This is a genomic window from uncultured Nocardioides sp. (assembly GCF_947489365.1).
Classification (GTDB): domain Bacteria; phylum Actinomycetota; class Actinomycetes; order Propionibacteriales; family Nocardioidaceae; genus Nocardioides.
In genome coordinates this window covers 1-115,343 of record NZ_CANLDB010000007.1, presented here as the reverse complement: position 1 = coordinate 115,343, position 115,343 = coordinate 1, and the positions used below count along the sequence as shown (strand labels likewise).

Annotated in this window: 98 protein-coding genes (1 of these 98 running past the window's edge); 65 read left to right on the top strand and 33 right to left on the bottom strand. The window is 73.7% G+C overall.

Annotated features, from left to right (window positions below; translation table 11 throughout):
* The 4 genes in view from Q0858_RS17750 to lipB are tightly spaced (at most 37 nt apart) and all read right to left on the bottom strand, a layout consistent with a single transcriptional unit that may run on beyond the window.
* Positions 1-113, bottom strand: partial view of a DUF4191 domain-containing protein gene (locus Q0858_RS17750; protein ID WP_299057288.1) — the 5' portion only. 643 nt of this gene lie to the left of the window's left edge; only the first 113 of its 756 coding nucleotides appear in the window; it begins with the start codon at positions 111-113; its stop codon lies off the left edge, out of view.
* 24 nt (positions 114-137) lie between these two features.
* The gene (lipA, locus tag Q0858_RS17745; RefSeq protein ID WP_299057584.1) at positions 138-1,049 is read right to left on the bottom strand and encodes a lipoyl synthase; all 912 of its coding nucleotides are present in this window, start codon (positions 1,047-1,049) and stop codon (positions 138-140) included.
* A gap of 23 nt (positions 1,050-1,072) precedes the next feature.
* Entirely contained in the window at positions 1,073-1,834 is a 762-nt protein-coding gene (locus tag Q0858_RS17740) for a hypothetical protein (protein ID WP_299057285.1), read from the bottom strand.
* A 37-nt stretch (positions 1,835-1,871) separates the two neighbouring features.
* Positions 1,872-2,615 carry a lipoyl(octanoyl) transferase LipB gene (gene lipB / locus Q0858_RS17735; protein WP_299057281.1) on the bottom strand — a complete coding sequence of 248 codons (744 nt, stop codon included), beginning with the start codon at positions 2,613-2,615 and terminating at the stop codon, positions 1,872-1,874.
* Between the two features lie 86 nt (positions 2,616-2,701).
* On the opposite strand from lipB, the gene Q0858_RS17730 reads away from it, so the two are divergent.
* Complete coding sequence (locus tag Q0858_RS17730; RefSeq protein ID WP_299057278.1) at positions 2,702-3,268, top strand: hypothetical protein; 567 nt, start codon at positions 2,702-2,704, stop codon at positions 3,266-3,268.
* A 12-nt stretch (positions 3,269-3,280) separates the two neighbouring features.
* Here the strand turns inward: Q0858_RS17730 and Q0858_RS17725 are convergent, their stop codons facing one another.
* From Q0858_RS17725 to lpdA, 3 genes are read right to left on the bottom strand one after another with little or no spacing between them, the layout of a single operon-like run.
* Entirely contained in the window at positions 3,281-4,171 is an 891-nt protein-coding gene (locus Q0858_RS17725) for a TIGR01777 family oxidoreductase (RefSeq protein WP_299057276.1), read from the bottom strand.
* Positions 4,172-4,221: 50 nt separating this feature from the next.
* Entirely contained in the window at positions 4,222-6,222 is a 2,001-nt protein-coding gene (sucB, locus tag Q0858_RS17720; protein ID WP_299057273.1) for a 2-oxoglutarate dehydrogenase, E2 component, dihydrolipoamide succinyltransferase, read from the bottom strand.
* A 27-nt stretch (positions 6,223-6,249) separates the two neighbouring features.
* Positions 6,250-7,641 carry a dihydrolipoyl dehydrogenase gene (gene lpdA / locus Q0858_RS17715; RefSeq protein WP_299057270.1) on the bottom strand — a complete coding sequence of 464 codons (1,392 nt, stop codon included), beginning with the start codon at positions 7,639-7,641 and terminating at the stop codon, positions 6,250-6,252.
* A 110-nt stretch (positions 7,642-7,751) separates the two neighbouring features.
* Between lpdA and Q0858_RS17710 the strand changes: the two genes are divergently transcribed.
* Positions 7,752-8,144, top strand: coding sequence for a hypothetical protein (locus tag Q0858_RS17710; protein WP_299057267.1), 393 nt, complete (start codon positions 7,752-7,754; stop codon positions 8,142-8,144).
* Positions 8,145-8,352: 208 nt separating this feature from the next.
* Here the strand turns inward: Q0858_RS17710 and Q0858_RS17705 are convergent, their stop codons facing one another.
* A complete protein-coding gene (locus tag Q0858_RS17705) occupies positions 8,353-9,918 on the bottom strand; it encodes a leucyl aminopeptidase (RefSeq protein WP_299057265.1) in 1,566 nt (521 codons plus the stop codon).
* A 45-nt stretch (positions 9,919-9,963) separates the two neighbouring features.
* Between Q0858_RS17705 and gcvT the strand changes: the two genes are divergently transcribed.
* From gcvT to Q0858_RS17685, 4 genes are all read left to right on the top strand, one after another.
* Positions 9,964-11,091, top strand: a complete 1,128-nt coding sequence (gcvT, locus tag Q0858_RS17700) for a glycine cleavage system aminomethyltransferase GcvT (RefSeq protein ID WP_299057262.1) — start codon at positions 9,964-9,966, stop codon at positions 11,089-11,091.
* A gap of 53 nt (positions 11,092-11,144) precedes the next feature.
* Entirely contained in the window at positions 11,145-11,402 is a 258-nt protein-coding gene (locus tag Q0858_RS17695; RefSeq protein ID WP_299057259.1) for a hypothetical protein, read from the top strand.
* A 665-nt stretch (positions 11,403-12,067) separates the two neighbouring features.
* On the top strand, positions 12,068-12,871 hold the full coding sequence (locus Q0858_RS17690; protein ID WP_299057256.1) for a thymidylate synthase: 804 nt from the start codon (positions 12,068-12,070) through the stop codon (positions 12,869-12,871).
* Entirely contained in the window at positions 12,871-13,392 is a 522-nt protein-coding gene (locus Q0858_RS17685) for a dihydrofolate reductase (protein WP_299057253.1), read from the top strand. Before Q0858_RS17690 ends, Q0858_RS17685 begins: the two co-directional genes overlap by 1 nt.
* On the opposite strand, the gene Q0858_RS17680 is transcribed toward Q0858_RS17685, so the two are convergent.
* Positions 13,334-15,607 carry a PQQ-binding-like beta-propeller repeat protein gene (locus Q0858_RS17680; RefSeq protein WP_299057250.1) on the bottom strand — a complete coding sequence of 758 codons (2,274 nt, stop codon included), beginning with the start codon at positions 15,605-15,607 and terminating at the stop codon, positions 13,334-13,336. The two genes, Q0858_RS17685 and Q0858_RS17680, sit on opposite strands and share 59 nt — an antisense overlap.
* Before the next feature lie 55 nt (positions 15,608-15,662).
* Between Q0858_RS17680 and Q0858_RS17675 the strand changes: the two genes are divergently transcribed.
* From Q0858_RS17675 to Q0858_RS17660, 4 genes are all read left to right on the top strand, one after another.
* Positions 15,663-16,589, top strand: coding sequence for an LLM class F420-dependent oxidoreductase (locus tag Q0858_RS17675; protein WP_299057248.1), 927 nt, complete (start codon positions 15,663-15,665; stop codon positions 16,587-16,589).
* Positions 16,590-16,668: 79 nt separating this feature from the next.
* Complete coding sequence (gene dapA, locus Q0858_RS17670; RefSeq protein ID WP_299057245.1) at positions 16,669-17,577, top strand: 4-hydroxy-tetrahydrodipicolinate synthase; 909 nt, start codon at positions 16,669-16,671, stop codon at positions 17,575-17,577.
* 22 nt (positions 17,578-17,599) lie between these two features.
* Positions 17,600-19,285, top strand: coding sequence for a ribonuclease J (locus Q0858_RS17665; protein WP_299057242.1), 1,686 nt, complete (start codon positions 17,600-17,602; stop codon positions 19,283-19,285).
* Between the two features lie 9 nt (positions 19,286-19,294).
* A complete protein-coding gene (locus tag Q0858_RS17660; protein WP_299057239.1) occupies positions 19,295-20,758 on the top strand; it encodes a phospholipase D-like domain-containing protein in 1,464 nt (487 codons plus the stop codon).
* Between the two features lie 282 nt (positions 20,759-21,040).
* Here the strand turns inward: Q0858_RS17660 and Q0858_RS17655 are convergent, their stop codons facing one another.
* The 3 genes from Q0858_RS17655 to Q0858_RS17645 are packed head-to-tail and all read right to left on the bottom strand — an operon-like array spanning position 21,041 to position 25,657.
* Positions 21,041-22,036 carry an NAD(P)-dependent oxidoreductase gene (locus Q0858_RS17655; protein WP_299057236.1) on the bottom strand — a complete coding sequence of 332 codons (996 nt, stop codon included), beginning with the start codon at positions 22,034-22,036 and terminating at the stop codon, positions 21,041-21,043.
* A 4-nt stretch (positions 22,037-22,040) separates the two neighbouring features.
* The gene (locus Q0858_RS17650; protein WP_299057233.1) at positions 22,041-24,626 is read right to left on the bottom strand and encodes an alpha/beta fold hydrolase; all 2,586 of its coding nucleotides are present in this window, start codon (positions 24,624-24,626) and stop codon (positions 22,041-22,043) included.
* Positions 24,623-25,657, bottom strand: coding sequence for a 3-oxoacyl-ACP synthase III (locus Q0858_RS17645; protein ID WP_299057231.1), 1,035 nt, complete (start codon positions 25,655-25,657; stop codon positions 24,623-24,625). The genes Q0858_RS17650 and Q0858_RS17645 overlap by 4 nt, the downstream gene beginning before the upstream one ends.
* 357 nt (positions 25,658-26,014) lie before the next feature.
* On the opposite strand from Q0858_RS17645, the gene Q0858_RS17640 reads away from it, so the two are divergent.
* The 6 genes from Q0858_RS17640 (at position 26,015) to Q0858_RS17615 (ending at position 38,469) form a co-directional block, all read left to right on the top strand.
* Positions 26,015-28,702, top strand: a complete 2,688-nt coding sequence (locus Q0858_RS17640) for a DNA translocase FtsK (RefSeq protein WP_299057228.1) — start codon at positions 26,015-26,017, stop codon at positions 28,700-28,702.
* Positions 28,702-30,669, top strand: coding sequence for a helix-turn-helix domain-containing protein (locus Q0858_RS17635; RefSeq protein ID WP_299057225.1), 1,968 nt, complete (start codon positions 28,702-28,704; stop codon positions 30,667-30,669). The genes Q0858_RS17640 and Q0858_RS17635 overlap by 1 nt, the downstream gene beginning before the upstream one ends.
* An 85-nt stretch (positions 30,670-30,754) precedes the next feature.
* A complete protein-coding gene (locus Q0858_RS17630) occupies positions 30,755-32,254 on the top strand; it encodes a radical SAM protein (RefSeq protein WP_299057222.1) in 1,500 nt (499 codons plus the stop codon).
* Positions 32,251-32,871 carry a CDP-diacylglycerol--glycerol-3-phosphate 3-phosphatidyltransferase gene (gene pgsA, locus Q0858_RS17625; RefSeq protein ID WP_299057220.1) on the top strand — a complete coding sequence of 207 codons (621 nt, stop codon included), beginning with the start codon at positions 32,251-32,253 and terminating at the stop codon, positions 32,869-32,871. The genes Q0858_RS17630 and pgsA overlap by 4 nt, the downstream gene beginning before the upstream one ends.
* A 121-nt stretch (positions 32,872-32,992) precedes the next feature.
* Positions 32,993-37,846, top strand: coding sequence for an ExeM/NucH family extracellular endonuclease (locus Q0858_RS17620; RefSeq protein WP_299057217.1), 4,854 nt, complete (start codon positions 32,993-32,995; stop codon positions 37,844-37,846).
* Between the two features lie 320 nt (positions 37,847-38,166).
* On the top strand, positions 38,167-38,469 hold the full coding sequence (locus tag Q0858_RS17615; RefSeq protein ID WP_299057214.1) for a helix-turn-helix transcriptional regulator: 303 nt from the start codon (positions 38,167-38,169) through the stop codon (positions 38,467-38,469).
* Between the two features lie 24 nt (positions 38,470-38,493).
* Here Q0858_RS17615 and Q0858_RS17610 read toward each other — a convergent pair whose 3' ends face one another.
* Positions 38,494-43,254: a DEAD/DEAH box helicase gene (locus Q0858_RS17610; RefSeq protein ID WP_299057212.1), complete on the bottom strand. Its 4,761-nt coding sequence runs from the start codon at positions 43,252-43,254 to the stop codon at positions 38,494-38,496.
* Between the two features lie 106 nt (positions 43,255-43,360).
* Entirely contained in the window at positions 43,361-43,870 is a 510-nt protein-coding gene (locus tag Q0858_RS17605; RefSeq protein ID WP_299057210.1) for a GNAT family N-acetyltransferase, read from the bottom strand.
* Positions 43,871-43,932: 62 nt separating this feature from the next.
* Here Q0858_RS17605 and Q0858_RS17600 point away from each other — a divergent pair, with 62 nt between their 5' ends.
* The 3 genes from Q0858_RS17600 to Q0858_RS17590 are packed head-to-tail and all read left to right on the top strand — an operon-like array spanning position 43,933 to position 46,015.
* Entirely contained in the window at positions 43,933-44,127 is a 195-nt protein-coding gene (locus Q0858_RS17600) for a DUF3046 domain-containing protein (protein ID WP_299057208.1), read from the top strand.
* Between the two features lie 26 nt (positions 44,128-44,153).
* Positions 44,154-44,972: an S-methyl-5'-thioadenosine phosphorylase gene (locus Q0858_RS17595; RefSeq protein ID WP_299057206.1), complete on the top strand. Its 819-nt coding sequence runs from the start codon at positions 44,154-44,156 to the stop codon at positions 44,970-44,972.
* Positions 44,972-46,015: an NAD(P)-dependent oxidoreductase gene (locus Q0858_RS17590; protein ID WP_299057203.1), complete on the top strand. Its 1,044-nt coding sequence runs from the start codon at positions 44,972-44,974 to the stop codon at positions 46,013-46,015. The genes Q0858_RS17595 and Q0858_RS17590 overlap by 1 nt, the downstream gene beginning before the upstream one ends.
* Before the next feature lie 165 nt (positions 46,016-46,180).
* Here Q0858_RS17590 and Q0858_RS17585 read toward each other — a convergent pair whose 3' ends face one another.
* Positions 46,181-47,590: a hypothetical protein gene (locus Q0858_RS17585; RefSeq protein WP_299057201.1), complete on the bottom strand. Its 1,410-nt coding sequence runs from the start codon at positions 47,588-47,590 to the stop codon at positions 46,181-46,183.
* A gap of 51 nt (positions 47,591-47,641) precedes the next feature.
* Here Q0858_RS17585 and Q0858_RS17580 point away from each other — a divergent pair, with 51 nt between their 5' ends.
* The 10 genes from Q0858_RS17580 to Q0858_RS17535 all read left to right on the top strand — a co-directional run bounded on the left by Q0858_RS17580 (position 47,642) and on the right by Q0858_RS17535 (position 55,163).
* The gene (locus tag Q0858_RS17580; protein ID WP_299057198.1) at positions 47,642-48,331 is read left to right on the top strand and encodes a glycosyltransferase family 2 protein; all 690 of its coding nucleotides are present in this window, start codon (positions 47,642-47,644) and stop codon (positions 48,329-48,331) included.
* A complete protein-coding gene (locus Q0858_RS17575; RefSeq protein WP_299057194.1) occupies positions 48,328-49,044 on the top strand; it encodes a DUF2064 domain-containing protein in 717 nt (238 codons plus the stop codon). Before Q0858_RS17580 ends, Q0858_RS17575 begins: the two co-directional genes overlap by 4 nt.
* The gene (locus Q0858_RS17570) at positions 49,041-49,721 is read left to right on the top strand and encodes a methyltransferase domain-containing protein (RefSeq protein WP_299057191.1); all 681 of its coding nucleotides are present in this window, start codon (positions 49,041-49,043) and stop codon (positions 49,719-49,721) included. The genes Q0858_RS17575 and Q0858_RS17570 overlap by 4 nt, the downstream gene beginning before the upstream one ends.
* An 11-nt stretch (positions 49,722-49,732) precedes the next feature.
* Positions 49,733-50,902: a molybdopterin-dependent oxidoreductase gene (locus Q0858_RS17565; protein ID WP_299057188.1), complete on the top strand. Its 1,170-nt coding sequence runs from the start codon at positions 49,733-49,735 to the stop codon at positions 50,900-50,902.
* Positions 50,899-51,381 (top strand): hypothetical protein, encoded by a 483-nt coding sequence (locus tag Q0858_RS17560; protein WP_299057185.1) that lies wholly within the window; start codon positions 50,899-50,901, stop codon positions 51,379-51,381. Before Q0858_RS17565 ends, Q0858_RS17560 begins: the two co-directional genes overlap by 4 nt.
* 170 nt (positions 51,382-51,551) lie before the next feature.
* Positions 51,552-52,604, top strand: coding sequence for a recombinase RecA (gene recA, locus Q0858_RS17555; protein WP_299057184.1), 1,053 nt, complete (start codon positions 51,552-51,554; stop codon positions 52,602-52,604).
* Positions 52,594-53,139, top strand: coding sequence for a regulatory protein RecX (locus Q0858_RS17550; RefSeq protein WP_299057181.1), 546 nt, complete (start codon positions 52,594-52,596; stop codon positions 53,137-53,139). The genes recA and Q0858_RS17550 overlap by 11 nt, the downstream gene beginning before the upstream one ends.
* A 31-nt stretch (positions 53,140-53,170) precedes the next feature.
* Positions 53,171-54,010, top strand: a complete 840-nt coding sequence (locus Q0858_RS17545; RefSeq protein ID WP_299057178.1) for a PPK2 family polyphosphate kinase — start codon at positions 53,171-53,173, stop codon at positions 54,008-54,010.
* Entirely contained in the window at positions 54,007-54,786 is a 780-nt protein-coding gene (locus Q0858_RS17540; RefSeq protein WP_299057176.1) for a HipA family kinase, read from the top strand. The genes Q0858_RS17545 and Q0858_RS17540 overlap by 4 nt, the downstream gene beginning before the upstream one ends.
* Positions 54,783-55,163, top strand: coding sequence for a DUF3037 domain-containing protein (locus tag Q0858_RS17535; protein WP_299057175.1), 381 nt, complete (start codon positions 54,783-54,785; stop codon positions 55,161-55,163). The genes Q0858_RS17540 and Q0858_RS17535 overlap by 4 nt, the downstream gene beginning before the upstream one ends.
* A gap of 64 nt (positions 55,164-55,227) precedes the next feature.
* On the opposite strand, the gene Q0858_RS17530 is transcribed toward Q0858_RS17535, so the two are convergent.
* The 5 genes from Q0858_RS17530 to Q0858_RS17510 all read right to left on the bottom strand — a co-directional run bounded on the left by Q0858_RS17530 (position 55,228) and on the right by Q0858_RS17510 (position 59,468).
* Positions 55,228-55,971: a CbiX/SirB N-terminal domain-containing protein gene (locus Q0858_RS17530; protein ID WP_299057174.1), complete on the bottom strand. Its 744-nt coding sequence runs from the start codon at positions 55,969-55,971 to the stop codon at positions 55,228-55,230.
* 62 nt (positions 55,972-56,033) lie between these two features.
* Positions 56,034-56,780, bottom strand: coding sequence for a phosphoadenylyl-sulfate reductase (locus tag Q0858_RS17525; protein ID WP_299057173.1), 747 nt, complete (start codon positions 56,778-56,780; stop codon positions 56,034-56,036).
* A complete protein-coding gene (locus Q0858_RS17520) occupies positions 56,777-56,938 on the bottom strand; it encodes a hypothetical protein (protein WP_299057170.1) in 162 nt (53 codons plus the stop codon). The genes Q0858_RS17525 and Q0858_RS17520 overlap by 4 nt, the downstream gene beginning before the upstream one ends.
* On the bottom strand, positions 56,935-58,653 hold the full coding sequence (locus Q0858_RS17515) for a nitrite/sulfite reductase (RefSeq protein ID WP_299057167.1): 1,719 nt from the start codon (positions 58,651-58,653) through the stop codon (positions 56,935-56,937). Before Q0858_RS17515 ends, Q0858_RS17520 begins: the two co-directional genes overlap by 4 nt.
* Positions 58,654-59,033: 380 nt before the next feature.
* On the bottom strand, positions 59,034-59,468 hold the full coding sequence (locus Q0858_RS17510; protein ID WP_299057164.1) for a hypothetical protein: 435 nt from the start codon (positions 59,466-59,468) through the stop codon (positions 59,034-59,036).
* Between the two features lie 78 nt (positions 59,469-59,546).
* Between Q0858_RS17510 and Q0858_RS17505 the strand changes: the two genes are divergently transcribed.
* The gene (locus Q0858_RS17505; RefSeq protein ID WP_299057161.1) at positions 59,547-60,989 is read left to right on the top strand and encodes a glycine hydroxymethyltransferase; all 1,443 of its coding nucleotides are present in this window, start codon (positions 59,547-59,549) and stop codon (positions 60,987-60,989) included.
* 308 nt (positions 60,990-61,297) lie between these two features.
* Here the strand turns inward: Q0858_RS17505 and Q0858_RS17500 are convergent, their stop codons facing one another.
* On the bottom strand, positions 61,298-62,017 hold the full coding sequence (locus Q0858_RS17500) for a response regulator (protein WP_299057158.1): 720 nt from the start codon (positions 62,015-62,017) through the stop codon (positions 61,298-61,300).
* Positions 62,014-63,630, bottom strand: a complete 1,617-nt coding sequence (locus Q0858_RS17495) for an ATP-binding protein (RefSeq protein WP_299057155.1) — start codon at positions 63,628-63,630, stop codon at positions 62,014-62,016. The genes Q0858_RS17500 and Q0858_RS17495 overlap by 4 nt, the downstream gene beginning before the upstream one ends.
* 117 nt (positions 63,631-63,747) lie before the next feature.
* Between Q0858_RS17495 and Q0858_RS17490 the strand changes: the two genes are divergently transcribed.
* Positions 63,748-65,148, top strand: a complete 1,401-nt coding sequence (locus Q0858_RS17490) for a cation:dicarboxylase symporter family transporter (protein WP_299057153.1) — start codon at positions 63,748-63,750, stop codon at positions 65,146-65,148.
* Here the strand turns inward: Q0858_RS17490 and Q0858_RS17485 are convergent.
* Both Q0858_RS17485 and Q0858_RS17480 read right to left on the bottom strand, forming a co-directional pair.
* The gene (locus tag Q0858_RS17485) at positions 65,145-66,143 is read right to left on the bottom strand and encodes a site-specific DNA-methyltransferase (RefSeq protein WP_299057151.1); all 999 of its coding nucleotides are present in this window, start codon (positions 66,141-66,143) and stop codon (positions 65,145-65,147) included. The two genes, Q0858_RS17490 and Q0858_RS17485, sit on opposite strands and share 4 nt — an antisense overlap.
* Complete coding sequence (locus Q0858_RS17480; RefSeq protein ID WP_299057148.1) at positions 66,140-67,828, bottom strand: acyl-CoA dehydrogenase family protein; 1,689 nt, start codon at positions 67,826-67,828, stop codon at positions 66,140-66,142. Before Q0858_RS17480 ends, Q0858_RS17485 begins: the two co-directional genes overlap by 4 nt.
* A gap of 17 nt (positions 67,829-67,845) precedes the next feature.
* Between Q0858_RS17480 and Q0858_RS17475 the strand changes: the two genes are divergently transcribed.
* The 7 genes from Q0858_RS17475 (at position 67,846) to Q0858_RS17445 (ending at position 76,114) form a co-directional block, all read left to right on the top strand.
* Complete coding sequence (locus Q0858_RS17475; protein WP_299057146.1) at positions 67,846-68,871, top strand: YihY/virulence factor BrkB family protein; 1,026 nt, start codon at positions 67,846-67,848, stop codon at positions 68,869-68,871.
* 4 nt (positions 68,872-68,875) lie between these two features.
* Entirely contained in the window at positions 68,876-69,271 is a 396-nt protein-coding gene (locus Q0858_RS17470; RefSeq protein ID WP_299057145.1) for a hypothetical protein, read from the top strand.
* Between the two features lie 9 nt (positions 69,272-69,280).
* The gene (locus tag Q0858_RS17465; protein ID WP_299057144.1) at positions 69,281-70,384 is read left to right on the top strand and encodes a TrkA family potassium uptake protein; all 1,104 of its coding nucleotides are present in this window, start codon (positions 69,281-69,283) and stop codon (positions 70,382-70,384) included.
* A 15-nt stretch (positions 70,385-70,399) separates the two neighbouring features.
* Positions 70,400-71,770 (top strand): potassium transporter TrkG, encoded by a 1,371-nt coding sequence (locus Q0858_RS17460; RefSeq protein WP_299057142.1) that lies wholly within the window; start codon positions 70,400-70,402, stop codon positions 71,768-71,770.
* 33 nt (positions 71,771-71,803) lie between these two features.
* Positions 71,804-72,460, top strand: a complete 657-nt coding sequence (locus tag Q0858_RS17455; RefSeq protein WP_299057141.1) for a TrkA family potassium uptake protein — start codon at positions 71,804-71,806, stop codon at positions 72,458-72,460.
* A gap of 73 nt (positions 72,461-72,533) precedes the next feature.
* Positions 72,534-75,302, top strand: coding sequence for an alpha/beta fold hydrolase (locus tag Q0858_RS17450; protein ID WP_299057139.1), 2,769 nt, complete (start codon positions 72,534-72,536; stop codon positions 75,300-75,302).
* Positions 75,299-76,114: an ABC transporter permease gene (locus tag Q0858_RS17445; RefSeq protein ID WP_299057137.1), complete on the top strand. Its 816-nt coding sequence runs from the start codon at positions 75,299-75,301 to the stop codon at positions 76,112-76,114. Before Q0858_RS17450 ends, Q0858_RS17445 begins: the two co-directional genes overlap by 4 nt.
* 44 nt (positions 76,115-76,158) lie before the next feature.
* Here Q0858_RS17445 and Q0858_RS17440 read toward each other — a convergent pair whose 3' ends face one another.
* Entirely contained in the window at positions 76,159-76,977 is an 819-nt protein-coding gene (locus Q0858_RS17440) for an SDR family NAD(P)-dependent oxidoreductase (RefSeq protein ID WP_299057134.1), read from the bottom strand.
* A 148-nt stretch (positions 76,978-77,125) separates the two neighbouring features.
* Between Q0858_RS17440 and Q0858_RS17435 the strand changes: the two genes are divergently transcribed.
* The 9 genes from Q0858_RS17435 (at position 77,126) to Q0858_RS17395 (ending at position 88,903) form a co-directional block, all read left to right on the top strand.
* Positions 77,126-78,433 carry a CdaR family transcriptional regulator gene (locus tag Q0858_RS17435; RefSeq protein ID WP_299057132.1) on the top strand — a complete coding sequence of 436 codons (1,308 nt, stop codon included), beginning with the start codon at positions 77,126-77,128 and terminating at the stop codon, positions 78,431-78,433.
* The gene (locus Q0858_RS17430) at positions 78,430-79,287 is read left to right on the top strand and encodes an alpha/beta hydrolase (RefSeq protein ID WP_299057130.1); all 858 of its coding nucleotides are present in this window, start codon (positions 78,430-78,432) and stop codon (positions 79,285-79,287) included. Before Q0858_RS17435 ends, Q0858_RS17430 begins: the two co-directional genes overlap by 4 nt.
* 483 nt (positions 79,288-79,770) lie before the next feature.
* Positions 79,771-81,210 carry a HAMP domain-containing sensor histidine kinase gene (locus Q0858_RS17425; protein ID WP_299057128.1) on the top strand — a complete coding sequence of 480 codons (1,440 nt, stop codon included), beginning with the start codon at positions 79,771-79,773 and terminating at the stop codon, positions 81,208-81,210.
* Positions 81,211-81,226: 16 nt separating this feature from the next.
* Positions 81,227-81,877, top strand: a complete 651-nt coding sequence (locus Q0858_RS17420) for a LuxR C-terminal-related transcriptional regulator (RefSeq protein ID WP_299057125.1) — start codon at positions 81,227-81,229, stop codon at positions 81,875-81,877.
* A gap of 237 nt (positions 81,878-82,114) precedes the next feature.
* Positions 82,115-83,530 carry a sugar transferase gene (locus Q0858_RS17415; protein WP_299057123.1) on the top strand — a complete coding sequence of 472 codons (1,416 nt, stop codon included), beginning with the start codon at positions 82,115-82,117 and terminating at the stop codon, positions 83,528-83,530.
* A gap of 36 nt (positions 83,531-83,566) precedes the next feature.
* Positions 83,567-83,980 (top strand): phosphomannose isomerase type II C-terminal cupin domain, encoded by a 414-nt coding sequence (locus Q0858_RS17410; RefSeq protein ID WP_299057121.1) that lies wholly within the window; start codon positions 83,567-83,569, stop codon positions 83,978-83,980.
* Between the two features lie 250 nt (positions 83,981-84,230).
* Entirely contained in the window at positions 84,231-86,717 is a 2,487-nt protein-coding gene (locus tag Q0858_RS17405) for a malectin domain-containing carbohydrate-binding protein (RefSeq protein ID WP_299057118.1), read from the top strand.
* A 142-nt stretch (positions 86,718-86,859) separates the two neighbouring features.
* On the top strand, positions 86,860-87,780 hold the full coding sequence (locus Q0858_RS17400; RefSeq protein ID WP_299057116.1) for a sulfotransferase domain-containing protein: 921 nt from the start codon (positions 86,860-86,862) through the stop codon (positions 87,778-87,780).
* Between the two features lie 31 nt (positions 87,781-87,811).
* The gene (locus Q0858_RS17395) at positions 87,812-88,903 is read left to right on the top strand and encodes a glycosyltransferase (RefSeq protein ID WP_299057113.1); all 1,092 of its coding nucleotides are present in this window, start codon (positions 87,812-87,814) and stop codon (positions 88,901-88,903) included.
* A 46-nt stretch (positions 88,904-88,949) separates the two neighbouring features.
* Here Q0858_RS17395 and Q0858_RS17390 read toward each other — a convergent pair whose 3' ends face one another.
* The 3 genes from Q0858_RS17390 to Q0858_RS17380 all read right to left on the bottom strand — a co-directional run bounded on the left by Q0858_RS17390 (position 88,950) and on the right by Q0858_RS17380 (position 92,367).
* Positions 88,950-90,119 (bottom strand): glycosyltransferase family 1 protein, encoded by a 1,170-nt coding sequence (locus tag Q0858_RS17390; protein ID WP_299057110.1) that lies wholly within the window; start codon positions 90,117-90,119, stop codon positions 88,950-88,952.
* Entirely contained in the window at positions 90,116-91,078 is a 963-nt protein-coding gene (locus Q0858_RS17385; RefSeq protein ID WP_299057107.1) for a sulfotransferase, read from the bottom strand. The genes Q0858_RS17390 and Q0858_RS17385 overlap by 4 nt, the downstream gene beginning before the upstream one ends.
* A gap of 86 nt (positions 91,079-91,164) precedes the next feature.
* Positions 91,165-92,367 (bottom strand): hypothetical protein, encoded by a 1,203-nt coding sequence (locus Q0858_RS17380; RefSeq protein WP_299057104.1) that lies wholly within the window; start codon positions 92,365-92,367, stop codon positions 91,165-91,167.
* A gap of 101 nt (positions 92,368-92,468) precedes the next feature.
* On the opposite strand from Q0858_RS17380, the gene Q0858_RS17375 reads away from it, so the two are divergent.
* Positions 92,469-93,389, top strand: a complete 921-nt coding sequence (locus Q0858_RS17375) for a hypothetical protein (protein WP_299057101.1) — start codon at positions 92,469-92,471, stop codon at positions 93,387-93,389.
* Positions 93,386-93,991, top strand: a complete 606-nt coding sequence (locus tag Q0858_RS17370; RefSeq protein ID WP_299057099.1) for a hypothetical protein — start codon at positions 93,386-93,388, stop codon at positions 93,989-93,991. The genes Q0858_RS17375 and Q0858_RS17370 overlap by 4 nt, the downstream gene beginning before the upstream one ends.
* Before the next feature lie 8 nt (positions 93,992-93,999).
* On the opposite strand, the gene Q0858_RS17365 is transcribed toward Q0858_RS17370, so the two are convergent.
* Complete coding sequence (locus Q0858_RS17365) at positions 94,000-95,694, bottom strand: polysaccharide biosynthesis tyrosine autokinase (RefSeq protein ID WP_299057096.1); 1,695 nt, start codon at positions 95,692-95,694, stop codon at positions 94,000-94,002.
* Positions 95,695-95,777: 83 nt separating this feature from the next.
* Between Q0858_RS17365 and Q0858_RS17360 the strand changes: the two genes are divergently transcribed.
* Together Q0858_RS17360 and Q0858_RS17355 are read left to right on the top strand one after the other, a co-directional pair.
* Complete coding sequence (locus Q0858_RS17360) at positions 95,778-97,091, top strand: lipopolysaccharide biosynthesis protein (RefSeq protein ID WP_299057095.1); 1,314 nt, start codon at positions 95,778-95,780, stop codon at positions 97,089-97,091.
* Between the two features lie 11 nt (positions 97,092-97,102).
* Positions 97,103-98,473 (top strand): oligosaccharide repeat unit polymerase, encoded by a 1,371-nt coding sequence (locus Q0858_RS17355; protein WP_299057094.1) that lies wholly within the window; start codon positions 97,103-97,105, stop codon positions 98,471-98,473.
* Between the two features lie 10 nt (positions 98,474-98,483).
* On the opposite strand, the gene Q0858_RS17350 is transcribed toward Q0858_RS17355, so the two are convergent.
* On the bottom strand, positions 98,484-99,596 hold the full coding sequence (locus Q0858_RS17350) for a spore photoproduct lyase family protein (RefSeq protein ID WP_299057091.1): 1,113 nt from the start codon (positions 99,594-99,596) through the stop codon (positions 98,484-98,486).
* A gap of 282 nt (positions 99,597-99,878) precedes the next feature.
* Here Q0858_RS17350 and Q0858_RS17345 point away from each other — a divergent pair, with 282 nt between their 5' ends.
* The gene (locus tag Q0858_RS17345; RefSeq protein ID WP_299057089.1) at positions 99,879-100,982 is read left to right on the top strand and encodes a glutamate--cysteine ligase; all 1,104 of its coding nucleotides are present in this window, start codon (positions 99,879-99,881) and stop codon (positions 100,980-100,982) included.
* A 19-nt stretch (positions 100,983-101,001) separates the two neighbouring features.
* Here Q0858_RS17345 and Q0858_RS17340 read toward each other — a convergent pair whose 3' ends face one another.
* Together Q0858_RS17340 and Q0858_RS17335 are read right to left on the bottom strand one after the other, a co-directional pair.
* Positions 101,002-101,553, bottom strand: coding sequence for a nuclease-related domain-containing protein (locus tag Q0858_RS17340; protein WP_299057088.1), 552 nt, complete (start codon positions 101,551-101,553; stop codon positions 101,002-101,004).
* Between the two features lie 464 nt (positions 101,554-102,017).
* Positions 102,018-102,260 (bottom strand): DUF6411 family protein, encoded by a 243-nt coding sequence (locus Q0858_RS17335; RefSeq protein ID WP_299057086.1) that lies wholly within the window; start codon positions 102,258-102,260, stop codon positions 102,018-102,020.
* Positions 102,261-102,469: 209 nt separating this feature from the next.
* Between Q0858_RS17335 and Q0858_RS17330 the strand changes: the two genes are divergently transcribed.
* Both Q0858_RS17330 and Q0858_RS17325 read left to right on the top strand, forming a co-directional pair.
* Positions 102,470-102,811 (top strand): hypothetical protein, encoded by a 342-nt coding sequence (locus Q0858_RS17330; RefSeq protein ID WP_299057084.1) that lies wholly within the window; start codon positions 102,470-102,472, stop codon positions 102,809-102,811.
* 132 nt (positions 102,812-102,943) lie between these two features.
* Complete coding sequence (locus Q0858_RS17325) at positions 102,944-103,417, top strand: DUF5994 family protein (RefSeq protein ID WP_299057081.1); 474 nt, start codon at positions 102,944-102,946, stop codon at positions 103,415-103,417.
* 443 nt (positions 103,418-103,860) lie between these two features.
* Here the strand turns inward: Q0858_RS17325 and Q0858_RS17320 are convergent, their stop codons facing one another.
* Positions 103,861-105,474 carry a hypothetical protein gene (locus Q0858_RS17320; protein ID WP_299057078.1) on the bottom strand — a complete coding sequence of 538 codons (1,614 nt, stop codon included), beginning with the start codon at positions 105,472-105,474 and terminating at the stop codon, positions 103,861-103,863.
* Positions 105,475-105,858: 384 nt separating this feature from the next.
* Between Q0858_RS17320 and Q0858_RS17315 the strand changes: the two genes are divergently transcribed.
* From Q0858_RS17315 to Q0858_RS17275, 11 genes are all read left to right on the top strand, one after another.
* Positions 105,859-106,989, top strand: a complete 1,131-nt coding sequence (locus Q0858_RS17315; protein ID WP_299057075.1) for a site-specific integrase — start codon at positions 105,859-105,861, stop codon at positions 106,987-106,989.
* A 619-nt stretch (positions 106,990-107,608) separates the two neighbouring features.
* A complete protein-coding gene (locus Q0858_RS17310) occupies positions 107,609-107,815 on the top strand; it encodes a helix-turn-helix domain-containing protein (protein WP_299057073.1) in 207 nt (68 codons plus the stop codon).
* Positions 107,808-108,014 (top strand): DUF6011 domain-containing protein, encoded by a 207-nt coding sequence (locus Q0858_RS21555; RefSeq protein ID WP_366916022.1) that lies wholly within the window; start codon positions 107,808-107,810, stop codon positions 108,012-108,014. The genes Q0858_RS17310 and Q0858_RS21555 overlap by 8 nt, the downstream gene beginning before the upstream one ends.
* The gene (locus Q0858_RS17305; protein WP_299057071.1) at positions 108,011-108,217 is read left to right on the top strand and encodes a hypothetical protein; all 207 of its coding nucleotides are present in this window, start codon (positions 108,011-108,013) and stop codon (positions 108,215-108,217) included. Before Q0858_RS21555 ends, Q0858_RS17305 begins: the two co-directional genes overlap by 4 nt.
* Before the next feature lie 152 nt (positions 108,218-108,369).
* A complete protein-coding gene (locus Q0858_RS17300; protein WP_299057067.1) occupies positions 108,370-108,735 on the top strand; it encodes a hypothetical protein in 366 nt (121 codons plus the stop codon).
* Positions 108,732-109,817 carry an AAA family ATPase gene (locus Q0858_RS17295; RefSeq protein WP_299057065.1) on the top strand — a complete coding sequence of 362 codons (1,086 nt, stop codon included), beginning with the start codon at positions 108,732-108,734 and terminating at the stop codon, positions 109,815-109,817. Before Q0858_RS17300 ends, Q0858_RS17295 begins: the two co-directional genes overlap by 4 nt.
* Positions 109,818-110,054: 237 nt before the next feature.
* Positions 110,055-110,414, top strand: a complete 360-nt coding sequence (locus Q0858_RS21550; protein ID WP_366916021.1) for a WhiB family transcriptional regulator — start codon at positions 110,055-110,057, stop codon at positions 110,412-110,414.
* Entirely contained in the window at positions 110,411-110,794 is a 384-nt protein-coding gene (locus tag Q0858_RS17290; RefSeq protein ID WP_299057062.1) for a helix-turn-helix domain-containing protein, read from the top strand. Before Q0858_RS21550 ends, Q0858_RS17290 begins: the two co-directional genes overlap by 4 nt.
* Positions 110,795-111,030: 236 nt before the next feature.
* Positions 111,031-111,633, top strand: coding sequence for a hypothetical protein (locus Q0858_RS17285; RefSeq protein ID WP_299057060.1), 603 nt, complete (start codon positions 111,031-111,033; stop codon positions 111,631-111,633).
* Positions 111,633-112,031, top strand: coding sequence for a hypothetical protein (locus Q0858_RS17280; protein WP_299057057.1), 399 nt, complete (start codon positions 111,633-111,635; stop codon positions 112,029-112,031). The genes Q0858_RS17285 and Q0858_RS17280 overlap by 1 nt, the downstream gene beginning before the upstream one ends.
* Before the next feature lie 3 nt (positions 112,032-112,034).
* The gene (locus tag Q0858_RS17275) at positions 112,035-115,256 is read left to right on the top strand and encodes a hypothetical protein (RefSeq protein ID WP_299057054.1); all 3,222 of its coding nucleotides are present in this window, start codon (positions 112,035-112,037) and stop codon (positions 115,254-115,256) included.
* Positions 115,257-115,343: the final 87 nt, after the last annotated feature.

Below are 115,343 nucleotides of genomic sequence, written 5' to 3'. Positions count from 1 at the left end.
TACGTGTCGCGGATCTGCGCGAGACGACCCTGCTTCTGCTCGCCCCCGTCGGCTTTGGCCGCCTTCTTGGCGGCTCGCTTCTCGGCGCGGGACTGCCCGGTGGTGCTCGACATCGTGGTGCTGTGCCTCTTCCTCGGTCAGGCGGTCGCGGCGGTCGCGCGCGCGTCCATCGCCTGACGGTACAGCCGCCCCGCCCGGTACGACGAACGCACCAGCGGCCCGCTCATCACGCCAGAGAAGCCGATCTGGTCGGCCTCGTCCTTGAGCTCGACGAACTCCTCGGGCTTCACCCACCGCTCGACGGGGTGGTGGCGCACGGAGGGGCGCAGGTACTGCGTGATGGTGATCAGCTCGCAGCCGGCCTCGTGCAGGTCGCGCAGTGCCTGCGAGACCTCGTCGCGGGTCTCGCCCATGCCGAGGATCAGGTTCGACTTGGTGATCAGCCCGAAGTCGCGGGCCTGGGTGATCACGTCGAGGGACCGCTCGTAGCGGAACGCCGGACGGATCCGCTTGAAGATCCTCGGCACCGTCTCGACGTTGTGGGCCAGCACCTCGGGGCGGGACTCGAAGACCTCGCGCAGCAGGTCGGGCTTGCCGTTGAAGTCGGGGATGAGGTTCTCGACGCCCGTGTCGGGGTTGAGCTCGTGGATGACGCGCACGGTCTCGGCGTACAGCCACGCCCCGCCGTCCTCGAGGTCGTCGCGGGCGACGCCGGTGATGGTGGCGTAGCGCAGGTCCATCTTCTGCACGGACTCCGCCACGCGGCGGGGCTCGTCACGGTCGAGCGGCTGCGGCTTGCCGGTGTCGATCTGGCAGAAGTCGCAGCGGCGCGTGCACTGGTCGCCGCCGATGAGGAACGTCGCCTCCCGGTCCTCCCAGCACTCGAAGATGTTGGGGCAGCCGGCCTCCTGGCACACGGTGTGGAGGCCTTCGCCCTTCACCAGGTCTTGGAGCTGCCGGTACGCCGGCCCCATCTTCGCGCGGGTCTTGATCCACTCGGGCTTGCGCTCGATCGGGGTCTCGCTGTTGCGGACCTCGAGGCGCAGCATCTTGCGTCCGTCGGGTGCGATGGTCACCGGCTCAGCCTACGCCGGGGCCGACGCAGGCCCCGACTCGCGGCACTCGCCGCGACGGCGACCGCGACCAGAACGGCGAGCAGCGCGAGCAGGTGGACGCCGGCGCCCACCGGTCCGACCGTCCGCTCGCAGATCCCGACGGCCAGGGCCGAGCAGGCCCACCCCTCGTACCGCTGCGGGTGACCGCTGGCCACGACGCCGAGGCTGAAGCGGACCGGGAAGTCGAGGTCCGTGACCGCCGGCACGGACGTGCGGGTCAGGTCGACGATCCGGGCGATCGCCACCGGCCCCAGCAGGACCACGCAGAGCACGACGGGGTCGGCCGGCACACGACCGGCGACCCACCCCAGCAGCAGGGCTCCGACTCCCAGCGCGGCCAGGGTCAGCCCCGTGACGAGCAGGCCACCGGTCCACGACCCCTCCTCGGCGAGGGGGAAGCCGGAGTCGGTCCACAGCAGGGCGGTCCAGGGCGCGAGGACCCCGTACGGCGCCAGCACCAGGACCGGGACGACCGCGGTGAGCTCGGGCGCCGGAGCCCGCCACCGGACGAGCAGTGAGCTGAGGACCACGGTCAGCACCAGGCCGACACCGACGACCAGCGGGGCCGCCAGGTCGAGCTGCTCACGCGCCGAGGTCGACGCCCCCGCACGCGCCAGCACGTCCAGGCCCGCGAAGAGGGTGGCGCTGCCCTGGAGCAGCAGGGCGCCGGCCCAGGCGACCCCGTGACGACCGGTCCGCTCGTCGGTGGGGGTGCGCACGACCGGCAGCCTTCCCGGCGTGCCGGCGGGTCACACCTCAGGCGCCGGGACGCACCAGCTCGACGCGGGGGCCACGCCTGGCGGGGTCCGGGCGGGGCTCGTAGTCCGGTGTCGCGTCGTACGGCGCCCACGCGAGCAGCTCGCTCACGTGCCGCTCCACGACGCCCAGGACGTCGGCGGGCGTGAACCGGCGGCCCAGCTCGGAGGACAGGGAGGTGACGCCGGCGTCGTCGATGCTGCAGGGGGTGAAGCGGTCGAACCAGCCGAGGTCGACGTCGCAGTTCAGGGAGAAGCCGTGCATCGTCACGCCCTTCGACACCCGGATGCCGAGCGCGGCGACCTTCCGCTCCGGGCGGATCCCGCGGCCCGGCTCGTCGGCGCGCAGCCACACCCCGCTGCGCCCGGGCACGCGGGCGGTCTCGACCCCGAGCTCGGCGCACACGCCGATCAGCGCCTCCTCGACGCGGCGTACGTAGTCGACGACGCGGACGTGCTCCGGCAGCGCCACGATCGGGTAGCCGACCAGCTGGCCGGGACCGTGGAACGTGATCGTCCCGCCGCGGTCGACGTCGATGACGGGCGCGCCGCCGGGGTCGAGGGGGTGGTCCTCGGGGCGGGTACGACGACCCGCCGTGAAGGTCGGCGGGTGCTCGAGCAGCAGCAGCGTCGGCGGACGCTCACCCGCGACCACCGCGGCGTGCACCTCGCGCTGGCGCTCCCAGGCCTCGCGGTAGTCCACCGCGTCGTCGCCCAGCCCCAGCACCTGCACGTCGAGATCCACGGGTCCGAGGGTAGTCCGGCGCGGTCGAGCCGTGACCTGTGGACGACCGGATGCGGGGGAGGCGGCGCGGGGGCAGGGTGGGAGGCGTGAAGCACGTCGCCCGCCACCGGACCGGACCGCCCGTCGCGGTCCTGCTCGCCGTGCTCGCCTCGGCGGTGGTGGTGGCCGCCGCGGTGGTCGTGACCGGGCTGATCGGGGACCCGGCCAGCGAGGCGACGCCGCGGTACGCGACGCCGGACGAGCCGGCGGTCTCGCCCGAGGACCCGCTGGCGGTCCCGGACACCCCCGACGGGCTCGACATGCTGCGTGACTTCGACGCCGCTCGGTCGCAGGCGTGGGCCGAGGGGGACGCCGCCGCCCTGACGGCGCTCTACACCGAGGGGTCGACGACGGGGGAGCGCGACGTCGCGATGCTCAGCCGGTACGTCGACCGCGGGCTGCGGGTGGAGGGGCTCCGGACCCAGGTGCTGTCGGCGGAGATGCGCCGCGCCACCCCCGTACGACGGGTGCTGGTGGTCACCGACCGCGTCGCGGGCGGCGAGGTCACCGACGGCGCCAGCTCCCGGGCGCTGCCCGACGACGCCGCCACCACCCACCGCACGACGTGGCGGCTGGTCGAGGGCCGCTGGCTCCTCGCCCGGGTGGGCGGGTAGGCGGGGAGGCCGTCAGCGCAGGCCGGTCGCGATGACGTCGCGGACGTCGGCGTCACGGAAGGTGAAGCCCGACTCCTCGAGCGCCAGCGGACGCGCGCGGACCGAGCCGAGCAGCTCGTCGCCCATCGCGCCGGCCGCCTTGTCGATCACGAACGACGGCGCCGCGAAGAACGCGCGTCGCCGTACGGCCGAGGCCAGCGCCTGGGTGAACTCGGCGTTGGTCGGCACGTCGGGGCAGACCAGGTTCAGCGGCCCGCTCAGCGTGTCGTGCTCCGCGGCGTGCACCGTCGCGGCGACCCAGTCGCGGCACGAGATCATCGGCATGTATTGGCTGCCGTCCCCGAGCCGCGCGCCGAGACCCGCCTTGAACAGCGGCAGCAGCAGCTTCAGGGGGGCGGCACGGCGGTCCATCACCGGCGCGGTGCGCAGGACACAGACCCGGGCCCCGGCGTCGGCGGCCGGGTCGGCGGCCGCCTGCCACTCCCGGGTCACCGAGGTGAGCAGCGCGTCGCCGCGGCTGTCGGCGGACTCGGTGAGCACCGCCGAGCCGTGGTCGCCGTAGTAGGAGATCCCGTTGCCCGCGAGGTAGGCGGGCTTCCGCTCCGCGTCCGCGATCACGCCGGCCAGCAGGCTGGTCGTCCGGATCCGCGACTCGCGGAGCTCGCGGGCCCACTTCTTCGAGTGCGGGTTGCCCGCGGTGGGGGAGCCGGCCAGGTTGACGACGACGTCGGCGCCACCGACCAGGGTCCGGTCCAGTGCACCGCCGTCCGGGTCCCAGGTGGACTCGTCCGGCCCCTCGCTCGCGCGGCGCACGAGGCGGGTGACCTCGTGGCCGCGCTCGCGCAGGCGTCGTACCAGGTGGCTGCCGAGGAACCCGGAGGATCCTGCGACGACGACCTTCATGGGGTGTGCCCCTCTGTCTGACGTGCCGGTGTGGTGCGGACGGGTGGAGCTCAGACCTCGAACTGCCCGGCCTCGAGGCGCTGCTTGACCTCACGCAGGAAGCGGCCGGCGTCGGCGCCGTCCACCAGGCGGTGGTCGTAGGTCAGCGCCACGTAGACCATGTGGCGCACCGCGATGGTCTCGCCCAGGTTGGGGTCGTCGATCACGACGGGACGCTTCACCACGGCGCCGGGGCCGAGGATCGCGACCTGCGGCTGGTTGATGATCGGGGTGTCGAACAGGGCCCCGAAGCTGCCGAGGTTCGTGATCGTGAAGGTGCCGCCCGACAGGTCGTCGGGGCCGATCTTGTTCGTGCGGGTGCGCTCGGCGACGTCGGCGATCTTCTTGGACAGCCCGGCGATCGACAGGTCGCCGGCGTCCTTGACGACCGGGGTCAGCAGACCCTTCTCGGTGTCGACGGCGAAGGCGACGTTCTCGCGGTCGTGGTAGGCGACCTCGCCCTTCTCGGTGTCGATCGTCGCGTTGAGCTTCGGGTGCTGCTTCAGGGTGTCGATCGCGGCCTTCGCGAAGAACGGCAGGTAGGTGAGCTTCACGCCCTCGCGGGCCTGGAACTCCGCCTTCTTCGCGTCACGCAGGCGCGCGATGTTCGTGACGTCGACCTCCATGACCTGCGTCAGCTGCGCCGAGGTCTGCAGCGAGTCGACCATGCGGGAGGCGATGACCTTGCGCAGGCGCGACATCGGCTCGGTCGTGCCGCGCAGCGGCGACGGGTTGACCGCGGGGGCGCTGCCGCCGGCGGCGGGCGCCGAGGCGGCAGGAGCGGACGCGGCCGGGGCGGAGGCCGCCGGGGCCTCGGCCGCGGCGGACTCGCGGGCCTTGGCCGCGTCGAGGACGTCCTGCTTGCGGATCCGGCCACCCACGCCGCTGCCCGTCAGGCTGGACAGGTCGACGTCGTGCTGCGCGGCGAGCTTGCGGACCAGCGGCGTCACGTAGCTGCCGCCGTCGCCGGAGCCCGAGGGCTTCGAGGACGACCCGGAGTCGGAGGACCCCGAGGTGGTGGAAGACGCCGCGGGGGCGGCGCTCTCCTTGGTCGGGGCGGGCGCCTTCTCGGCGGCCGGCTCCTCGGCGTTCGTCTCGGCGGCGGCGCCCTCGTCGGAGTGGTCGTCGGAGGCGGCCGGGGCGGCCGAGCCCTTATCGGACTCGGGGGTCTCGTCGCCGGCGGGCAGCTCGCCCTTCTCCTCGGCGATCTCCTCCTCCTGCTGGGCCTTCTTCTCGGCCTCGCCCTCGTCCTTGGGCTGCGCCTCGGGGGTCGCCGTACCGCCCTCGCCGGATCCGACGAGCGCGAGCTCGGCGCCGACCTCGACGGTCTCGTCCTCCTCGACCTTGATCTCCAGCAGCGTGCCGGCGACGGGGGAGGGGATCTCGGTGTCGACCTTGTCGGTGGAGACCTCGAGCAGCGGCTCGTCGACGGCGACCTCGTCGCCGACGGACTTCAGCCAGCGGGTGACGGTGCCCTCGGTGACCGACTCGCCGAGCGCGGGCAGCGTGACGGCGGTCGCGTCGCCGGAGCCGCCGGAGGACCCACCGGAGGAGTCGCCGTCGGACGACGCCTGCGAGGCGTCACCGGACTCGGCGGCGGGAGCGGACGTGTCGTCCTGCTTCTCCTTCTCCGGGGTCACGTCGCCGTCGGGGAGCTCGCCGCCCTTCTCCTCGGCGATCTGCTCCTCCTGCTCGGCCTTCTTCGCGGCCTCGTCCTCGTCGGCCGGCTCGGCCTCGGGGGTGGCGGTGTCGTCGGCGTCGCCGGCGCTCTCGCCCTCCTCGCCCACGGTCGCGAGGACGGCGCCGACCTCGACGGTCTCGTCCTCCTCGGCCTTGATCTCCAGCAGCGTGCCGGCGACCGGGGAGGGGATCTCGGTGTCGACCTTGTCGGTCGAGACCTCGAGCAGCGGCTCGTCCACGGCGACCTCGTCGCCCACGGACTTCAGCCAGCGGGTGACGGTGCCTTCGGTGACGGACTCGCCGAGGGCCGGCAGGGTGACTTCGGTGGCCATGAGGTCTCTTCCTTCGCGGGTTTCAGGTCAGGCGTGAGCGTGGAGCGGCTTGCCGGCGAGGGCCATGTGGGCCTCCCCGAGTGCTTCGTGCTGCGTGGGGTGGGCGTGGACGAGCGGGGTGACGTCCTCGGGGTGAGCCTCCCAGCCGTAGATCAGCTGGGCCTCGCCGACGAGCTCGCCGACCCGTTCGCCGACCAGGTGGATCCCGACGACGGGGCCGTCGGTGCGGCGGACGAGCTTCACGAAGCCGGAGGTACCCAGGATCTGCGACTTCCCGTTCCCGCCGAGGTCGTAGGTGACGGTCTCGACCTGGTCCTCGCCGTACGCGAGCACGGCGGCGGCCTCGTCGAACCCGACGGAGGCGACCTCCGGGTGGCTGTAGGTGACGCGGGGGATCGCGGACTCGTCGACGGGCTCGGGCTCCAGGCCGGCGATGTCCTCGGCGACGAAGATGCCCTGCGCGAAGCCGCGGTGGGCGAGCTGCAGGCCCGGGACGATGTCGCCGACGGCGTACGTCTTCTCGGCGGCGGTGCGGCACCGGTCGTCGGCGAGCACGAACCCGCGGTCGACCTCGACGCCGATCGTCTCCAGCCCGATGCCGTCGGTGGAGGGGCCGCGGCCGACGGCGACGAGCATCCGCTCGGCCTCGATGGTCTCACCACCGGTGACGGTCAGCGCGACGCTGCCGTCGCCGACCTTCAGGCTCTCGTACGCCGTGCCCGTGCGGACGGTGATGCCGCGCTTACTGAACGCACGCTCCAGGGCCTTCGAGGAGGCCTCGTCCTCGCCGGGCACCAGCCGGGGCAGGGCCTCGACGATCGTGACCTGCGCGCCGAAGCTGGCCCACACGGACGCGAACTCGCAGCCGATGACTCCGCCGCCCAGCACGACGACCGAGGTCGGGACCTCGTCCAGCGCGAGCGCGTGGTCGCTGAGCAGGACGCGGTCGCCGTCCGGGGTGATGCCGGGCAGCGAGCGGGCGTAGGAGCCGGTGGCGAGCACGAGGTGCTCACCGGTGTACGTCGTCCCGTCGACGGTGACCTGGCGCTGGCCGGTGACCCGGCCGGCGCCCTCGACCACGGTGATGCCGCGGGAGGAGATCAGGCCGGTCAGGCCCTTGTAGAGGCGGCCGACGACCTTGTCGCGGTAGGCGTTCACGGCGGGCATGTCGATGCCCTCGAGCGTCGCGCGGACACCGACGGACGCGGCGTGTCGGGCGTAGTCGGCGACCTCGGCGGCGTGGAGCAGCGCCTTGGTGGGGATGCAGCCGACGTGCAGGCAGGTCCCGCCGAGGCGGTCCTTCTCGACCAGGATGACGCTGAGACCGAGCTGTGCCGCGCGGAGCGCGCACGCGTAGCCACCCGAACCGGCTCCGAGCACCAGCACGTCGGCGTGCGTGCTCGGGCTGTCCTGCGTCACTGCTGGTCGCCTCCCCGTCCTCGCGGTGCCTGCCGTCGCGGCGGAACCATCCAACCACCCATGGGGGTCGAGGGGACACCGGGTGCACACGGAGTTGGCATGATGGAGGCATGGCTCTGTTCGACCGCTTCCGCCGCGGCGGCGGCCCCCGGATGCGTCGTCCCGGCTCCGACTCCGCCCGCACGGGGTCCACCACGGTGCGCGCCTCGGACCACGAGGACGAGAAGCACCTGCGTGAGTTCGTCACCGCCCGGCACGGCGTCGAGGGCTTCGTCGAGCCCCGCACCGCGGTCAGCGACGTCACCCTGCTGCTCGTCGCCCACGACGGCGAGTGGACCCGCCGCCGGGTCCCGTCGGTGCAGTGGGCGCACAGCTTCTGCAACAAGCACCAGGTGCCGAGCTACGACGCCGCCGTCGTCGGCATCCCGCAGCGCATGCGCGACTTCAACTCCCGCAGGACGGCCGCGGAGAAGGCCGAGCGCAAGCGCCTGCTGGGGGGCTGAGCCCCCGTCACCGGAGGTCGAGGTGCGAGGAGCCCTGGCGACGAGCCACGAGACCCGGTGAGGGTCGCGCGGACCGTCACCGGATCTCGTGGCTCGGCCGTGGCCGGCCCCGCACCTCGATCGCCGGTGCCGCGGACCAGGTGGTCGAGCAGCACGCGAGCGCAGCGAGCGCGGGTCGTCGAGACCGCGCCCGGGCCGCGCGCTCCGCCTACTCCGCGTACGACCGCGCGAGGTCGACGAGCGTGGCGACCGCGGTGCCGGTGCCGCCGGGGGTGACGTGGCCCCACGCCTCGCCGGTGTTGAACGACGGGCCGGCGATGTCGAGGTGCGCCCACGGGCGGCCGTCGGTGAACTCGCGCAGGAACGCCGCGGCGAAGAGCCCCCCGCCCCAGCGGACGCCGTCCGCCTGCGCCAGGTCGGCGATCTTGCTGCTCCGGACCCGGTCCGTCATCTCCTCCGGGATGGGCATGCCCCACGACGCCTCGCCCGCGGTGCCGGCGGCGGTGAGGACCTGCTCGACGACGTCGTCGGTGCCGAGGACGCCGGTGACGCGGTCACCGAGCGCCATCACCATGGCGCCGGTGAGCGTGGCGACGTCGACGATCGCGTCGGGCTCCGCCTCGACGGCGCGCCCGAGGGCGTCGGCGAGGATCAGACGGCCCTCCGCGTCGGTGTTGGAGACCTCGACGGTCTTGCCGCGGTACATCGTCAGCACGTCGCCGGGACGCGTCGAGGTGCCGGAGACCATGTTCTCGGCGAGCGGCACGAAGGTGGAGACCCGCACCGGCAGGCCGAGCGCGGCGATCGCGAAGGTGGCGTGGGTGACGGCGGCGGCGCCGGCCATGTCGAGCTTCATCGTCGCCATCGACGCGGCGGGCTTGATCGACAGCCCGCCCGAGTCGAACGTGATGCCCTTGCCGACCAGCGCGAGGTGGCGGGTGGCGCCCTTCGGCTCGTAGGTCAGCTCGACCAGCCGGGGCGGCGCCGAGGAGCCCTTGCCGACGCCGATGATGCCGCCGCAACCGAGGTCCGCGAGCTCGGTCTCGTCGATGACCCGCAGGCCGACCTTCGGGGCGCCGCGGCCCTTCGTCAGCTCGCCGTGCGCCGCGGTGAGGGCCTCGACGAACTGCGGCGGGGTGAGGTCGCCGGCGGGGGTGTTGACCCAGTCGCGGGCGGCGGCGACGGCGGAGGCCACGACCTGCGCCTGCTCGAACGCCGCGACCGTCTCCTTGCGCTTCGCGCCGTCGGTGAGGACGACGACCTCGCCGGGGCGGCGGTCGGCGGCCTTGTCGTCGCTGCGGTAGCGGTCGAACGCGTACCCGCCGAGCACCCACCCGTCCAGCACCGCGCGGACCAGCTCCGGGGTGTCCGCCGGCAGCGCCAGGGCGACCGAGGCGGCGTTGGGGATGTTGCGGGCGGCGACACCCGCGGCGCGGCGTACGGCGTCGTGCCCGACGGTGGTCGGCAGGGAGCCGCGCCGGCGACCCGACGCGCCCTTCGAACCCTTGGCCGGGGCGTCGGGGGAGCCGAGCCCGACCAGCACCAGCAGCGGCGAGGTGATCGACCCGGCGGTGGGGACGTGGTGCACCTCGCCCGCCTCGCCGGTCACGCCGAGGGTCGCGAGGAGCGGCTGGAGACGGCGTCCCCAGGCCTCGGCGACGGCGTCCCCGGCGGGGTGCAACCGGGGTCCGGAGTCGGTGGGGAGCACCCCGACCACGACGGCGTCGGCGCGGGTGCTGGCGGGACTGGCCTTGCGCAGGGCGTAGGTGGTCATCCGCACGAGCCTAAGGGGAGAGGGGCTGCGCTAGCGTCGCCGCCTGTGGACGACGCCGACGACGCAACAACCCTCCAGCCCTCCCCGCTGCACGACCGCCACGTCGCCCTGGGCGCGAAGGTCGCGGCGTTCGGCGGCTGGCAGATGCCGCTCGAGTACGCCACCGGCGTGGTCGCCGAGCACACCGCGGTCCGCGAGCGGGTGGGGCTGTTCGACGTCAGCCACCTGGGGACCGTCCAGGTCACCGGGCCCGGGGCGGCGGCGTACGTGAACGCGACGCTGAGCAACGACCTGGGGCGCATCGCCCCGGGCCAGGCGCAGTACACGCTGTGCTGCGACCCCGAGACCGGCGGCGTGGTCGACGACCTGATCGTCTACCTGCACTCCGACGAGCGTCTCCTGCTGATGCCGAACGCGGCCAACGCCGCCGAGGTCGTACGACGCCTGGTCGCCGAGGCGCCCGACGGCGTCCGCGTCGACGACGAGCACGCCGACTACGCGGTGCTGGCCGTGCAGGGCCCGTCGTCCGCGGCCGTGCTGGAGGCCGTCGGGCTGCCGACCGGGCACGACTACATGAGCTTCGTCGAGGCCCCGGTGCCTGGTGGGGACGGTGACCTCGTCGTCTGCCGCACCGGTTACACCGGCGAGCACGGCTACGAGCTCGTCGTCCCGGCCGCCGACGCGGGGGCGCTGTGGGACGCGCTCGTCGCCGCCGGCGAGCCGCACGGGCTGACCCCGGCCGGGCTCGGCGCGCGGGACACGCTGCGCACCGAGATGGGCTACCCCCTCCACGGCCAGGACCTCTCGCTCGCGACGACGCCGGTGCAGGCGCGGATGCGGTGGGCGATCGGCTGGGACAAGCCCCGGTTCTGGGGCGACGCCGTCCTGCGCGCCGAGCGCGAGGCGGGGGCGTCGCGGTCGCTGCGCGGCCTGCGCGCCGTCGGGCGCGGCATCCCGCGCCCGGGCATGGCGGTGTCGTTCGACGGGGAGGTCGTGGGGGAGCTGACCTCCGGGACGTTCTCGCCGACGCTCAAGGTCGGCGTCGGGCTGGCCTACCTCGCCACCGGGCGGGGCATCGAGGACGGCGCCGTCGTCGAGGTCGACGTCCGCGGTCGCCCGCAGCCGTTCGAGGTCGTCCGCCCGCCGTTCGTGGACACGTCCGTGCGGTCCTGAGGTCTCCCTCGCCGGTCCCCGGTGGTGTCCGTGGTCCCGCGTAGCCTGCGGGCATGACGCTGCCCGACCAGCCGCCGACCTTCCGCCCGCCCACACCGGCGGAGCGGCCCTGGTGGTGGCGTCTCGAGGACGCCTCCGGTGCGGAGGTCGCCGTGGGTGAGACCCACGCCGGCGCACGCTTCCCCACCCAGGGCGACGCCGAGTCATGGGTGGGCGAGGTCTGGCGCGAGCTCGCCGACGAGGGCGTCGCGGCCGTGACGCTGTTCGAGCTCGAGCGACGCGTCTACGGGCCGATGTCGCTGAGCGTCTGAGGCCAGTCCGGCCGCACCTCGTCTCACCGGGCCTCGTGGCCCTCGACCTCCGATCTCCCGGAGGTCGAGATGCGACGAGCCCTGGCGAGGAGCCACGAGACCCCGGAGGCTGGTCGTCGACCTCTGTGTGTCGTCCTTGATCTGCCGCGTGCGTCAGGGACGACACGCTGACGACCTGCGGTCATCTCGCCGGGTCTCCTGGCCCCTGCGCTCCTGCGTCGCTCCGGGTCCCTTCGACGTCCGGCCTCCCGGAGGTCGAGGTGCGACGAGCCTGGCGAGGAGCCACGAGACCCCGGAGGCTGGTCGTCGACCCGTGTGTCGTCCTTGACCTGCCGCGTGCGTCAGGGACGACACGGTGTCGGCCGCTGCTCGGGTCGCCGGGTCTCGTCGCCCGTGCGCTCCTGCGGCGCTCCGGGGCACCTCGACCTCCGGCCTCCCGGAGGTCGAGGTGCGACGAGCCCCGGCGAGGAGCCACGAGACCCCGGGGGCTGGTCGTCGACCTGTGTGTCGTCCCTGATCTACCGCGTGCGTCAGGGACGACACGCTGACATCCGCTGCTCGGGTCGCCGGGTCTCGTCGTCCCTGCGCTCCTGCGGCGCTCCGGGTCTCTTCGACGTCCGGTGCGGCGGTCGAGGGGCGTCGGTGGGCGGCACTAGATTGGCCGCGTGCGCGCCTACCTGGACCTCCTCGACCACGTCCTGAGCCACGGGGTGGAGAAGTCGGACCGCACCGGGACGGGCACGCGCAGCGTGTTCGGGCACCAGATGCGGTTCGACCTGCGGGAGGGGTTCCCGCTGGTCACCACCAAGAAGGTCCACACCCGCTCGGTGTTCGCCGAGCTGCTGTGGTTCCTCCGGGGCGACACCAACGTCAGGTGGCTCCAGGACCGCGGCGTGACGATCTGGGACGAGTGGGCGGACGCTGACGGCGACCTCGGGCCTGTGTACGGCGCGCAGTGGCGCTCCTGGCCCACCCCGGACGGCGGCCACGTCGACCAGCTCGCGAAGGTCGTCGACGCCATCCGCGCCGACCCCGACTCGCGGCGCCACGTGGTGTCGGCGTGGAACGTCGCCGACATCCCGTCGATGGCGCTCGCGCCGTGCCACACGATGTTCCAGTTCTACGTCGACCCCACCGACGGGGGCCGGCTGAGCTGCCAGCTCTACCAGCGCAGCGCCGACGTCTTCCTCGGCGTCCCGTTCAACATCGCCAGCTATGCCCTGCTGACCCACATGGTCGCCCAGGTCACCGGGCTCGGGGTGGGCGACTTCGTGCACACCCTCGGCGACGCGCACCTGTACTCCAACCACCTCGACCAGGCCCGCCTCCAGCTGACCCGTGAGCCGCGGGCCCTGCCCACGCTGTGGCTCGACCCGTCCGTCACCGCGCTCGACGCGTTCGACCTCGAGCACGTCGCGGTCGAGGGCTACGACCCCCACCCGGGCATCAAGGCCCCCATCGCCGTCTGATGGCGTCCGAGCACGGCACCCGCGTCGTCCTCATCGCCGCCGTCGCCCGCAACGGCGTCATCGGCGCCGACGGGGACATCCCCTGGCGGGTCCCCGCCGACTTCGCGCACTTCAAGGCCACCACCACCGGGCACACGCTGCTCATGGGGCGCGCGACATATGACTCCATCGGCCGCCCGCTGCCCGGACGGACCACGATCGTCCTCACCCGCGACGCGGGCTGGCGCGCCGACGGCGTCCTCGTGGCGCACACCCTCGACGAGGCCCTCGCGCAGGTCCCGTCCGGCACCGACCTGTACGTCGCCGGCGGGGCGGCGGTCTACGCCGCGGTGCTGGGGCGTGACGGCCTCACCGACGAGCAGCTGATCAGCGAGATCGACCTCGAGCCCGACGGCGACGTCCGCTTCCCGGCGTACGACGCCGCCGCCTGGGTGGAGGTCTCCCGGGAGGCCCGGGAGGGGTTCACCCTCGTGCGTCGGCGAGCAGCCGGGCCGCGACCCGACGGAGGTCGTCGAGCCTGATCTCCCCGTCGTCGTCCCGCTCGGCGGCCACGGTGACGACGAGGTTGTCGGCGCGCACCAGCAGGGTGCGGGCGTCGGGGTAGGTGCCGCCGTCGACGAGGACGGCCTGGTCGCCGGGCCCGTCCACGACCTGGCCACCCGCGGCGTCGAGCCGGGCGGTCGCCGCCTCGACCGCGGTGCTGCCCAGACCGGGGCCGACGGCCTCGGCACTCACGCGGGTCCGGGCGTCCGGGTACGGTCCGCCGCCCCGGGATCGTCGCTCGCAGATCCGGATCCGCCCGTCGGACGACGCACGGACGGGCAGGGCCACGCCGTCCGGCACGAGACGCGCGAGGGCGGGGGAGTCCGCGCAGCCGCCCGTCGGGGCGGCCGTCGCCGGCCCGTCGTCCTCCGGTGCGGCCACCTCGAGGTCGACGTCGACCGAGTCCAGGACGTCGCGGGCCACCTCGGCCGCGAGGGTCTCGAGGCGCTCCAGCGGGGGGCGCCGCGGCCGCTCGGAGGACGTGCCCGAGGAGGTCAGGGTCACCGTCGCCACCACGTTGCCCCGGCGGACCTCGAGCAACGCGGTGGCCGCGGACTCCTCGGTCGGGGTGGGGGCGACGACGCCGCCGTCCGTGACGAGCGTGGCCCCGTCGCCCAGGTCGACCTCCCGCGCGACCCCGAACGGAGGCTCGGTCCCGGTCACCTGGTCGGACGCCGAGTCGGCCGCGCTGCCCTCCGAGGACGGGGTCGCGGCGGTGACGGTGACGTCGAGGCTCGCGCTCCCACCGGGCGTGGACTCGGTCCACCGGCAGTCGGCGGGCTCCGGCAGCTCGGTGCTCAGTCCGATCGCCGCCAGCGTCGCGTCGGAGACGGCGCGGCACGCGCCGATCACCTCCACCGGTCGGACGTCGTCCTCGGCCCAGTCCAGGCTGTCGTCGATGTCGTCGGCGTACGCCGCGGGCACCTCCTCGACGCCGTCGGTCGCGCCGGGCTCGGCGGCGGCGAGGTCGTAGGCGGTGGTCCGGCTCGAGCTCGAGTTGAGCAGCAGGTCGCCCGCGACGGTCCACTGGTCCCCGACGCCCAGGAAACCCGTCGTGATCGACCCGAGGGTGCGTCCGGAGTCCGGATCGCGCGGGTCGCTCGTCGTGACCCAGACCCGGTCCTCGCCGGGCGCGTCGGGGTCGGAGAAGGGTTGGACCCACACCAGCTCGTCGTCCCACGCGCCGACCAGTCGCCGCTGGGGCCCGTAGCGGACCTGCGGGCGGGTCCAGGCGACGTCGCCGGAGGCGACGTCGAGGGCGACGACCTCCTCCGCGGTGTCGTAGCGGCCCGCCACCACGTCGTCGGCCGCGGCGGTGGTCGTGAAGCCGCCGACGCCGTAGCCCATGCGGAGCCCCACGTCGGTCGTGGCGCCACCCGGTCCGACGGCGCGCAGCAGGCGGCCGGTCGCGTCCGAGCGGTCCAGGAGCAGCGGGTCGGTGGACGGGACGGCCTCGACGACGCCCGCGGCCGGACGCCGCCACAGCACGGCGTCCGGACCCGAGGAGTCGGTGTCGCGCAGGATCGTCACGGCGTCGCGGCCCCGCCCCTCGGTCCAGGCGACGAGGCTGCCGCCGACCCCGCCGGGGCCCGAGCAGCCGAAACCGCCCGGCAGGGCGCCGACGGTCTCGAGCGGGGTGCCGTCGGCGGGGTCGAGCCGGGTCACCCGGCCGCAGCCGGCGGTCGCGTTGACGGAGGTCTCGCCGACCCCCACCCCGGGGACGATCGCCTGCCGGTCCCGGCCGAGCCGACGGGGGACCTCGAGCTCTGTCGTCCACGCCACCTCGCCCGCCGCGGTGTCGAGGGCGGCGACGCCGACGCACTCGGCGTTCGGGTCGGGGCGGAACAGCATCACCCCGAGCCCGTCGTCGGTGACGTCGGACGAGGTGCCGCAGAGGGTGCCGTCGAGGCTCGCGGTCCAGGTTGCCGTGCCGGCGCCGGCGTCCAGGGCCGTCACGGTGACGAGGTTCTCCCGGACGGGCGCGCTGACGACGACGAGCAGGTCGTCGGTGCGCCACAGCGCGGGGGGCTCGCCGTCGCCAGTGACGTACGGGGCGACGCCGTCGGCCTCCCAGGCCGGCTCGAGGTCCGCGAGCTCCGGGAGGTCGTCACCGGGGAACGGGACCGCGCTGCACGCGACCAGGGCGGGAGCGAGGGCGGCGAGCAGCGCGACGAGGGGACGGGCGGCGGTCACGGGCTGATCCTGTCCCGCGCGAGGCCCGGCCAAACGGGCTGGCAGGCTGGGGCGCATGGAGCTGCGCATCTTCACCGAGCCCCAGCAGGGCGCGACGTACGACGACCTGCTGGCGGTCGCCCGCACCGCCGAGACCGAGGGGTACGGCGCGTTCTTCCGCTCCGACCACTACCTCGCGATGGGCGACGGCCACGGCCTGCCCGGGCCGACCGACGCGTGGACGACCTTGGCGGGGCTCGCCCGGGAGACGTCCAGGATCCGGCTCGGCACGCTGGTCACCAGCGCCACCTTCCGCCACCCCGGACCGCTGGCCGTCACCGTCGCGGGCGTCGACCAGATGAGCGGCGGCCGGGTCGAGCTCGGGCTGGGGGCCGGCTGGTTCGAGGGCGAGCACACGGCGTACGGGATCCCGTTCGGCACCCTCGGCGAGCGGTTCGACCGCCTCACCGACCAGCTCGCGATCCTCACCGGCATGTGGGCCACGCCGACCCAGAAGACGTTCTCGTACGCCGGCCGCGCCCACGAGGTCGTCGACTCCCCGGCGCTGACCAAGCCGGTCCAGGAGTCGCTGCCGATCATCATCGGTGGCCGCGGGAAGAAGCGGACCCCGGCGCTCGCCGCGCGGTACGCCCACGAGTTCAACGTGCCCTTCAGCGACCTCGCGACCACCCGGGAGACGTTCGACCGGGTCCGGGCGGCGTGCGAGAGCGCGGAGCGCGACCCCGCCACGATGCAGTGGTCCGCCGCGCAGGTGCTGTGCGTCGGCGCGGACGACGCCGAGGTCGCCCGCCGTGCCGCGTCGATCGGCCGTGAGCCCGACGAGCTGCGCGAGAACGGCGTCGCCGGTACCCCCGAGCAGGCGGTCGAGCGGCTCCGCGCGTACGCCGACGCCGGCTGCGACCGCGTCTACCTGCAGGTCCTCGACCTCGGTGACCTCGACCACCTCCGTCTCGTCGCCGCGGAGGTCATGCCGCACGTGTGAGCCGGGTGCGAGTCGGCGCGTCAGCCGGCGTGCGCGCCGGTGTCGGGGGTTGTCGGCGGCCGGAGATAGCCTGAGGACCATGAGCGCTGCGACCCTCTCCGACCCTGGAGCACCGTTCGGTCGCGTGCTCACCGCGATGGCCACCGCCTTCGCCCCCGACGGCTCGGTCGACCTCGACGGCACCGCCGCGATCGCGCGGCACCTCGTGGCGACCGGCCACGACGGTGTCGTCGTGTCCGGCACGACGGGGGAGTCGCCCACCACGAGCGTCGCCGAGGACGGCGAGATCCTCGCCGCCGTCCGCGACGCCGTCGGCGACGAGGCCGTCGTGGTGGCCGGCGTCGGCACCAACTCGACCGCCCACAGCGTCGAGCTCGCCGAGCAGGCCGCCAAGGTCGGCGCCGACGGGCTGCTGCTCGTCGCGCCGTACTACTCCAAGCCCGGCCAGGCCGGGATCCTCCAGCACTTCCGGACCGTCGTCGGCGCGACCGACGTCCCGGTGATGCTGTACGACGTCCCGGGCCGCACCGCCACCCAGATCGCCCTCGAGACCTACGAGGCCGCCCTCGCGCTCGAGCCCGTCGTCGCGGTCAAGGACGCCACGGGCGACCTGCCCCGCAGCGTGCGGCTGCGCGAGATGGGCTACGCCGTCTACTCCGGCGAGGACGCCCTCAACCTCGGCTACCTCGCCCACGGCGCGGTCGGCATGGTCAGCGTCGTCGGCCACGTCGTGGGCCCGCGCCTGCGCGCGATGGTCGACGCCTGGCTCGCCGGCGACACGGCCGCCGCGCTCGCGGCGTACACCGCCACCCTGCCCGCCGTCGACGCCGTGATGGGCGTCGCGAACTACGGCGCCACCACTGCGAAGGCCGGGCTGCAGCTGCTCGGCGTGCTCGACAACCGCCGCGTCCGCGGCCCCTTGGTCGAGCTCGACGACGACGAGGTGGCTGCGCTCCGCGCAAGCCTGGTCGGCGCCGGGCTCCTCTGAGCCACGTTCCTGGAAAGGACCCATGACCCACACCCACCCCGAGCTGTCCGCACCCGGACCGCTCGCTCCCGGCGCCCTGCGCGTCATCCCCCTCGGCGGCCTCGGCGACGTCGGCCGCAACATGACGGCCTTCGAGTACGACGGCCGCATCCTGCTCGTCGACTGCGGCGTGCTGTTCCCCGAGGACCACCACCCCGGCGTCGACCTGATCCTCCCCGACTTCGAGCCCATCCGGGACCGCCTCGACGCCGTCGAGGCGCTGGTGCTGACCCACGGCCACGAGGACCACATCGGCGCGACGCCGTACCTGCTGCGCGAGCGGGGCGACATCCCGCTGGTCGGCTCCAACCTGACGCTGTCGCTGGTGCGGCCCAAGCTGCGCGAGCACCGCCTGAAGGAGACCGTCCACCACCCGGTCAAGGAGGGCGACACCGTCTCCTTCGGCCCGTTCGACCTCGAGTTCGTCGCGGTCAACCACTCCATCCCGGACGCGCTGGCGGTCGTCATCCGCACCGGCGCCGGCACGGTGCTGCACACCGGCGACTTCAAGATGGACCAGCTGCCGCTCGACGGCCGGATCACCGACCTCAACGCGTTCGCGCGGCTCGGTGACGAGGGCGTCGACCTGTTCATGACCGACTCCACCAACGCCGAGGTCCCCGGCTTCACGACCTCCGAGCAGGAGATCACCCCGGTCCTCGAGCGGGTCTTCGCGCGCAGCAAGCAGCGGATCATCGTCGCCTGCTTCGCCTCCCACATCCACCGCGTGCAGCAGATCCTCGACACCGCGGTCGCGAACAACCGGAAGGTGGCCTACGTCGGCCGCTCGATGGTCCGCAACATGGGCATCGCGCAGGACCTGGGCTACCTCACGGTGCCGCCGGGCGTGATGGTCGACGCCAAGGAGCTCGCGAAGCTGCCGCCCGAGCGCCAGGTGCTGGTCTCGACCGGCTCGCAGGGCGAGCCGCTGTCCGCGCTGTCGCGGATCGCGCAGCGCAGCCACCACTTCGTGCACATCGAGGAGGGCGACACCGTCGTCCTCGCCAGCTCGCTGATCCCCGGCAACGAGAACGCCGTCTTCCGCGTCATCAACGGCCTGACCCGCTGGGGCGCCGAGGTGGTCCACAAGGGCAACGCCCTGGTCCACGTCTCCGGCCACGCCAGCGCCGGCGAGCTCCTGTACTGCTACAACATCGTCAAGCCGAAGAACGTGCTGCCGATCCACGGCGAGTACCGCCACATGCGCGCCAACGGCGACCTGGCCCGTCGTACCGGGGTGGAGAACGTCGTCATGGCCGAGGACGGCGTCGTGGTCGACCTCGCCGACGGCGTCGCGACGGTCGTCGGCAAGGTCGACTGCGGCTACGTGTTCGTCGACGGCTCCTCGGTCGGCGACCTCACCGAGTCGCTGCTGAAGGACCGCCGCGTGCTGGGCGAGGAGGGCTTCGTCTCGGTCATCGTCGTCGTCGACTCCGTGACCGGGAAGGTGGCCGCCGGCCCGACGATCCAGGCCCGCGGGCTCGCCGAGGACGACAAGCGCTTCAACGACATCCGCCAGCCGATCATCGACGCGATCGACGCGGCGGTGGCCGAGGGGGTCCGCGACTCCTACCAGCTCCAGCAGACGGTGCGCCGCGTCGTCGGCCGCTGGGTCAACAAGTCGCTGCAGCGTCGTCCGATGATCATCCCGGTGGTCATCGAGTCGTAGCCTGCGGCCGTGGACGTCGCCAGCATCGTCGCCAGCACGCTGCTGGTCGTCGAGTACGTCGTCAAGATCGCCGCCGTGGGGACGGTCCCGGAGGGTCGCAACCCCGGGTCGTCCTCCGCGTGGCTGATGGCCATCTTCTTCATCCCGGTCGTCGGGCTGCCGCTGTACTGGATGATCGGCAGCCCGTTCGTCACCGGTCGCCGCCACGAGCTGCAGACCGAGGCCAACCGGCTGCTGATCGAGCACACGATGGCGATGCCGGGCGTCCCGGACGGCGCCGCGCCCGGCGCCGGCCTCACCTCGGTGCTGCGGATGAACCGCACCCTGACCGGCCTGCCGTGCGTCGTCGGCTCCGACGAGGGCACGTACGGCGACACTGCGGCGGCGTTCGTCGCGATGGGCGCCGCGATCGACACCGCGGAGCGGTTCGTGCACGTCGAGTTCTACATCGCGAGCTGGGACGAGGTCACCGACCCCGTCTTCAGCGCACTGGTCGCGGCCCGCGCCCGGGGCGTCGAGGTCCGGCTGCTGATGGACCACCTCGGCTCCCGCTCGTACGACGGGTTCAAGGCCCTGCAGCGCCGCCTCACCGAGGCGGACGTCGACTGGCACCTGATGATGCCGATCCAGCCCCTGCGCGGGCAGTGGCGCCGCCCGGACCTGCGCAACCACCGCAAGCTCCTGGTCGTCGACGGGCGCCGGGCGTTCGTCGGGTCGCACAACCTCATCGGGCCGTCGTACGGCAGCGAGAAGAACGCGACGGTGGGCCGCTTCTGGAAGGACCTGACGATCCAGGTCGGCGGGGAGATCGTGACCGCGGTCGAGGCGGTGTTCTCGACCGACTGGTTCGCCGAGACCGGGGAGCGGCTCGCGCCCGAGCTGTTCTTCACCGACCACGAGTCCCGGCGCATCGGCGGGCGGTACGACGCGATGCAGCTCGTGCCGTCCGGACCCGGCTTCCCGACCGAGCCGAACCTGCGCATGTTCACCGAGCTGGTGCACCAGTCGCTGCGGTCGGTGTCGATCACGAGCCCCTACTTCGTGCCCGACGAGGCGCTGCTGACCGCGATCACCTCGGCGGCGTACCGGGGTGTGCGCGTCGACCTGTTCGTGGGGGAGAAGGCCGACCAGTTCGTCGTCGGCCACGCCCAGCGGTCGTACTACACGACGCTGCTCGAGGCCGGCGTCCACCTGCACCTCTACCCGGCGCCGGCGGTGCTGCACGCGAAGTACATGACCGTCGACGGCCACGTCGGCGTCATCGGGTCCTCGAACATGGACTACCGCTCGTACGCCCTGAACTACGAGATCATGCTCCTCGGCTTCGGCGGCGACCTCGTCGACCGGCTGCTCGCCAGCGACGCCGAGTACCTCGCCGTCTCCCGCGAGCTCACCCTCGCCGAGTGGCGCCGGCAGCCCCTCCGCACCCGGTACGTCGACAACGTCTGTCGCCTCGCGTCGTCGCTGATGTGACGGGGGTTGCGGCGCCGTCGTCGCGCGTGTCACACGGGCCTCAACAGCCTCAGGTTTCACGGGTCGGCTGGTGAAACCCCGGCTGGGCTGACGAAGTTTCGCCCGCCAGGTCGGGGTTTCGTGGGCCCGGTCGTGGGGCCGGCCGGACGGCGAACGCGCCCGGACCTCACCTGTCACAGGAGTTCCCGCGGCCTCTGGATTCACGGGTTGGCTGGTGAAACCCCGACTGGGCCCACGAAGTTCCGCCCGCCAGGTCGGGGTTTCGTGGGCCCGACGCGACCGTCAGGTGGTGCCGTACGACGCCGCGAGGCGGCGGAAGCCCTCGTCGAGGCCGACGGCGGGGGTCCAGGCGAGGAGCTCGCGGGTGCGGCGCTGGTCGAACCAGTGCGCGGTGGTGAGCTGCTCGACGAGGAAGCGGGTCAGCGGCGGGGTGTCCGTACGACGGGTGGCCGCCCAGACGCCGTCGACGACGGCCCCCGCGGCGCGGGCCACCGGGACGGGGAGGCGGAGGCGAGGGGCCGGAAGCCCGGCGGCGCGGCAGACCCTGGTCAGGATCTCGGCGACGGTCCGCGGCTCGCCGCCGGAGACCACCAGCGCCTCGCCCCGCGCGGAGACCCCGCACGCGTCGACCGCCGCCACGAGCGCGTCGGCGGCGTCGTCGACGTAGGTGGTGTCGATGAGCGCGGTGCCCGCGCCGAGCACCGGGAGGCGTCCGGCGCGGGCCCGCTCGACCAGGCGCGCGACGAGCTGGGTGTCGCCCGGCCCCCAGACCAGGTGGGGGCGGACGGCCAGCACGGCGAGCCCGGTCGTCGCCGAGTCCGCGTCGAGCGCCAGGAGCTCGGAGACGGCCTTGGTGCGGGCGTAGTGCCCGCGGGCGGAGGCCGGGTCGGCGGGTCCGGCGCCGACCCCGACCAGCGCGTCGCCGGCGTGGGCGACCGAGGGCGAGGACACCTGGACGAGACGCCCCACGCCCTCGGCGCGGCAGGCGTCGACGACGGCACGGGTGCCGCCGACGTTCGCGCGCTCGAAGTCGATGGCCGGGCCGACCACGTCGACCTTCGCGGCGAGGTGGAGGACCGCGTCCTGCCCCCGCGCCGCCCCCCGGACCAGCCCCGCGGAGGCAGGGTCGCCGAGGTCGGCGAGCACCTCGCGCAGCCCCGCGTCCGCGAGACCCGAGGGCCGGCGCTGCATCACGGTGACGTCGTCCCCGCGCGCGGCGAGGGCCCGCGCGGTGGTGGCGCCCAGCAGCCCGGAGGCCCCGGTGACGAGGACCCTCACGACCTCAGCGCCCCGCCAGCGACCGCGCGGCCTGCCGCGCGACCTCGGACCGGTCGACCTTGGAGGAGTGGCGCACGTCCAGCGGCAGCCGGTCGGCGGCCAGCACCGCCGCCACCGGCGTGCCGACGGCCGCACGGACCGCGTCGGCGAGGTCCAGGTCCGCGCCGCGGACCCCGATCGGGCCACGCGGGCCGGTACGGCGCGAGGAGGCGCCGTCCGGGACCACCACGACCACGAGCTGCTGCGTGCCCTCCGGACCGACGCCGACCGCGGCGGCCGCGGAGACGCCCGGCACGGACTCGGCGCGCTGCTCCACCCCGACCGGGGTCACGACCCCGTCGGCGGTGCGGACGACGTGCCCGAGGCGGCCCTCGACCCACAGCCGGCCCTCGTCGTCGAGGTGGCCGACGTCGCCGGTGCGGTGCCACCCGACGTACGACGCCGACCGGCGCTGCGTCAGCCACAGGTCGTCGTACCGGTCCTTGACGTGGGGGGCGCTCACGCAGATCTCGCCGGTCCCGCCCTCGGGAAGGGCGTGCTCGACGGGTCCGTCGGACTCCCGCCCGAACGGCACGACCCCGATCCGGACGCCGGCGAGGGGGCGTCCGACGCAGACGCCCTCGCCCGGACCGGCCTCGCGAATCTGGGCCAGGGAGACGTCGGTGGCGGGCAGCGCCTCGGTCATCCCGTACGGCGTGTGGAGCGCGGCGCCGGGGACGACCTCGGCGACCTGCTCGAGCACGGGCAGCGGCACGGGCGCGCCCGCCGACATCAGCAGGCGGACGCCGGCGAGCGCCGTACGCTGGGGGTCCGTGAGGTCGTCGCGGGTGGCGACCACCCGACGCAGCGCGGCGGGGGAGGCGAAGACGACGGTCGCGTCGACGGCGGACGCGGCGTCCGCGAGCAGCGGGGCGGTCAGCGTGTGCGGCGCGGTGACGTCGATGGCCGGGACGGACGAGGCGATCCCGAAGGCCGGTCCGAACAGCGCGAACGGCGCGAAGGCCGCCACGAACGCGTCGTCGGGCCCGAGGTCGTACGTCGCGCGGACCAGGTCGACCTCGGCGCGTGCCTGGCGGTGGGTGTAGGCGACGCCCTTCGCAGGACCGGTCGCCCCGGAGGTGAACAGGATCGCGCAGTCGGCGTCCAGGTCGGGCTCGGGCGGCGCCTCGGCCCCGGCGCCGAGCGCGACGAGGCCCTCGAGGTCCTGGGAGACGCCGAGCAGGAGGGCGACGGGGGCGGGCAGCGGCTCGACCGAGATCCGCGAGCCGGGCAGTCCCATGGCGCGGGCGGCGGCCAGGCCGGTGCGGTGCCCGACGACGTGGTCGAGCGTCCCGCCACGCAGCGCGCGGCGCATGCCGGCGAAGCCGAGCCCCTTGTCGGCCACGACGACGACCGCGCCGGCCCGCCACGCGGCGTACACGATCGTGGTGAGGTCGGTCGACGGCTCGACGAGGAGGCCGATCCGGTCGCCGGGCTGCACCCCGGCGGCGCGGAGGCCGGCTGCGAGGGCCGCGACCCGGGACGCGAGGTCGCGCCAGGAGACGGTGCCGCCACCGGCGGCCACGGCGAGGGCGTCGTCGTCGGCGCGGGCCTCGAGAGCGGTCCACATCCGGTCGCCGGACCCCTCGGCGGCGGGGCGGGCGTCGTCGCTGGCGGGCGGGTCGAGGAGGTCGTCGAGGAACGCGGCGACGGCGTCCACGTGCTCCGGGGCGTCCTCGGTGACGAGGTGGGAGGCGCCCTCGAAGCGGTGCACCCGCGCCCGGGGCAGCCGGTCGCGCAGGTCGCGCAGGTACCGCTCCCCGAACACGGGGTCCCGCGGCCCCCACATCATCAGGGCGGGCACGTCGAGGTTCTTGACGTCCTCGGCGATCCCCGCCACGACCGGGTACGACGGGTGGCCGGGCGCGAACGGGATGTCGGCCACGAAGTCCCCGACCGAGCGCCGGCGGTGCGCGTCGCCGTACGGCAGGGCGAGAGCGTCGCGGACGTCCTTCGGCAGCGCGGGCGACGACAGCGCCGAGGTGGCGCGCACGAAGATCGGGGTCGCGACGCATCCGAACGGACGGACGCCGGGGGTGTGGGCCAGACGGATCAGCGGCGGGCCGAAGTCACCGGGCGGCTGGGCGACGGCGGTGTTGCCGACGACGGCGCCGATCACGCGCTCGCGGCGGTCGAGGGCCCAGCCGAGCGAGATGATCCCGCCCCAGTCGTGACCGACGCTGACCACGGGGCCGTCGACGCCCAGGGCGTCCGTGAGGCGGCCGAGGTCGGCGACGCGCTCGGCGACGGTCCAGGGCTCCTCGTCGTCCCCGAGGCGCTCGGAGTAGCCCATCCCGAGCTGGTCGGGCGCGATGACGCGCCAGCCGGCGGGGACCCCGCCGAGGAGGCCCCGCCACAGGTAGGACCAGGTGGGGTTGCCGTGGACGCAGACCAGAGTGCCGTGGACGGGCTCGGCACCGTTGTCGAGCAGGTGCCAGGTCCGCTCGCGGCCGCGGCCGTCGGGGACGACGACCGTGCGCGACCAGGTGGGGTCGAGGCCCGGGAGGGCGTGGGGGAGGGGGCCGGTGCCGACGGTGCGCACGGCGCTCACCACGCCAGCTCGAGGCAGCAGGCGTTCAGGCCGGACCCGATGCCCATGAGCAGCACCCGGTCGCCCCGGGAGAGGGAGTCGCTCTCCCCGGCGAGGGTGAAGGGCACCGAGGCGGGCCCGATGTTCCCGAACTCGGGGAAGGAGCGTGGCACCCGGTCCTTGTCGATGCCGAGACGCTCGCAGAGGGCGTCGGTGTGGACCTGGGAGACCTGGTGGATGACGTAGCGGTCCATCCCGGCGTCCCAGCCGTGCGGCGCGGCGGCCTCGTCCCAGAGCGCCGAGGACAGGTCGAGCCCGGCCTCGAGCAGGCCCTTGAGGTCGGTGACCATCGACTCGTTGTCGCCGACGCAGAGCTGGTTGTGCTCGGTGCCGGCGCGGCTGACGGCGGCCACGACCCGGTGGCCCTCGGGGTGGTCCTCGGCCGGCCCGAGCACCATCGCCACGGCACCGGACCCGAGGGTCAGGGCGGCGAACTCGGCCATGACGTCGCGGGACGTGGACACGTCGTCGGAGAGGCGGGTGATCGTCGCCTCGGAGACGGGGCGGGAGTCCTCGGCGTCGACGACGAGCGCGTAGTCGATCATCCCGGTCTCGATCATCGTCGCGGCGATCTCGATGCCGTTCATGAAGCCGAGGCAGGCGTTGGTGGTGTCGAAGTTCTGGCAGGACGTCGGCAGGCCGATGCCGTCGTGGATGACCACGGCGGTGGCGGGCTCGAGCCAGCGGCGGCTGAGCGAGGTGTTGACCATGAGCCCGATCCGCTCGGTGGCCACCCCGCTGGCCGCGATCGCGGCCTGTCCGGCGGCGACGGCGCCGGCGACGAAGTCCGCATCGCCCTCCTCGGTGCCCCACCAGCGGCGCTCGCGGATGCCGACGAGGCCCTCGAGGAGCCCGCCCCGCATCCGGGTGCGGCGGTAGACGTCGACGAGGCGGTCGTCGATCTCGGCGGACGTGACACGGACGGGGGCCTCGACGCGCTCGACGGCGAGCACGGAGGCGCGGGTGTAGTGGTGGGTCGAGTTGAGGGACACGGATGGGTCCTGACGTCGGAGATGTGCCTGGGTGTCGGCCCCTCGAACGTACGCAGGGCACCGCCCGACGCCTCGTTCCGGGGCCGTACCCCCCGGTAGCCGACACGCGTGCACCGATCCGGGCCGCCGGGAGCTCCTCAGCTGGTCGAGCAGCAGACGAGCGCAGCGAGTCCGCGTCGTCGAGACCGCCGGGCGTCGTACGGCGGCCTCGACCCGCAGGGGACGAGGCGCGCCGGGGCCGGCGGGCTGCTCGACCAGCCCGTCCGCGACCCCGGACACAGGCTGTGACAGACAGGTCGGCCGACACACGCGTGTGAAGCGTGTGACTGGTGTGACGAACCCCTAGGGTCGGTTTCCATGGCGACCCGTACGTCTTCCCCGTCGGGGTCGCGGAGCTCGAGCACCCGTTCCGGCACGTCGGCGACCACCCGGTCGCGGTCGTCGACGGCGGGAGGAGCGAGCACCCGCACCCGGGGGACGACCACCAAGACCCCGGCGTCCAAGCGCCCCCCGGCGAAGCGTCCTGCGCCGAAGCGGGTGCCGCCGCGCGCGGTCCGCAACGGCCCCGGACCGGTCGCCCGCTTCTTCGGCGTCGTCCTCCGCGCCCTGGCCGCCCTCTGGAGCGGTGCGGCCACCGCCGTCGCCTCCGTCGTGCGACGGGCCGGCCACGGCGCCCGCGAGCTCGAGCCCGAGCACCGCCGCGACGGCGCCGGGCTGCTCATGGTCGGCCTCGCGCTGGTCGTGGCCACCGGCGTCTGGTTCCAGCTGCCCGGCGGGGCGATGGAGCTGGTCCGCACGATCGTCACCGGCTCCGTCGGCACCGTCGGCTGGCTCGTGCCGCTGATGCTGGTCGCGATGGGCTGGCGCACGATGCGCGACCCCGAGCGCAACGGCCCCGTGGGCCGCCAGGTCATCGGGTGGACCGCGCTGGCCTTCGGCGTCCTCGGCGTCGTCCACATCGCCGCGGGCGACCCGCAGCCCGTGCTCGGCGACGCCACCCCGCTCCGTGAGGGCGGCGGCGCCGTCGGCTTCGTGGTCGCGAGCCTGCTGCTCGACCTGCTGCGGACGCCGTACCTGGTGGTGCCGCTGCTGGTCCTCCTCGCCCTGTTCGGTCTCCTCGTCATCACCGCCACCCCGGTCCACCGGGTGCCGACGCGGCTGCGCGAGGGCTACGAGCGCCTCATGGGCATGACCCCCGGCGCGGACCGCCACGACCACGACGAGCCCGAGCTGGACCCCTGGGACGGCGACCCCGCCTACGACTCGCCGGTGCTCGCCGAGCCCACCCCCCGCCGCGGTCGTCGTACCGGGCGCGACCCCCTCGACGTCGCGCAGGAGCTCGACGACGACTGGGACGGGCCGGCCACCGGGTCCCCGGACGCCGTGGCCGACGTCGCCCCCGACGACGGGCACGCCTCCGTGGACCCCGCGCTCGACCTCGTGGCCGCCGAGCCCACCCCGACCTCGCCCCGCCGCCGCCCCGGCGCGCGGGCCGAGCCGGAGGAGAAGGTCGACCTGGAGCCGCCGCCGCACGCGGACCTGCCGCAGCGCGTCGAGCAGCTCGCGCTGTCCGGCGACGTCACCTACTCCCTGCCGAACCACGAGGTCCTGAAGCCCGGTTCGGTGCACAAGGCGCGGTCGAAGGCCAGCGACGCCGTGGTCGACCGCCTCACGCAGGTGATGAGCGAGTTCACCATCGACGCCACCGTCACCGGCTACACCCGCGGCCCGACGGTCACCCGCTACGAGGTCGAGCTCGGCCCCGCGGTGAAGGTGGAGAAGGTCACCGCGCTGAGCAAGAACATCGCGTACGCCGTCGCCAGCGCCGACGTCCGGATCCTGTCGCCCATCCCGGGCAAGTCGGCGATCGGGATCGAGATCCCGAACCTCGACAAGGAGATCGTCTCCCTCGGCGACGTGCTCCGCTCGAACGTCGCCCGCGGCGACCACCACCCGATGGTCGCGGGGCTCGGGAAGGACGTCGAGGGCGGTTTCGTCGTCGCGAACCTCGCGAAGATGCCGCACCTGCTGGTCGCCGGCGCCACCGGCTCCGGCAAGTCGAGCTTCATCAACTCGATGATCACCTCGGTGCTGATGCGCTCCACGCCCGACGAGGTGCGGATGATCCTGGTCGATCCCAAGCGGGTCGAGCTGAACGCCTACGAGGGCATCCCGCACCTCATCACCCCGATCATCACCAACCCGAAGAAGGCCGCCGAGGCGCTGGCGTGGGTCGTGCGCGAGATGGACATGCGGTACGACGACCTCGCCAACTTCGGGTTCCGCCACATCGACGACTTCAACCGCGCCGTGCGTGCGGGCAAGGTCGAGGTGCCGCCGGGCAGCGAGCGCGAGCTCACGCCGTACCCGTACCTCTGCGTCGTCGTCGACGAGCTCGCCGACCTGATGATGGTGGCGCCGCGCGACGTCGAGGACGCCGTCGTCCGCATCACCCAGCTGGCGCGGGCCGCGGGGATCCACCTGATCCTCGCCACCCAGCGCCCCTCGGTGGACGTCGTCACCGGCCTGATCAAGGCCAACGTGCCGTCGCGGCTCGCGTTCGCGACCTCCTCGCTGGCCGACAGCCGGGTCATCCTCGACCAGCCGGGCGCGGAGAAGCTCGTGGGCCAGGGTGACGGCCTGTTCCTGCCGATGGGGGCCTCGAAGCCGGTCCGCGTGCAGGGCTCGTGGGTGACCGAGGGCGAGATCGCCCAGGTGGTCGCGCACTGCAAGGAGCAGCTGACACCGACGTACCGCGAGGACGTCACCGTCGCCGCGACGTCCAAGCGCGAGCTGGACGACGACATCGGCGACGACCTCGAGCTGGTGGTCCAGGCCATCGAGCTCGTCGTCTCCACGCAGTTCGGCTCGACCTCGATGCTGCAGCGCAAGCTGCGCGTCGGGTTCGCGAAGGCCGGACGACTGATGGACATCCTGGAGAGCCGTGGCGTCGTGGGGCCCAGCGAGGGCTCCAAGGCGCGGGACGTGCTCGTGAAGCCCGACGAGGTCGACGGCGTCATCGCCACGGTGCAGGGAGAGCAGTGATGGGTGCAGCAGAGCGGTTCGAGGACCACGGGGTCACCACGGGTGCGCCCGCGACCTCCATGACGGCGGTCGACGGCGAGGGCGAGGGCTCGCGGGCCCACGGCCCCGCGGAGCGACCGGAGCCACGGGTGGTCGAGGTCCGGCGCAACCGGGTTCTCGCCGGGGTCGTGGGGGTGGTGGCCGCGGCGGTCGCCATCGCCTACCTCGGGCGGGCCACCACGACCGGCGCGCCGCTGGACTGGGCGCTCACCGGCGTCACCGCGGTCCTCGCGGTCGCCTGGCTGTGGAGCCTGCTCGACGCCCGGACGCCGCTGCTCGTCGCCGACGCCCACGGCGTCCGCGTCCGCCTCGGCCGCACCTGGGAGGGCCTGCCCTGGCGGGGCCTCGACCGCATCGAGCACCACCCCCGTCGCGGCCTCGGCCGCGACGGCCGGATCGTCCTGGTCCCGCGGGCCACCACCCCGCTGCTCGAGGGCCTCGACCGCTCGGGCCGCCGCCACGCCGGGGTCGCCGCGCGCCTCCACGGCGCGCCGTTCGCCGTCCCGCTGAGCCTCTCCACCCGCCTGTCCGGCGTCTCCGCCGACGAGGTCGGCGACGTCCTCCGTGGCCTCGCCGGCTCCGACACCCAGGTCGTCGAGGTCACTCCCGACGCCGAGCCCCGGGTCGTCACCGAGCCCACCGCGGCGGCGACCACCCCCGTCGCCCCGGTCGCCGAGCCCGAGCCGCTCGAGCCCCTGGACCGTGACGAGCCCCTCGAGCAGGACGAGCCGACCGAGGACGACGGGCAGGGCCCGGCCGAGCGCCGCGTCCGCGACCCCCGCCCGACGATCGCCCGGTTCATCGCCTGGCTGTCCGACCGCGACGACGAGCGCGACGAGCTCGACGACGACCGCGACGACGACCGCGGGGTCGAGGACCGCGATGCCGCGGACCGCGAGGAGTCCCGACCGGCGGTCGGCGACCAGGTCGAGCACGAGGTCGACCACGAGGTCGAGGACACCGAGGAGGTCACCGCGACCCCCGAGCCGGCCCGTGACCGCCGCGGTGCCGCGCGCAGCGAGGTCCGCCACGCCGACCCCGTCGCGACCCGGACGGAGACGGCCGGCGCGTTGCCCGAGGTCCGCGAGCTGCGGCGTCCGGGCAGCGTCGACCTCGTCGGTGACGACGAGGTCTGGGGCGCCCGGGTCCGCCCGATCGCCCGGGGCGGCGCCCCGGTCGAGCCCCTGGCCATCGACGACTTCGACGTGGAGCCCGCCGCGGACCCCGTCGTCGGGCCCGAGCTCGCCGCCGCCCGCACCCGGCTGTCGCTGTCGGTCGACCAGCTCGCCGAGCGCACGCGCATCCGGCCCCACGTGATCGAGTCCATCGAGGTCGACGACTTCGCGCCCTGCGGCGGCGACTTCTACGCCCGTGGCCACCTCCGCACCCTGGCGCGGGTCCTCGGCGTGGACGCCGCCCCGCTGCTCGCGCGGTACGACGAGCGCTACTCCGACGCCCCGATCGACCCGCGCCGCGTCTTCGCGGCCGAGCTGGCCACCGGCTCGCACGGCTCCATCCGGGGCACCCGCGGCGGGCCGTCGTGGACGGTGCTCGTCGCCGCGGTGATGGTCGTCGTGCTCGCCTGGTCCATCGCCCGCCTCGTGCTGGACGACCCGGTCGACCTGGCCCCGGTCCCGTCGCTCAACGGGTCCGCCGGGCCCGCGTCCCCGGCCCCCGTCGCCGAGCCGGTGCCGCTCGTCGTCACCGCCGTGGCCGGCGGCGCGACGGTCACGATCACCGACGGGCAGGGTGACATCCAGTACACCGGCGACCTCGCCATGGGGGAGAGCACCGAGCTCGAGCTCGCGCCGCCGGTCCGCATCGAGTCCTCCGACGGCGGGGCGATCGAGACCACGCTCGACGGCCGCGACAACGGTCGCCTCGGCGAGGCCGGTCAGCCCGCCAGCGACACCCTGGTCCCGCGCTGAGCCCCGCGGAGGACCGGGGCCCGAGCAGACGGCCGGGCCGCGCATTGGGGCGGACCCGGCCCGGCCGTCATACTGGGTGATCGCCATGACGACCACCACCAGCCAGCCGACCCAGACGTCGACCGGGGCCCCGGGCCTCCTCGACGTCGCCGTGCTCACCCTGGGCTGCGCCCGCAACGAGGTGGACTCCGAGGAGCTCGCCGGACGGCTCGAGGCCGACGGGTTCCGGCTCGTCACCGACCCGGCCGAGGCCGGCACCGTCGTGGTGAACACCTGCGGCTTCGTGGAGTCGGCCAAGAAGGACAGCGTCGACACCCTGCTGGCCGCCGCCGACCTGAAGGAGGACGGCGTCACCCGCGCCGTCGTCGCGGTCGGCTGCCTCGCCGAGCGGTACGGCGAGCAGCTCGCCGGCGAGCTGCCCGAGGCCGACGCGGTGCTCTCGTTCGACGACTACCCCGACATCGCCGCCCGCCTCCGCTCGATCCTGGCCGGTGAGCAGCACGTCGCCCACACCCCGGGCGACCGGCGCAGGCTGCTGCCGATCTCCCCGGTCGACCGCGACGCCTCCACCGTGAGCGTCCCCGGTCACCAGGGTGCGGCCACCGGCGCGGACGTCCTCGACGCCCCCGACCTCCCCGAGGGCCTCGCCCCGGCGAGCGGCCCGCGGACGGTGCGCCGACGCCTCGAGTCCGGCCCGACCGCGCCGCTCAAGCTGGCGTCCGGCTGCGACCGGCGCTGCACCTTCTGCGCGATCCCGGCCTTCCGTGGCTCCTTCGTGTCGCGTCGCCCCGCCGACGTCCTCACCGAGGCCCGCTGGCTGGCCGGCGAGGGCGTGCGTGAGCTGTTCCTCGTCAGCGAGAACACCACGTCGTACGGCAAGGACCTGGGCGACCTGCGGCTGCTCGAGACCCTGCTGCCCGAGCTCGCGGCCGTCGACGGCGTCGACCGGGTGCGGGTGTCGTACCTGCAGCCCGCCGAGACCCGCCCGGGACTGGTCGCGGCGCTCGCGGGCACCCCGGGGGTCGTGCCGTACTACGACCTGTCCTTCCAGCACGCCTCCGGGCCGGTGCTGCGGCGCATGCGCCGCTTCGGTGACTCCGAGGCGTTCCTGGGCCTGCTCGATCAGGTGCGGGCCGCCGCGCCGTTGGCCGGCGTCCGCTCCAACGTCATCGTCGGCTTCCCCGGCGAGACCGAGGACGACCTCGAGACGCTGTGCGACTTCCTGGTCGCCGCCCGCCTCGACGTCACCGGTGTCTTCGGCTACTCCGACGAGGACGGCACGGAGGCCGCCGGCCTCGACGGCAAGCACGACGCCGACGAGGTCGCCGCCCGCGTCGACCACGTCACCGCCCTGGTGGAGCAGCTCACGGCGCAGCGCGCCGAGGAGCGCATCGGTGAGTCGGTGAGCGTGCTGGTCGAGTCGCTCGGCGAGGACGGCGCCGAGGGCCGGGCCGAGCACCAGGGCCCGGACGTCGACGGCACCGTGCTGCTGACCGGCACCGGCCACGCCGTCGGTGACCTCGTGGACGCCGTCGTCGTCGACTCCGCGGGCGCGGACCTGGTCGCCGAGCCGGTGGGCCCGTGACCCAACAGGCGAAGGTCAGCAACTTCAACCTCCCCAACGCCCTGACGGCGCTGCGGATCGCGATGGTGCCGTTCTTCGGCGCCGCCCTGCTCGTCGACGGCGGCGAGTCCGTGACCTGGCGCACCGTGGCCTTCGTGCTCTTCGCCGCCGCGATGATCACCGACAAGATCGACGGCGACCTGGCACGCGCCCGCGGCCAGGTCACCGACTTCGGCAAGATCGCCGACCCGATCGCCGACAAGGCGCTGACCGGGATGGCCTTCATCGGCCTCAGCATCGTCGGGGACGTCTGGTGGGCCGTGACGATCCTCGTGCTGCTGCGCGAGTGGTCGGTGACCCTGCTGCGCCTGTCCCTGCTGCGCCGGGTCGTGCTGCCGGCCGCGCAGAGCGGCAAGGTGAAGACCACCCTGCAGGCCCTGGCGCTCGGCGGCCTGAGCCTGCCGCTGCGCCAGGTCGACGGGTCGCTCGACCTGCCCGGCGAGATCCTCTTCTACGTCACCCAGGCCGTCCTGGCCGCCGCCGTGGTGATGACGCTCTGGTCCGGCTACGAGTTCTTCCGCGACGTCTGGCGGGCCCGTCAGGACACCGCGCGCACCAGCTCGAAGCGCGTGCAGTAGTGGTCTAGACCAATCGACACCTGACCGTTACCTGCTGGACGGCCACGGTGTCGGTGGACGCGATTACTGTCCGAGACGACTTCCCCGTCGACGACGTACCCGTGCCCGAAAGGCCTCCCGAGTGACCCTCGCACCCCCCTCCGCCGCGCCCCCCGGCGCGACCACCAGCCCACGGCGCCGAACCCGGCGCCTCCTGGCGGGCCTCGCCGGCCTCGCCGTCGCCACCTCCGGCCTCGCGGTGACCACCGTCGCCCCGGCCGCGGCGGAGCCCGACGGCTCCGGCCTGGTCATCAACGAGGTGTACGGCGGGGGAGGCAACAGCGGCGCACCGCTGAACGCCGACTACGTCGAGCTGTTCAACCCCACGGACGAGCCGATCCGCCTGGCCGGCATGAGCCTCCAGTACCGCCCGGCGGCCTTCAACCCGTCGACCCAGACGCCCTCGGTGCTGCCGCTCGACGCGGCCCAGCAGGTCCCGGCGAACGACAGCTTCCTGGTCAAGGTCAGCAACCCGGGCGCGACGGGCACGGCCCTGTCGCCCGACCAGGACGGTGGCAACGCGCTGCCGATGGGCTCGAGCGGCGGTCAGGTGATCCTCGCGAGCAGCACGAGCGCGGTCACCGCCACCGGTGACCTGTCGGCGACCTCCGGGGTCGTCGACATGGTGGGCTACGGCGCGAGCAACACCGCCACCACGAGCTACGAGAAGAACGCCACCGGCGAGGCCCTCGGCAACGCCCTGGCCGCCGTCCGTGCGACCGAGGGTGTCGACTCCGACGACAACGCGCCCGACTTCACCTCCGCCGCCCCGGCGCCCGACGCCGCCGCGGGGGACACCACCGCCCCGCCGCTCCCGCCGGAGGAGCTGACGATCGCCGAGATCCAGGGCACCGGCTCCTCGACCGAGTACGCCGGGCAGACCGTCACCACCGAGGGCGTCGTCACCGCGGCGTACCCGACGGGCGGCTTCAACGGCTTCGTCATCCAGACCGGCGGCACCGGTGGGGCGCTCGCCTCCCGGACCGCCTCCGACGCGATCTTCGTGTACGGCGGCAGCTCCGGGTTCTCCAGCTACCCCGCCGTGGGCGACTCGGTCGAGGTCACCGGCACCGCCGGTGAGTTCGGCGGGCTGACCCAGATCACCCCGGGCGCCGACGGCTCCGTCACCGCGCTCGACACCGCCCTCCCGGCCGTCACGCCGACCACCTTCTCGACGTACCCGGGCAGCAACGCGGCGCGCGAGACGATCGAGAGCATGCTGGTCCTGCCGGCGTCCTCCGTGGCCTTCACGGTGACCGACACCTTCAACATCAACTCGTTCGGCGAAGTCGGCCTCGCCACCGGCACCACGCCGCTGGTGCAGCCGACCGAGACGATCGACGCGCAGGAGACCGCGGCCATCGCCGCGGCGAACGCGTCCAACGCCAACCGTCGGATCAATCTCGACGACGGCGCGAGCGTGAACTACACGAGCACGCAGAAGAGCGTCCCGCTGCCCTACCTGACCAAGGCCAACCCGATCCGGGTCGGCTCGCGGGCGACGATCACGCAGCCGGTCGTCATGGACTACCGCAACAACGTGTGGAAGTTCCAGCCGCGCAGCCGGATCACCGGCAACGACACCGCGCCGGCGACCTTCACCAACACGCGCAGCGCCAACGCCGCCCCCCGCAACGTCGGCGGTGCGGTGCAGCTGGCCACCTTCAACGTCCTCAACTACTTCCCGACCACGGGCGTGGAGTGGATCGACGAGGGCCCGGCCGACTGCGACGCGTTCACCGACCGCCAGGGCAACCCGATCACGGTCGACAGCTGCACGCCGGCCGGCCCGCGCGGCGCCTGGAACGAGGCCAACCTGGCCCGCCAGGAGGTCAAGATCGTCAAGGGCATCCTCGGCACCAACGCCGAGGTCGTCGCCCTCGAGGAGATCGAGAACTCGGCCAAGTTCGGCAAGGACCGCGACTTCGCGGTCGGCGAGCTCGTCGACGCCCTCAACGCCTCGGCCGGCGCCGGCACCTGGGCGTTCGTGCCCAGCCCGGACGCCTCGCAGCTGCCGTCGGTCGCCGACCAGGACGTGATCCGCAACGCGATCATCTACAAGCGGGCCGCGGTCCGCACGGTCGGTGCGTCGGCCTCCATCGGCGACGAGCCCGTCTTCGCGAACGCCCGGGAGCCCATGGCCCAGGTGTTCCGCCCCGTGGGCAGCGGTCCCGCCGGCGACTTCGCCGTCGTCGTGAACCACTTCAAGTCGAAGAGCACCTCGGGTGCCAGCGGCGACAACACCGACACCGGGCAGGGCGGCTACAACGGCGACCGCACCCGGCAGGCGACGGCCCTCGCGGCCTTCGTGGACGAGTTCACGGCCGACCGGGGCGTGGAGGCCGTCTTCCTCACGGGTGACTTCAACTCCTACACGCAGGAGGACCCGATGCAGGTCCTCTACGACGAGGGCTACAGCAAGATCAACTCGGACCAGCCGAACGACTACTCGTACTCGTTCTCCGGGCTGTCCGGCTCGCTGGACCACTTCGTCGCCAACGACGCCGCCCGCGCGCTCGTCACCGGCGCCGACTACTGGTCGATCAACTCCGGTGAGTCCATCGCCTTCGAGTACAGCCGGTACAACTACAACCGGACGCTGTTCTACGAGGACAACGTGTTCCGGGCCTCCGACCACGACCCGATGGTCGTGGGGATCCAGCCGCTCGAGGACGACCCGACGGTCGACCTGAACATCCTGAGCGTCAACGACTTCCACGGTCGCATCAACAACTCGACCGCCACGGACGGCAGCCAGACCGGCACGGCGCAGTTCGCCGGCACGATCGAGCAGATGCGCACGAACCTGCCCGGCGGTCGTGACCACACGCTCCTGCTCGGCAACGGCGACCTGTACGGCGCCTCGGAGTTCAACTCGGCGATCAACGACGACGAGCCGACCTTCGACGTGTTCAACGCGCTCGGCCTGGCGGGTTCCTCGGTGGGCAACCACGAGTTCGACGCCGGGTACGACGACCTGGTCGGCCGGGTGGGCGTCGAGGGTGACAAGCTCGTCGACTACCCCTACCTCGGGGCGAACGTCTACGAGGAGGGCACCACCACCCCGGCGCTTCCGGAGTATGCGACGTACGAGATCGACGGCGTCACCATCGGCGCCATCGGCGTCGTGACGCAGGAGACCCCGTCGCTGGTCAGCCCGGCCGGCATCGAGGGCCTCGAGTTCGGTGACGCCGCCGAGGCGGCCGACCGGGTCGCCGCCCAGCTCTCCGACGGCGACGACTCCAACGGCGAGGCCGACGTCCTGGTGCTGCTGGCCCACGCCGGTGGCCAGGGCTTCGCCGAGACCGCCACGTACGACGAGGCGGTCGCCGCCACGTCTCCCGACAGCGAGTTCCAGCAGCTGGCCGGGGTGAGCGACGAGATCGACGCGATCTTCAACGGTCACACCCACCAGGTCTACGCGCTGCGTCAGCCCAACGGCGCCCCGCGTGGTCGCGCCATCGTGCAGGCCGGCCAGTACGGCGAGCACGTCGGCCGGGTGACCCTGACCTTCGACCGCGAGTCGGGCGAGGTCACCACCCAGGCCATCGGGGTCCGTGACCGCATCACCACCCCCCGCGCCGACCTGGTGAACCGCTACCCGGTGGTCCGCGAGGTCCAGCAGATCGTCGACCAGGCGATCTCGGACGCCGCCGTCGTCGGCAACGTCCCCGTCGGTCGGATCACGGCCGACATCACCCGGGCCCGGACCTCCAGCGGGGGCGAGGACCGGGGCGAGGAGTCCACCGTCGGCGACCTCGTCGGCAACGCCCTGCGCGACGGGCTGCCCGAGAGCGCCGGCACGCCGGACCTCGGCATCGTCAACCCGGGCGGCCTGCGGGCCGACCTCACGTTCGCCGGCAACACGGCGAACAACCCGGAGAACACCGACGGCGTGGTGACGTACGCGGAGGCCAACTCGGTCCTGCCGTTCACCAACAACGTGTCGCTGGTGGACCTCACGGGCGAGCAGCTGCTCGCGGTCATGGAGCAGCAGTTCCAGCCGGCCGGGGCGGACCGTCCCTACCTGCACCTGGGGCTGTCGGACAACGTCCAGGTCACGATGGACCGCACCGCCCCCGAGGGTGAGCGCATCACGTCCGTCCGGATCGACGGCGAGGCGGTGGACCCGGCCGAGACCTACACGGTCTCGACCTTCTCGTTCCTCGCCGCCGGCGGTGACAACTTCACCGCCTTCACCGAGGGCGACGCCCGCGACACGGGTCTGATCGACCGTGACGTGTGGATCGGCTACCTGCAGGACGTCTCGCAGGGCGACGGCAGCGAGCCGATCGCTCCCGACTTCGCCCGCCAGCAGGTGGACGAGACCGGGCTGCCGGCCGAGCTGACCCCGGGCACGACCGAGACGTTCACCCTGAGCCGTCTCGACATGAAGTCCGCCGGCTCGCCGGCGAACACGACGGTGACCGCCACGCTGGTCGCCCCGGACGGCACCGAGACCGACCTGGGTCAGGTCGGGACCGTGTCCGGTGGCACCTCGCAGGTCAGCGTCGACGTCCCCGCCGACGCCCCCGAGGGCTCGGTGGTCGACTTCGTCGCCGGCCCCAGTGGCACGACGGTGACCGTCCCGGTCGCCGCGGGCGAGGAGCCGCCGATCGACGAGCCGGTGGACCCGACCCTCAAGGTCGTGGCCAACCCCCGTCCGGCGGTCGCCGGTCAGCCGACGAACATCGTCACCCGGGTCCAGGCCGAGCGCGACGGCACGGCACTGCCCGTGACCGGCACGGTCACCGTGACCCGCGACGGTCGCGTCCTCGGTTCCGGTGAGGTCGACGCCAACGGCCGCTTCAAGCTCACCCGCACGTTCGGGCCGGGCGCGAAGACGGTCGAGGTGACCTTCGACAGCGCTGACGACGCCGTGGTCAACGACGCCGGCCCGCAGTCGCTCACCTTCCGGGTGGTCGCGGCCCGCTGACCGGGGTGCGCTGATCCAGGCGCCCCACCCGCTGCACGACAGGAGCCGTCCCCCTCGGGGGGCGGCTCCTGCCGCGTCCGGAGGACCGCCCGGCCTCGCCGCCCGGCCTCCCGAGCACGGGCAGCTGCGCTGCCGTTTTGTCACAAACGGAAGGCAGAACCGGCCGGGAACTGCCGTTTGTGACGAAACGGCAGCTCATCCAGCCGCCACCACCGGTGCCGCGACCGGGCCCGGGTGACCGGGCGGCGTCGGGAAGAACCGGGCCTCTAGTAGCGTTGCGAGAACACTCGGGAAGTCGGCGACGTGGAGAGGAGGACCCCGTGGTGGTGTTCCGCAGCCTGCTGGGTCAGGTCCTCCGTCGCCTGCGCACCGAGCGCGGCCTCACGTTGCGCCAGGTCTCGGCCGACGCGAGGGTGAGCCTGGGCTACATCTCCGAGGTCGAGCGCGGCCGCAAGGAGGCGTCCTCCGAGCTGCTGGCGTCGCTGTGCGCGGCGCTCGACGTGGCGCTGTCCGACGTCCTGCGGGAGGTCAGCGAGCTGACCGCCGTCGAGGAGGCCGCACGCGTGCCCACGCCGATCGTCATCCCCGCTCCGCGGCGCGTCCCCAGCGCCAGCGCCGCCTGAGCGACCGCTCGCAGAGGGCCGCGCTCAGGACCGCAGTCGCAGGCCTCGCGGGGTCGACACGAACCCCGCCGCGTCCAACGCCTCCCGCAACGGGGTGGTGCCGGCCCCCAGCAGCTGGGCGCCGTCGGCCTTCTCGACCGTGAGCCGGCCCAGCGAGCCCGCGGCGACGGCGTCGGCGAGCGCCGCGGCCGCCGGGTTCAGGACCTGCGGGTCGTCGCTCCACGTCAGCAGGGTTCGGCCGCCGCGCTCGACGTACAGCACGAGGGCGCCGTCGACGGTCACCACCATCGCGCCGGCCTTGCGGCCCGGGCGGTGTCCCGTGCCGGTCGCGCCGTCCTCGCCGGTCTCCCGGTCCGGCCACGCCAGGGCCGCGCCGTACGGGCTGGCCGGGTCGGTCGCGGCGAGGGCCACGGCGACGGGCTCGGCGTCGGGGGCGAGCTCGGCGAAGGTCCGCAGCCGGTCCACGGACCCTGCGGTGCCGAACTGGGCGGCCCCGAGGCCCTCGACGAAGTAGCCGCGGCGGCAGCGGCCGGACTCCTCGAACGCGGAGAGGATCTTGTAGACCCCGGAGAACCCACCGGGCACCCGCTCGTTGACGACCGACCCGCGGACGACGACGCCGTACCGCTCGAGGAGGTTCTCCGCCGCGGCGTGGGCGCGGCGGGTCGGGTCGTCGTCGAGCGCGGGGAGGGCGGCCCACCGGCCGACGGTCTCCGGGGGGCCGGAGCGCGCCACCGCCCCGGGTCCGCCGCGACCGGGACGGCCGGGCCGGCGCGCGCGGGTCCGGGCGGGCGCCCGTCGGCTGCGGTGGGAGGTCCGCCCGCCGCCCACGAGGGCGCGCAGCGGGGCGAGCGTGTCGTTGCTGACCCGCCCGGCCCACACCAGGTCCCAGAGCGCGGCGGCGAGGGCGGTGTCGTCCGTGCTGCCGATCGCGTCGGCGAGCTGGCGGAAGAACCAGGCGCCGCCGGGCTCGAGCGCCTCGAGCACCTGCTCGGCGAGCTCGCTGCCCTCCAGGGCCGCGGCCGCCTCGTGGTCGGGCAGCGTCAGAGGGGCGATGTCGGCGGGGTGCAGCGAGACCCACCCGTCGGACCCGGCCAGCGAGCCGTGCCCGGACCACACGACCTCGCCCGAGGCGGTGAGCTCGTCGAGCATCGCGGGGGAGTAGTCCGAGACCCGGGCCGGCAGGACCAGCGACTCCAGCGCGGAGGCCGGGACGGGGGTGCCGGCGAGCTGCTCGACGGCGGTCAGGACGCCGTCCGTGCCCCGCAGGCCCGCGCGGCCGCCGCGGCGGCGCCCCGTGGCGGGGACGACGACGTGCTGCCAGGCGGCGGTGAAGCGGGCCAGCGCCTGGGGGTCGACGGGTTCGACCTCCTTGCGGAGCCGGGCCAGGGAGCGGCGCCGCAGCTTGCGCAGCACCTCGGCGTCGCACCACTCGGTGCCGGCCCCGGCGGGGCGGAACTCGCCGTCGACGACGCGCCCGGAGGCGGCGAGGCGCGTGAGGGCCTGGCGTACGACGGCGGTGCCGAGGCCGAGCCGGACCGCGACCTCGTCGGCGGTGAACGGGCCGTGGCTGCGGGCGTAGCGGGAGACCAGGTCGCCGATGGGGTCCTCGACGGGGTCGGTGAACGCGGACGGCGTGCCGGGCGGGACCGGGACGCCGAGGCCGTCGCGCAGGCGGGCGACGTCCTCTACGACGCACCAGCGGGCCTCGCCGGCGACACGCACCTCGACCACACGTCGCGCCTTCGCCAGGTCGGCCAGCCACGCCGCGACCTCGTCGGTGCCGGCCTCCTCGACGCTGCGCGCGGCGACCTCCTCGAGCGTCAGCGGGCCCAGCAGCCGCAGCATGTCGACGACCGCCTCGGCGTCGCGGCAGCGCCGGTCCTCGGCCAGCCGCTGCAGCTCGGCCTCGACCTCGGCGAGGACGTCGGGGTCCAGCAGCTCCCGGAGCTCGGCCCGGCCGAGCAGCTCGGCGAGGAGCCCGGGGTCGAGGGACAGCGCCGCGGCGCGCCGCTCGGCGAGGGGCGAGTCGCCCTCGTAGACGAACTGCGCGACGTAGCCGAACAGCAGCGTCCGCGCGAAGGGCGACGGTGACGACGTCTCCGCGTCCGAGACCGACACCTCGCGCCGGTCCACGCGGCGCATCAGCCCGACGAGGCCGGGCAGGTCGTACACGTCCTGGAGGCACTCGCGGACCGCCTCGAGCACGATCGGGAACGACGGGTAGCGGACGGCGACCTCGAGCAGCTGGGCGGCGCGCTGGCGCTGCTGCCACAGCGGGGAGCGGCGTCCGGGGTCGCGGCGGGGGAGCAGCAGGGCCCGGGCGGCGCACTCGCGGAAGCGTGACGCGAACAGCGACGACGAGCCGACCTCGGTGGTGACGATGTCCTCGATCTCGTCGGGCTCGAAGACGACGAGGTCGCCGCCGGGCGGCTCGGCGTCGGTGTCGGGGACCCGGATGACGATGCCGTCGTCCGAGGCGACCGCCTGTCCGTCGACGCCGTACCGCTCGCGCATGCGGGCGTTGATCGCGAGCGCCCAGGGGGCGTGCACGGGGGTGCCGTACGGCGAGTGGAGGACCAGGCGCCAGTCGCCCAGCTCGTCGCGGAACCGCTCGACGACGAGCGACCGGTCGCTGGGCAGCGTCGGGATCGCGGCGGTCTGCTCGTTCAGGTAGGTCACCAGGTTGTCGGCGGCCCACTCGTCGAGGTCGTTCTCCCGGGCGCGTGCGCGGGCCGTGTCGGGCGCCATGCCGGCGAGCTCGCGGGTGTAGGCGCCGATCGCCTCCCCGAGCTCGGAGGGACGGCCCAGGGAGTCGCCGCGCCAGAACGGCAACCGGCCCGGCACACCCGGCGCCGGGGTGACCAGCACGCGGTCGTGGGAGATGTCCTCGATGCGCCAGCTGGTGGCCCCGAGGGCGAAGACGTCACCGACGCGGGACTCGTAGACCATCTCCTCGTCGAGCTCGCCGACCCGGCGGCCGGGACCCTCGCCGCCGGCGAGGAACACGCCGAACATGCCGCGGTCGGGGATGGTGCCACCGCTGGTGACCGCGAGCCGCTGCCCGCCGGGGCGGCCCGTCAGGGTGCCGGCGACGCGGTCCCACACGATGCGGGGGCGCAGCTCGGAGAACTCCTCGGACGGGTAGCGCCCGCTGAGCAGGTCGAGGGTGGCCTCGAAGGCGCCGCGGGGCAGCTGGGAGAACGGGGCGCTGCGGCGTACCAGCGCGTAGAGCTCCTCGACGTCCCAGGCGTCCAGCGCGGTCATGGCGACGACCTGCTGGGCCAGCACGTCGAGCGGATTGGCGGGCACCCGCATGGACTCGATCGCGCCTGACCGCATCCGCTGGACGGCGACGGCGGTCTGGGCGAGGTCGCCGCGGTGCTTGGGGTACAGGACGCCGCGCGAGACCTCGCCGACCTGGTGGCCCGCGCGGCCGACGCGCTGCAGGGCACTGGCCACCGACGGCGGCGACTCCACCTGGACGACGAGGTCGACGGCGCCCATGTCGATGCCCAGCTCCAGGCTGGAGGTGGCGACCACGCAGGGCAGGACGCCGCGCTTCAGCTCGTCCTCGATGACGGCGCGCTGCTCCTTCGACACCGACCCGTGGTGCGCCTTGGCCACCAGCGGGGCCGCGCCGGGGGCGGTCCCGGACTGCCCCGGGTTCTGCGCGGCGGGGAGGTCCGGGTCGGCCGCGTCGTCGGCCGCGAGGCCCGCGTCGGTGGCGGCGATCTCGTTGAGCTTCGCGGTCAGCCGCTCCGCGAGGCGCCGGGAGTTGGCGAACACGATCGTCGAGGAGTGCGCCACGACGAGGTCGTGGACGCTGCGCTCGACGTGGGGCCACAGCGACCCCGAGCGCTCGGGGTCGGCGGGCGTGCCCGGCGCGTTCCTCCCCGGGCCCGGCCCGGAGCCGCCGAAGAGGTCGGCGAACGGGTCGGAGTCCTCCTCGGGCGCCGGCGCCGCGTCCTCCGCGGGTGGCTCGGCCGGCGGCGGGGACGGCGGCGCGGCGAGCCGCGAGTCGTCGTACGGCGCGGGCTGGGCCATGTCGGCCACGGGGACGACAACCGTGAGGTCCCACTCCTTGGTCGTGGGCGGGGCGACGACCTCGACGGGCGCCGTCCCGCCGAGGAAGCGGGCGACCTCCTCGTGGGGTCGCACCGTCGCCGACAGCCCGATGCGCTGCGCGGGCCGCTCGAGCAGCCCGTCGAGGCGCTCGAGGGTGAGCGCGAGGTGGGCGCCGCGCTTGGTGCCGGCGACCGCGTGGACCTCGTCGACGACCACGGTCTCGACGCCCCGCAGCGACTCCCGCGCCTGCGAGGTCAGCATGAGGAACAGCGACTCCGGCGTCGTGATGAGGATGTCCGGCGGCCGGCTCGCGAGGCTGCGACGGTCGGCGGCCGAGGTGTCCCCGGAGCGGAGGCCCACCGCGACGTCGCGGAGCGTCTCGCCGAGGCGGTCGGCGGTGTGGCCGATCCCCGCCAGGGGCGCGCGGAGGTTGCGCTCGACGTCCACGGCCAGCGCCTTCAGCGGGGAGACGTACAGCACCCGGCAGCGGTGCTGCGCCTCCTCGGGAGGAGCGGTGGTCAGCAGGCGGTCCAGCGACCACAGGAACGCCGACAGCGTCTTGCCCGACCCCGTCGGGGCGACGACGAGGGCGTGGCGTCCGCTCCGGATCGCCGCCCAGGCCCCCGCCTGCGCCGGGGTGGGCTCCGCGAACGCCGCCGCGAACCACGTCCGCGTGGCGGGGCTGAACGCCTCCAGCGCCGCCTGCTCGTCGCTCACCCGACCATCCTCTCCGACACCACCGACAGCCGCGCCGGGACGTCCGCGCACCCGAGGGGGTACCCAGGCCGGCCCGTCGTGCCGGTCCGGCTCCGGTCGACGCAGGTCAGGGGAGGGTCACGAGCATCCGCTGGTAGAAGGCCATGTCGATCCAGCCGCCGAACTTCCAGCCGACGCCGCGGAAGGTGCCGACGTGCTCGAAGCCGCAGGCGACGTGCAGCCGCTCGCTGGAGGGGTTCGGCAGCGCGACGGCGGCGATGGCGGTGTGGACCCCGGAGACGGCCATGGTCTGCAGCAGCGCCGGGTAGAGCATCCGGCCGATCCCCTGGCCGCGCACGGAGTTGTCGAGGTAGATCGAGGTCTCGCGGGTGTAGTCGTACGCCGGCCGCGGGCGGAACGACCAGGAGTAGGCGTAGCCGACCACGTCGTCGTCCTCGGTCACGGCGACCAGCAGGTGGTCCCCGGGGTGCTGACCGTCGAGGCGTGCCCGCCAGTAGTCCAGGTCCGGTGGTTCGAGGTCGAAGGTGGAGTGGCTGTGCTCCACGGCGTGGTTGTAGATCGAGGCGATCGCGGCGAGGTCGCGCTCGGTCGCGGAGCGGGTGGCGTAGCCGGGCATCCGGCCATCATCGCAACACCGGCCCCTGGGCGCCCCTGGCCCCGGCTGGGAAGATGTCGGGCGTGAGGCACACGGAGCTGGACGCGCGCCTGCGGGAGGCCCTGGGCGACGGCTACGCCGACTTCTGGGCCGGACGGACCGTCATCGCCGCCCTCGACGGCCGCACGCCCCACCAGGCGCTGGCCGACGGCGTGCCCCCGAAGCAGGTGTGGGCCGCCGTGTGGGAGGTCCTCGGACTGCCCGCGTCCCAGCGCTGAGCGCCGCTGCTGGCAGAGTTCCGCCCGTGAGCACCCCTTCCGTCGAGCCCAGCGTGCAGCCCACCGCCGACGTCGCCGTCATCGGCGGGACCGGCTTCTACTCCTTCCTGGACGACCCCGTCGAGCACACCGTCTCCACGCCGTACGGCGACCCGTCGTCGTCGATCGCGATCGGCACCGTCAACGGGCGGTCGGCGGCCTTCCTCCCGCGCCACGGGCAGCACCACGCCTACCCGCCCCACGCGATCAACTACCGCGCGAACCTCTGGGCGCTGCGCTCCCTCGGCGTCCGCCAGGTGCTGGCGCCCTGCGCCGTCGGCGGTCTGCGCACCGAGGTGGCACCGGGCGACATCGTCGTCCCCGACCAGCTCGTCGACCGCACCTTCACCCGCACCCAGTCGTACGTCGAGACCGGCGCGGTGCACCTGCCCTTCGCAGACCCGTACTGCGCGCGGCTCTCCGCCGCCGTGCAGGGCGACGACGTCGCCCACGGCGGCACGATGGTCGTCATCGAGGGCCCCCGCTTCTCCACCCGCGCCGAGTCGCAGCACTACGCCGCGCAGGGCTGGACGCTGGTCAACATGACCGGCCACCCCGAGGCGGTCCTCGCCCGCGAGATGACCATGTGCTACTCCGCGGTCGCGCTGGTCACCGACATGGACGCCGGCGTCGAGGAGGGCTCGGGCGTCTCCCAGGACGAGGTGTTCGCGCTCTTCGCCTCGCGCATCGAGCGGCTCAAGGAGCTGCTGGGCGCCACCATCGGCGACCTGCCCGACCCGGACGGCTGCTCGTGCGCCGCTTGGACCGACGGCGTCGACGTCACCTACGAGATCCCGGGCCGCTGATGCGCGTCCTGCTCACCGGCGCCGCCGGTTTCATCGGCGCGAGGATCACCGACCAGCTGACCGCCCGCGGCGACGAGGTCGTCGGCGTGGACCTCATGCTGCCCGCGGCCCACGGCTCGGCCACCGCGCCCGAGGGCGTCCACCAGCTCGACGTCCGCGACGCCGGCGCCTGGGGCGAGCTGCTCGACGGCATCGACGTCGTGTGCCACCAGGCGGCCATGGTCGGCGCCGGGGTCACCGTCGCGGACATGCCCGAGTACGCCGGCCACAACGACCTCGGCACCGCCGTCCTCATGGCGGCGATGACCGAGCACGGCGTCGACCGGCTCGTGCAGGCGTCCTCGATGGTCGTGTACGGCGAGGGGCGCTACGCCTGCGCCACGCACGGCCACCAGCTGCCCGGCACCCGCACCACCGACGCCCTCGACGGCGGGGCCTTCGAGAACCCCTGTCCCGTCTGCGGCGAGCCGCTCGGGTGGGAGCCCGTCGACGAGGACGCCCGCCTCGACCCCCGCAGCAGCTACGCCGCGTCCAAGGTCGCCCAGGAGCACTACGCGGTCGCGTGGGTGCGGCAGGCGGGCGCCGCGGCGGTCTCGCTGCGCTACCACAACGTCTACGGCCCCGGCATGCCCCGCGACACGCCGTACTCGGGGGTGGCGGCGATGTTCCGGTCCGCCCTGGAGCGCGGCGAGGCCCCCACGGTCTACGAGGACGGTGGGCAGATGCGCGACTTCGTCCACGTCGACGACGTGGCGCGCATGAACGTGCTGTCGATCGACGCCGTGCGGGAGGCGCCGACGCAGTCCCACGCGGCGTACAACGTGTGCTCGGGGGAGCCCGTGGCGATCCTCGACGTCGCCCGCCGCGTCGCCGCCGGCACCGGCAGCGGGATCGAGCCGGTCGTCACCGGCCAGTACCGCCTCGGCGACGTCCGCCACATCGTCGCCTCCCCGGCCCGCGCTGCCGCCGACCTCGGCTTCACCGCCCAGGTCGGCCCCACCGAGGGCCTCGCCGCCTTCGCCACGGCGCCGCTGCGCAGCTGACCGCTGCTGGGGCGCGTGGGGCGTGTGGGTTTCTTGGGGCTCGTGGGGCGTCGGCCGGGGTTTCACGGGTCGGCTGGTGAAACCCCCCGAAGGCTTCTGAGACCAGAGTGACCACCGCGCCCAGAGGGACGCGTGTGACTCACCGACCGCGGCGGGCCGCGCGACCTACCAGGACGTGTAGAAGAGGTGCTGGACGACGAGCGCCACGACCATGCCGAGCCCGAGCAGGGGCGTGCGCCAGCGGGCGGGGAGCAGGGCGGTGGCGAGCAGGAGCCACGGCACGAACGGCAGCCAGATCCGCTCGACCTCGGCCTTGCTCATGCGTGACAGGTCGGCGGCGAGGACGACGGCGGTCATCGCCAGCGACAGGGCCACGGTCACCGCGACCGCGCGGCGGTCCGTGCCCGTGTCGGCGGCCACCTCGTCGAACCGCGAGGGCCGCATCGTGGCGAGCCGGCCGAGGCCGGCGCCGACGGCGGGTCCGGCGGCGTACGCGAGGGCGCCGAGGTTGCCCCACATCCAGTACGCCGCGGGGCGGTCGGCGGCGAGACCGTCCCAGTAGCGCTCCTGCAGGACGGGGAAGGCCTCCCACCAGTGGAAGCCGTAGAACGAGAAGACGAGGACCACGACCAGCGCGCTGGCGGCGATCACGGGGAACAGCCACCACGACCGGGTCAGCCACAGGATCGTCAGCGCGAGGATGCCGATCAGGCCGATGCCCCAGGACGTCATCACGGTCCAGCCGAGCGTCAGCCCCGCCGCGACGGCCCAGGCGGCCATCGCGCCGCGGGAGGCGCGCGTGCCCGCGATCGCCATCAGGGCCAGGCCCCAGGAGGCGGTGACCGCGATGAGCGCGTCGGCGGAGACCGCGGCGAACAGGGCGGCCGGCCCGAGCACGAGGAAGGGCAGGGCGCGGCGCACCATCGCCTCGGCGCCGAGCGCCCTCATCGCCACCATCAGGGCCAGGGGAGTGGTGGCGGCGGCGACGGTCACGATGATCCCGGCCGTCCAGTCGTCACCCAGCCCGAGGCGGTCGAGCCACACGAAGTACAGGAACATCCCCGGCGGGTGGCCGGCGATGTGGACCACCCAGTTCTGCGGGTGGGCGTACGGGATCCGCTCGGTGAACCCGTCGATCATCGCCGGGATGTCGTCGATCTCCCGGGCGGTGATGAGGTACTCGTACGGGTTGCCGAGCACCCGCGAGATCCCGGACGAGCCGTCGACGTACGCCAGGGACAGCATCCAGGCCAGCCCGACGACGAACGCGACGGCCAGCAGCGGACGCCACGACAACCGCTCCGCGACCCGTCGCGCGCCGACGAGGGCGGCCAGGGCAATGACGACGGCGGGGATGGTCCCCGGGCCGACGTTGGGCGACCAGCGGGAGTGCAGCGGCGGGAACTCGCGACCCTCGATCGTCGAGTGCGTCCACACCTGCCACCCCGTCAGCAGCGGGACGGCGGTGGAGGCTGCCATGATGACCAGGGTCACACCGAGACCGAGGGCGGCGCCCCGGGCGGAGGCCGCCTCCGGCGTGGTCGAGGTCTCGTCGGCTCGCCGGGTGGTCGACATGCCGGGGAGCCTAGGAGATGCTCCAACCGCGTCCGACATAGGTTGTCCCTCATGTCGTCGACCGAGAAGCAGTCGTCGGGCGAGCAGCCCTGCTGCGATCTCGTCCTGCCCTGCAAGGACGAGGGCCCGGCGCTGCGCGGTCTCCTGCCCCGGATCCCGGGCGCCTTCTCCGTCATCGTCGTCGACAACAACTCCACCGACGACACCGCGGCGGTGGCCGCCGAGCACGGCGCCCTCGTCGTCCGCGAGACCGTGCCCGGGTACGGCGCCGCCGTCCACGCCGGCGTCGAGGCGGCGACCCGCGAGTTCCTCGCCGTCATGGACGGCGACGGGTCCTTCGACCCCGACGAGCTGCTGGTCCTGCTGGACGACGTGCGCGCCGGCCGGGCGGACATGTCCGTCGGCCGACGCCGCCCCGTACGACGGGGCGTGTGGCCCTGGCACGCGCGTGCCGGCAACCAGCTGATCGTCGCCTGGCTGCGCCGCCGCATCCGCATGGACGCCCACGACATCGCCCCCATGCGGGTGTGCCGGCGGCAGGAGTTGCTCGACCTTGACGTGAAGGACAGGCGCTTCGGTTATCCTGTCGAGCTGTTGCAGAAGGTGACCCTGCACGGTTGGCGGGTGAGCGAGCACGACGTCGGCTACCACCCCCGCGCCGAGGGCACCCGCTCCAAGGTCTCCGGGTCGGTCACCGGAACGGTGCGGACGGCTCGGGATTTCTGGAAGGTGCTCTCATGACGACGTGGCAGGCCCACGCCCTGGTCCTGGCGAAGGCGCCGGTGGCCGGTGCCGTGAAGACGCGCCTGGGGGCCGACATCGGCCTCGAGGAGGCCGCCGAGGTGGCCGCCGCCTCGCTGCTGGACACCCTGCGCGCCGCGACCGACGCGTTCGGCGCCGAGCACTGCCACCTCGCGCTCGAGGGGGACCTGGCCGCGGCGGTGCGCGGTGAGGAGCTGACCGCCGCCGTCGCTGGCTGGCACGTGGTGCCGCAGCGCGGCGAGCAGCTGGGTGAGCGGATCGCCGCCGCCCACGAGGACACCGCCCACGCGATCGACGCGTCGGGCGCGGGAGGGACGACGGTGCAGATCGGGATGGACACGCCCCAGGTCACGGGGGCCGCGCTGCGCGCCGCCGCCGCGACCCTCGACACCGCGGAGGCAGCCCTCGGGCCCGCCGAGGACGGCGGCTGGTGGGTGCTCGCGCTGCGCGACCCCGCCCGGGCCGCCAGCCTGGCGCCGGTGCCGATGTCGACACCCACGACGTACGCCGACACGCGTGCGGCGCTCGTCGCCGCGGGCGTCGAGGTGGCCGACCTGCCGGTCCTGCGCGACGTCGACACCGTCGCCGACGCCGAGGCCGTCGTCGGCCTCGCCCCCGACGGGGAGTTCGCCCGGGCCTGGGCCGGCCTCGCCGCCCGGGTCGGCTCGACGGACGTGGGTGCCACCCGATGAGCCTCGAGCCCGCGGACGACGTCCTGGCCGACGCCGGCGTCACCTCCGACGCCTCCTTCACCAACGTCTTCGCCGCCGCCCTGCGCGGTGAGGCCTGCACCGTCGTCGGCATCGGCGACGCCCCCGAGCACCTGCCGGTCTCCGAGTGGAAGCGCGAGGCCGACGAGGCCGACCGCGCGCTGCTCGCGCTGTGCGAGGGCCCGACCCTCGACATCGGTTGCGGCCCCGGCCGGATGGCCGAGCACCTCTCCGAGGTCGGCCACACCGTGCTGGGCATCGACGTCGTCCACGAGGCGGTCCTGCAGACCCGGGACCGCGGCGTGTCCGCGATCGTCCGCAACGTCTTCGACACCCTGCCCGGCGAGGGCCGCTGGCAGACCGCGCTGCTCGCCGACGGCAACATCGGCATCGGCGGGGACCCCATCGCGCTCCTCGGACGGATCAAGGAGCTGCTCGACCCCGGGGGTCGGGTCGTCGTCGAGCTCTCCCCGCCCGGTGCGGGCTTCGTGACCATGTGGGCCTGCCTGGAGTCCGGCGGCCTGCGCAGCCGTCCGTTCCGCTGGTCCGTCGTCGGCACGGACGCCGTCGACGAGGTGGCCGCCGAGGTGGGCCTGTCCGTCCAGGAGTTCCACCAGCACGGCGACCGGTGGTTCACCGTGCTCGTCTCGTCGAGCTGAGGACAGCGCCCGTGGCCGTCCGCACGCCCTCGCAGACGGACTTCACCTCCCGGTTGCACAGCCCGGCCGTCGCCGCGCGCGTCGGCACGTGGCTCGGCATCACCTTCGGGATCTGCTTCCTGACGGGCCTGGTCAGCCACTGGGCCCAGGTGCCGGACCCGCTGGTGGCCTTCCCCACGCGGCCGGCCTGGGGCTACCGCGTGACGCAGGGGCTGCACGTCATCACCGGCACCGCCGCGATCCCGCTGCTGCTCGTCAAGCTGTGGACCGTCTACCCGCGCCTGTTCGGGCGGGTCGTCGCGTGGCCGCCGCGGGCGGCCGTCGTCCACGGGCTCGAGCGGCTCGCGACGCTGGTGCTCGTCGCCTCCGGCGTCTTCCAGCTCGTCACCGGGCTGATGAACTCCACCCAGTGGTACCCGTGGGAGTTCTCCTTCCGGCCCACCCACTACGCCGTGGCGTGGCTGGCGATCGGCGCGATCGTCGTCCACGTCGCGCTCAAGCTGCCGGCCATCCGCGGCGCGTACGCCCGCGACGTCGAGGAGGACGACCCCGACCACCCGCCGCCGTACGACGTGGAGCACTCGCGGGACGGCGTGATGAGCCGACGCGGCCTGCTGCGCAGCACCTGGCTCGCCGCGACCGTCGCCGTCGTGGCCACCGCCGGCGCCACCGTCCCGCTGCTGCGGAAGGTCTCCGTGCTCGGGGTCCGCACCGGCGACGGGCCGCAGGGCCTGCCGATCAACCGCACCGCCGTCGCGGCGGGCGTGAGCGAGGAGGCCACCGGGTCGTCCTGGCGGCTCACCGTGCTCCGGGGCGACTCCGGACGGCGTCTCACGCTCGACGACCTGCGCGCGCTGCCGCAGCAGACGGTCGAGCTGCCGATCGCCTGCGTCGAGGGGTGGAGCGCCTCGGCCACCTGGACCGGACCCCGCATGAGCGACGTCATGGCGCTGGTCGGCACCAGCGGCGCCGACGTCGGCGTCTACTCCCTGCAGACGCGGGGCGCGTTCTCGACGTCGCGGCTGCCTGCGAACTTCGCCGACGACCCCCTCACGCTGCTCGCCCTCGAGGTCAACGGGGAGACGCTGTCGCCGGACCACGGCTACCCCTGCCGGATCATCGCCCCGAACCGGCCCGGCGTCCTTCAGACCAAGTGGGTCACCCGGTTGGAGACGCTGTGAGCGCCGGGCGTCTCGTCCTGGCCGTCGTCGGCACCGCCGTCGCGGCGTACGGCGGCTTCCTGCTGGTCCACGACCGTCTCGACGACCTGCCGTCCGCCCTGGTGTGGCTGGTCGGGGGAGCGCTGGTGCACGACCTGCTCCTGGCGCCGCTGGCCCTGCTCGTCCTCGCGCTGCTGGGCCGGCTGCTGCCGGCGTCGTGGCGAGCGCCGGCCGGGGTGGCCTTCGTCGTCCTGGCCACGGTCACCGTGCTGGCCGTGCCGTTCCTCGGCCGGTTCGGTGCGCTGCCCGACAACCCGACGCTGCTGGACCGGGACTACACGACCGGCTACCTGGTGCTGGTCGGCGTCGTCCTGGGGCTGGTCCTCGCGGGGGCGCTGGTGCGCTCGGCGCGTCGCCGCTCGCGCCCGGAGGACCTCAGCGCCCCGCTGGACGAGGCGCCTGCCGACCGGCGCGACCAGACACGCCCCGACACGCCGTAGCGCTCCTGCCGCGTCGAACATCTGTTCGTTACTGTGGTGTCCACAGGCGGACGACGGGTCGAGTTCTCCACAGCGCCGGGACGGTGTCCCGGCCGTTGTCGGTGGCCGCACCTAACGTCGCGGACAGGTCGGCAGATGCCCGGCCGGCAGACCCGAGGACGGAGTGGACCATGGCCGGTGGAGACCGCGAGAAGGCGCTCGACGTAGCGCTCGCGAACATCGAGAAGCAGTTCGGCAAGGGGTCGGTGATGCGGCTCGGCGACGAGACCCGCGCACCGCTCGAGGTGATCCCCACGGGCTCGATCGCCCTCGACGTCGCCCTCGGCCTCGGCGGCCTGCCGCGCGGCCGCGTGGTGGAGATCTACGGTCCGGAGTCCTCCGGAAAGACGACGGTCGCCCTGCACGCGGTGGCCAGCGCCCAGCGCGGCGGCGGTGTCGTCGCGTTCATCGACGCCGAGCACGCGCTCGACCCCGACTACGCCAAGGCGCTCGGTGTCGACACCGACGCGCTGCTGGTCTCCCAGCCGGACTCCGGTGAGCAGGCCCTCGAGATCGCCGACATGCTGATCCGCTCCGGCGCCCTCGACCTGATCGTCATCGACTCCGTCGCCGCGCTGGTGCCCCGCGCCGAGATCGAGGGCGAGATGGGCGACTCCCACGTCGGCCTCCAGGCCCGCCTGATGAGCCAGGCGCTGCGCAAGATGACCGGTGCCCTCAACGGCGCCGGCACGACCGCCATCTTCATCAACCAGCTCCGCGAGAAGATCGGCGTGATGTTCGGCTCGCCCGAGACCACGACCGGTGGTCGCGCGCTGAAGTTCTACTCCTCGGTCCGCCTCGACGTGCGTCGCATCGAGACCCTGAAGGACGGCCAGGACATGGTCGGCAACCGGACCCGGGTCAAGGTCGTGAAGAACAAGGTCGCCCCGCCGTTCAAGCAGGCCGAGTTCGACATCATGTACGGCAAGGGCATCAGCCGCGAGGGCGGTCTGATCGACGTGGGCGTCGAGGCGGGCCTCGTCCGCAAGTCGGGTGCCTGGTACACCTACGAGGGCGACCAGCTGGGCCAGGGCAAGGAGAACGCCCGCGGCTTCCTGCGCGACAACCCCGACCTCGCCGACGAGCTCGAGAAGAAGATCCTCGAGAAGCTCGGGGTGGGCCCGACGGTCGACAACCCGGCCGACGACCTGACCGACGACCCCATCGGTGTCGATGACTTCTGAGCCCGCGTCGGGTGAGCGGGTCGAGACCGAGGCCGAGGCTGAGGAGCGGGCCCGCTCGATCCTGCTGAACCAGCTCACCGCGCAGGCGAGGAGCCGGTCGCAGCTGGCGGACAAGCTGGCGGCCAAGGACGTCCCCGACGACGTGGCCGAGCGCCTGCTCGACCGGTTCACCGAGGTCGGCCTGATCGACGACGAGGCGTTCGCCCGGGCCTGGGTCGCGAGTCGCGGTCCGGGCAAGGGCCTCGCCCGCCGTGCGCTGTCGGCGGAGCTGCGCCGCAAGGGGGTGGCGGACGACGACGTCCGCACCGCCCTCGACGAGCTCGACCCCGACGACGAGCGCGAGGCGGCCCGGGTCCTGGTCCGGCGCCGCCTGCGCTCGGTCCGCGGGGTGGAGACCGCCAGGGCCACCCAGCGGCTGGTCGGGATGCTCGCCCGCAAGGGGCACCCACCGGGGGTCGCGTACGCCGTGGTCCGGGAGGTCCTGGCCGAGGACCGCGCGGACGCCGCGGACCTGCCCGAGGAGATCGCCACCTGACCGCCCCGGGGTGCGCCCTAGGGTGATCGGCATGCTCGAGCTGCTCCGCCTCCCGCCCGGCGCCGTCGACCTGTCCTCGTACGACACCCGGGCCACGCCCGGGTTCGAGGGGGACAAGGCGGCCGGGCGCGAGGCCCTGGCCGCGCTGGCGCCGGACCTCGGCGACCTGCAGGAGCGGCTGTTCGCGGAGCGGGTGACCGGCTCGACGCGCAGCGTGCTGCTCGTGCTGCAGGGCATGGACACCGCCGGCAAGGGCGGCACCGTCCGTCACGTGGCCGGGCTCGTCGACCCGCAGGGCCTGCGGATCACCGGCTTCGGCGCCCCGACCGACGAGGAGCTCGCCCACGACTTCCTCTGGCGCATCCGCCGGGCGCTGCCGGCCGCCGGTCAGGTCGGGGTGTTCGACCGCTCCCACTACGAGGACGTCCTGGCCGCCAAGGTCCGCTCGCTCGCCGACGACACCGAGATCGAGCGCCGCTACGGCGCGATCAACGACTTCGAGGCCGAGGTGGTGGAGTCGGGGACCCGGGTCGTGAAGTGCCTGCTCCTGATCTCGCCCGAGGAGCAGAAGGAGCGCCTGCTGTCCCGGATGGACGACCCCACGAAGCAGTGGAAGCTCGCCACCTCCGACATCGACGACCGGGCCCGGTGGTCCGACTACGTGGCGGCCTACGAGACCGCGCTGGAGCGCACCAGCACCGAGGTCGCCCCGTGGTTCGTCGTCCCGGCCGACCGCAAGTGGTACCGCAACCTGGCCGTGGCCCACCTGCTGCGCGACACCCTCGCGGAGATGGCGCCCGTCTGGCCGCCCGCACAGGTCGACGTCGAGGGTGAGCGGCGCCGGCTGCTCGAGCAGGACCCGATCTCGTGACCGGGGAGGGGGCGCTCGCCGCCGTCTCCGCGACCCGGTACGTCGCCCCGCTCCGGGAGGGCGGGTCGCTGCCGGGCCTGATGGAGGCCGACGACCTCGGCACCTACGTCGTGAAGTACCGCGGCGCCGGCCAGGGCCCGCGGGTCCTCGTGGCCGAGGTGGTGGTGGCCGGCATCGCCGAGGCCATCGGCCTGGCCACCCCGCGGCAGGTCACGGTCGACCTCACCAAGGCGCTGACCCGGTACGAGGCCGACGAGGAGGTCCAGGACCTGCTGCGCGCCAGCGTCGGGCTCAACCTGGGCGTGGACTTCCTCCCCGGCGCCTTCGGGTACGACGGCCAGGCGGCCGCCGAGCCCGACGTCGCCGCCCGCGTGCTGTGGCTCGACGCGCTGTGCGCCAACGTCGACCGCAGCTGGCGCAACCCGAACCTGCTGTGGTGGCACCGGCGCCTGTGGGTGATCGACCACGGCGCGGCGTTGTACTTCCACCACTCCTGGCCCGGCGGCGTCGGCGACCCCGCCCGCTTCGCGGCCCAGCGCTGGGACGCGAGCGACCACCTGCTCACCACCCACGCCGGGCGCGCCCGCGAGCTCGACGAGGAGCTCGGTTCGTTGCTGACCACGGAGCGCCTGGAGGGCGTCCTCGCCCGCGTGCCCGACGCCTGGCTCGACCCGGTGCCCGGCGCCGAGGACCCGGCGGCGCTGCGGGCGGCGTACGTCGCGTTCCTCACCGCGCGCCTCGGCACCCGCCAGTGGCTCCCCGGGGGCGAGGCGTGAGCGCGGCGTACGAGTACGTCGTCCTGCGCTGCGTGCCCCGCGCGCACCGTGAGGAGTTCCTGAACGTCGGCGTGGTGCTCCACAGCCAGGACGCCGACCTGCTCGCCGCGGCCTGGCACGTCGACGCCGACCGTCTCCGGGCCCTGGACCCCTCCGTGGACCCCGTGGACGTCGAGACCGCGCTGCGGTTCGTCGACGCGGTCTGCGCGGGCGACCCGGGGACCGGGGGAGAGCCCGCCCGCGGCACCCGCAGCAGCCGGTTCGGCTACCTCAAGGCGCCGCGCAGCACCGTCCTGCGGCCGGGGCCCGTCCACGGCGGCGTCGCCGACGACCCGCAGGCGTGCCTGGAGCGGCTCCTGGAGATCCTCGTCCGCTGAACGGAGACCGGCGGTCGCGACGCGGTCGTCGCGGGGCTCCTCCCCGCTCGACCACCTCGGGGCCCTAGACGGGGACGAGCTCCACCGCGCCGACGGCGTACCGGGCGAGGACGACGCGGGCGACCTCGGGGTGCGCGCCGAGCGGGGCCGAGACGGCGACGGCGCCGGCCTCGAGGGCGAGCTCGGAGGCCCGGTCGTGCAGGAAGCCCGGGGTCAGGAACAGCGATCCGACGGCGATGTGGCGTCGTCCCTCCCCGCGGAACGCCCGGACGGCCTCGCCGGTCGCCGGCGGGGCGGAGGCGGCGTACGCCGCGGTGACAGGCAGCTTGTGGTGGGTGCCCCACAGCCGCGCCAGGCGGGCGACGGCCGCGTTGGTCAGGTGGTCGCTGGTGCCCGACGCGGCGAGCACGAGCGCGTCGAGCTCGCAGACCCGGGCGGCGGCGAGGCTGTCGCGCAGCCGCACGTCGAGGACCTCGAGGAACGCCGGCTCGAGGCCCAGCACCGCCGAGGCGCGCAGCCGGACGCCGGGGTGCCGGACGGCGGCGACGGCGATCGCGGCGTCGACGTCGGCACCGCACAGGTGCGGCTCGGTGAGCAGCAGCGGCACGACGACCGCCTCCTCGACCCCGTCGGCCGCGAGGCGGGCGACGACCTCGAGCAGCGTCGGGCCGCCGTGCTCCAGCGCGGCGGACTCGACGCGGAGGTCGGGGCGGGAGCGCCGGACCTCGGCGACGAGGTCCGCGACGGACCTCCGCGAGCGGGGGTCGTCGCTGCCGTGGGCGAGGGCGACGAGCGCGGGAGCTGTCATCGCGGTCTCCTGTCGGGCGGTGGCGGGTGCCGGGTGGGATGGGTGGGTCGAGTCGGGCCAGCTCAGAGGTGGATGCCGCACTCGGTCTTCGAGGTGCCGGCCCAGCGGCCGCTGCGGGCGTCCTCGCCCGGGGCGACGCGGCGGGTGCAGGGCTCGCAGCCGATCGACGGGAAGCCGTCGTGCACCAGCGGGTTCACCAGCACGTTGTTCTCGGCGACGTACCGGTCCACGTCCTCGTCGGACCAGCGGGCGAGGGGGGAGACCTTGACCTTCTGCTTGCGGGCGTCCCAGCCGATGACGGGGGCGACGACCCGGTTGCGGGTCTCGGCACGGCGCATGCCGGTGGCCCAGGCGTCGTACCCGGACAGCATCCGGCTCAGCGGCGCGACCTTGCGCATGGCGCAGCAGGCGTCGGGGTCGCGGCGGAACAGGTCCTTGCCGTACTTCTCGTCCTGCTCGGCCACGGTCAGCTCGGGCGTGGCGCTGATGACGTTGACGGGCAGCGTCGCGGCCACCGCGTCGCGGGTGCCGATGGTCTCGACGAAGTGGTAGCCGGTGTCGAGGAAGACGACGTCGACCCCGGGGGCGACGCGGGAGGCGACGTGGGACAGCACGCCGTCCGCCATCGAGGCGGTGACGCAGAAGCGCGCCCCGAAGGTGGCGACGGCCCACTCGATGATCTGTTCCGCGGGGGCGAGCTCGAGCTCGGCGCCCATGTGACTGACCAGCTCGCGCAGCTCCTCGGAGCTGCGGCCCTCGGTGTGGGTGCCCTTGAAGTCCCGGGCGGCCTGGGTGGTGGCCGTGGTCATCGCGCACCGCCGGACGGGGTGATCTGGCCGAGGAAGGTCACCGCGAAGGCCCGCAGGCAGGCCCGGCACTCCCAGCCGCCGGTCTCCTCACGTGGCCAGAGGTCCGTCTCGGCGCAGTACGGGCAGTGGAACGGCGAGGCCGCACGCGAGGAGCTCATGCGTTCTCCAGCGTCTTGTCACCCCGCAGCAATTCCTCGTCGGCCCGGGCGACCCAGGCGGCGAAGGACTCGCCGCCGTCGGCCCGGTCGGCGAGGTAGCTGCTCACGACGGCGGTGATGTAGTCGTCCAGCCCGGCGCTGGTGACCTTGTGGGCCCGGAGCTTGCGCCCGAAGACCGCGTCGAGGCCGGCGGCGCCGCCGAGGTGGACCTGGAAGCCCTCGACCTGTTCGCCGTCCACCGTGACGAGCTGGCCCTTGAGGCCGATGTCCGCGACCTGGGTGCGGGCGCAGGCGTTGGGGCAGCCGTTGACGTTGACGGTGATCGGGGTGTCGAGGTCGGGGAAGCGACGCTCGAGCTCGGCGACCAGGTCGCGGGCGCGGTCCTTGGTGTCGACGATCGCGAGCTTGCAGAACTCGATGCCCGTGCAGGCCATCGTGCTGCGTCGCCACTGCGAGGGCCGGGCGGTCAGGCCGAGCTCGTCGAGGTCGTCCAGCAGCGCGTCGACCGCGGCAGGCGGGACACCGATCAGCACGATCTTCTGGTACGGCGTCAGGCGCGCCCCGGCGACACCGTGCTTCTCCATGAGGTCGGCGAGGCCGGCCAGCAGCGTGCCCGAGACCCGGCCGGCGGTCGGGGCGAGGCCGACGTACTTGAGGCCGTCCTTCTGGTCGTGGACGCCGATGTGGTCGCGCACGGTGCCCGGCGAGGGCGGCGAGGGGCAGGAGACGAGCTCGCGGCCGAGGTACTCCTTCTCGAGGACCTCGCGGAACTTCTCCCCGCCCCAGTCGGCGACGAGGAACTTCAGGCGGGCCTTGGAGCGCAGGCGGCGGTAGCCGTAGTCGCGGAAGATGCCCGCGACGCCGGCCCACACGTCGGCGACCTCGTCGGTCGGGATCCAGACGCCGAGCGGCACGGCGAGCTTGGGGTTCGTCGACAGACCGCCGCCGACCCAGACGTCGAAGCCGGGGCCGTGCTCGGGGTGGACGGTGCCGACGAAGGCCACGTCGTTGGTCTCGGGGGAGACGTCGTGGCTCGGGTGGCCGGTCAGCGCGGTCTTGAACTTCCGCGGGAAGTTCGAGAACGCCGGGTCGCCGATGAAACGGGCGCGGATCTCGTCGAGCGCGGAGGTGCCGTCGATGATCTCGTCGGCCGCGACCCCGGCGACGGGCGAGCCCAGGAAGGGACGCGGCGAGTCACCGCAGGCCTCGAGGCTGGACAGGCCCGCCTCGTCGAGGCGGTTCCAGATCTCGGGGACGTCCTCGATGCGGATCCAGTGGTACTGGATGTTCTCGCGGTCGGTGACGTCCGCGGTGTCGCGCGCGAAGTCGACGCCGATGGTGCCCAGGGCCCGGACGGCGGCCGGCGTGAGCAGCTGCCCGTCGGAGCGGACCCGCAGCATGAAGTAGCGGTCGTCCAGCTCCTCCTCCTCGAGGACGGCGGTCTTGCCGCCGTCGATGCCGGGCTTGCGCTGGGTGTAGAGCCCCATCCAGCGGAAGCGGCCGCGGAGGTCGGCCGGGTCGATCGAGTCGAAGCCGCGCTTCGAGTAGATGTGGAGGATGCGGTCCCGCACGTTCAGCGGGTCGTCGTCCTTCTTGGACTGCTCGTTCTTGTTCAGCGGCTCGGTGTACCCGAGCGCCCACTGACCCTCGGCGCGCTTGGGGCGCGGGATCTCGGTGTGCTTCGCGGGCTCGGGCTTGTACCGGAGGTCAGGCATGCGGAGGAAGTCCTCGATCAGGTCGCAGGAGGCCCGACGGCGGTGTCGGGCGCGGGGGTGCGGGTCGGCGCCTCAGGAGGACGGACACATCGCGGAGCGGGTGCGCCCGAGGTCCACGTGGCGACGCGCCACGAGATGGGCGTGCGTCACCGGCGAGATCATGGAGTCAGTCTCACCCTCCGGACACCGTGCTCACAACTTGAGATCTCATGATGCGGACGGCGAGTCCATCATGTGGACACGGCGCCCTGCGACGACTCACTCCTCCGGGTACCCGAGACCGATCTCCCACCCGTCGTCCTCAAGCGGTTCGAGCAAGCGCATGTCGGCCTCCCCGTCGTCCAGGGGGAGGACCTCACGGCCGCGGGACCGTCTCGCCGTCACTCGTCGACCTCGAAGCCCATGTCCTTCAGCGGGTCGAGGAACTCCGGGTCCTCGTCGCTCGGCGCCGCGCTGAAGCTCACGACGACCCACCGTCCGTCGCCCTCGGCGACAGCCGTCCAGTAGTCGCCCCCGTCGCCGGACTCCACGCTGTCGGACACGCCCTGCAGGCGGTCCGACGGATCCTCGTCGTACACGTCACCGGACAGGGTGAGCTCGCTGTGGTCGCAGCGCAGCTCCTCCACCGGCTCGGCCCAGTCCTCGGGCTCGGAGTCGGGGTAGGGGTAGGGCTCCGGCTCGGAGATCGTGCCCTCGTCACAGACGGCCTCCATGGCCTCCGAGAGCTCCGGCGGGGCGCTGCTGCACGAGACGAGGAGTGCCGCGCCGGCGGCAGCGGACGCCACCGGGAGGAGGGCACGAGGTGCGGTCGGCATGCCGACACGATGCCCGCGGGACCCCAGGGGAAACCCACGACTCCCGCCCAGGGCCGGCGTGGACCTACGCTGGGAGCCATGGCCGACGTGAACGCCCTGACCAGCTCCGCGTACTCCCAGGCGCTGGAGGTGATTGCCTCCGTCGAGCCGCGGATCGCCGAGGCCACCCGCGCCGAGCTCGCCGACCAGCGGGGGTCGCTGAAGCTCATCGCCTCGGAGAACTACGCCTCGCCCGCCGTGCTGATGACGATGGGCACCTGGTTCTCCGACAAGTACGCCGAGGGCACGGTCGGCCACCGCTTCTACGCCGGTTGCCAGAACGTCGACACCGTCGAGTCGCTCGCCGCCGAGCACGCCCGTGAGCTGTTCGGGGCCGAGTACGCCTACGTCCAGCCGCACTCGGGCATCGACGCCAACCTCGTCGCCTTCTGGTCGATCCTGGCCCACCGCATCGAGCAGCCCACGCTGGCCGACGCTGGTCTGAAGAACGTGAACGAGCTCTCCGAGGCCGACTGGGAGACGCTGCGCCGGAAGTTCGGCGAGCAGCGCCTGCTCGGCATGAGCCTCGACGCCGGTGGCCACCTCACCCACGGCTTCCGCCCGAACATCTCCGGGAAGATGTTCCACCAGCAGCAGTACGGCACGGACCCGGAGACGGGCCTGCTCGACTACGACGCCGTCGCGGCCAAGGCCCGCGAGTTCAAGCCGCTGGTGCTCGTCGCCGGCTACTCCGCGTACCCGCGCCGCGTGGACTTCGCGAAGATGCGCGAGATCGCCGACGAGGTCGGCGCCACCCTCATGGTCGACATGGCGCACTTCGCCGGCCTCGTGGCCGGCAAGGTGTTCACCGGGAACGAGGACCCGGTGCCGCACGCCCACCTCGTCACGACCACGACCCACAAGTCGCTGCGCGGCCCGCGCGGCGGCATGGTGCTGGCCACCGAGGAGTACGCGCCCAGCGTCGACCGCGGTTGCCCGATGGTCCTCGGCGGACCGCTGTCGCACGTCATGGCCGCGAAGGCCGTCGCGTTCGCCGAGGCGCGCCAGGACTCGTTCCGCACCTACGCCCAGCAGGTCGCCGACAACGCCCAGTCGCTCGCCGAGGGGTTCAACCGCCGCGACGCGAAGCTCGTCACCGGCGGCACCGACAACCACCTCGTGCTGCTCGACGTCTCCGGCTACGGCCTCACCGGCCGCCAGGCCGAGGCCGCGCTGCTGGAGGCCGGCATCGTCACCAACCGCAACTCGGTCCCGGCCGACCCGAACGGCGCCTGGTACACCTCCGGTATCCGCTTCGGCAGCCCCGCGCTGACCACCCGCGGCTTCGGCAAGGACGAGTTCGACGCCGTCGCCGAGCTCGTCACCCAGGTGCTCACCCAGACCGAGCCGGGGACGACGAAGGCCGGCGCGCCGTCGAAGGCGACGTACCGCCTGGCCGACGGCGTCGCCGAGAAGGTCCGCGCCGAGGCCGCCGACCTGCTCGACGCCCACCCGCTCTACCCGGGCATCGACCTGTCCTGACCCGCGCCCGCGTCGCTCCCGCTCGACCTCCGGGAGCGCCCGGCGATGAAACCCCGACCTGGCTGGCGAAGTTTCGTCGGCCCGGTCGGGGTTTCACCAGCCGGCTGGTGAAACCCCGAGGTCCGTGGGGCCTGTGTGGCTCGTGAGGTTCGTGGGACCGCCGGATCGGCGGCGGCGTCGCCGGGCGTACGAAACCCCGACCTGGCGGACGAAACTTCGTCAGCCCAGTCGGGGTTTCACCAGCCAACCCGTGAAACCTGAGGCAGATGGGGCCCGTGGGACGAAGCGGCCCAGGAGCGGGGGAGCCGTCAGGAGCGCCAGCGGTACTCCAGCTCGGGGCGGCCGGCGCCGTAGCGGGGGCGGCGCTCGAGGGCGCCCGACTCGGCGAGGTGCTCGAGGTAGCGGCGGGCCGTGACCCGGGAGGCGCCGGTGACGGCGGCGACCTCGCTGGCCGACAGGCCCCCAGCGCCCCCGGCGGCTGCACCGGCGGCCTCGCGCACCGCGGCGGTGACCCGACTCAGCGTCTCGGGGCTCATGCCCTTCGGCAGCGCGTCCGAGACCGGTGAGCGCAGGGTGCCGAAGGCGCGGTCGATCTCGTCCTGCACCACCTCCGTGCCGTCGGTGACGAGGCTGCCGCGGTACTCGGCGTACCGCTGCAGCTTGGAGCGGAACGTCGCGAAGGTGAACGGCTTCAGCAGGTAGAGCGCCACGCCCTGCGCCACCGCCCGGCGTACGACGTCCGCGTCACGCGCCGAGGTGACGGCGATGACGTCGCACCAGTGGCCGGTGGCGCGGAGCCGCGTGAGCAGGGCCAGGCCGTGCCCGTCGGGCAGGTGGAGGTCGAGGAGCAGCAGGTCCACCGGGCGGCCCGCGGCCTGCTCGGCCTCGAGCACCCGCACCGCCTCGCCGAGCGACGCCGCGGAGCCGACGGCGGTGAAGCCCGGCACCCGGCCGACGTACGACACGTGGGTCTCGGCGGCGATCGGCTCGTCCTCCACGACGAGCACGCGCACGCTCACGGCGCTCACGACCGGCCCGCCAGCGGGACGGCGGGCGCGGCGCTCGGTGCCGGCGCCATGACGACCTCGATCCGGGCGCCCCCGAGGTCGGAGCGGCCCAGGGTGACCTCGCCGCCGTGGCGGCGCGCCGCGGCGGCGACGAGCGCGAGGCCGAGACCGCGGCCGACGGCGTCGCCACCGGCCTTCGTGCTCCAGCCCCGCTCGAGCGCGTGGGACACGGCGTCCTCGTCGAACCCGGGCCCGTTGTCACCGACGACGACCCGCACCGCCTCGGCGCCGCCGAGCTCGACCCGGACCCGGCGGGTCTCCTCGCCCGAGACCGCGTCGAAGGCGTTGTCCACGAGGTTGCCGACCACGGTGACCAGGTCCCGCGACACCTCCCGGGGGACCTCGCCGCCGGCGCCGAGGTCGCCCGAGACCTCCAGCGCGACACCCCGCTCCGTCGCCTGGGCGAGCTTGCCGAGCAGCAGGGCGGCGACGACGGGGTCCCCGACGGACTCGATCACCTGGTCGGTGAGCAGCTGCGCCAGCTGCAGCTCCTCGGTCACCAGGTCCACCGCCTCCTCGACGCGTCCGGTCTCCAGCAGGGACACCACGGTGTGCAGCAGGTTGGCCGACTCGTGGCTCTGCGCCCGCAGCGACTCCGTCAGCCCGCGGACGGCGTCCAGCTCGCCGGTCACTGCCCGCAGCTCGGTGTGGTCGCGCAGGGTGACGACGGAGCCGACCTCGCTGTCCTGCCAGGTGGCCGCCGACGTGCTCACCAGCAGCACCCGGTCGCCGACCAGGTAGAGGTCGTCGGGGGAGGTGTCCCCGCCGGTGGCGGCGTCGACCAGCCCGGGCGGCAGGTCGAGGTCGCTCAGCGGCCGGCCCGCGGCGTCCTCGGGAAGCGACAGGAGCCGCCTCGCCTCGGCGTTGACCTGCTGGACACGGCCGTCCCGGTCCAGCAGCAGCAGGCCCTCGCGGACCGCGCCCAGGACGGCACTGTAGTACTCGTACATCCGGGTGATCTCCCGCTCGCCCAGCCCGTGGGTCTGCCGGCGCACCCGTCGGTGCACCAGGGCGGAGCCGACCAGGCCGAGGGCGAGGACGACGAGCGCAGCGACGCCGACGAGCGCGAGGTCGTCGCCCAGGCTGCGTCGGATCGACTCGACCGTGATCCCGACCGACACCAGCGCCACCGGACCCGCGTCGCCGCGGACAGGCACGACGGCCCGCATCGACGGACCCAGCGTGCCCTCGAACTCCTGGGTGAGGACGCCGCCCCGCGGAGCGTCGCCGAGGTCGCCGACGAACCGCTCGCCGATGAGGTCGGGGTCCGGGTGCGTCCACCGGATCCCCTCCGTCGTCATGATCGTCACGAAGTCGACGTCGGCGTCGGTGCGCACCGACTCCGCGAAGGGCTGCAGGGTCGCGCTCGGGTCGGGGCGACGCAGCGCCTGGGTCACGGCGGGGGAGTCGGCCACGGCGCGGGCGACCGCGACCGCCCGCTCCGTCGCGGCGGCGCGGGCGTCGCGCTGGGCGTCGTACGCCGCGAGGCCGGCGGTGACCAGCACGGTCGTCACGACCAGCACGACCTGGAGCAGCAGCACCTGGCGTGCGACCGACCAGCCCCGGGCGCCCATGGGGTCATCATGCCGCCCGCGAACTCAACGACCACAAGGGTGACCGGGCTCACAGCCGCGACCAGAGTGCGTGACGACCGCCACGTCCGCGGCGGTCGCGAACGAAGGGAACAACCCATGGCCACCACGCACACGGGGCAGCAGAAGGGGCAGCCGAAGCGCTCCTCCGCCCGCGCCTCGCACGCCCTCTACCTCGCCGTCATCGCCGCGGTGGCGTTGGGCATCCTCGTCGGGCTCGTCGCACCGGGCTTCGCGGTGCAGCTCGAGCCGATCGGCGACGGGTTCATCAACCTGATCAAGATGATGATCCAGCCGGTCATCTTCTGCACGATCGTCCTCGGGGTCGGCTCCGTGGCCAGCGCGACCAAGGTCGGCAAGGTCGGCGGCATGGCGCTCGGCTACTTCCTCGTGATGTCCACCGTCGCCCTCGCGATCGGCCTCGTCGTCGGCAACCTGCTCGACCCGGGCTCAGGGCTGAACCTGACCTCGGAGCTCGCCGCCGAGGGCCAGTCCAAGGCCGCGGACGGCCACGCCAGCACCACCGAGTTCCTGCTCGGGATCATCCCGACCTCGCTGTTCTCCGCGCTGACCTCCGGCAGCGTCCTGCAGACCCTCTTCGTCGCCCTGCTCGTCGGCTTCGCGCTGCAGCGGATGGGCAGCGCCGGCAAGCCGGTCCTGACCGTCATCGGGCACCTGCAGAAGGTCGTCTTCCGCGTCCTCGCCATGATCATGTGGGCGGCCCCCGTCGGCGCCTTCGGCGCGATCGCCGCCGTCACCGGCCAGGGCGGCGTCAGCGCGCTGGCCAGCCTCGGCGTGTTGATGATCGGCTTCTACATCACCTGCCTGCTGTTCGTCCTCGTCGTCCTCGGCACGCTGCTCAAGGCCGCCACCGGCGTCGGCATCTTCGGCCTGCTGAAGTACCTCGGCCGCGAGTTCCTGCTGATCCTCGCCACCTCGTCGTCCGAGTCCGCCCTGCCCCGGGTGATCGCCAAGCTCGAGCACGCCGGCATCGACAAGACCACCGTCGGCGTCGTCATCCCGACCGGCTACTCGTTCAACCTCGACGGCACCGCGATCTACCTGACGATGGCGTCGCTCTTCATCGCCGACGCCCTCGGCGACCCGCTGAGCATCGGTGAGCAGGTCGGCCTGCTGCTGTTCATGATGATCGCCGCGAAGGGGGCCGCCGGCGTCACCGGCTCCGGCATGGCCGTCCTCGCCGGTGGCCTGCAGTCCCACCGTCCCGACCTGGTGGACGGCGTCGGCTTCATCGTCGGCATCGACCGGTTCATGTCCGAGGCCCGCGCGCTGACCAACTTCGCCGGCAACGCCGTCGCCACGGTGCTCATCGGCCACTGGACCGGCGGCATCGACCGCGCCCGCTTCGACAGCGTCCTGCGGGGCGACCTGCCCTTCGACGAGTCGACGATGGTCGACGACCACGGCGACGACGCCCCGATGGTCGAGGACGCCCCGACCCGGACGACGGGGACGACGCCCACGCTGGCGAAGAGCTAGTCCACAGGTCGCACCGCGACCAGCAGGTCGCGGTGGATCGAGGAGTCCACCCGGTGCGCGAGGTCGAGCCACGGGCCGCTGTCCAGCGGTTCGAGCCCGGCCTCGCGCACCGTCGTCGTGAGGTCCTCCCGGCTCATGGTGTGCGTGTTCCAGGCGATCGCGAGCGCCCCGCCGCGGTGCAGCTGTGCGGCCCAGACCGGCACGGACTCGGCCAGCAGCGAGGCGGGGGAGCGCTCCCGGGCGGCGGCGTCGGAGCCGCGGCGGGCGCCGTGCACCACGCCGTACGGGGCGTCGAGGACGACCGCGTCGAAGCCCCGGCGGCCGCACAGCTCGTCGGAGCGGCGCCCGTCGCCCTCGAGCAGGGCCAGCGAGATCCGCTCCTGCAGGGTCGGCGGCGTCAGCGCGACGTCGAGCCGGCGGCCGATGCGCCGGCCGTCGCGGCGGATCGGGGTGACGTCGGCGGTGTGCTTGACCCGGCCGCGCCGCAGGTAGGTCTTGAGGAACGCCGCGGTCGCGTCGAGGGCCTTGGGGTCGCGGTCGACCCCGACCGCCTCGTGGCCGAGGCGGACCGCGGTGGTGAGGGTCGTCCCGCGCCCGCACATCGGGTCGAGCACCCGGCGGCGCCCCGGCGGGCGCCGGACGGCCGCCAGGGCGAGGTTCAGCATCAACCGCGTGAACTGCTCGTTGGTCTTGCCGGGGTACTTCGGGATGGTCACGAGGTCGTCGTCCAGCAGCTCGGGCCGCTCGACGGCCACCGGCCGCAGCAGGTCGCCGTCCTCGAGGGCGTACAGGGCGAGGAGCGCGGAGTGGTGGCCGATCCGCTCGGGCACCTCGTCGGCGTCGAAGCCGAGGTACTGGATGCCCGCGAGCTCGACCGGGGCCACGTCGGTGACCTCGGGGCAGAGCAGGGCGAGCTCGGCCAACGCCAGGCGGCCCGCCGCCCGCGTGTAGACGTGGTTGGCCGAGGGCTCCCGCAGGGCGAGGTAGCGGGTCATGCGACGACGGGGGTGGTGCGCTCGACGATCGCGGCGTGGTCGCCCGAGGTGAGGGCGCCGAAGGTGCCGTCGGTGGTCGGGGCCAGCCGGGAGGCGCAGAAGACGTCGGCCACCTCCTCCTGCCCGCCGGTGACGAGCAGCGCCCCCTGCAGGCAGGCGGCCATCCGCCCGGCGAGCCGGCGGGCGAGGCCCTCGGCGCCCACGGGGTCGGCGAGCAGCTCGCCCAGCAGGCCGAGCACGTCGTCGACCGCCCGGTCGAGGCGGGCGTCCGCGCCGCGGGCCCGGCCGACCTCGTCGACCCAGGCGTCGAGCGCGGCGGGCTCACGACCCAGTGCCCGCAGCACGTCGAGGGCGTTGACGTTGCCGGAGCCCTCCCACACCGAGTTCAACGGCGACTCGCGGAACAGCAGCGGCATGCCGGACTCCTCGACGTAGCCGTTGCCCCCCAGGCACTCCAGCGCCTCGGCGACGACCGCCGGGGTGCGCTTGCACACCCAGAACTTCGCCAGCGGCAGCCCGATCCGCAGCAGCGGGTCGTCGCGGTCGACGGCGGTGGCGAGCCGCAGCGCGAGCGCGGTGGCGGCCTCGGACTCCACCGCGAGGTCGGCGACCACGTTGCGCATCAGGGGGGCGTCGGCCAGCCGGCGCCCGAAGGCCGAGCGGTGCGCGACGTGCCACGACGCCTCCGCCACCGAGCGGCGGACCAGGGCCGCCGAGCCCAGCACGCAGTCCAGCCGGGTCGCCGAGACCATCGCAAGGATGGTGCGGACACCGCGGCCCTCCTCGCCGAGCAGCCACCCGTGCGTGCCGTCGAGCTCGAGCTCCGCGGAGGCGTTCGACCGGTTGCCGAGCTTGTCCTTCAGCCGCACGACCTCCAGCGGGTTGCGGGTCCCGTCGGGCAGCACCCGGGGGACGACGAAGCACGACAGCCCGCCCGGCGCCTGCGCCAGCACGAGGAACACGTCGTTCATCGGCGCCGAGGTGAACCACTTGTGGCCGTCGAGGACGTGGTGCTCCCCGGCCGGGGTCGCGGTCGTCGTGGTGGCGCGGACGTCGGAGCCGCCCTGCTTCTCGGTCATCCCCATCCCGGCCAGCGCGCCCAGCTTCTCGCCGACCGGGCGCAGCCCCGGGTCGTACGACGTCGAGGTGAGCGCGGGCTCCCAGGTCGCGGCCAGCGCCGGGGTCGCCCGCAGCGCCGGGACGGCGGCGTACGTCATGGACAGCGGGCAGGCGTGACCCGGCTCGACCTGGCTCCAGGCCAGGAAGCCGGCCGCGCGGCGCAGGTGCGCGTCGGGCGCGTCCGGTGCGGCGGCCCACGGGGTGCCGCCGAGCCCGAACCCGACACCGCGCTCCATCAGCCAGTGCCAGGAGGGGTGGAACTCGACCTCGTCGACCCGGTTGCCGTACCGGTCGACCGTCCGCAGCGTGGGCGGGTGCTCGTTGGCGAGGCGGCCGTGCTCGCGGGCCTGCTCGGACCCGGCGAGCCGACCGAGCGGCCCGAGGTCGGCCAGCAGGTCGTCGGCCGAGCCCCGCGCGTGGCGGCGTACGGCGTCGACGAGGGCGGCGTCGCCGGACACCACGTCGTGCCCGACGAGGGGCGGCGGCTGGTTCGGCGCGGTGCGTGAGGCGACCCGCGGCGAGAGGCGCGCGGAGCCCTCGCCGGAGACCTCGGAGGGGGCGTGCATGCGGATACCGTAGGTCCATGAGTGCAGGTGGTCGGGCTGTGCCCGCGCCTGCCGCGGGGGAGGACTCGCGGGAGGGGCGGGGCGCCCGCGCCCTGTTCCTGCTCCGCCGCCTGGTGACGGTGACCGTCGCGTCGTGCCTGCGGCACCGCGTCGCCGGCCTGGCGGGGGAGGCCGCGTTCTTCGCGGTGCTGTCGCTGCCGCCGCTGGTCTTCGCGCTCGCCGGTGCCATCGGGTTCGTCTCGGAGCGGTTCCCGCCGGCCCAGGTCACGGACGTCCGTCAGGCGGTCCTCGACCTGTCGACGCAGGCGCTGACCGACTCAGCGGTCGACCGGATCATCGCCCCCACCATCGACGAGGTGCTGTCCGGCGGCCGCGCCGACGTCATCTCCATCGGCTTCGTGCTCGCGCTGTGGTCGGGCTCGCGTGCCCTCAACGTGTTCGTCGACACCATCACGATCATGCACGGGCTCGGCGGGCAGCGCGGGATCGTGGCGACCCGCATGCTGTCGTTCGGGCTTTACCTGCTCGGGCTGCTCACCGGCATGCTCGGCATCCCGCTGGTCGTCGCCGGGCCGCGGCTCGTGACCAGCCTGCTGCCCGAGCGGCTCGAGTTCCTCGCGATGTTCTACTGGCCGACGGTCCTGGTGGTGTGCATCTGCTTCCTCGCCACGCTGTACCACGTGTCGGTGCCGGTGCGGACGCAGTGGAGCTTCAACCTCCCCGGCGCCGTGTTCTCGCTGCTGGTGTGGGTCGGTGGCTCCTCGGTGCTGCGGTGGGTGCTCACCGTGACTGCCGCCGAGTCGCGCTCGGTCTACGGTCCCCTGTCGGCGCCGATCGCCGTGCTCCTGTGGCTCTACCTGCTCGCCATCGCGGTGCTCATCGGGGCGGCCGTCAACGCGGCCTTCGACGAGGTGATCGGCCAGAAGTCGACGGCCACCGCGCGCCGTGAGCTGGCCGCGCGCCTGCGCCGTACGGTCAACGGCCGCCCGCTGCGACGCCGCACGGAGCCCCCGCAGGACGACGAGGGGCCTCTGCCAGACTGAAAACGTGGGCACCGTCAGAATGCCGACCCCGGTCGCCGTCGCCATGGGGGCTCTCATCCTCCTCGCGGGCTACCTCCTCGGCGTCGTCGCCGGACCCGACGGACCCGAGCGGACCGTGGGCACCGTGGAGTCCTTCGACGCCGCCGGCAGCGTCCTGTGCCTCTCGGGGGACGACGTCGCGGCGCTCGACGAGGCCGCCTCCGACGTGGCCGACGAGAGCGGCGACGACGACCTGCTCTGCGGGCGCTGGGAGCGCAGCGCGGGCTCCGAACGACCCTCGGCGGGGGACGAGTTCCGCTTCGTGGTGGTCCGCACCACCGACGCCCCCGCCGACGAGGCGACGGACGATCCGGACGACGCCTCGGGGCGGGTGCTGATCTACGGCGCCGTGGTCGACTAGGTTCCGCACGTGGCCGGTGAACCCGTGGAGGTGTCCGCCCCGGGCGACCGGGGTCGCGTCGACCTCCCCGAGCAGGAGAGCTCGCCGGTCTGGCAGCTCGCCAAGCGGCTGCTCCTGGCGCTCGGGATCCTCGTGCTCACCGTCGCGCTGGTGTACTTCGACCGCGGCGGCTACAACGACAACGGCGACCCCGACAACCGGATCAGCCTCGTCGACGCGATCTACTACACGACCGTCACGCTCTCGACGACCGGGTACGGCGACATCGCGCCCGCCAGCGAGCAGGCCAGGTTGGTCAACGCGTTCGTGATCACGCCGCTGCGCATCGCCTTCCTGGTCCTGCTGATCGGTACGACGCTCGAGGTGCTCGCCTCGCAGGGCCGCGAGGCGCTGCGGGTGCTGCGATGGAGGAGACGGATGGGACAGCACGTGGTGGTCGTCGGCTACGGGACGAAGGGCCGCAGCGCGGTCGACGTCCTGATCGGCAACGGGCTGGCGCGGGAGCAGGTCGTCGTCGTCGACTCCGACCCCCACGCCCGCGAGGACGCCCACGAGGACGGCTTCGCCGTGGTGGTCGGCGACGCGACCCGGCGCGAGGTGCTCCGTCGCGCCCGGGTGGCCGACGCCGCGCAGGTCATCATCACCACCGACCGCGACGACTCGAACGTGCTCGCCACCCTCACCGTCCGCCAGCTCAACCCCGAGGCGAAGATCGTCGTCGCGGTCCGCGAGCACGAGAACGTGCCGCTGGTCCGGCAGAGCGGGGCCGACTCCGTCATCACCTCCTCCGACGCCGTCGGTCGGCTGCTGGGCCTCTCGACCCTGTCGCCGACGCTCGGCACGGTGATGGAGGACCTGCTGACGCGCGGCGAGGGCCTCGAGGTCGCCGAGCGCGACCTGCTGGTCGCCGAGGTCGGCTCCCCGCCGCAGTCGGTGCCGGACCAGGTCATCGCCGTGGTGCGCGACGAGAAGGTCTACCGCTACTTCGACCCCGTCGTGACCCGGCTGGCGCGCGGCGACCGGCTGATCGTCGTCCGCCCGGCGCAGGAGCGGCCCTGGGCCCCGCGACCCGGCACCCACGGGGAGACCGTCTCCACCGAGTCCGACGACTGACCCGCGACGCCACGGATGAGCACGCTCGAGTCGCAGCAGTTCGGGCGCCGGCGCCGCCGGAGGCTCTCCGACCGGCCGGGTCCGGCGATCGTGCTCGGGTTCGCCGGTGTCATCGCCGTCGGCACGGTGGTGCTCCTGCTGCCGGTCTCGCGGGCCGGTGCCGACTCGCCGTCCTTCTTCGACGCGCTCTTCACGGCCACGAGCGCGGTGTCGGTGACCGGGCTGACCTCCGTCGACACCGCGACGTACTGGTCGTCGTTCGGGCACGTGATGATCCTGGTGCTCTGCCAGGCCGGCGGGTTCGGGATCATGGCGCTCGCCTCGCTGCTGGGCCTGCTGGTGACCAAGCGGCTCGGGCTGCGCAGCCGGTTGACCGCGGTCGCCGAGACCAACACCGTCGGTCTCGGCGAGGTGCGTGAGGTCCTCTTCGGCCTGATCAAGGTCACGGCCGTCATCGAGGCCACGCTCACCGTGATCCTGACCCTCCGGCTCTGGCTCGGGTACGACGAGCCGTTCGGCCGGGCCCTCTGGTACGGGCTGTTCCACGCGGTGTCGTCGTTCAACAACTCCGGGTTCTCGTTGTGGGACGACAGCCTCGCCCGCTTCGTCGGCGACCCGCTCGTCGTCGTCCCCGTCTGCGTCGGGGTCTTCCTCGGCTCGATCGGGCTGCCGGTCCTGCTGGAGCTGCGCAAGCGGGTGCTGCCGGTCCGGGAGTGGTCGCTCCACACCAAGATGACGCTCGGCGGCTGGGTCGCCCTGCTGCTGCTCGGCTGGCTCGCGCTGACGGCGTTCGAGTGGACCAACCCCGCCACCCTCGGCGGCGAGCCGGCCGGCACCCGCCTGCTGGCGGGCTTCACGATGTCGGTGATGCCGCGCTCGGCGGGTCTCACCACCGTCGACTACGGCGCCATCACGGGCGAGTCCGCCCTGGTCACGACCATCCTCATGTTCATCGGCGGCGGTGCCGCGAGCGCCGGCGGCGGGATCAAGGTGACCACCTGGGTGCTGCTCGGCCTCGTGATCCTGGCCGAGGTCCGGGGCCAGCGCGACGTGGAGACCGCCGGGCGCCGCATCGGCGACCGCACCCAGCGCCAGGCGCTGGCCGTCGCGACGCTGACGCTCACCATCCTGCTCGGCGCGACGCTCGTGATGATGGTGCTGACCGACCTCGACCTGGAGGTGGCGGCGTTCGAGACGGCCTCGGCGTTCACCACCGCCGGGCTGTCCGTCGCCGGGACGGCCGACCTGCCGCGCTCCGCCCACGTCCTGCTGATCGTGCTCATGTTCGTCGGTCGCATCGGTGCCCTGACGCTGGTCTCCGCGCTGGCGCTGCGCGACCGTCCGAACCTGTACCGCTACCCAGAGGGTCGTCCCCTCATCGGCTGACACCGACCGGCCCGGCCCTGCTTGGATGAGGCCGTGGCAGACAGGGACGCCGTGGCGGTCATCGGCATCGGACGCTTCGGGGAGTCGCTCGCCCGCGAGCTGATGGCCCAGGGCACCGAGGTGCTGGTCATCGACTCCAGCGAGCACACCATCCAGCGCATGTCGGGCGAGGTCACCCACGCGGTCGCCGCCGACTCCACCGACGAGCAGGCCCTGCGCCAGCTCGGCATCGACGAGTTCCAGCGGGTCTGCGTCGGCATCGGCTCCAACCTGGAGGCGTCGATCCTCACCTGCTCGGTGCTGAGGACGCTGGGCGTGACCTCGATCTGGGCGAAGGCCATCTCGGCTGCCCACGCCAGGATCCTCGAGCAGCTCGGCGTCGACCACGTCGTCCGGCCCGAGCACGACACCGGCCGCCGCATCGCCCACCTCGTGGCCGGCCGGCTGCTCGACTACATCGAGCTCGACGACGGCTACGCCATCGTCAAGATGCACCCCCCGGCGGCGATCCTCGACACCCCGCTCGGCGAGACCGGCGTACGCCGCCGGCACGGAGTCACGGTGATCGGGGTGAAGGAGCGCGGTGCCGACTTCCACCACGCGACCGCGGAGACCGTCGTGACCCGGGACTGCCTGGTCATCGTCTCGGGCCGCAAGGAGGACGTGGAGCGCTTCAGCGAGCTGTCGTGACCGCCCGGGGCTCAGGAGCCGCCGCCTAGATTGGGGTCATGGACGGGGGCCGGAGCTGAGGCGCAAGCGGGCCGTGGCGGCCCTGGTCGTGGTGCTGCTCGCCGCGGCCGCCGTCACCGGGGTGGTCCTCACCCGGGGCTCCAGCGGCGTCGAGGTCACCGAGACCGAGCAGAGGGTCGCGGCGAAGGCCGAGCCGGACAGCGGACCGACCGAGCTCGACGTCTCCGTGTTCACCCCCGCCGACGACGCGCCCGGCGCCGACACCGAGGGCCGACGCGCGGCGGTGATGCTCGCGCACGGCTTCGGCGGCTCGAAGGACGACCTGACCGACCAGGCGCGCCGCGTCGCCGCGGAGGGGTACGTCGTCCTCACCTGGTCGGCCCGCGGGTTCGGCGCCTCCGGCGGTCTGATCCACCTCTCCGCCCCCGACTGGGAGATCGCGGACGTCTCCACGCTGATCGACACGCTCGCCGAGCGGGACGACGTCCGCCTCGACGCCGACGGCGACCCCGTCGTCGGCATCACCGGGGCGTCGTACGGCGGGGGAGCGGCGCTCATGGGCGCGGCGTACGACGACCGCGTCGACGCCGTCGTGCCCGCGGTGACCTGGAACGACCTCGGCGCGTCGCTGTTCCCGCAGGGCGCGACGTCCGACGGCGGCGGCCCCGCGGCGGCCGGGGTGTTCAAGGAGCGCTGGGCCGCGCTGCTCTTCGGCGCCGGGCAGGGCCTCTCCGGGGCCGACCCGGGCGCCGTGCTGGACCAGCTCGCGCCCGACGCGGACGCCGACCCGCTCTGCGGACGGTTCGCCCCCCGCATCTGCCGGATCTACCAGGACGCCGCGGTCGACGGCGAGCCCGCGCCCGGCACGCTGCAGCAGCTGCGGCGCCGCTCCTCGCCCGCGCCCGTGCTCGACCGGGTCGAGGCGCCGACGCTGCTGCTGCAGGGCGAGTCCGACTCGCTCTTCGGGCTCGACGCGGCCGACGCCACGGCCCGCGCGCTGACGGAGGCGGGGACGACCGTCGCCGTGCGCTGGGTCGACTCCGGCCACGACACGATCCCGGTCATCGACGACGACGAGCTGCTGGGCCCCGCGCTCGACTGGTTCGACCACCACCTGCGTGGTGGGCCCGACCCGGGCACCGCGTTCGACCTGGTGCTTCCCGCCCCGCCCCTCGGTGACGGCGAGGCCGAGGAGCGCACGGCGCCGTCGTACGCCGTGGTGGCGGACCCGACCACCATCGAGGTCGCCCTGACGGGCGCCACCCAGCCGGTGCTCAGCCCGGCCGGCGGCGAGCCCTCCGCGCTGACCGCGCTGCCCGGCACCGGCGGCGCCCTCGGGGCCCTCGGCGGACTCGGGCAGGGCTACGCGCTCGCCGCCCTCCCGGGCGCTACCGCGACGTTCGAGAGCGAGCCGGTCACCGCGACCACGACGGTGGTCGGCGCCCCCACGGTCGACCTCGAGGTCACCTCCACCGCCGACGACGCGACCCTGTTCGCGTCGTTGTGGCTGGTCGGCGAGGACGGCAGCGCCAGCCTCCCGCGCCAGCTCGTCTCGCCGCTGCGCCTGGAGACCCCCACCCCCGGGGAGACCCGTCAGGTGACGGTCCGGCTGCCGACGTCGGCGTACCGCGTCGAGGCCGGCCAGCGGCTGCGGCTCGTCGTGGCCAGCACCGACTCCGCGTACGCCGTCCCCGTCGAGCCGCGCGCCTACACCGTCGGGCTCGTCGACGGCACCCTCACGCTGCCCACCCCGGCCACCGAGCCCGGCGGGACCACCGGTCGCCTGGTGCCGCTCGGCCTGCTCGCCGGGGTCGGCGGGCTGCTGGCCCTCGCGGTGCTGCTCGCCCTCGTCGGGGCCGTGCGCGGCCGACGCCGCCGCCGTCCCGGGCCGGCCGGCGTGGACGAGGTGCCGCTGGTCGTCGACGGGCTGGTGAAGGAGTACAGCAACGGCTTCCGCGCCGTCGACGGCGTCTCCTGGCGCGCCGAGCGTGGCCAGGTCGTCGGGCTGCTCGGCCCCAACGGCGCCGGCAAGACCACCACGATGCGGATGCTCGTCGGGCTCATCGGCGCCGACGCCGGGTCGGTCAGCGTCATGGGACGCCCCGTCGCGGCGGGCTCCGGCGTGCTCGCCCGGGTCGGCGCCCTCATCGAGGGACCCGGGTTCCTGCCGCACCTCACCGGGCGGCAGAACCTCCGCGCCTACTGGGCCGCGACGGGCCGCCGGCCCGCCGAGGCGGGGTTCGACGAGGCGCTGGCCGTCGCCGACCTCGGTGCGGCCGCCGACAAGCCGGTGCGCTCCTACTCGCAGGGGATGCGGCAGCGGCTCGGCATCGCGCAGGCGATGCTCGGCATGCCCGACCTGCTGCTGCTCGACGAGCCCACCAACGGCCTCGACCCGCCCCAGATCCGCGCGATGCGCGACGTGCTCACCTCCTACGCCGCCTCGGGCCGCACCGTCGTCGTGTCCAGCCACCTGCTCGGCGAGGTCGAGCAGACCTGCACCCACGTGGTGGTCATGCACCGCGGCCGGGTCGTGCTGACCGGGTCCGTCGACGACCTCACCGACGACGCCGGCACGACGTTGGTGACCCTCGCCGACGGCGAGGACGTCGCCGGCGCCGCGCTGCTCATGGGCGGCCTGGCCGGGGTGACCTCGGCCCGGGCGACCGACGACGGCCGGCTCCGGGTCGAGGGCGACGTCGACCGCGCCCGCGTGGTCGGCACGCTCGTGCGGGCGCGGTACGGCGTCGTCGGCGTCGACAGCCGCCGCCACCTCGAGGAGGTCTTCATGGGCCTCGTCGGTGGCGACCGTCCCGCCCAGCTCGAGGAGGCCGCCCCATGAGCCGCCCGCTCCCGCTCCGCGCCGAGGTCGGCCGCCAGCTCGGACGTCGTCGTACCCGGCTGATCCTGGGGTTCCTCCTCGTCCTGCCGCTGCTGCTGGTCGGCGCGTTCTCGCTCGGCGGGGACGACGAGCCCGGCGGGGCGCCGTCCTTCGTCGACCTCGCGCAGACCGGGGCGCCGAACCTCGTGGTCTTCACGCTGTTCGCCTCGACCGGGTTCCTGCTCGTGGTCGTGGTCGCGCTGTTCTGGGGCGACGCCGTGCCTGCGGAGGCCAGCTGGGGGTCGTTGCGCTACCTGCTCACCGCGCCGGTCCCGCGGTCGCGGCTGCTGAGCGTCAAGCTCCTCGTCGCCGCGCTGTCGACCGCCGTGGCCCTCGTGCTGCTGCCGGCCTGGACGATGCTGGTGGGCCTCGTCGCCTACGGCACCGAGCCCTACCGGGGCCTCGCGGGCGAGACCATCGCGTGGGTCGACCTCTGGCCGCGTCTCGGCGTCGCGGTGGCGTACCTGTTCGTGAACCTGCTCTTCGTCGGCGCGCTCGCGTTCTTCGTCGGCACCGTCACCGACGCCCCGCTCGGCGCCGTCGGCACCGCGGTGGTGGTCACCATCGTCTCCAGCATCCTCGACACCATCGACGCGCTCGGCGACCTCCGCGACGCGCTGCCCACGCACTTCCAGTTCGCCTGGGCCGACGTCCTCGCCGCGGACGTCGACGCCTCGGCGATGGCTACCGGGGCCACCTGGTCCGTCGGCTGGGCGGTCCTGCTGCTCGGCGCGTCGTACGTCGTGTTCGCGCGCAAGGACGTGCTGACCTGACGCTGACCTGACGCTGACCTGACCCGGGCCGCCCTCGCGGGCCCTCAGGTGCTGCGCGCGCTCAGCCCGCCGTCGACCGGCAGCAGCACCCCGTTGACGTACGCCGCGCGGTCGCTCATGAGGAACAGCGCCGCCTCGGCGACGTCCCAGGGGCTGCCCATGCGCCCCGTCGGGCTCGCCGCGGCCCGGGCGGCGCGCTGCTCGTCCAGCGCCGTGGCGTCCTCGACGACGGAGCGGCCGACCAGCGGGGTGTCGATGAGGCCGGGGAGCACCGCGTTGACCCGGATCCCGCGGTCGGCGTAGGTGAGGGCGAGGGAGACGGTCAGCTGGTTCACCCCGGCCTTGGCGGCGCTGTACGCGGGGTAGGTGTAGCCCGTGGCGCGGATGCTCGCCGTCGAGGAGACGTTGACGATCGCGCCGCGGCCGGCGTCGAGCATCGCGGGCAGCACGTGGCGGACGGTGAGGTAGCAGCTCGTGAGGTTCACGGCGAGGGCCTGGTCCCAGCGCTCGCGGTCGAGCTCGCGGACGTCGCCGACCACGGGCGCCCCGACGTTGTTGTGCAGGCCGGCCGGCGGGGCCCAGACCTCCGCGACCCGGCGCACCGCCCGGGCGACGTCGTCCTCGAGGCAGACGTCCGCGGTCAGGGCCAGCGCGGTCCCGCCCTCGGCGGCGATCTCGGCCGCGACCCGCTCCGCCTCGTCGCTGTCGCGGTCCAGGCAGGCGACCGCGGCGCCGGCCCGGGCGTAGGTGCGCGCGGCGGCCTCGCCGTTGCTCACCGCCTCGCCGCTGGAGCCGGCCCCGCACACGAGCACGACGGTGCCCTCGAGGTCCCCGGAGCGGCCGGTCGGGTTGGACGTCGGCACGGCGGCTCCGGGGGGTGGTCTCGTCGACGAGGCGGGGGACGGGTCGCCCGTCCATCGTGGCCCGTGCGGTACGCGTCGGCACCCGTCGTGGGCCGAGCCCGGGACGACGGCCTTCCTCTCCCTGTAGGAGGCTGCGTAGGCTCCGGCCGTGCTGGCGCAGGTGCAGGCGGTGATCGACGGGCTCGCCGAGCGCCTGCAGCGCTCGGTCGTGGTCAACGACCCGGACGTGCGGTTCCTCTGCGCGAGCCCCCACTACGGCGACGAGGACCGCGTGCGGACCGAGGCGATCCTGCAGCGTCAGGCCGGTGCCGGCGCGGTCGGCCACGTCCTGGCACAGGGAGTGGGGCGCTGGAGCCGCCCCGGCACCATCCCCGGCGAGCCCGCGCTCGGCATGCACGCGCGGCTCTGCGTGCCCGTGCGCTGGCGCGGGGAGATGCTCGGCATGGTGCTCGTCGTCGACGCCGAGGGGACCCTCGACCCCGCGGAGGTGCACCAGGTCGTCGCGGTGGCCGAGGAGGTCGCGGTGCTCCTGCTGGCGGGGCGGTCCGAGGCCGCGCACCGGGACCGTGAGCCGCGGGACGCCGCCCTGGACAGCCTGCTCGACGCGGTGCTCGACCCCGCGCCCGCCGTCCGACTCGACGCGGTCCGCGCCGCCGGAGGGCTGCTCGACACCGCCGCGACCCCCTGCGTGCAGGCCCTCGTGCTCGCCGCGGTGGGCCACGACCCCGGACGTGAGGTGGAGCCCGCGCACGCGGCGGCCGCGCTGCGCCACGCGGTCGGGTTCCGGGACGCCCGGACCCCGGCGCGCACGGTCGTCACCGTCCGCGACACCGACGCCGTCGTCCTGCTCGTCTCGGCCGAGCCCCTCCCGCGTGCCGTCGTGACGGCGTACGCCGAGGGCCTGGTGCGCCGGGCGGACGAGCTGTCCGCCGGACGCTTCGACGCGGTGGTCGGTGTCGGGACGGGGCACCACGGCTGGGGCGAGGCGTGGCGGTCGGGGGAGCAGGCCGTCGTCGCGAGCCGTGGCGCGGGCACGGCCGTCCCGGGACCGGTCGCGGCGTGGGAGGACCTGGGTGTCCACGCCGCGCTCCTGCAGGTCGGCCGGGCCGGGTCGCCCGGGGCGCCCGTGCTGCCCGACGAGCTGGAGCGGCTGCTGCGGGTCGACACCGACGGGCGCCTCGTGCACACGCTGCGTGTCTTCCTCGACCGGGCGGGCAACATCCCGGCGGCGGCCGACGAGCTGCACGTCCACCGGACGACGCTCTACTACCGGCTCGACCGGATCCGCACGCTCGCCGGGCTCGACCTGGACGACGGCCGGGTCCGCCTCGCGCTCCACGTCGGGCTCGCGATGGCCGACCTCGCGGCTTGCGACAACGGGAGGAACACCGGGCCGGCGCTCTCGTCGGGTGACGGTGGTCACGTGACGCCCGGCGTCGCATGCTCGGCGCCATGACCGAGCTCCTCACCCGCGACGGCACCCGGCTGCACTACACCGACTCGGACCCCGCCGGCTCGCCCGAGCGGGCGCTCGTCGTCCTGCACGGCTGGTCGCAGTCCGCGGCGGTCTTCGACCGTGCGGCCGCGCTGCTGGCTCCCGACCGACGCGTCATCACCCTGGACCACCGCAACCACGGCGCGTCCGGTCGCAGCGAGGGCGGGGCCCGGGTCGCCACGCTGGCCGCCGACCTCGCGGAGCTCCTCGAGGACCTGGGGCTGTCGTCGGTGCACGCCCTGGGCCACTCGCTCGGCGCCTCGGTGCTCTGGTCGTACGTCGACGCCCACGGCACCGGCCGGCTCGCGTCGACCACCCTGGTCGACCAGCCGAGCGTCTGCGCGATCCTGCCGTGGCTCGACGCCACCGAGGCCGCCGAGGCCGGGGCCATCGTCGACTTCGCCGGCGCGGAGGCCTTCGTGGCCGCGATGCTGACGCCCGAGGCGGAGGCGGCCCGCGCAGCGTTCCTCACCTCGATGCTGAGCCCCGACCTCGGGCAGGCCGACCGCGACTGGCTGCTCGAGCAGAACCTGCTCCTGCCGATGCCGTACGGCGCCAAGCTGCTGAACGACCACATCATGCAGGACTGGCGCGACGTCCTGCCGCGCATCGACGTCCCGACGCTGGTCGTCGGCGGCGAGGTCAGCCACGTGGCGCCGGCGTCCCAGGAGTGGATCGCCGCCCAGGTGCCCGGGGCCCGGCTGCGGATCTTCTCCCGGGAGGAGGGCGGCTCCCACTTCCCGTTCTTCGAGGCACCGGAGGTGTTCTGCGAGGAGCTGCGTGGCTTCCTCGCCGAGGTCGACGGCACCGCCTGACCTCCGGGCGGCCCGCGCCCCGGCCCGGCCGGTCACCGGTCGAGGGTCCCCAACTCTTGGGATGCGGCGGGGTGCTCCCGCGGCGCACCGTGGAGGTGGGTCGGACCGCGCCCCCCGGGTCGGCTCACCAGTCACCGGTCGCGTCGGCCGGGCGGCGCAGGCCTCGGACATCCCCCCTCTCGTTCGGGGCCCGCCCCCGTGTCACGGCGCCCGCGCGTCAGCGCGGCGGACCGGTGGCTGGTGGGTCCGGGAGGGTGGTCGGTGGTCGTGGTCGGGCGACGTACCCCATTTGGGGTATCCCACGACCTCATCGAGGGGCGTAACGTGGGTCCCGCCACGTCTCGGGACTGCAGGGGGGAGAAAGGGGCCGGGCGCTGTGAGGGCGGCGCCCCGGCTCCGGGGTCCGTCGCGGCCATGGGGAAGCAAGTCGTCGGTGGGGGGCCCTGTCGGTGCATCCGAGGGGGAGCAATGAGTGTCCGAAGCATGCCGAACGGGGTCTGGAGCGGGGGCGGCACGGCCGTCGTCGTCGCGGTGCTCGCGGCGCCGCTGGTGCTGCTAGCGACGCAGCCCGACCTGCCCGCCGAGCGCCTCCTGGCGCACGGTGGCCTGAACGTCGCCGTCATCGGGCTGGGGGTGTCCCTGGTCCTCTACGTCCACTGGCGCCTGGCGACCCACCCGGCCGTCGCGTGGCTGGTGGCCGCCGTGACCGCGGTGGCGACCCAGGCGGCGCTGCTCGAGACGCTGTACGTCGCCGAGCCCGAGCGGATGGCCCGTGGCGCCGGCTGGATGCTGGTCGTGCACGTCGGTCTCTGCCTGGCGCTCCTCGGTGGGGCCACCGCGGTCCGGCGCGCCGTCCTGCTCGTGGACCCGTTCTTCCTCGGGCTGGCCCTCGGGCTGGGGACCGCGGGGCTGCGCTGGGTCCTCGTCGACCTGGCCCCACCCCTGTCGCCGACGTACGCCGTGGTCGTGGTGCTCTCGCTGGCGCTCCTGGTGGGCGGTCTCGCGGTGGCGAGGGGCATCAGCCGCGTGCCCGGGCTCCCGGGATGGGTGGTCACCCGGCTCGGGGGAGCCGTCGCGCTCCTCGTCGTCGGCGAGACCGTGATGCACCTCGCGCCCGGTCTCGGCGTCGGCCCGTCGGCGTACCTCCTGACCACGGTCTCCCACGTCTGGGCCGGGGTCCTGCTGCTGGCCACGAGCATCGCGCTGCTCCGCCACTCGATCCGCGAGGGCCACCAGGTCGTCGCTCGGCTGCGGGCGCGTCTGGCCGAGCTCGAGGAGCAGGACAGGGCCGACCGGGCCCGGCTGCACGAGATCGGGGCGACCGTCGCCGGGATCGCGTCGGCGTCGGCGCTGATCCAGGACGCGGAGGCGATGACCCCGGGTCACCGGGCACGGCTCACCGAGATGCTGGGGTCGGAGACCGCACGGCTCGAGCGGCTGCTGGCCGCCCGTGACCCCTCGGCCCTGGAGCCCGTCGACCTGGACGAGGCCATCCGCCCGCTCGTCACCCGGATGGGGGCCCGGGGAGTGGAGATCGAGTGGAGCCCGAGCGAGGTGCAGGCGCGGGGACGGCCCGACGACGTCACCGAGATCGTCGGGATCCTCCTCGAGAACTCCGCCTGCCACGCCGGCGGTGAGGGGCTGTCCGTCGACGTCCGGCCGTGCCGCGACCGCGTCGAGATCGTGGTGTCCGACGACGGCCCGGGGATCGCGCCGGGCCTGCGCGACTCGCTGTTCGACTGGGGCGTCCGGGGTCAGGGCTCCACCGGTCAGGGCATCGGTCTCCACGTCGCGCGACAGCTCGTGACCGACCAGGGAGGGCACCTCCGACTGCTGCACGACCCCGACGCCGGTGCCTCCTTCGTCGTGGACCTACCAGCCGTCAGGAGCTCCGCCCATGCCGTCGCCGGGCTCGCGAGCTAGGGGCCGCCTCGCCATCGTGGAGGACCACGTGCTGCTGGCGGACGCCCTCGACATGACCCTGTCGGCGGAGGGGTTCGACGTCCGGCGCATCGACCCCCCGGTGGACGAGACGATCTCCACCGCCCTGCTGCTCTCGACGATCCTCCGGGCCCGGGCCCAGATCGTCCTGCTCGACCTCGACCTCGGGCTCGCCGGGGACGGGGTGCGGCTGATCGGCCCGCTGGCGCGCGCCGGCGCGCAGGTGGTGGTCCTGACGGCGTCGCCGGACCGGGGACGCTGGGGGGAGTGCCTGCGCCACGGCGCCCGGGTGGTGGTCCCCAAGAGCCATCCGCTCCGCGAGGTCGTGACGAGGGTGCGTCGCATGCAGGAGGGGTTCCCCGTGATGACCGTCGCGGAGCGGGACGACCTGCTGCGGACCTACTTCCAGCAGCGGCAGGAGGTCGACGAGCTCAACACCCGGCTCGGGAGGCTGACGCGGCGCGAGCAGCAGGTGCTGGACCACCTGGTCGAGGGCAGGACCGTGCGCGAGATCGCGGAGCGGGCGGTGGTCGCGGAGGCGACCGTCCGCACCCAGGTGAAGTCGATCCTCGCCAAGCTCGAGGTCTCCTCGCAGCTGGCGGCCGTCGGTGTCGCGCACCGCGCGGGCTGGAGCATGTCCCGCACCTGACCCGCCCCCGGCACCGGGGCCCCGACGGTCCGCCCCTCCACGCCTCGGAGCGGGCGGACGCCGGTGCGCGCCCGGGCGGGCCCGGGCGCTGGACCCGGCCATGGGCGGCGGTCCGCGGCGCCGCGGGACATGCCCAATTTGTGGCATGCCCCCCGGTCGGGGCGCTCCTACTGTGACGCCACGTCGACGTCCGGGAGCCGACTCCAGGATGCCGATCACAGGGGAGGGGTGGTGGGGGTGACCGCGACGACACCGGTCTCGACCCCGCTGGCGCCGGCGCTGGCCGACGAGGTCCGACGCCAGGGACGACGGCTGCGGGCAGGCTCCTGGTCCCGCGGACTGCGCCCCGCCCTGGACACAGGTGGTGCGGTCGCCGCGCTGGCCCTGCTCGCCTGGCTCGACGGCCCGCTGCCGTCGTACGCCTGGGCGCTGCCGGTGGTCTGGCTCGGGCTGCTGCTCGGTGCCGGCGCCTACCGCGGCGGCCGCGAGTCGACCGCCGTCCGGACCGTCGGCGCCGGCGGGGCGCAGCTGGCCCTGGGGGCCGCGGTGTCCTCGGTCGTGGTCGGCCCCGCCGTGGACCTGGGCCGGCTCCTGCTGCTGACAGCGACGGTCACGGCCCTCTCGACCACGCACCGCGTCGCCGCGGCGGCGTGGCGGCACACGCGGAGGGAGCCCGTCGTGCTCGCGGGGGAGCCGGACGAGGTCGTACGCATCCTCGTCGAGCTCCACACCGCCACCGACCGCCGCTGGGAGGTCGTCGGCGTCTGCCTGCCGGAGGCCGAGCCGGGCGTCGGCTTCGGGGTGCCGGTGACCTCGGGCTTCACCCACCTCACCGCCGCCGCCCTCGACAGTCGCGCCGCCACCGTCGTCGTCGCCCCGGGCGGTCGACTCGACCCGGCCTGCCTGCGCCGGTCCGCCTGGGCGCTCGAGAGCGCCGGCATCGACCTGTACGTCGGCACCGGCCTCCTCGACGTCTCACCCTCACGGGCGCGGCTCGTGCGCGCCGGGGGCCTGCGGATGCTGCACGTCCAGCCCGCGCCCAGCCACGGACCCCGCCGGTGGGTCAAGGAGGTGGGGGAGCGCGTCGTCGCCGCGTCGGTCCTCGCCCTCGCGCTCCCGCTGATGGTCGGCGTCGCCCTGGCGGTGCGCCACGGGTCCACCGGACCGGCGATCTACCGACAGGTGCGCGTCGGCCGGGACGGACGCGCCTTCACGATGTTCAAGTTCCGGACGATGACCGACGGCGCCGACACCGTCGTCGACGACCTCGCCGCCCGCAACGACTGCGCCGGCGGCGTGCTGTTCAAGATGCGACGAGACCCCCGCGTGACCCCGCTCGGCGCCCGGCTCCGCCGCTACTCGATCGACGAGCTCCCGCAGCTCGTCAACGTCGTCCGCGGGGAGATGTCGCTGGTGGGACCCCGCCCCGCGCTGCCCGCCGAGGTCTCGGCGTACGACGTGGACCCGACGCGCCGCCTGGCCGTGAAGCCCGGGCTGACCGGCCTGTGGCAGGTCTCGGGCCGCTCGGACCTGTCCTGGGAGCAGACGGTCCGCCTCGACCTCGCCTACGTCGACAACTGGTCGCTGGGGCTCGACCTCACGATCCTCTGGCGCACCGTCGGGGCCGTGCTCGGCCACCGCGGCGCCTACTGACCGCACCGCCACCACCCACCGGCTCCGGGAGGAACCATGAGCGTCGAGACCGTCGAGACCGTCGAGACCGTGCTGGCCCGAGCCACCGGGGTCGCCCGGGTGCCGGCGTCGGAGACGCGGCCGTGGGGGTCGTGGCACGTCGTCGACACGGGCCCCGGCTACCAGGTGAAGCGCCTGGTCGTCCTGCCCGGCCGGCGCCTGTCGTACCAGACCCACGAGCACCGCAGCGAGCACTGGGTCGTGGTGCGCGGTCGCGCCACCTGCACCCTCGACGGGGAGGTCCGGGTGGCCGGCCCCGGTGAGTGCGTCGACGTCCCGCGGGGGGCGGCGCACCGGCTCGCGAACGCCGAGGGCGACGACCTCGTCGTCGTCGAGGTGCAGCGCGGCGCCTATCTGGGCGAGGACGACATCCGTCGCCTGAGCGACGACTACGGACGCCGCGACGCCTGATCCCCGCCCGGCGAGACCGGGCCCCACGCCCCGACCGGCCCCGTCCGGGGGTCGGTCGACAGGCGTGCCCGGGGGTGCCCGGGGCCGGTCGGCGCGGGTCGCGACGGGCGCCGGATCTCATCGATTTCGGGCACGCGGACGGCGCGGCGCGCACGAACACTGTGATCGCCGCAGGGCCGCCGGGGGCCGACCGCGACACAGGAGAACAGCCGGACGCGCGAGACGCGTCCCCGGACACGAGGAGCACGAGATGCGGCGGTCGAGGACGTTCTGCACCGGGGTGGGGGCGGCACTGCTGCTCGCGACCCTGTCACCCGCGTACGCGGGCACCCAGCACGACCGGGTGGTCGCGACCAACCCGGCCGACACGGTCCCGGTGATCGAGGACGGTGCCGGGGCCTTCGGCGTCGCCACGGTCGGTGGCACCACCGTCGTCGGCGGCAGCTTCACGCGGGTCAGGCCGCGCGGCGGGACCGCGGTGACCCGCGAGAACATCGTCGCCTTCGACTCCAGCGGCCGGATCAGCACCACCTTCACGCCGGACATCGCGACCCGGGTCTGGGACGTGGTCCCCGCCGGCGACGGCGTCAGCGTCTTCGTCGGGGGGCAGTTCTCGAACGTCGACGGGGTCGCGCGGACCAACCGGATCGCCCGCATCAACGTCACCACCGGCCAGGTGATGTCGTCGTTCCGGTCGCCCGGCTTCGACAACATCGTCACGGACCTGCACGTCGCCAACGGCCGGCTCTACGTGGGCGGGTACTTCAAGACCGTGGGCAGCACGCCCCGCGTCGGCCTGGTCGCCCTGGACGCGGCCACCGGGGCGGTGACGAACCACCTCGACCAGGTCACCTTCGCCGACGTCTTCCGCGACTCGCCGACCGCCTCGATCCCGTCGGGCAACCGCGGGGTCGGCGTCGAGAAGTTCGCGATGACGCCCGACGGCTCGCGCCTCGTCGCGATCGGCAACTTCCGCACCGTCTCCGGGCAGCCCCGGGTGCAGGTGGCCGTGGTGAACACCGGGACCGCCCAGGCGACGGTCAGCGACTGGTCGACCTCCCGCTTCTCGATGGCGTGCTCGCAGAACTTCCCGACGTACACGCTCGGGGTCGACGTCTCGCCCGACGGGAGGTGGTTCGCCGTCGCCACGGGCGGGGCGTTCTACGGCGGGGTGGCCTCCGGCACCCTCTGCGACTCCATCAGCCGCTTCGAGCTCGACCGGACGGGGCCCGAGCAGCAGCCGACCTGGGTGGACTACATGGGCGGCGACACCAGCAACGCGATCCACGTCACCGGGTCGGCCGTCTACATCGGCGGGCACTTCCGCTGGACCAACGACCCCTTCGCCGGGGACGCCGCCGGACCCGGGTCCGTGGGCCGCAAGGGGATGGCGGCGCTCGACCCCCGCAACGGTCTCCCGCTGTCCTTCAACGCGGGCAAGCTGCCCCTGCGGTGGGGCGTCAACCGCTTCGTCTCGACCGACCAGGGCCTCTGGGTGGCCCACGACGGCGACACCCTCGGCAACGAGGCCACCGGCAGGGTGGGCCTGATGCCGCTGACCGGCGGCAAGGCCGTGCCCGCCGACAACACCGGCTCCCTGCCGGGCGACGCCTACCTGGCGGGCACCCGGGGCGTCCCGACGGGGCCGAGCCCGGTCCTGTACCGCGTCAACGCGGGCGGCCCCGCCGTCCCCGCCACGGACTCCTACGCCGACTGGGCGGCCGACCTCGACGCGAGCTCGCCGCTGCGCAGCACCGGCAGCACCGCCGCGTCGTGGGGCCAGGCCTTCACCAGGACCCCGCAGGTCCCGGCCTCCACCCCGACCGAGGTCTTCTCCGACGAGCGGTGGGACCCGAACGGCGACCCGCGCATGCAGTGGGACTTCCCGGTGCCCGCCGGGGTGCCCGTGCAGGTCCGACTCTCCTTCGCCAACGGCTACGGCGGCACCGGTGGTGTCGGGCAGCGGGTGTTCGACGTGGCGGTGGAGGGCTCGACGGTCCTCGACGACTACGACATCGTCGCCGACGCCGGCGGCGACTCGAGGGGCACCACCCGGACGTTCGACGTGACCAGCGACGGCAACGTCGACATCGACTTCTCCCACGTGGTCGAGAACCCGCTCGTCAGCGCGATCGAGCTCGTGCGCACCGACGTCACGCCGATCGACACCAGCACCGACGACGTCTACCGCACGGGGTTGACCACGACCGGCGCCACCGGCACCACCCAGGTGGGCTCGGGCGGGGTCGACTGGAGCAGTGCGCGCGGCGCCTTCATGGTCGACGGTCGCCTCTACACCGGGTGGGCCGACGGCACCTTCACCTGGCGTCCGTTCAACGGCACGACCTTCGGCACCCCCCGGACCGTCGACCTGAACGAGCTGACCCAGTTCTCCACGGAGCTGGCCGGCGTCCGGGGCATGTGGTTCGACCGGCTGACGGGGCGTCTCTACTACACGCTGCGCGGCCAGAACCAGCTCTACTACCGCTACTTCACCCCGGAGAGCTCGGTGGTGGGCGCGGTGCGGTTCTCCCTCGGCTCGCCCGGGGGGATCGACTGGGCCGGCGTCACCGGGGGCTTCCTGGCGGGTGGTCGCCTGCACTACGCCAGCAGCGACGGGGCCCTGCGGTCCGTGGCCTGGCAGGACGGACCCGTCGGGACCGGCACGGTCCTCAGCGGCCCCGACGTCGACGGTCGCCAGTGGGGGAGCGGAGCCCTGTTCCTCCGCGCCCCCTGAGCCCAGCTCCCGGCACGGCGCGACGGCGACCCCATGCGCCGACCGCGCCGTGCCGGGTCCCCGACCCGCGCCCCGACCCGCGCCCCGACCCCACCCGACCGCACCCGACCCGAGCGACCGATCGACCGCCGAGGAGGCACCCGTGTCCCAGACAGTCCGCCCCGTCCGGGGGGTCGCGATGCCGGCGTCGGTCCGGGCCGTCCGACGGGCGACGCCGCGGCCCGCCCAGCTCGCCCTGAAGTCCGCCGTCCGCCGGTTCGGGGCCGCGACCGGTTCGCAGCGGCCCCTGCCCGACTACCTGATCATCGGGGCGAAGAAGGGCGGCACGTCGTCGCTGACCAACTGGCTGCTCCAGCACCCGGACAACCTGCGCATGTTCCCGTCGTACCAGCCGTTGAAGAGCCCCCACTTCTTCGACATCGGCTTCCACGAGGGCGTGGACTGGTACCGGGGCCACTTCCCGACCGCCCGCACCCGCGCGCGGCACCCGGGGGCGATCGTGGGCGAGGCCAGCCCGTACTACATGTTCCACCCGGCGGCCGCCGCCCGCGCCCGGTCGGTGGTGCCGGGGGCCAAGGTCCTCGCCGTCCTCCGGAACCCGGTGAGCCGGGCGTACTCGAACTACTGGGACCGGGTCTCGGCCGGCACCGAGACGATGCCGACCTTCGAGGCCGCCCTCGAGGCCGAGCCGGCCCGCCTGGCGGACGTCGACCACGAGCGCCTGCGGCACGACCCCTCCTACTACTCGCTGGCGCACGACCAGTTCACCTACCTGGCGCGCGGTCGCTACCTCGAGCACCTGAGCACGTGGCTCGACACCTACCCCCCGGAGCAGGTGCTGGTCCTGCGGGCCGAGGACATGTACGCCGACCCGGCCGCGGAGTTCGCGCGCGTCCAGCGCTTCCTCGGGCTGCGTCCGTGCTCCGCGATCGACCTGCGCACCTACAACGAGCGGTCGAAGCCGCCCATCGACCCGCGGACCCGCGCGTGGCTCGCGGAGTACTACCGGCCCCACAACGCGGCGCTCTCCGAGCGCCTCGGCCGTGACCTCGGCTGGGACTGACCCGGCGCACGACTACCTGACGAGGTGACCCATGACCGTCTGCATCGCACACGACTACTGCACGCAGCGAGGCGGCGCCGAGCGCGTCGCCCTGACGCTCCTCGAGGCCTTCGACGACTCGGTCCTCGTCACGTCCCTCCACGAGTCCCGCCGGACGTTCGCCGGGTTCGGCGATCACCCGGTGCGGACCTCCCACCTGCAGAAGTACGTCGTGCTCCGTCACGACCCGCGCCGGGCCTTCCCGCTGCTCGCGCACGCCTGGGACCGCATGACGCCGCCGGGCTCGTCGGCCGTCATCTGCAGCAGCTCGGGCTGGGCGCACGGGCTGCGGGTGCCACCCGGTGTGCGCAAGCTCGTCTACTGCCACAACCCGGCGCGCTGGCTCTACCAGGCCGAGGACTACTTCGGCGACCGTTCCCGGGCGGTCGCGGTGGCCGCGCGCTCGATGTCGCCGCGGCTGCGGCGGTGGGACCGTGACGCCGCGGAGTCCGCCGACCTCTACGTCGCCAACTCCAGCGCCGTGGCCCGGCGGATCAAGGCGGTCTACGGCATCGACGCCGTCGTGGTGAACCCGCCCAGCGCGCTCGACCCGTCCGGGCCCCGGCGTCCGGTGCCGGGCGTCGAGCCGGGCTACCTGCTGAGCGTCGGGCGGGCTCGCGGCTACAAGCACATCGACGTCGTCGCCGAGGCCGTCGCCCGCCACGGCACGGCCCGGCTGGTCGTCGTCGGCGGGTACGACGGCGTCGAGGCGCTGCGGAACGTCACCCGCCTGCAGGACGTCTCGGACGACGAGCTGCGGTGGCTGTACGCGAACGCCACGGCCGTCGTGTCGCTGTCGCACGAGGACTTCGGGCTCACCCCCGTGGAGGGGTTCGGCTTCGGCACCCCCGCCGTCCTCCTGCGGGACGGGGGGTTCCTCGACTCGATGGTGGAGGGTGTGACCGGCGTGTTCGCGGAGGCCCCGACGCAGGAGGCGTTCCTGGAGGCCCTCGAGCGCCTGCCCGGCTCCTACGACCCCGAGCGGACCCGCCGGCACGCCACGCGATGGACGACGGCCGCCTTCCAGCGCACCGTCCGGGCGCTGCTCGCGGGCGACCGCACGCAGGTCGGCGCCGGGGCCTGAGCCGCAGCCCCGGCCGGGCCCGCCCGCGCGCCCGGGCGGAGCGGGGTCAGGCCGGGACGACGTGGCGCAGCACGGCCGTGGCCTGGGACTCCCAGGAGTAGCGGGCGGCACGGGCCAGGCCCGCCACCTGGAGCCGGGCCCAGAGGTCCGGGTCGTCGAGCACCCGGCGCACCTGGCGCACCATGGCGGGCACGTCGTGCGGGTCGCAGTAGAGGGCCGCGTCGCCGCAACGCTCCCGCAGGCTCGGGATGTCGGCGGCGACGACGGGGCAGCCGAACCGCATGGCCTCGACCGGCGGCAGCGGGGACGCCTCGTAGTGGGACGGGAAGAGGAAGACGGCCGCGCGCCGGTACTGCTCCTCCAGCCGGGCGGGGTCGTTGACCTGGCCCGTGAGCCCGATCCGGTCGGCGAGGTGGGCCGGGACGTGGACCCCCGAGGCCTCGAAGCCGGCTCCGGTGCCGCCCACCACGACGACCTCCACGTCGCCCGCTCCCACCAGCTCCACCGCGGCCCGCCCGAGGCCGTCGGCGTTCTTGCGCCGCGTCAGCGACCCGACGTACAGGCAGCGCCGCTCACGGAGGTCGCGGGCGGGGACGTCGGGGTGGCCGGGGGCCAGCGAGCGGTGGTCCGCGGACGGCCGGGCGAGCCCCGCGCCCTCCCCACCGCCGTTCTGCACGGCCGTCAGGCGCGAGGGTGCGACGAGGCGCCGGTGGTGCCGCAGGATCGCGGTGCGCTCGCTGTCGGAGACGGTGAAGACGCGGTGCGACCGCGCGAGCACGATCGGCACGAGGGCGGAGTAGAGCAGCCGGAAGCTGCGGCTGTAGGCCTGCGGGAAGTAGGCGTACGACAGGTCGTGGACCATCGTGTGGACCTGCCGGCGGCGCGCCAGCAGGAGCGCCAGGGGCGCGAGGTTGCCCAGGCACAGCAGCGGGTCGGAGCCGACCAGGCCCGGCAGCTCGAGCTGCTCCCAGGCGTGCGACGACAGCCGTCCGGCGCGTCGCAGCTCGACCGCCTCGAGGTGCGGCGTGGTGACGAGCTCGCCACGGCGGGGCACCCACAGGACGACCTCGAGGCCAGGGAGCGCGCCGCGGGCGAGGAGGGCGTCGAGGGCGCGGACGAGCTCGATCGCGACCCGCTGCACCCCCGTGACGTCCTGGAGCAGGAAGCGGCCGTCGATGCTCAGCCGGCGCGGCGGCGCCGGTCCCGCGGCCCTCACCGCGCGGGACCGCCGGTGCGTCCGGCCGTCGCCTCCGCGAGCCAGGCGGGTCGCCGGGTCGACGGCGGCAGGACCACCCGGAGGCGGGCGAGGTCGTCGGCGAACCGCGGCGCGAGCTCCCGGCGTACGGCGGCCGGCACGTCCTCGTGGCGCAGCATCCGACGCCGGACGGCCTCGCGGAACCGCCACGTGGTCAGGAGCCGACCCGTACGCCGGGCGGCTTCGTGCCCCTGCACGTCCCAGAGGAGCCGCTGGAGCCGCGGGTGCCGCGGACTCCCCGAGACGTTGACCCGGGGCACCTCCTCGCGCGGGCCCGGCAGGTCGGGCAGGCCGAGGAAGCGGGCGACCTCGTCGAGCGTCCCCTGGTAGTCCCGCTCGAGGTCGTCGTGGAACCACACGCCGAGCCGCCCGGGCGGCAGCAGGTCGGTGAGGTCGTCGAGGGCGTCGGCGTACCGGCTCATCGCGGTGTAGTGCCACAGGTGGTGCCACCCCGCGGCGGCACGCCGGGCCTCGTCGGCCACGGCTCGCAGCAGGTCCGGCTCGGGCTCGCGGCCCTGGGCCCGCAGGTACTGGTGGCTCGACCAGGCGCGGGCCACCGGGTCGCGCAGGAGCACCACCACCCGCGCGTCGGGGTTCAGCCGCAGCAGCTCCGGGACCGCCCGCTCGTGGTGGTAGAGGGTGGACACGGAGCCCTCGCCCCGGACGGGACGGTCGGCCCCGGGCGCGAAGAGCGCCCGGTAGGCGCGCTCCGTCGTCACGACCGAGGAGTTGAACGACTCGTCGTCGCCCGGTCCGGTGAAGTCGACGCGGGTGCCGTGCAGGGCGAGGTAGTGCGGCTCCTTGGGGCTGGTCACGAACACGTCGGGACGACGGCGCAGCCCCTCGAGCAGCCCCGTCGTGCCCGCCCGCCCCGCTCCGGCGACCACGAAGGTCGGGACGTCCCCCGTCCACCCCGCCATCGGACCCCCTCGTGTCGACGCCGCCGGGGTCCAGGGTCCGCGCCGTCGTGCCCGTCGTCGTCACCTGTTTGGGGGACGTCCGAGCGTCAGGAGCCCCCGGGCAGGGACGTCACCAGCGCACGCAGCAGCGGCAGGCCCCACCCCTCCCGCGTCGCGGCGGCGAGAGGGGTGCCCTGGCGGTCCAGCACGAAGCGCAGATTCACGTCGAGCAGGTACGCCGCCAGGACGACGTCCGGTGCGGGGCCCCGGACCCCGAGGTCCCGCTCGAGGCAGGCGCGGGCCTGCGCCTGCCACGCCGCCTCGGCGGGGGGACCGGTGCCGGTGGCGACCCGCAGCCGCTGGGCCAGGAAGTGGACCGGGTCGAACCCCGCCGGCACGTCGGTGCCGAAGTGCTCCCAGTCCCACAGCAGCACCCGGGCCCCGTCCCGCGTCATGTTCCAGGCGGTCCAGTCACCGTGGCTCGGGCCGAGCGACAGCGGTGCGGCCACCCGGCCGAGCCGGCCGAGGTGTGCCCCGAGCTCGCCCCGCAGGACGGGGTCGGCGACCCGGGCAACGCGCTCGCCGGTGCGTTCCGCCCACGCGCTGTCGGCCAGGGGCGCCGTCCTCGCCCCGGCGGACCCGGTCAGCTCGCGCATCGCGTCGAGCGGCGGCTCGGACTCCTCGTCCGCCACGCGGTGGGAGGGGCCGCCGTCGGCCAGGAGCGGGGTGACCAGCAGGAGCTCGAGGCCCCGCCAGGCGTCGTGGCGCAGGACCCGGGAGTGCACCACCCGCCGCAGACCGAGCGCGGTGACGCAGGCCAGGGCGTCGGTCTCGGCGAGGACGGCGGCGCGGCCGGCGTCGTCGATGCCCAGCTTGCCGAACGCCAGGGTGCTGCCGTCGGGGGAGAAGACGCGGAGGACCACCGTCCGCGCGTGCTGCCAGCTCCCGAGCCGGACCGCGACGTCGACCTCGGCGCCGAGGGCGCCGCGCACGGCCGCGACCAGGGAGTCCGGGGTCTCGGGGACCCGGAGCCGTCGGACCGGGAGGCGCTGCGGCAGGGCGCGCCGGTGGGCGGCCACGACGGCGCCGAGCGCCACCCGCCGGGGCAGCGAGCTGCTCTGGCCCGCCAGCGCCCCGGCCGTCGTCGGCGCGGCCGTGGGGAGCAGCCAGCGGGGCGCCCCGAGGCGCGGGAGGACCATCCAGTCCGCCGTCCCCGCGGGAGGCCGGGTACGGCGGGTGACCCGCACGGGCGCCTCGCCCGGCCAGAGCACGCGGGCGGTGTCGAGCAGCAGGTCGGAGGACGTGGGCACCCGCACCACCCCCCTTGTCCGTTGTCCCCGGCGAGCTCGTGGAGGCAGACTAGGGGAGTCGTCGTACGACCGGCGGCCGCGACAGCACCGGGGGTGGGGCTGTGGGACGGAGCACTCGCGCCGGGGTCGCGCCCGCCCTCGTCCGCGTCCTCGCCGCCGTCCTCGCCGCCGTCCTCGCCGCCGTCCTCGCCGGCTGCGGGAGCCCCGTGCCGACCGATCCGCTCGAACCGTCCGGTGCCGGGTCCCGCGCCGACGGTGAGGCGGGGAGCAGCCCGGTGGGTCGGGGTCCGGCGTCCTGCCCGGGACCGGACGGCTGGACGCTCGAGGACCCCCGGATCACCGAGTCGAGCGGCCTCGCCCTGAGCCACCTCCACCCCGGCGTCCTCTACACCCACAACGACCGGGGCAACGCGCCGTCGCTGTTCGCCGTCGACGCCAGCGGGACGAGGGCGGTCCTCGACCTGGCCGTGCCGGCCCTCGACTGGGAGGACGTCGCCACCACGCCCGACGGCCGGATCTGGGTCGGGGACATCGGCGACAACGACGAGGTCCGCGACACCGTCTCGGTCACCGTGGTCGACGAGCCGGAGGTGCTCGTGAGCTCCTCGCTGCCGTCGACGACGTACGAGCTGCGGTACGAGGACGGGCCACACGACGCGGAGTCCCTGCTCGTCGACCCCCGTGACGACCGGGTCTGGGTGGTGACGAAGGACGAGCAGGTCGGCCGGTCCTACGTCGCGCCCTTCCGTCTCGACCCCGACCGCGTCAACGTCCTCCGGTTCGTGGCCGAGGCGCCGTCCGGGGTCAGCGGGGGCGACTTCTCGCCCGACGGCCGGACGATCGTCCTCCGCACCCAGGCACGCGCGTTCTTCGGCCCCGGCTTCCGCGGGGCCGGTGCGGCCGTGGACCTGCCTCGCCAGCGGCAGGGGGAGGCGGTGACCTTCACCGCGGACGGGCGACGGGTGCTCCTCGGCAGCGAGGGGGCCGACAGCGAGATCCTCTGCGTCCGGGTGCCGGGGTGACCGGACCGGTGGGGCGGGACGCCGTGCCGCCGGGCACCCGCGAGACCCTCCTCGTCGTCTGCCGCGCCAACCTCATCCGCAGCCCGTGGGCCGCCGGCCTGCTGCGGCAGAGGCTGGCGGCGGGTGGCGGTCCCACCCACGAGGTCGCGTCGGCCGGCCTGCACGCCGACGAGGGGGCACGACCGGACGCCGACACCGTCGCCCTGGGCGGGGAGTGGGGACTGGACCTCACGACCCACGTCGCCCGCCCGGCCACGGCGGGTGTGGTGGCGGGGGCCTCGCTGGTGCTCACCATGACCGAGGAGCAGCGGTCCGGCGTCGTCCGGCTCGCACCCTCCCTCACGGGACGCACCTTCACCCTGCTCGAGCTCGTCCGGCTGCTGGCCGCCGAGGAGGTGTCCGCCCCGGTGACCGGTGGGCCGCTGGACGGGTGCCTGGCCGACCTCGCGACCCGGGCGCACCGGCGCCGACCGCTCGTGGCGGGCGCGGCAGCACCGGAGGACGTGCCGGACCCCGTCGGACGGGGGACCGCGGAGCTGCGGGAGGTGGCCGGTCGACTGGCGCGGGCGTGCGACCGGCTGACCGGCGTCGCGGGCCCCTGAGACCGGTCTCAGCCGGGGAGGCGACCCGGCAGGCGGGGCGAGGGCTCGGCGTCGGTGCCGGCGTCGGCGTCGGTGTCGGCGTCGGTGCCGGTGTCGGAGTCGTGGTCGGTGTCGGGGGAGACGTCCTGGTCCGGCTCGTGCGGCTGGACCCGCCGGTAGTCGTACCGAGCCCGGTTCGGGTCGTCGACACCGTTGACGACCACCCCGGCGGGCCTCACCTCCACCGTGCGCAGCGCCTCCCGGAGGGCGACGAGCTGTCGGCGCCGCGTCACGCGCGCCCGCGTCACGACGACCACCAGGTCGGAGCGCGTGACGAGCTCCAGGGTGTCGGCGCCGAGCAGCACCGGCGGGCTGTCGAGCACGACGAGGTCGGCGCGGCCGGTGAGGTCGTCGAGGACCTCGCCCATGCGCGGCGAGCTGAGCAGTGCCGCCGGGTTCGGGGCCGGCGTCCCCGCGGCCAGCACGAGGAGGCCGTCCACCCCGACGTCGAGGAGGTGGGTCGTGGCGGCCTCACCGCTGGCGAGCAGGTCCGAGAGGCCGGGCGGGTCGCCGAGCCCGAAACGGGGGGCCACCCCGGCCCGGCGGAGGTCGCCGTCGACCAGGACCACGCCGAGCCCGAGGCGCGCCGCGGCCACCGCGAGGTTCGCGCTGGTCACGGTCTTGCCCTCGCCCTGCTGGGCCGAGGTCACGAGGACGACGGCGCCGGTGCCCTGCGTGTCCGTCGCGCGGGTGGCCAGCAGGAAGCGCAGGTTCACGGCCAGCCGCTGGTACTCCTCGCTGACCGGGTCGTGGGGGCTCAGCAGCGTGGCCAGCCGGTCGGCGAGGGCGCGGTCGCGCCACTCGGGGACCCGCCCGAGGACGGCGCCGCCCAGGACCTGCTGGATCGTCTGCTCCTCGTGGACCACGTCGTCGAGCCGGTCCCGCAGCAGGGCCGCACCCACGCCGAGGATCAGTCCGACGAGGCCACCGAGGACGAGGTTCAGCAGTGTCTGCGGCGTGACGGGGTCCTCAGGCGTCTCCGGGGTGCGGAGGAGCTCCCCGCCGGTGGCAGCGGTGGTCAGCGACTCGGTCAGCGTGTCCGTCTGGGTCGCGAGCTGGCTGAGGGTGCTCAGCAGGGTGCGGCGCTCGTTCTGCAGCTCCCGCTGGGCCGGGTCGTCGGCGAGCTCGTCGTCGATCTCGGCGAGCCGGGTCTCGATGTCCGACTGCTCGGACACGAGGCGCTCCCGGGCCTGCTCATAGCTCCCGACGGAGTCCTGCTCGCGCAGCTGCAGGTACGAGGTGGCCACGACCGAGGCCGTGCGCGCGGCCCGCTCGGGGTCCGCGTCCTGCGCCGTCACCCGCAGGACGCGGCTCGTGCCGACGGCCTGCACCGTGACCAGCTCGGACAGGTCGGGTGCGGCGGCGAGCCCCAGACGCTCCTGCACGAGGCGGGCCACCGGCAGGGAGGTGACGACCTGGGTCTGTGTCGCGACCTCCTCGGCGTCGATCTGGCCGCCACCCGTGGCCTCGGCCTGCGGGCCCGAGGGCTCCAGGAGGACGTCGGCGGACGCGACGTACGTGGGGGTCGCCGCCAGCGAGTAGGCGAGCGCGAGGGCCACGCAGACCAGGAGCACGGCGGTGCCCGTCCGCCAGCGGCGTCGCAGGACCCGGGCGTGGTCGCGCAGGCCAGGCCGGTCCGGTGACGCGACAGTGGTGTCCGTCATCGCGATCGCCCCCCGCGTGCCCCGTTTCGGGCAGTCTAAGGCGGATGGACCCCCGGAGCGCCAGGACTTCCGTGGGTGGGGCCATGGTCTGGTTCGTGGCGTCGTACGCCGGTTCGGTGCTCGGCGTCCTCGCCCTGAACGCCGCGGCGGGGCGCTGGCTCGGCCCCGACGACTTCGGTTTCTTCGTGGTGACGCTGACGGCAGCGGGCCTGCTGAGCCAGGTCGGACTGGTCGGGTCGCACCGCTCCGGGCTGCGCGAGGTCGCCCGGCTGCGCGACGCCGACGACCCGCCGGCGATGGTCGTGCTCCGCAACGGGGTGCGCGTGGTGTGCCTGACGACGCTCCCGCTCGCGGGGCTCGTCGCGGGGACGGCGGCCTGGTTCCTGACCGCGGGCGACCCGCCCGCCGAGCGGCTCGCGCTCGCGGTGGCCCTGGCCGTGCTCGTCGTCCTCGGCGGGCAGCAGCAGCTCTGGGCGAACTACGTCCGCGGGCTCGGCCACGTCCGGTTCGCCAGCCTGCTGGAGGGACGCTCGGGCGGCGCCCTGGTGGCCGCCCTGCAGGCGCTGTGCGTGGTCCTCGTCTGGGTCCTGGTGCCGGGGTGGGGCCTCGCCGGCGCGGTCGGCGCGGTCGCGGCGGGGTTCCTGGTGCCGACGACCTCGGCGTGGCTCGTGGTCCGCCACCGGTGGCACGGGCTCGTCGGGCCCCCGCCCCGGCTCTGGCGGGACCTGCGGAGGACCGTCGGACGGGACTGGCGGTTCCTGAGCGCCCAGGTGGCGACGTTCCTCAACGGGACGACGGAGATCTGGCTGGCGGGCCTGCTGCTCACCGCGGTCGACACCTCGATGTTCTCCGCCGGACAGCGCCTCGCCCTGCTCCTGGTGCTGCCCCTCACCGCCCTGCAGGTCGTCCTCGCGCCGGTCGTGGCGCGGGCGCGCGCGGGTGCCACGGAGCGGTCGGAGCTGGAGCGGCTGGTCCGGACCGGGGCGACCGTCGCCACCGCCCTCGCCCTCGTCCTGGCCCTGCCGATCATGGTGGCCCCGGGCCTCGTGGTCGGGCTCGTCTTCGGCGACGGCTTCTCCCGGGCCGTCCCGGTGCTGCTCCTGGTCTCCCTCGGCTCGCTGGGCAACGTGGCCTCGGGGATGGCCGGCACGACGCTGTCGATGCTGGGTCGCGAGGACGTCGCCGCCCGGGTGCAGTGGACAGGCGTCGTGCTGCGGGTCGGCCTCGGTGTCCCCGCGGCGCTGGTGGGCGGGCTGCTCGGCCTGACGATCTCGGCCTTGCTTGTTTCGTCGATCGTCCCCACAGTGATGTGGTGGCGGAGCCGCCGGGCTCTCGGGATCGCCACCCACGTCACACTCCGTCCTGAGCTGTCGCTCCTGCGAAGGACGGCCGGCTAGGGGGGGCGCCCATGGAGCTCACGTTCGCGGCGGTCCTGTCCGCGATCCTCTTCTTCAGCCTGCTCGCCACCTGCGCGGTGATGCTGGGAGGCAGCGGCCCGACGGACATGGTGCTGCTGTTCGTCCTGGTCTTCTGCCTCTTCTACGGGTTCCGCCCGCTGATGTTCGTCCTGGGCCTCGACGTGCCCTACCCGACGGAGCTGTTCTTCCCGGACGAGATGCCCGCCCTGCTGCCGTCGACGCTGCTCGCGCTGAGCCTGTACCTAGTCGCCGCCATGGTCGGGATCGCCGCGATCAGCCGCTCCGGGGTCCGGGGGTGGGCGCCGTTCTTCGCCTCCCGCGAGACCGACCTGCGGCGGGCCACCACCGTCACCGTCGTGCTCACGGCGATCGGGACGCTGGTGTCGGTCTACCTCATGGCCTCCTACGGCGGGGTCGGCGGCGTCATCGTCGCCAGCAAGTACGACAAGGCGCTCGGTGGCCTGTACGCGCTGCGATCCGTCTCGGGGGTCGGCGCGATCGTCGCGGTGACGACGTTCATCGACATGCGCCGGCAGGGGCTGCCGTCGCGGTGGATCCGGGCCGGCACGCTGCTGTGCGCCTTCGCGAACGCGTTCTTCGTGTTCATGTGGGGCAGCAGGGGTGTCCTCATCGTGGTGGCCGTCGTCCTGGTGCTGGGGCTGCAGTCGGACCGACGGCGGCGTCGGACCGTGCGTCGCGAGCGGGTGCTGGTGCGGTTGCTGGTCGCGGTCGTCCTCGTCGTCGTGGCGGCCAGCGGCATGAGGGTGGCGCGGGACAACCTGAGCCACGGGGAGGTGCAGGCGAACTACGCCTCCTCGAGCTCCTGGCGGCAGGCCGCGGTCGGCACGAACTCCATCTACTTCGACGCGGCGATGCTGTCCTTCCGTGACTTCCCGTCGCGCTACCCGCTGCGGCAGGGCGAGGACTTCGCGAACGGCGCCGTCGGCGTGGTGCCCCGGTTCCTCTGGGCGGGCAAGCCCACCGGCATCCCGCCGGGCAAGTGGTTCCGCCAGGTCTACGAGCCACGGAAGCTGAACGGGTGGCCGATGGGGGCCGCCGCGGTCTGGTACCTCAACTTCGGCTGGTGGGGGCTGCCGCTCGGTGGCCTGCTGTCCGGGCTCGTCATCGGGATGCTGGCGGCGGCGCAGCGACGGCGTCCCGCGAGCGGCTTCAACACCGGGATCGCGGTGGTCGCGGCCGTGTTCGTGCTGCCGCTCGGGTGGGACAACCAGGTCCTGATGAAGCTCATCATCTGGCTCGTGCCGCTGTGGGTGCTGTCGTACTACGTCGCCCCGCGGCGACGGCCGAGCACGACGGATCCACCGGTCCCGGCCCAGGACGACGTCACCGCCGCGAGGTGAGCGACCTGTCCTACGTCCAGTACAGGACGCGGGCCTGCGGCAGGCTCCGCGCGACCTGCGTCGTGAGGACGTCGCGCATGTCGCGCATGACGTCCGTCGGGTAGACGTACTTCACGCCACCGAACTTCGAGCGTTTCTGCGTCCGGTGGGACTCGTCGAGGTCGAGGCGGGTGCCCGGGTACCACGACAGCAGGACCTTCCGGCTGGCCTCGGTGAAGCGGTGGGTGATGAGCTCGACCGTCAGGTCGACGCCCGGGACGCCGGCCAGGGCCGCGGCGGCGTCGTCGAGCAGGGCGGCGTACTCGTCCTGCCAGCCGGGCAGCGGCATGACGGGGGCGACGGTCAGGCCGACGGGGTAGCCGTCGGAGGCGACGGCGCGCAGAGCCGCGAGACGTGCGGCGACGGACGCGGTGCCGCCCTCGAAGCGACGGGCGACGGCGGCCGAGTTCACCGAGACCCGCATCCGGGTGCGCCCGCCGTGCGGCAGGCCGACCAGCGCCGTGGCGTCGTCGTACTTGGTGGTGAAGCGGAGGCCCACGCCGTCGCCGTGCTCGCCACGGCCGACACGCGCGATCGCGGTCGAGAGCGAGCCGGTGACGGACTCGAGGCCCAGCGGGTCGGTGTAGCAGGACAGCTCGAAGGTGGTGCCCTCGTCGCCGCGCTCCGCGTCGCCGGTGGTCACCGTCCCCTGGCCCGCGAGGCCCGCGATCGGGGCCAGGACGTCGTCGAGGTTGGCGTACACGCGGGTGATGGGCGGGCCCTGGAGTGACCCGGCGAGGTAGCAGTACTGGCAGTGGGCGGGGCAGCCCTTCGCGAGGTCGAGGCGCCAGTCCGCGCTCGGCGGGATCGGCTGGGGCTTCAGCTGGCTCGGCGGGGCGACGACGACGGCGAGGGTGCGCTTCGCGCGGGCGTACGTCTCCCGCTCGCTGTCGCCCCGCAGGCTCGGCAGGCGGTCGCCGTCCAGCAGGCGGATGTCGTCGACCCCGGCGGCCTCGCACCGCTCGACTATCCGACGCCCATGCTCGCGCTCGGCGGCGGACCGGGTGACCAGGACGTGTCGCGGCGCCCAGGTGCGAGGAGGGCCGTCGGCCTCGAGACTGTCGTCCGGGATCGTCAGGGTCACGCTCGGTGAACACCGAGCCCGGGGGGTCCGCTTCCGCGGCCCCGCGCCGTCCGCGCGCGACGGTGGTCGGGGGACGAGGCCGGCCACGGCCGAACCACGAGACTCGGGAGGACCGCCGGCCGGACCCGCCACGCCGGCGCACCCGGGGTCGGCTGCGCGCACCACCGAGCGGGCGTCGGCGCGGGCGCCTCGTCGTGCTGCTCGTGACGTTCGCCGCGGCGTTCGGCGTGACGACCCTCCTGCGCTGACGGGACATCGTCCGGGGTGGACTAGCGTCGCGGGATGGTGCGCACCGTGGGACTCGAGGAGGAGCTCCTGCTGGTCGACCCGGCGTCGGGCCAGGTCAGCGCGGCGGCCCCGCGCGTGCTGCAGGGCCAGGCGGCCACCCCCGACGGGGCGATGCCGGTCGAGATGGAGCTGTTCCGCCACCAGGTCGAGACGGCGTCGGCGCCGTCGACGTCGCTCGCGGAGATCGGTGACGACCTGCGCCGCGCCCGTCGTACGGCGGGACAGGCGGCGGGGGCCGAGGGCCTCGCACTGGTCGCCTGCGGCGTGGTCCCGCGGACGGCGGACGGCGCGGTCCCCTCACCCGACGACCGCTACCGCGACATCGTCGACCGCTTCGGGGCGGTGGCCCGGGCCGCCGGGACGTGCGGCATGCACGTCCACGTCGGGGTGGACTCGCCCGAGGAGGGCGTCGCGGTGATCGACCGGATCGCCCCCTGGTTGCCCGTGCTGCTGGCGCTCTCGGCGAACTCGCCGTTCTACGACGACCGAGACACCGGGTACGCCTCCTACCGCGCGCAGGTGTGGTCGCGCTGGCCGACGGCCGGCCCGGCGGAGCCGTTCGGATCCCTGGCCACCTACCGCCGCGTCGGCGAGCGGCTCGTCGCCTCCGGCGCGGCGCGCGACGAGGGGATGCTCTACTTCGACGCCCGTCTCGGGCAGGCGCAGCCGACTGTCGAGCTGCGGGTCACCGATGTGTGCACCGACGTCGAGGACGCCCTGCTCGTCGCCGCCCTCGCGCGCGCCCTCGTCGAGCGGTGCGTCCGCGCCGAGGCGGCGTCCGAGCCCGTCGGCGCGTGGCGGGTGCAGGAGCTGCGGGCTGCGCAGTGGCGGGCCTCCCGGGACGGCGTCTCGGGCGCCCTGCTGCACCCCGCGACGGGCGAGGTGACCCCGGCCCGGGGAGTGCTGGACCTGGTCCGCGGCGAGCTGCGCGGGCTGCTCGACGAGGCCGGTGACCTCGACCGGGTGGACGACGGCATCGAGCGGGTCCTCGCCGGCAGCGGCGCGTCGTACCAGCGGGCGTCGTACGAGCGTGGCGGGAGCGTGCAAGGCGTGGTCGCCGACCTCGTCGCGCGCACCGAGGCCACCTGGGCGGGCTGAGACGGCAACCGGTCTCTGGTCAGTCCCGAGCCCAGGTCGTCGAGCGCCGTGCCTTCTCCCAGATCTGGTGCAGGTCGGGCACGCTCCACACGGGGCCGAGGGCGCTCATCCAGCCGACGAGGTCGCGGCGGGTCACGACGTGCACCCAGCGCGGTTGCACGGCGACGGTGATGGGTGCCCGGCAGCCGACCGGCACGATGACCCCGGTGACGGGGACCGGTCGCCCCACAGCGGCCGACAGCAGACGTGTCGCTCGTTCTGCCTCCCGCTCGGACCGGTGCACGTACGGCACCCGGTGACCGTTCACGGTGAACGTCGACCCGTTCACCCGGATCCGAGCGTCGGGGTGGTGCTTCGTGTTCAGGGCGAAGACGCCTCCCGGGCCCATGAGCAGGTGGTCGATGTCGGCTCCACGCCGACCGACCGGGATCGCATGGAGGGCGGTCCACCGGGGGTCGCGGCCCGAGAGCCTGCGCAGCTCCTCGCCGACGAGGCGCTCGCCCTTGGCTCCGATCCGCCAGGCCCGCTCGTCGGAGTGCCTGCCCATCAGCCGGTCGATGGTGGTCCGCACGGGGGCCTCGGTCCGTCTGGCAGAGGCCTCTCGACCTGCTGACTGACCGGGGAGGTTGCGGGCGAGGTCTGTCCAGGGATCGGAGCGCCCGGAGGCAGCGCCTTCAGTGGCCGGACCCGGGTCCCGGGGCGTCGGGGTGCGTGAAACCCGGTGGTCCGCGGACCACTGGTCCGCCCGTGATGACAGTGCTGCGGCGTCCCCAGGGGTCTCGGGATGGTCCTGTCCGGTGAGCAGGTCACGGAAGCCCAGCTGCCGCCCGTCGGGAACGGCGACGTAGAGGCGGTCGTGCCCGTACCGCTTCCAACGCCGCGTCTCGAGCGCCTCGATCGCCCAGACTCCATCGTCCGAGATCGACATGTGATCACCCCCGGCCGTCATGACAGCAGCGCCGGCGCTGTTTCGCAGACGAATGGAGGATCTGGGGCCCGCGTGCGTCCGGACGCAGCGGCGGGCCCCGGGGCGGCTCAGCCCGGGGTCTTGTCCCGACCCTTGCGCCCGGCGGAGGCGCCCTTGCCGGCCCACTTCGAGGTGGAGTCGAACGGCTTGCGACCCCAGCGACCCAACGGGCCGGGCATCTTGCCGGCGACGTTCCCGGCGGTCCCGAACGTCTTCTTCGTCGCCCGTTCGGGGTGACGGGACAGACGGGGGAGCAGGAACGCGAGCACGGCGAGGACGACGACGATGCCGATGATGACGGCGATGACCATGGGAGCTCCGGTCCAGCGGGGAGGAGGTCCCGGTCTGGTGGGACCACTGTGTCCCTGCCAACGGGTGGGCGCAACAAGCATCGCCGCGAGGCGGGTGCCCGTCCGCGGCCGTCGGTCCAACCGGCGGACAGGACGTCGGGGCATGTGTACCGATCGGTGCGCAGGGCACCGTCGGACCACGGGCACGACTGAGGCGGTGGAGGGGTTCCATGCACTTCCACGTGGTCGAGAACCTCGCCCACGGCCCCGTGCACCACCTCGACGGCATCTCGTCGATCGCCTATCCCAGCGACCGGCCGGCGTTCCGTACGGTCGGGGAGGCCATCGACGCGGTGATGGACTCGGCGCTGAGCCACTGGGGTGCGCTCGCCGAGGACGCCGTCGAGCTCGCGCTGATGGCGGAGATCGGCGACGGTCACGAGCTCTCGCGCGAGGGCGCCCTCGCCTCCTGGGTTGCCCTGGACGGCAGCGGGGCGGTGTGGTCCCTCCAGTCGTGCGACTGCGCGGACGGCACCCTCGCCCAGATCTTCGCCCACGACCGCGGCCACTGATCTCGCCCGCGGGCTCCGCCGGGGCCACGGCGAACCGCGGTGGACGGCCCGTAGGGCCTACTCTCGGAGCAATCGAGTCTGACAAGCCGCGCTCGTCGAGCGCGCGAGGTCGACAACGAAAGGTCGAGCGTCATGACGACCTCGCCATCAGCACCGTCCCTCCCCGCAGCCGGCCCCGCCGGTACGGCGCCCGCCGACCACGGCGGACTACGCATCGCGCTGCGCGCCCCCGCAAGGGGCATCCCCCTCGAGGGTGCCTGGCACCCCCGGTCCCGCGACCTCCGCCGCGAGGGCGCCGACCTCGTCGACCACTTCCCCGTCGAGGTGGGCCGGGTCGGGCGGCTGCTCTTCTCGCGGCCCGACTGGGACGCCGAGCCCGGCGTCCGGAGCGCCCACCAGATCAGGGCCGCCCGCGGTCCCGTGAAGGTCGGGTCCTTCCCCCGCGACGACACCCACCTGATGGTCGTCAAGCTCTCCCAGGACCGTGCGCTGCGCCTGCTCGTCGTCCCCAGTGACGTCGACGAGGAGCGGGGTCGCCGCATCCTCGAGCAGGCGGCGTCGTCCGACAACACCCTGTCGGCCGACGAGCTGCTGGCCCTCGACTAGCAGGACGGGCCCCAGGACCTGATCGGGTCTTGCAGGAGTCGAGCACCCGCGTCGTCCTCGACTTGCGGACCGCTGGCGGTTCGGAGCCTAAGGTCGTCCTCGACCGTCCCGCCTGGACCCCATGCTGGGCGGGACGGTCACCCATCTCGCCCGGTCACGGGCCCGCTGTCCCGCCTTTCGATCGGGTGGTGGTCCGCCGTGCGCGGTCCGCTCTGGCCGCTGTCAGCCGGCGCAGAGCGGATGGTCCGACGCCGTGCAGGGGCAGGAGCTCGTCGAGGTCGTCCGGGAGGTCGGCGAGGCGCACGTAGCCGGCGTCGACGAGCGCGCCGGTCGCCGGCCTGCCGATCGTGATGCCGTCGAAGGTCGGGCCGCGGTCTCGGGTGGGGTCCACAGCGGGGTCGACCGGTGCGGGCGCACCGACTCATCGCGCGTGGCGTCGCTGTTCAGCGGGTCCCGGTGGGCGTGGCCCGCTGAGGCGCCCTGCCCTGGACGCGGAACGCGCGGGACACCGTGGTGGTGTTGCCGGCGACGTCAGTGACGGTGGCGAGCCAGCGGCGGGTTCCACCGCGCTGGGGGCCCTGGGGGCCCTGGACGATCCGTCCGTAGGTCACCGTGCAGTCGCCGTCGATTCCGGAGCCGGCGTCGACGCCGGTGCAGCTGATCGGCTCGGCGTCGCGGGCGTAGGGGGCGGTGCCGGTGCGAGTGATCTCGATCCGCGGTGCGGTGGTGTCGACCTGGAGCGGGGTGCGGACCTTGGTCTCCTGACCGTCGGCGGCGGTGACCTTGCGGGCGACCGCGAACCCGGGGCGAGTGTCCTGACGGGTCACCGGCGCCGGGCACACCAGCGGGGCGGTGCCGCCTCCGCAGGTGTAGGTCACGGTGGCCGGGGTGCGGTACCAGCCGGCCCCGTTCTCCGGGACCTCGCTGCTGACCTGGCCGGTGATGAACAGCTCGGGCACGTTCACGACGACGTCCTGCGTGACCTGCTCGGCGTCGGCGTACTCCTCGTCGCCGGCCTGGTCGGCGGCGATGGTGCAGGTGCCGGGGCCGTCGAAGGTCACCTCGTCGGTCACGGCGTCGATGGAGCACACCTCGGCCGCGGAGTCGGCGACGGAGAAGGTCACCGGGTTGCCGGACGGACCGCCGGTGGCGGTGGGGGTGTAGGTGTCACCCACGGTCGCGTCGTCCGGTGGGGTCGAGGTGATGGTGATCGTCTGCGGTGACGGAGCCGGCCCGGGCGGCTCCGCCAGGGTCAGGCTGATCGGACCGTCGAGGGTGGCGATCCGGGTCGCGGACCCGCCCGAGGCGGGGACCGACACGATGGCGTCGGCGTCGTAGCTCGCGACGTAGATCGTGCCGTCCTCCCCGACGGTCACACCGTCGGCTCCGCCCAGCACGGTGGTCAGCGTGGTCGCGGTGTCGACCGCGGTGAATCTCTTGACCCTGCCGCTGTTCTGCTCGGTGGCCACGATCGAACCGTCGGGAGCCTCCGCTGCGTCGTGCGGATATCGAAGGCCCTGGGCGACGACGGTGCCGTCACCCCCGGGTGTGACCCGAGTCACGGTTCCTGAGGAGAAGTCCGGTACGAGGAGGTTGCCGTCACCGTCGAGCGACAGCTGTGACGGGGTCGTGAACTCCTCGAACGGCTGTGGTGCGCCGTCCTCGGGCTGGATGTAGACCGTGCCTCTCAGGTCGGACACGTAGACCGTGCCGTCCCACCCCACCACGACGCCATAGGCGTTGCCGTAGCCCCGGTAGACCTCGACCGCGCCGCCGTCCGCCGACAGGCGACGAACCCTGTCTCCGCCCGCCACCCACAGGTCGCCGTTCGGAGCCACCGCGGTCGACGACTTGCGGACGCCGCCCAGACCGAGGGACGTCGTCTGGGTGGAGTCGCCCGGGAGGAGCCGGACCGAGCCTTCGAGCTCTGTCGCGATGAGGTCGGGCCGCTCCGCCGCCGCGGCGGATGCGGCGGTGGTGAGACCGGGACTGCAGGCCGCAGCCACGGCCAGGCCCATCCCGCCGATCCAGGCGGCGCGACGCGTGGTTCGGGACATGGGCCCTCCCAGGCTCCCCGCGGGCGAGCCCCGACGGCCGCCCCTGCCGCAAGCATCAGCCGTTCACGTGATGATCTGCGCTTTCTTGCGGGATTCTTGCGACAGCGGCACTCGGACGTGGGGCCGTCGACCGTGTCCGGGCTGCGGGGGGCACGAAAAAACCGCCTCCGACTCCGCGTTGTCGCAGGTCAGAGGCGGTTCACCAGGTGGTGGGCGATACTGGGTTTGAACCAGTTCCCGAGTACTTCTGCGTCACTGGCCTTGACCTGCGGAAACCCGGTCCTGACCTGCAACTACGCGGAACAGTAGCGCGGCACCTAGCGGAATGCAACGGAACCAATTGCTAGACTGATCTGGCACGCAAGTGGCACGGGCGGGGGTCAGGTGACGAATCGCAGGGGATCGAAGAGCAGCTTCGGCAGCATCAGGAAGCTGCCCTCTGGCCGATGGCAGGCGCGCTACGCCGGCCCGGATGGCCGCACGCATAAGGCGCACACCACCTTCGAGACCAAGGGTGACGCCGAGGCGTGGTTGGCGACCGTGCGGACGGATCTCGTGCGTGACACCTGGCGACCAGGCAGCTCGGGAGTGGCCCCGCGTGCCCTCACATTCGGCGACTACGCGGAGGCCTGGCTCGCCGGTCGTACCGTGCGCGGTCGACCACTCGCGGATCGCACGCGCGCCCACTACCGAACCTTGCTCGACACCTACGTCCTCCCGACCTTCGGGCCCATTGCCCTGAAGCACATCACCCCAGAGTCGGTGGATCACTGGTACGCCGTCACCGCTGTCGGTCGACCAACGACACAGGCGCACGCGTACAGCCTGCTGCGGACGATCCTAGGGACGGCCGTCGACCGAAACCTCATCAGTACCGCGAACCCGGCCAAGGTGCGCGGGGGCGGGTCCACGACACGGGTGAAGAAAGTCCGACCAGCCAGCCTCGACGAGCTCGAGGCGATTGTCACCGCGATGCCCGAGCGGTACCGCGTGATGACGTTGCTCGCCTCATGGTGTGCCCTTCGGTTTGGCGAACTGGCCGAGCTGCGCAGATCGGATGTCGACACCAAGGCGGGTCAGCTCCGCATCCGGCGCGGTGTCGTGAGGGCCGGCGGGCAGACGATCGTCAAGACACCCAAGAGCGACGCTGGGTCGCGCGACGTGGCGATCCCACCGCACCTCATGCCGCTGGTCCGAGAACATCTGCTCGCGCACGCCGAACCAGGTCGCGATGGCCTGCTGTTCCCGGCTCGAGGTGGGGGTCACCTCGCGCCGTCTTCGCTGTACCGGGTCTACTACCGGGCGCGGGAAGCGGCTGGCCGACCTGACCTGCGCTGGCACGATTTACGGCATACCGGCGCAGTGCTGGCGGCGCAGACAGGCGCCACCCTCGCCGAGCTGATGGGTCGGCTCGGCCACGCGACGCCGGCGGCCGCACTGAGGTATCAGCACGCGGCGGCCGAGCGTGACGTAGAGATTGCGCGCCGACTCTCGGACTTGGCCGGTGGTCGTTGATGCGGGACCTGGTGCACAGGGAGGGACCGGACCCGAGCGACCCGTTTGTCGCTGGTGGGGTGGTGACGACCTATCGGCTCGAGGAGGACTATCCGTTCGCAGACCTCCCACCACATCAGCACGACATTGCGCGCTTGAACGCCTTTCAACCCTCGGTAGATGAAGAGGGGGCTTGGCGCGTGCAGCGGACCATCTACTGCGAGAAGTGCCCGCAGAAGAAGGGTGGGGCCCGGGCGATCGTCTACGTGTGGGTGCACAGTCCGACCGCCACCATCTGGATCGATCCCGCTGTCGAGAAGCGACCGAACGGTGTCCGCCAGGCCGAGGCTGGCTCCCGCTTGATGCACGGTCCCACTTGGCGGCAGCCCTGTCCCTACGGGGTCGCCTCATGTCCAGGCTGCCGAAGCCGGTGGTTCGTAATGTCTAACGAGCGTCAGATCTTCCTGCTCGCGATCAAGCCCGGGCGGTACGACGCTGTAGTTCAGGAGTAGGTCCGCCACGCCGGTCGTGACCGCCGCCCGCCAGCCGCTCCTTTCCTATAGAGTGAGGTTATTGCCTGGCGTACTCGCCGGATCCCCGCGCGCAATGGGCCGCCGCGGAACCTTTGAAGGGTTCCGTTGTGCCTGCCCAGAACCGCAGATGGCTTTCCCAAGCCGAAGCAGCCGACTACCTCGGCGTCACCGATCGCACCATCCGCAACTACGTCTCACGCGGCCAGCTTGTTGGCCACCGCGTGCGCGGGTCCCGACTGATCCGCATCGACCAGCGCGACCTCGACGGTCTGCTGTCGCCCATCCCCGCTGCTGGGGGTGCGTCTCATGGCTGAGAACCGAGAGGGCCCCGCCACCCGGGCAAAGGTGACAGGGCCAGAGATCTCGTCGGCGAACCAGATCGAGATCCACGGTAGGACTTCCGACCGCGCCGTGCGTTGTGTTCGGTGCGGACGGCCTCTCAGTAGCCCTCGCAGCGTCCCGCGCCGAGTTGGCCGTCAGTGCCGTCTGCTCCTCGAGCAGGGGGTGGCATGAGGACCCGGATCACTGTCGAGGCGTCCGACGAGATCATCGTCGTGCGCGGCTACGGGGCGCGTGACCTCATGCGTGGGGCCGGGATGCGTCCGATCTTCTCCGGCTCGGCTGGCGGCTGGATGCTCGACGCCAGCAAGCTGCCCGACCTGCTCGCTGCCCTCGAGCACCGCGGTGTCGTGGCTGAGGTTGGTGAGCGCCGATGACGACGTCGACGAGCACCCGCAACGCCGTCATGTGCCCTCGGTGTGGCACCCCGACCAGTCTCTGGTCGTGCTCGTGCGGGGAGACCCGCGACGACCCACGCCAGGTGACCGCCCAGACCGGGCCAAGGGAGGTGCGGCCGACCCGCGATGCGATGAACCGTCGGCGTCAGTGGGCCTACAAGCTCGTCAGGAAGGCTGCGCCGAACTCGCCGGCCTACGGGACCGCCGAGTGGCTGGCGCTGCCCGAGAGCAGCCCGGAGAAGATCGCCGCGGTCGTGCGTGCGGCTGAGTGCTGGGCACGCGAGGGTGACGAGCTCGAGGAGAAGCTGCGCCACGAGGTCGCGCTGGCACGTCGTGCGTTCAAGGTCGAGGAGGACCGCGGCTATCAGGAGCGCGCGGCTGCTCACAAGGAGCGGTGGAAGCACCTGCGGGTCGTCCGCAACGACACCACCTACTCGCAGACCGAGGCGTTCCGCGCCGGCACCTGGCCTAACGGCAAGCCGGGAGGTGTCGCGTGACGGGATACGGATTCCAGGACTTCGACGACGTCTATGTCCCGCACCCTGACGAGCCCATGCCGGTCTTCCGTCGGTCGTGGAAGCCCGCGGACCTCACCGAGGTGCTCGACGGCGCCTGGCAACCCCCAGAGCCCACCGTGGGCCGCAGGAGCGACGGGGTGGGCATGTTCTACCCCGGCAAGGTCCACACCGTCTCGAGTGAGACCGAGGGCGGCAAGACCTGGCTGATCCTCTCGGTGGTCCTCGACGAGCTCAAGGCCGGCCGATCGGTGGTCTACCTCGACTTCGAGGACGACGCGGGCGGCATCGTCGGGCGGCTGCTGACCCTCGGCGGGGATCGCCGCTCCATCGCCGAGCGGTTCCACTACGTCCGTCCTGAGGACGGTCTCGGGTCCGGGGTGCACAGCGACGACCTCGACTTCCTACTGCGAGAGACCACGCCGAGCCTGGCCGTGGTCGACGGGGTCACCGAGGCGATGACGCTGAACGGGCTCGACCCGAACAGCAACAGCGACGCAGCCAAGTTCGGGCGGATGCTGCCCCGCCGGCTGGCTCAGGCAGGGGCCGCGTCGGTCTCGCTGGACCACGTCACCAAGTCAGCAGAGGGGAGGGGCCGCTACTCCATCGGTGCGGTGCACAAGCTCAACGGCATCGACGGTGCGGCCTACACCCTGACCAACCGCACCCCGTTCGGCGTTGGTATCACCGGCCGCTCGACGGTGCGCATCGCCAAGGACCGACCCGGACAACTCCGCAAGCACGCCCTCGCCTCGACGGGCGAGCCGTGGTTCGGAGACCTAGTGCTCACCTCGCACGGTGAGGAGTTCGCCGAGGTCGAGGTCGTCACGCCCGAAGTGAAGGAGGCGGGGGAGTTCCGTCCGACCAAGCTGATGGGTGACATCTGCGCGGCGATGGAGAAGGCCGACAAGCCGCTCTCAGGCGCTCAGATCGAGGCGCAGGTGAGGGGTAGAGCGACCTACGTCAGGCAGGCCAGGTCGCTGCTCCAGGTCGATGGGTACGTGTCTGAGACAGCGCCGTTCCAGTTGCTCAAGCCCTGGGATGGAGCTGGGTCGGATGACTGATGCGACCGCAATCTGTCCGGTCAGGCACCTCGTCCCGGCAGCGGGACGGGGTGAACGTCCTGCTAACTGGGCAAATTGTTCAGGATCTTCCGGTTTCGGTCTCCGAAGACACCTGATCGGGCTCACTCAGCACCTCGTCCCCTCGTCCCGACCTCGTCCCACCTCGTCCCGGACGACCCTCCACACACCTCGTCCCTCGTCCCCCTCCCTTAGGGGGGACGAGGACGAGGCCAGGAGATGGGATGCAGGACAGCGACCTGCCTCGTCCCCCGTCCCGAGTGGGTGGTCGGCATGAGCGAGGCGCAAAGCATCAGGCCCGAAGCGCAGGTGTCGTGGCTAGCTCTTGCTGCTGGTCTCGATGAACTCGCTGCTGCTGGCCGACTGACGCCGTGCCAGTCCGACCCCGACCCGTTTGGTTCCGACGACCGTGCTGAGCGACGGGAGGCGGCGAAGGCGTGTGGCTGGTGCCCGCTCCTTGAGGTGTGCGCTGCCTACGCGACCGAGGCAGGCGAGACCAACAACGTCTGGGGCGGACAGGACAGGACCCGTCACCCGCAGACTGTGCGTCGTCACCGTCGAGAGGGGGTGGCGTCGTGACGATCTTCCGTGGCGGGCCCGGTCTGATCCTCCCGGCCGACTTCGTGGCCTGGCTGGACCGCCATGCGAACCTCAGTCAGTTACGCGTCGAGGTCCGTGGGACGAACCCCCGTGCATCGAAGTACCTGAGCGAGATCCACGAGGTGGCGCTCGAGTACCGGGTGGCGCTCACGGGTGAGGCCGAGCCGGCTGCGGTGGAGCCTGGTGTCGAGCGGTCGCAGTGGCTATCGACTGGCGAGGTCGCCGACAAGCTGCGCATGACACCGCGCGGTGTCCGTCGGGCGATCGAGGACCGACGTCTCGAGGCAGAGCGTGTGGGCGAGCGGTACCGGGTCAGCCGGGAGGCGCTCGCCGTCTTCGAGAACTCCCGGGCTGCCTGATGGACCCCAGGGGGGTGGGCCGGACCGCATCTTCACAGGACCGCGGGGAAGGCCTCTCTTATGCGCGGAGGGTTCAAATATTCCGCGACGTGAGAGTTGCCGGTCCGCGCCCAAGGGCATCGGGCGCGGACCGGGGCCTAGTTCCGCCGGGGGAAGTGCTGTCGCGGCGCAACGGGAACTGCGCTGAGTCTGGATTCACCGGGGCCGCAGGCCCTCACCAGACCTAGGAGTTCTTGATGCGAAAGACGTTCATGTCCAACGCCGAGATCATGCAGAGGGCCGAAGCCGAGATCGCGGCCACGCTCGTCCAGATCCGCCGCGACACCTCACGCACCGACGACTACAAGAAGGCTGAGATCGCCAAGGCCTATCAGCAGATGCGCGCCGTGCGTGACCGCCTAGTGGAGGAGCGCAACGCCGCACGTGATGAATACCGGCGCACGCTCGAGCGCGACATCTTCGCGGGTCAGGGCGCCTCGGACCCCTCGTGGGCCATCTCGCGGCGTGATGCGGGGGACCGGGCCGAGCAACTGGAGTCCCCGACACAGGCTGCAGCCCTCCTTGCTCGCGCCGAGCGGCAGGGCGATGAGCCGCTCGCTCGTGCGATCGCAGAACGGGCCTACGAGATGCGCTGGCCCGAGGTCGCAGACCAGTTCCTCGGAGCGCGGCCCGATGTCGCCCCGCGGTTCCAGGAACTGTGGGAGCACGCGGAGCCCAGCCTGCAGCAGACGTTCATGGACAGCATGGCCCTGCAGGCTCGCCCCGCCGAGCTCGACGGGGTGCCCGACTACGAGATCGACAGACTGGCCGACAGCTTCTCGCCGGAGCCTGCGGCCTGATGGGGGCGAGTCGACCCAAGGGCCGCCCGCAAGGAAGCCCGCACCGTCCGCGGCACTCCATCGCCGACATCACGGCCCGGGTCGCAGCTGCCGGCGCCCTGCTCCCCGACCTGACCGACCAGTTCACCTGCCTCGGCCCGGGCACGCAGGCTCGACTGTTCCGCATCGTCGACCTCATCGGCGGGATGAGCCATGACGAGAAGGAAGGGACCCGGGTGCAGCTCACCGGCATCCGGCGTTTCGACCACACCACCGAGGAGATGGCCGAGCTCCTGGGCGCGGTCGAGTCGCTGGTGATGAACCTCGACCGGATCGCCACCCCGACCGTCGATGGCCAGCCCAAGGGGACGCTTGCCGAGCAGTTCCTGGCCGACTACGCCGCGCGCCAGGAGGGCTGAGCCATGGGTGTCCGCAAGGAAGAAATCCGGATCCATGCCACCTCCAACCTGGCCACTCAGGCTGCTAAGGACGCAGCCGCACTCAAGCTGCTGACCTCAGTGTTGAAGGATCTCGGGGCCTCGAGCGCTGACGTCGACCGGATCACTCAACGCACGTCCCGCGGTGGGCTCGGGTCGCTGTCGCGGGATGCGGTGTCGTCCGAGCGCAGCATCCGCCAGCTCGACTCCGGCATCAACAACCTGACCGGCCGGCTGCGGCTCGCTGGTCAGGTTGCGCTGACGCTCGGCCCTGCGCTGATCCCGATGGCCGGCCTCGCTGTGCCCGCCATCGCGGGCATCGCTGCTCAGCTCTCGATTGCCGCTGCGGCTGGCTCGTCGGCGTTGCTGGCCTTCCAGGGCGTGGGGGAGGCGCTGACGTCGATCGAGGCCGCCCGTCTGGATCCGACTGCGGAGAACCTGCAGAAGATGCGTGACGCGCTGTCTGAGCTGTCTCCGCAGGCGCGGGAGTTCGCTCGCGAGGTGGGCAGGCTTCGCCCAGCCATCGCCGCGGCGACGGTGGATGCCTCCGCGGAGGGGTTCTTCCCTGGCCTGCTCGAGGGCATGGACGACCTCGAGTCGGCACTGCCGCGCATCGAGTCATTCTTCAACGAGCTCGGCACCGTGACCGGCGACCTCGCCGGCGACACCCTCGCCTCGCTGACAGGGGAGCGGTGGCAGAGCTTCTTCAACTACATCCAGAACAACGCCCGCCCGATCCTCACAGATCTCGTCGGCACCGTCGGCGACGTCACCCACGGTCTCGCCGAGCTGGTCATGGCCTTCGACCCGACCAACCAGGACTTCTCCTCGTGGCTGCGGGTCCAGGCCGGCGACTTCGACGACTGGGCCGCCGGACTGTCGAAGACCGAGGGGTTCCGCGAGTTCGTCGCCTACCTGCAGCAGAACGGTCCCGAGGTGGCTGAGGCAGCGTCTGCGATCGGTGGGGCGCTGGTCGACATCGCCACCGCTGCCGCGCCCCTGGGTGGTCCCGCGCTGAACGGGCTCGAGGCCGTCGCCAAGGCCGTCTCCGCGATCGCCGACTCCCCGGTGGGGACGCCGCTGATACAGGCCGCGGCCGGGATGATCCTGTTCAACAAGGCCGTCGCCGCCGGTGCCGGTGCTGCGGGGTTCTTCGCCAAGACCCGCGGCAACGCCGCCGCGATGAACTCGACCATCGCCGGCTCCGCGGGCGGGGTCGGTCGTCTCGCGGGCAGCCTTGCTGCCGCTGGCGCTGCGGCCACGATCCTCGGCAACGGGCTGGCCGAGGCGACCGGCGCGAAGATCGACCTCGGCAACCTGACCCGCGACCTCGACGCCTTGACCAAGGGCGCGGACACCAAGCTGCTCGACCAGGTCGGCAACAGCCTCGAGTACATGGCCGGGTGGCAGAACAAGGCCGCCGAGCCCATCCGTGAGGTGTTCAGTGCGTTCGGGCTGTTCGGCAACACCCCGATGGACAACGCGGTCGACAACATCGAGTCCGTCGACCAGGCGCTGGCGCAGATGGTCGAGTCCGGAAACGCAGGCAAGGCCGAGAAGGCGATGCAGCGCATCCTGCAGGCCGCCACCGGAGCCCCCGAGGGCGCCTCGATCGCACCCTGGGCGCGCGAGGAGGTGATGGCGAACTTCGGGGCCTACCAGACCGCGCTCGACAACGCCGCCGGCGGGAACGGCAGGTACGCCGACTCCGCGAACGAGGCCGGGGATGCCGCCTCGGGTGCCGGCCAGAGCATCGGGGAGATGACCCGGGCCCTGTGGAGGCAGAAGGAAGCCGCGCTCGGCGCGTTCGACGCCCAGACCGCCTGGGGCCAATCCCTCGCCGACGCCGAGGAGGCCGCAGCCAAGGGCGCCCGGGGGATCAGCTCCCACACCGAGGCCGGCCGTGAGAACCGCACCCTCCTCTCGGGCATGGCGTCGTCGTGGAACGGCATGTCCAACGCGGTCAAGCAAAACACGGACCGCTACTACTCCGCCCGCGACGCCTTCGTCCGCGTCGCCACCCAGATGACCGGCAACGAGCAGGCCGCCAAGCGCCTCGCCCGCCGCTACCTCGACATGCCCAAGAAGGTCGTCTCCCGCCTCGCACTCGAGGGCGAGCGCCAGACCCGACAGGGCCTAGACAACACCACCCGGCGGGTCGAACGACTCAACCGCCAGCGCGCCAGGCCCCGGGTGGAGCCGCAGACCCGCCGCGGTGACCAGATGCTGTCCCGGTTCGACTCACGCATGCGGGAGATCGGCGGACGCCGCCCCACCCCTGTGGTCGGCGCTAACTCCAGGCCCGGCATGTCGACCATCAACGGCATGGACAACCGGCTCCGTCAGCTCGACCGCACCAAGACCAACCCCGGGGTCGGCGCCGACATCGGCGAGGCCATGCGCAAGACCGGCCAGGCCCGCGACGAGCTCAACCGCTTCGGCAGCCTGCGACCCTCACCCGCGGTCGGGATCAACGACAACGCTTCCGGTCCCCTGTCGGGCATCCGGGCGATGATGGCCTCCATCCAGTCCAAGACCGTCACGGTGACCGTGCAGACCCGCCAGGTCCGCGCCAACGCCGCCGGCGGCTACTACCCGTCCGTCGCCGGGCGGCACCAGCAGGCTCCGGCCTTCGCAGCCGGCGGCATCCGCAAGGAGTTGCCTCGTACCGCCGAGGCCATCCTGCGCGAGCGCATCGCAGCCGGCGACTACGCCAACGGCCACCGCGCGCAGATGGTGGCCGGCGGACCTACCCGGGTGTGGGCCGAGCCTGAGACGAAGGGTGAGTCGTACATCCCGCACGCGAACGACTGGCGACGTCCCGGGGCGAAGGCGATCCTTGAGCAGACCGCAGGCATCCTCGGCGGCCAGGTCGAGTGGTACGCCCGCGGCGGACTGCGACGACGCCAGGGCGTCGAGGCGTCACTTCGGGCCCAGGAGGCGGAGTATCAGCGCCGCGAAGCTGAGCGTCACGGCGTGATGGCCGCTCTGCGCTCCGGCGGGGGAGGCGGTTACAGCGGCCCGTCCACGGTGCAGATCTCCGGCCCGGTCCACCTAAAGGGCACCCTGAACACCCCGTGGGGACCAGCCCAGGTCGAGGGCATCGCAGAGGCCGCAGCCGAGCGGGTCCTACAGAACCAGCGGTCCAACGACTCCTTCGCCCGTGACTCCGACGCGATGGTCGTCTACGACGGGAGCGGTGTTTAGGATGCCGCTTGGCCGTCCCGCTGGAACCCCATGTCGAGCGGGGCGGCCCTCTTCTTCCTCCTGACATCGCAACGACCCCACCTGAGA

Excerpts from the sequence above, each read along its gene's own strand:
- lipA (WP_299057584.1), bottom strand. The coding sequence starts at position 1,049 with ATGCTGCGCCTCGAGGTCCGCAACAGCGAGACCCCGATCGAGCGCAAG.
- Q0858_RS17725 (WP_299057276.1), bottom strand. The coding sequence starts at position 4,171 with ATGAAGGTCGTCGTCGCAGGATCCTCCGGGTTCCTCGGCAGCCACCTG.
- sucB (WP_299057273.1), bottom strand. The coding sequence starts at position 6,222 with ATGGCCACCGAAGTCACCCTGCCGGCCCTCGGCGAGTCCGTCACCGAA.
- Q0858_RS17710 (WP_299057267.1), top strand. The coding sequence starts at position 7,752 with ATGGCTCTGTTCGACCGCTTCCGCCGCGGCGGCGGCCCCCGGATGCGT.
- Q0858_RS17705 (WP_299057265.1), bottom strand. The coding sequence starts at position 9,918 with ATGACCACCTACGCCCTGCGCAAGGCCAGTCCCGCCAGCACCCGCGCC.
- Q0858_RS17695 (WP_299057259.1), top strand. The coding sequence starts at position 11,145 with ATGACGCTGCCCGACCAGCCGCCGACCTTCCGCCCGCCCACACCGGCG.
- Q0858_RS17685 (WP_299057253.1), top strand. The coding sequence starts at position 12,871 with ATGGCGTCCGAGCACGGCACCCGCGTCGTCCTCATCGCCGCCGTCGCC.
- Q0858_RS17675 (WP_299057248.1), top strand. The coding sequence starts at position 15,663 with ATGGAGCTGCGCATCTTCACCGAGCCCCAGCAGGGCGCGACGTACGAC.
- dapA (WP_299057245.1), top strand. The coding sequence starts at position 16,669 with ATGAGCGCTGCGACCCTCTCCGACCCTGGAGCACCGTTCGGTCGCGTG.
- Q0858_RS17665 (WP_299057242.1), top strand. The coding sequence starts at position 17,600 with ATGACCCACACCCACCCCGAGCTGTCCGCACCCGGACCGCTCGCTCCC.
- Q0858_RS17640 (WP_299057228.1), top strand. The coding sequence starts at position 26,015 with ATGGCGACCCGTACGTCTTCCCCGTCGGGGTCGCGGAGCTCGAGCACC.
- Q0858_RS17635 (WP_299057225.1), top strand. The coding sequence starts at position 28,702 with ATGGGTGCAGCAGAGCGGTTCGAGGACCACGGGGTCACCACGGGTGCG.
- Q0858_RS17630 (WP_299057222.1), top strand. The coding sequence starts at position 30,755 with ATGACGACCACCACCAGCCAGCCGACCCAGACGTCGACCGGGGCCCCG.
- Q0858_RS17605 (WP_299057210.1), bottom strand. The coding sequence starts at position 43,870 with ATGCCCGGCTACGCCACCCGCTCCGCGACCGAGCGCGACCTCGCCGCG.
- Q0858_RS17590 (WP_299057203.1), top strand. The coding sequence starts at position 44,972 with ATGCGCGTCCTGCTCACCGGCGCCGCCGGTTTCATCGGCGCGAGGATC.
- Q0858_RS17585 (WP_299057201.1), bottom strand. The coding sequence starts at position 47,590 with ATGTCGACCACCCGGCGAGCCGACGAGACCTCGACCACGCCGGAGGCG.
- Q0858_RS17580 (WP_299057198.1), top strand. The coding sequence starts at position 47,642 with ATGTCGTCGACCGAGAAGCAGTCGTCGGGCGAGCAGCCCTGCTGCGAT.
- Q0858_RS17575 (WP_299057194.1), top strand. The coding sequence starts at position 48,328 with ATGACGACGTGGCAGGCCCACGCCCTGGTCCTGGCGAAGGCGCCGGTG.
- Q0858_RS17570 (WP_299057191.1), top strand. The coding sequence starts at position 49,041 with ATGAGCCTCGAGCCCGCGGACGACGTCCTGGCCGACGCCGGCGTCACC.
- recA (WP_299057184.1), top strand. The coding sequence starts at position 51,552 with ATGGCCGGTGGAGACCGCGAGAAGGCGCTCGACGTAGCGCTCGCGAAC.
- Q0858_RS17550 (WP_299057181.1), top strand. The coding sequence starts at position 52,594 with ATGACTTCTGAGCCCGCGTCGGGTGAGCGGGTCGAGACCGAGGCCGAG.
- Q0858_RS17545 (WP_299057178.1), top strand. The coding sequence starts at position 53,171 with ATGCTCGAGCTGCTCCGCCTCCCGCCCGGCGCCGTCGACCTGTCCTCG.
- Q0858_RS17530 (WP_299057174.1), bottom strand. The coding sequence starts at position 55,971 with ATGACAGCTCCCGCGCTCGTCGCCCTCGCCCACGGCAGCGACGACCCC.
- Q0858_RS17525 (WP_299057173.1), bottom strand. The coding sequence starts at position 56,780 with ATGACCACGGCCACCACCCAGGCCGCCCGGGACTTCAAGGGCACCCAC.
- Q0858_RS17520 (WP_299057170.1), bottom strand. The coding sequence starts at position 56,938 with ATGAGCTCCTCGCGTGCGGCCTCGCCGTTCCACTGCCCGTACTGCGCC.
- Q0858_RS17515 (WP_299057167.1), bottom strand. The coding sequence starts at position 58,653 with ATGCCTGACCTCCGGTACAAGCCCGAGCCCGCGAAGCACACCGAGATC.
- Q0858_RS17510 (WP_299057164.1), bottom strand. The coding sequence starts at position 59,468 with ATGCCGACCGCACCTCGTGCCCTCCTCCCGGTGGCGTCCGCTGCCGCC.
- Q0858_RS17505 (WP_299057161.1), top strand. The coding sequence starts at position 59,547 with ATGGCCGACGTGAACGCCCTGACCAGCTCCGCGTACTCCCAGGCGCTG.
- Q0858_RS17495 (WP_299057155.1), bottom strand. The coding sequence starts at position 63,630 with ATGGGCGCCCGGGGCTGGTCGGTCGCACGCCAGGTGCTGCTGCTCCAG.
- Q0858_RS17490 (WP_299057153.1), top strand. The coding sequence starts at position 63,748 with ATGGCCACCACGCACACGGGGCAGCAGAAGGGGCAGCCGAAGCGCTCC.
- Q0858_RS17485 (WP_299057151.1), bottom strand. The coding sequence starts at position 66,143 with ATGACCCGCTACCTCGCCCTGCGGGAGCCCTCGGCCAACCACGTCTAC.
- Q0858_RS17480 (WP_299057148.1), bottom strand. The coding sequence starts at position 67,828 with ATGCACGCCCCCTCCGAGGTCTCCGGCGAGGGCTCCGCGCGCCTCTCG.
- Q0858_RS17475 (WP_299057146.1), top strand. The coding sequence starts at position 67,846 with ATGAGTGCAGGTGGTCGGGCTGTGCCCGCGCCTGCCGCGGGGGAGGAC.
- Q0858_RS17460 (WP_299057142.1), top strand. The coding sequence starts at position 70,400 with ATGAGCACGCTCGAGTCGCAGCAGTTCGGGCGCCGGCGCCGCCGGAGG.
- Q0858_RS17445 (WP_299057137.1), top strand. The coding sequence starts at position 75,299 with ATGAGCCGCCCGCTCCCGCTCCGCGCCGAGGTCGGCCGCCAGCTCGGA.
- Q0858_RS17430 (WP_299057130.1), top strand. The coding sequence starts at position 78,430 with ATGACCGAGCTCCTCACCCGCGACGGCACCCGGCTGCACTACACCGAC.
- Q0858_RS17425 (WP_299057128.1), top strand. The coding sequence starts at position 79,771 with ATGCCGAACGGGGTCTGGAGCGGGGGCGGCACGGCCGTCGTCGTCGCG.
- Q0858_RS17410 (WP_299057121.1), top strand. The coding sequence starts at position 83,567 with ATGAGCGTCGAGACCGTCGAGACCGTCGAGACCGTGCTGGCCCGAGCC.
- Q0858_RS17405 (WP_299057118.1), top strand. The coding sequence starts at position 84,231 with ATGCGGCGGTCGAGGACGTTCTGCACCGGGGTGGGGGCGGCACTGCTG.
- Q0858_RS17395 (WP_299057113.1), top strand. The coding sequence starts at position 87,812 with ATGACCGTCTGCATCGCACACGACTACTGCACGCAGCGAGGCGGCGCC.
- Q0858_RS17385 (WP_299057107.1), bottom strand. The coding sequence starts at position 91,078 with ATGGCGGGGTGGACGGGGGACGTCCCGACCTTCGTGGTCGCCGGAGCG.
- Q0858_RS17365 (WP_299057096.1), bottom strand. The coding sequence starts at position 95,694 with ATGACGGACACCACTGTCGCGTCACCGGACCGGCCTGGCCTGCGCGAC.
- Q0858_RS17360 (WP_299057095.1), top strand. The coding sequence starts at position 95,778 with ATGGTCTGGTTCGTGGCGTCGTACGCCGGTTCGGTGCTCGGCGTCCTC.
- Q0858_RS17355 (WP_299057094.1), top strand. The coding sequence starts at position 97,103 with ATGGAGCTCACGTTCGCGGCGGTCCTGTCCGCGATCCTCTTCTTCAGC.
- Q0858_RS17345 (WP_299057089.1), top strand. The coding sequence starts at position 99,879 with ATGGTGCGCACCGTGGGACTCGAGGAGGAGCTCCTGCTGGTCGACCCG.
- Q0858_RS17335 (WP_299057086.1), bottom strand. The coding sequence starts at position 102,260 with ATGGTCATCGCCGTCATCATCGGCATCGTCGTCGTCCTCGCCGTGCTC.
- Q0858_RS17330 (WP_299057084.1), top strand. The coding sequence starts at position 102,470 with ATGCACTTCCACGTGGTCGAGAACCTCGCCCACGGCCCCGTGCACCAC.
- Q0858_RS17325 (WP_299057081.1), top strand. The coding sequence starts at position 102,944 with ATGACGACCTCGCCATCAGCACCGTCCCTCCCCGCAGCCGGCCCCGCC.
- Q0858_RS17320 (WP_299057078.1), bottom strand. The coding sequence starts at position 105,474 with ATGTCCCGAACCACGCGTCGCGCCGCCTGGATCGGCGGGATGGGCCTG.
- Q0858_RS21555 (WP_366916022.1), top strand. The coding sequence starts at position 107,808 with ATGGCTGAGAACCGAGAGGGCCCCGCCACCCGGGCAAAGGTGACAGGG.
- Q0858_RS17305 (WP_299057071.1), top strand. The coding sequence starts at position 108,011 with ATGAGGACCCGGATCACTGTCGAGGCGTCCGACGAGATCATCGTCGTG.
- Q0858_RS17300 (WP_299057067.1), top strand. The coding sequence starts at position 108,370 with ATGAACCGTCGGCGTCAGTGGGCCTACAAGCTCGTCAGGAAGGCTGCG.
- Q0858_RS21550 (WP_366916021.1), top strand. The coding sequence starts at position 110,055 with ATGGGATGCAGGACAGCGACCTGCCTCGTCCCCCGTCCCGAGTGGGTG.
- Q0858_RS17285 (WP_299057060.1), top strand. The coding sequence starts at position 111,031 with ATGCGAAAGACGTTCATGTCCAACGCCGAGATCATGCAGAGGGCCGAA.
- Q0858_RS17280 (WP_299057057.1), top strand. The coding sequence starts at position 111,633 with ATGGGGGCGAGTCGACCCAAGGGCCGCCCGCAAGGAAGCCCGCACCGT.
- Q0858_RS17275 (WP_299057054.1), top strand. The coding sequence starts at position 112,035 with ATGGGTGTCCGCAAGGAAGAAATCCGGATCCATGCCACCTCCAACCTG.